The sequence below is a fragment of the Bifidobacterium erythrocebi genome (assembly GCF_012932675.1).
Classification (GTDB): Bacteria; Actinomycetota; Actinomycetes; order Actinomycetales; family Bifidobacteriaceae; genus Bifidobacterium; species Bifidobacterium erythrocebi.
In genome coordinates, this window is the sequence record NZ_JAAIIF010000006.1 from 1 (window position 1) to 115,343 (window position 115,343).

Annotated in this window: 93 protein-coding genes, 1 tRNA gene and 1 rRNA gene (1 of these 95 running past the window's edge); 67 read left to right on the forward strand and 28 right to left on the reverse strand. The window is 61.2% G+C overall.

Annotation, left to right across the window (positions count from 1 at the left end):
* Window positions 1-217: 217 nt before the first annotated feature.
* Together rrf and G1C98_RS01865 are read left to right on the forward strand one after the other, a co-directional pair.
* Window positions 218-334: ribosomal RNA gene (gene rrf, locus G1C98_RS01860) — 5S ribosomal RNA — on the forward strand.
* Window positions 335-578: 244 nt separating this feature from the next.
* Window positions 579-1,337, forward strand: coding sequence for a phosphatase PAP2 family protein (locus G1C98_RS01865; protein ID WP_169078715.1), 759 nt, complete (start codon window positions 579-581; stop codon window positions 1,335-1,337).
* Between the two features lie 93 nt (window positions 1,338-1,430).
* On the opposite strand, the gene G1C98_RS01870 is transcribed toward G1C98_RS01865, so the two are convergent.
* Window positions 1,431-2,693, reverse strand: a complete 1,263-nt coding sequence (locus tag G1C98_RS01870; RefSeq protein WP_169078717.1) for an MFS transporter — start codon at window positions 2,691-2,693, stop codon at window positions 1,431-1,433.
* Between the two features lie 129 nt (window positions 2,694-2,822).
* Window positions 2,823-4,574 carry a glycoside hydrolase family 13 protein gene (locus G1C98_RS01875; protein ID WP_169078719.1) on the reverse strand — a complete coding sequence of 584 codons (1,752 nt, stop codon included), beginning with the start codon at window positions 4,572-4,574 and terminating at the stop codon, window positions 2,823-2,825.
* Between the two features lie 353 nt (window positions 4,575-4,927).
* Here G1C98_RS01875 and G1C98_RS09470 point away from each other — a divergent pair, with 353 nt between their 5' ends.
* The 4 genes from G1C98_RS09470 to G1C98_RS01895 all read left to right on the forward strand — a co-directional run bounded on the left by G1C98_RS09470 (window position 4,928) and on the right by G1C98_RS01895 (window position 9,782).
* On the forward strand, window positions 4,928-5,968 hold the full coding sequence (locus tag G1C98_RS09470) for a LacI family DNA-binding transcriptional regulator (RefSeq protein ID WP_169078721.1): 1,041 nt from the start codon (window positions 4,928-4,930) through the stop codon (window positions 5,966-5,968).
* 149 nt (window positions 5,969-6,117) lie between these two features.
* Window positions 6,118-6,768 (forward strand): oligoribonuclease, encoded by a 651-nt coding sequence (gene orn / locus G1C98_RS01885; RefSeq protein ID WP_169078723.1) that lies wholly within the window; start codon window positions 6,118-6,120, stop codon window positions 6,766-6,768.
* Window positions 6,769-6,795: 27 nt separating this feature from the next.
* Window positions 6,796-8,208, forward strand: a complete 1,413-nt coding sequence (locus G1C98_RS01890) for a DEAD/DEAH box helicase (RefSeq protein WP_169078725.1) — start codon at window positions 6,796-6,798, stop codon at window positions 8,206-8,208.
* 143 nt (window positions 8,209-8,351) lie between these two features.
* Entirely contained in the window at window positions 8,352-9,782 is a 1,431-nt protein-coding gene (locus G1C98_RS01895) for a polysaccharide deacetylase family protein (protein ID WP_169078727.1), read from the forward strand.
* 43 nt (window positions 9,783-9,825) lie between these two features.
* Here the strand turns inward: G1C98_RS01895 and G1C98_RS01900 are convergent, their stop codons facing one another.
* The 3 genes from G1C98_RS01900 to G1C98_RS01910 all read right to left on the reverse strand — a co-directional run bounded on the left by G1C98_RS01900 (window position 9,826) and on the right by G1C98_RS01910 (window position 12,384).
* On the reverse strand, window positions 9,826-10,932 hold the full coding sequence (locus G1C98_RS01900; RefSeq protein ID WP_169078729.1) for a sensor histidine kinase: 1,107 nt from the start codon (window positions 10,930-10,932) through the stop codon (window positions 9,826-9,828).
* A complete protein-coding gene (locus G1C98_RS01905) occupies window positions 10,925-11,611 on the reverse strand; it encodes a response regulator transcription factor (RefSeq protein ID WP_169078731.1) in 687 nt (228 codons plus the stop codon). The genes G1C98_RS01900 and G1C98_RS01905 overlap by 8 nt, the downstream gene beginning before the upstream one ends.
* 386 nt (window positions 11,612-11,997) lie before the next feature.
* The gene (locus tag G1C98_RS01910; protein WP_169078733.1) at window positions 11,998-12,384 is read right to left on the reverse strand and encodes a hypothetical protein; all 387 of its coding nucleotides are present in this window, start codon (window positions 12,382-12,384) and stop codon (window positions 11,998-12,000) included.
* Between the two features lie 154 nt (window positions 12,385-12,538).
* Here G1C98_RS01910 and G1C98_RS01915 point away from each other — a divergent pair, with 154 nt between their 5' ends.
* The gene (locus G1C98_RS01915; RefSeq protein WP_169078735.1) at window positions 12,539-14,362 is read left to right on the forward strand and encodes a proline--tRNA ligase; all 1,824 of its coding nucleotides are present in this window, start codon (window positions 12,539-12,541) and stop codon (window positions 14,360-14,362) included.
* Between the two features lie 362 nt (window positions 14,363-14,724).
* The gene (locus G1C98_RS01920) at window positions 14,725-15,420 is read left to right on the forward strand and encodes a single-stranded DNA-binding protein (RefSeq protein ID WP_169078737.1); all 696 of its coding nucleotides are present in this window, start codon (window positions 14,725-14,727) and stop codon (window positions 15,418-15,420) included.
* Between the two features lie 12 nt (window positions 15,421-15,432).
* On the opposite strand, the gene G1C98_RS01925 is transcribed toward G1C98_RS01920, so the two are convergent.
* Window positions 15,433-17,523, reverse strand: a complete 2,091-nt coding sequence (locus G1C98_RS01925; RefSeq protein ID WP_205831850.1) for a M13 family metallopeptidase — start codon at window positions 17,521-17,523, stop codon at window positions 15,433-15,435.
* A 217-nt stretch (window positions 17,524-17,740) separates the two neighbouring features.
* Between G1C98_RS01925 and G1C98_RS01930 the strand changes: the two genes are divergently transcribed.
* The 3 genes from G1C98_RS01930 (at window position 17,741) to G1C98_RS01940 (ending at window position 20,597) form a co-directional block, all read left to right on the forward strand.
* On the forward strand, window positions 17,741-18,346 hold the full coding sequence (locus G1C98_RS01930; protein ID WP_169078741.1) for an HdeD family acid-resistance protein: 606 nt from the start codon (window positions 17,741-17,743) through the stop codon (window positions 18,344-18,346).
* 24 nt (window positions 18,347-18,370) lie between these two features.
* Complete coding sequence (gene map / locus G1C98_RS01935; protein WP_169078743.1) at window positions 18,371-19,147, forward strand: type I methionyl aminopeptidase; 777 nt, start codon at window positions 18,371-18,373, stop codon at window positions 19,145-19,147.
* 157 nt (window positions 19,148-19,304) lie between these two features.
* Window positions 19,305-20,597 carry a citrate synthase gene (locus tag G1C98_RS01940; RefSeq protein ID WP_169078745.1) on the forward strand — a complete coding sequence of 431 codons (1,293 nt, stop codon included), beginning with the start codon at window positions 19,305-19,307 and terminating at the stop codon, window positions 20,595-20,597.
* A gap of 148 nt (window positions 20,598-20,745) precedes the next feature.
* On the opposite strand, the gene dapD is transcribed toward G1C98_RS01940, so the two are convergent.
* Window positions 20,746-21,735 carry a 2,3,4,5-tetrahydropyridine-2,6-dicarboxylate N-succinyltransferase gene (gene dapD, locus G1C98_RS01945; RefSeq protein ID WP_169078747.1) on the reverse strand — a complete coding sequence of 330 codons (990 nt, stop codon included), beginning with the start codon at window positions 21,733-21,735 and terminating at the stop codon, window positions 20,746-20,748.
* Window positions 21,736-21,938: 203 nt separating this feature from the next.
* Entirely contained in the window at window positions 21,939-22,586 is a 648-nt protein-coding gene (locus tag G1C98_RS01950; RefSeq protein WP_169078748.1) for an alpha/beta hydrolase, read from the reverse strand.
* 302 nt (window positions 22,587-22,888) lie between these two features.
* Here G1C98_RS01950 and G1C98_RS01955 point away from each other — a divergent pair, with 302 nt between their 5' ends.
* The 27 genes from G1C98_RS01955 to G1C98_RS02085 all read left to right on the forward strand — a co-directional run bounded on the left by G1C98_RS01955 (window position 22,889) and on the right by G1C98_RS02085 (window position 53,881).
* Window positions 22,889-23,545 (forward strand): amino acid ABC transporter permease, encoded by a 657-nt coding sequence (locus G1C98_RS01955; protein ID WP_169079158.1) that lies wholly within the window; start codon window positions 22,889-22,891, stop codon window positions 23,543-23,545.
* On the forward strand, window positions 23,532-24,206 hold the full coding sequence (locus tag G1C98_RS01960) for an amino acid ABC transporter permease (RefSeq protein WP_169078750.1): 675 nt from the start codon (window positions 23,532-23,534) through the stop codon (window positions 24,204-24,206). The genes G1C98_RS01955 and G1C98_RS01960 overlap by 14 nt, the downstream gene beginning before the upstream one ends.
* Entirely contained in the window at window positions 24,199-25,032 is an 834-nt protein-coding gene (locus tag G1C98_RS01965; RefSeq protein WP_169078752.1) for an amino acid ABC transporter ATP-binding protein, read from the forward strand. Before G1C98_RS01960 ends, G1C98_RS01965 begins: the two co-directional genes overlap by 8 nt.
* A gap of 15 nt (window positions 25,033-25,047) precedes the next feature.
* A complete protein-coding gene (locus G1C98_RS01970) occupies window positions 25,048-25,947 on the forward strand; it encodes a cysteine ABC transporter substrate-binding protein (RefSeq protein ID WP_169078754.1) in 900 nt (299 codons plus the stop codon).
* A 385-nt stretch (window positions 25,948-26,332) separates the two neighbouring features.
* Complete coding sequence (locus G1C98_RS01975; protein ID WP_335341278.1) at window positions 26,333-28,039, forward strand: acetolactate synthase large subunit; 1,707 nt, start codon at window positions 26,333-26,335, stop codon at window positions 28,037-28,039.
* Between the two features lie 147 nt (window positions 28,040-28,186).
* Complete coding sequence (locus G1C98_RS01980) at window positions 28,187-29,197, forward strand: ketopantoate reductase family protein (protein ID WP_169078755.1); 1,011 nt, start codon at window positions 28,187-28,189, stop codon at window positions 29,195-29,197.
* A gap of 65 nt (window positions 29,198-29,262) precedes the next feature.
* Window positions 29,263-30,138, forward strand: a complete 876-nt coding sequence (locus G1C98_RS01985; RefSeq protein ID WP_169078756.1) for a MetQ/NlpA family ABC transporter substrate-binding protein — start codon at window positions 29,263-29,265, stop codon at window positions 30,136-30,138.
* A gap of 85 nt (window positions 30,139-30,223) precedes the next feature.
* Complete coding sequence (locus G1C98_RS01990) at window positions 30,224-31,300, forward strand: methionine ABC transporter ATP-binding protein (RefSeq protein ID WP_169078757.1); 1,077 nt, start codon at window positions 30,224-30,226, stop codon at window positions 31,298-31,300.
* Window positions 31,301-31,304: 4 nt separating this feature from the next.
* A complete protein-coding gene (locus G1C98_RS01995; protein ID WP_169078758.1) occupies window positions 31,305-31,964 on the forward strand; it encodes a methionine ABC transporter permease in 660 nt (219 codons plus the stop codon).
* 102 nt (window positions 31,965-32,066) lie between these two features.
* On the forward strand, window positions 32,067-33,242 hold the full coding sequence (locus G1C98_RS02000) for a pyridoxal phosphate-dependent aminotransferase (RefSeq protein WP_169078759.1): 1,176 nt from the start codon (window positions 32,067-32,069) through the stop codon (window positions 33,240-33,242).
* Window positions 33,243-33,876: 634 nt separating this feature from the next.
* Window positions 33,877-35,043: an iron-containing alcohol dehydrogenase gene (locus tag G1C98_RS02005; protein WP_169078760.1), complete on the forward strand. Its 1,167-nt coding sequence runs from the start codon at window positions 33,877-33,879 to the stop codon at window positions 35,041-35,043.
* A 30-nt stretch (window positions 35,044-35,073) separates the two neighbouring features.
* Window positions 35,074-36,135, forward strand: a complete 1,062-nt coding sequence (locus tag G1C98_RS02010) for a methionine ABC transporter ATP-binding protein (protein WP_169078761.1) — start codon at window positions 35,074-35,076, stop codon at window positions 36,133-36,135.
* Window positions 36,132-36,809 (forward strand): methionine ABC transporter permease, encoded by a 678-nt coding sequence (locus tag G1C98_RS02015; protein WP_169078762.1) that lies wholly within the window; start codon window positions 36,132-36,134, stop codon window positions 36,807-36,809. Before G1C98_RS02010 ends, G1C98_RS02015 begins: the two co-directional genes overlap by 4 nt.
* Before the next feature lie 62 nt (window positions 36,810-36,871).
* On the forward strand, window positions 36,872-37,738 hold the full coding sequence (locus tag G1C98_RS02020) for a MetQ/NlpA family ABC transporter substrate-binding protein (protein WP_169078763.1): 867 nt from the start codon (window positions 36,872-36,874) through the stop codon (window positions 37,736-37,738).
* A 21-nt stretch (window positions 37,739-37,759) separates the two neighbouring features.
* The gene (locus G1C98_RS02025) at window positions 37,760-38,593 is read left to right on the forward strand and encodes a DUF1684 domain-containing protein (protein WP_169078764.1); all 834 of its coding nucleotides are present in this window, start codon (window positions 37,760-37,762) and stop codon (window positions 38,591-38,593) included.
* A gap of 46 nt (window positions 38,594-38,639) precedes the next feature.
* A complete protein-coding gene (locus G1C98_RS02030) occupies window positions 38,640-39,719 on the forward strand; it encodes an iron-containing alcohol dehydrogenase family protein (protein ID WP_169078765.1) in 1,080 nt (359 codons plus the stop codon).
* Between the two features lie 234 nt (window positions 39,720-39,953).
* The gene (locus G1C98_RS02035; protein ID WP_169078766.1) at window positions 39,954-41,168 is read left to right on the forward strand and encodes a trans-sulfuration enzyme family protein; all 1,215 of its coding nucleotides are present in this window, start codon (window positions 39,954-39,956) and stop codon (window positions 41,166-41,168) included.
* Between the two features lie 63 nt (window positions 41,169-41,231).
* Window positions 41,232-42,569: an O-acetylhomoserine aminocarboxypropyltransferase/cysteine synthase family protein gene (locus G1C98_RS02040; RefSeq protein ID WP_169078767.1), complete on the forward strand. Its 1,338-nt coding sequence runs from the start codon at window positions 41,232-41,234 to the stop codon at window positions 42,567-42,569.
* A 358-nt stretch (window positions 42,570-42,927) separates the two neighbouring features.
* The gene (locus G1C98_RS02045) at window positions 42,928-43,989 is read left to right on the forward strand and encodes an ABC transporter permease (protein WP_169078768.1); all 1,062 of its coding nucleotides are present in this window, start codon (window positions 42,928-42,930) and stop codon (window positions 43,987-43,989) included.
* A 134-nt stretch (window positions 43,990-44,123) separates the two neighbouring features.
* Window positions 44,124-44,942 carry an ABC transporter permease gene (locus G1C98_RS09305; RefSeq protein ID WP_205831839.1) on the forward strand — a complete coding sequence of 273 codons (819 nt, stop codon included), beginning with the start codon at window positions 44,124-44,126 and terminating at the stop codon, window positions 44,940-44,942.
* A gap of 1 nt (window position 44,943) precedes the next feature.
* Window positions 44,944-46,590 carry a dipeptide ABC transporter ATP-binding protein gene (locus G1C98_RS02055; protein WP_169078770.1) on the forward strand — a complete coding sequence of 549 codons (1,647 nt, stop codon included), beginning with the start codon at window positions 44,944-44,946 and terminating at the stop codon, window positions 46,588-46,590.
* Between the two features lie 173 nt (window positions 46,591-46,763).
* On the forward strand, window positions 46,764-48,428 hold the full coding sequence (locus tag G1C98_RS02060) for an ABC transporter substrate-binding protein (protein ID WP_169078771.1): 1,665 nt from the start codon (window positions 46,764-46,766) through the stop codon (window positions 48,426-48,428).
* Between the two features lie 2 nt (window positions 48,429-48,430).
* Window positions 48,431-49,753: an amidohydrolase family protein gene (locus G1C98_RS02065; RefSeq protein WP_169078772.1), complete on the forward strand. Its 1,323-nt coding sequence runs from the start codon at window positions 48,431-48,433 to the stop codon at window positions 49,751-49,753.
* A 261-nt stretch (window positions 49,754-50,014) separates the two neighbouring features.
* Window positions 50,015-51,193, forward strand: coding sequence for a glutathione S-transferase family protein (locus G1C98_RS02070; RefSeq protein ID WP_205831840.1), 1,179 nt, complete (start codon window positions 50,015-50,017; stop codon window positions 51,191-51,193).
* 79 nt (window positions 51,194-51,272) lie between these two features.
* Window positions 51,273-51,791 (forward strand): GNAT family N-acetyltransferase, encoded by a 519-nt coding sequence (locus tag G1C98_RS02075; protein WP_169078773.1) that lies wholly within the window; start codon window positions 51,273-51,275, stop codon window positions 51,789-51,791.
* A gap of 127 nt (window positions 51,792-51,918) precedes the next feature.
* Entirely contained in the window at window positions 51,919-52,824 is a 906-nt protein-coding gene (locus G1C98_RS02080; protein WP_169078774.1) for a glutathione S-transferase family protein, read from the forward strand.
* A 169-nt stretch (window positions 52,825-52,993) separates the two neighbouring features.
* Window positions 52,994-53,881 carry an SPFH domain-containing protein gene (locus G1C98_RS02085; RefSeq protein ID WP_169078776.1) on the forward strand — a complete coding sequence of 296 codons (888 nt, stop codon included), beginning with the start codon at window positions 52,994-52,996 and terminating at the stop codon, window positions 53,879-53,881.
* 411 nt (window positions 53,882-54,292) lie between these two features.
* On the opposite strand, the gene G1C98_RS02090 is transcribed toward G1C98_RS02085, so the two are convergent.
* From G1C98_RS02090 to murI, 7 genes are all read right to left on the reverse strand, one after another.
* Window positions 54,293-55,324: a class C sortase gene (locus G1C98_RS02090; RefSeq protein ID WP_169078778.1), complete on the reverse strand. Its 1,032-nt coding sequence runs from the start codon at window positions 55,322-55,324 to the stop codon at window positions 54,293-54,295.
* Complete coding sequence (locus G1C98_RS02095; RefSeq protein ID WP_169078780.1) at window positions 55,302-57,089, reverse strand: isopeptide-forming domain-containing fimbrial protein; 1,788 nt, start codon at window positions 57,087-57,089, stop codon at window positions 55,302-55,304. Before G1C98_RS02095 ends, G1C98_RS02090 begins: the two co-directional genes overlap by 23 nt.
* A 111-nt stretch (window positions 57,090-57,200) precedes the next feature.
* A complete protein-coding gene (locus tag G1C98_RS02100) occupies window positions 57,201-60,296 on the reverse strand; it encodes a SpaA isopeptide-forming pilin-related protein (RefSeq protein WP_169078781.1) in 3,096 nt (1,031 codons plus the stop codon).
* 277 nt (window positions 60,297-60,573) lie between these two features.
* Window positions 60,574-61,815 carry a MalY/PatB family protein gene (locus G1C98_RS02105; RefSeq protein ID WP_205831852.1) on the reverse strand — a complete coding sequence of 414 codons (1,242 nt, stop codon included), beginning with the start codon at window positions 61,813-61,815 and terminating at the stop codon, window positions 60,574-60,576.
* A gap of 186 nt (window positions 61,816-62,001) precedes the next feature.
* Window positions 62,002-62,943, reverse strand: coding sequence for a LysR family transcriptional regulator (locus G1C98_RS02110; RefSeq protein ID WP_169078783.1), 942 nt, complete (start codon window positions 62,941-62,943; stop codon window positions 62,002-62,004).
* Window positions 62,944-63,053: 110 nt separating this feature from the next.
* Entirely contained in the window at window positions 63,054-63,902 is an 849-nt protein-coding gene (locus G1C98_RS02115; protein ID WP_169078785.1) for a patatin-like phospholipase family protein, read from the reverse strand.
* 172 nt (window positions 63,903-64,074) lie between these two features.
* Window positions 64,075-64,854 carry a glutamate racemase gene (gene murI, locus G1C98_RS02120; protein ID WP_169078787.1) on the reverse strand — a complete coding sequence of 260 codons (780 nt, stop codon included), beginning with the start codon at window positions 64,852-64,854 and terminating at the stop codon, window positions 64,075-64,077.
* Between the two features lie 135 nt (window positions 64,855-64,989).
* Here murI and dapF point away from each other — a divergent pair, with 135 nt between their 5' ends.
* Window positions 64,990-65,880: a diaminopimelate epimerase gene (gene dapF / locus G1C98_RS02125; protein WP_169078789.1), complete on the forward strand. Its 891-nt coding sequence runs from the start codon at window positions 64,990-64,992 to the stop codon at window positions 65,878-65,880.
* A 113-nt stretch (window positions 65,881-65,993) separates the two neighbouring features.
* On the opposite strand, the gene G1C98_RS02130 is transcribed toward dapF, so the two are convergent.
* The gene (locus G1C98_RS02130) at window positions 65,994-66,656 is read right to left on the reverse strand and encodes a vitamin K epoxide reductase family protein (RefSeq protein ID WP_169078790.1); all 663 of its coding nucleotides are present in this window, start codon (window positions 66,654-66,656) and stop codon (window positions 65,994-65,996) included.
* Window positions 66,657-66,760: 104 nt separating this feature from the next.
* Here G1C98_RS02130 and G1C98_RS02135 point away from each other — a divergent pair, with 104 nt between their 5' ends.
* Window positions 66,761-67,645 (forward strand): PHP domain-containing protein, encoded by an 885-nt coding sequence (locus tag G1C98_RS02135; RefSeq protein ID WP_169078792.1) that lies wholly within the window; start codon window positions 66,761-66,763, stop codon window positions 67,643-67,645.
* Window positions 67,646-67,760: 115 nt separating this feature from the next.
* Here G1C98_RS02135 and G1C98_RS02140 read toward each other — a convergent pair whose 3' ends face one another.
* Window positions 67,761-67,985 (reverse strand): DUF3107 domain-containing protein, encoded by a 225-nt coding sequence (locus G1C98_RS02140; RefSeq protein ID WP_169078794.1) that lies wholly within the window; start codon window positions 67,983-67,985, stop codon window positions 67,761-67,763.
* Between the two features lie 69 nt (window positions 67,986-68,054).
* On the reverse strand, window positions 68,055-69,515 hold the full coding sequence (locus G1C98_RS02145; protein ID WP_169079166.1) for a phosphotransferase: 1,461 nt from the start codon (window positions 69,513-69,515) through the stop codon (window positions 68,055-68,057).
* A gap of 143 nt (window positions 69,516-69,658) precedes the next feature.
* On the opposite strand from G1C98_RS02145, the gene G1C98_RS02150 reads away from it, so the two are divergent.
* Entirely contained in the window at window positions 69,659-71,167 is a 1,509-nt protein-coding gene (locus G1C98_RS02150; protein WP_240944882.1) for an ATP-dependent helicase, read from the forward strand.
* A gap of 201 nt (window positions 71,168-71,368) precedes the next feature.
* Here G1C98_RS02150 and G1C98_RS02155 read toward each other — a convergent pair whose 3' ends face one another.
* Window positions 71,369-72,955: a zinc-dependent metalloprotease gene (locus G1C98_RS02155; RefSeq protein WP_169078796.1), complete on the reverse strand. Its 1,587-nt coding sequence runs from the start codon at window positions 72,953-72,955 to the stop codon at window positions 71,369-71,371.
* A 270-nt stretch (window positions 72,956-73,225) separates the two neighbouring features.
* Between G1C98_RS02155 and G1C98_RS02160 the strand changes: the two genes are divergently transcribed.
* Together G1C98_RS02160 and G1C98_RS02165 are read left to right on the forward strand one after the other, a co-directional pair.
* Complete coding sequence (locus G1C98_RS02160) at window positions 73,226-74,077, forward strand: YlbL family protein (RefSeq protein WP_240944883.1); 852 nt, start codon at window positions 73,226-73,228, stop codon at window positions 74,075-74,077.
* 54 nt (window positions 74,078-74,131) lie between these two features.
* The gene (locus G1C98_RS02165) at window positions 74,132-74,548 is read left to right on the forward strand and encodes a DUF3052 domain-containing protein (RefSeq protein WP_169078799.1); all 417 of its coding nucleotides are present in this window, start codon (window positions 74,132-74,134) and stop codon (window positions 74,546-74,548) included.
* Between the two features lie 241 nt (window positions 74,549-74,789).
* On the opposite strand, the gene G1C98_RS02170 is transcribed toward G1C98_RS02165, so the two are convergent.
* Window positions 74,790-74,863 (reverse strand) — tRNA-Val (locus tag G1C98_RS02170).
* Between the two features lie 157 nt (window positions 74,864-75,020).
* Here G1C98_RS02170 and G1C98_RS02175 point away from each other — a divergent pair.
* The 7 genes from G1C98_RS02175 to G1C98_RS02205 all read left to right on the forward strand — a co-directional run bounded on the left by G1C98_RS02175 (window position 75,021) and on the right by G1C98_RS02205 (window position 84,387).
* Complete coding sequence (locus tag G1C98_RS02175) at window positions 75,021-76,751, forward strand: DivIVA domain-containing protein (RefSeq protein ID WP_169078801.1); 1,731 nt, start codon at window positions 75,021-75,023, stop codon at window positions 76,749-76,751.
* On the forward strand, window positions 76,751-77,935 hold the full coding sequence (gene dxr / locus G1C98_RS02180) for a 1-deoxy-D-xylulose-5-phosphate reductoisomerase (protein ID WP_169079168.1): 1,185 nt from the start codon (window positions 76,751-76,753) through the stop codon (window positions 77,933-77,935). The genes G1C98_RS02175 and dxr overlap by 1 nt, the downstream gene beginning before the upstream one ends.
* A gap of 65 nt (window positions 77,936-78,000) precedes the next feature.
* On the forward strand, window positions 78,001-79,203 hold the full coding sequence (ispG, locus tag G1C98_RS02185) for a flavodoxin-dependent (E)-4-hydroxy-3-methylbut-2-enyl-diphosphate synthase (RefSeq protein ID WP_169078803.1): 1,203 nt from the start codon (window positions 78,001-78,003) through the stop codon (window positions 79,201-79,203).
* 169 nt (window positions 79,204-79,372) lie between these two features.
* On the forward strand, window positions 79,373-81,052 hold the full coding sequence (locus G1C98_RS02190; protein WP_169079170.1) for an alpha/beta hydrolase: 1,680 nt from the start codon (window positions 79,373-79,375) through the stop codon (window positions 81,050-81,052).
* A 9-nt stretch (window positions 81,053-81,061) separates the two neighbouring features.
* Window positions 81,062-81,784 carry a DNA repair protein RecO gene (gene recO / locus G1C98_RS02195; RefSeq protein ID WP_169078805.1) on the forward strand — a complete coding sequence of 241 codons (723 nt, stop codon included), beginning with the start codon at window positions 81,062-81,064 and terminating at the stop codon, window positions 81,782-81,784.
* Between the two features lie 56 nt (window positions 81,785-81,840).
* Entirely contained in the window at window positions 81,841-82,632 is a 792-nt protein-coding gene (locus G1C98_RS02200) for an isoprenyl transferase (protein WP_169078807.1), read from the forward strand.
* A 783-nt stretch (window positions 82,633-83,415) separates the two neighbouring features.
* Entirely contained in the window at window positions 83,416-84,387 is a 972-nt protein-coding gene (locus G1C98_RS02205; protein WP_169078808.1) for a type IV toxin-antitoxin system AbiEi family antitoxin domain-containing protein, read from the forward strand.
* A gap of 103 nt (window positions 84,388-84,490) precedes the next feature.
* On the opposite strand, the gene G1C98_RS02210 is transcribed toward G1C98_RS02205, so the two are convergent.
* Both G1C98_RS02210 and G1C98_RS02215 read right to left on the reverse strand, forming a co-directional pair.
* The gene (locus tag G1C98_RS02210; protein ID WP_169078810.1) at window positions 84,491-85,978 is read right to left on the reverse strand and encodes a nucleoside hydrolase; all 1,488 of its coding nucleotides are present in this window, start codon (window positions 85,976-85,978) and stop codon (window positions 84,491-84,493) included.
* Between the two features lie 102 nt (window positions 85,979-86,080).
* Complete coding sequence (locus tag G1C98_RS02215) at window positions 86,081-87,091, reverse strand: ABC transporter substrate-binding protein (protein WP_240944892.1); 1,011 nt, start codon at window positions 87,089-87,091, stop codon at window positions 86,081-86,083.
* Between the two features lie 956 nt (window positions 87,092-88,047).
* On the opposite strand from G1C98_RS02215, the gene G1C98_RS02220 reads away from it, so the two are divergent.
* Window positions 88,048-88,800: a class I SAM-dependent methyltransferase gene (locus G1C98_RS02220; RefSeq protein ID WP_169078814.1), complete on the forward strand. Its 753-nt coding sequence runs from the start codon at window positions 88,048-88,050 to the stop codon at window positions 88,798-88,800.
* A gap of 220 nt (window positions 88,801-89,020) precedes the next feature.
* A complete protein-coding gene (gene metK, locus G1C98_RS02225) occupies window positions 89,021-90,220 on the forward strand; it encodes a methionine adenosyltransferase (protein ID WP_169078815.1) in 1,200 nt (399 codons plus the stop codon).
* A gap of 106 nt (window positions 90,221-90,326) precedes the next feature.
* Here metK and G1C98_RS02230 read toward each other — a convergent pair whose 3' ends face one another.
* The 5 genes from G1C98_RS02230 to ilvD form a co-directional block, all read right to left on the reverse strand.
* Complete coding sequence (locus tag G1C98_RS02230) at window positions 90,327-91,142, reverse strand: ABC transporter permease (RefSeq protein ID WP_169078817.1); 816 nt, start codon at window positions 91,140-91,142, stop codon at window positions 90,327-90,329.
* Window positions 91,143-91,509: 367 nt separating this feature from the next.
* Window positions 91,510-93,066, reverse strand: a complete 1,557-nt coding sequence (locus G1C98_RS02235) for a glycoside hydrolase family 32 protein (RefSeq protein ID WP_169078819.1) — start codon at window positions 93,064-93,066, stop codon at window positions 91,510-91,512.
* Between the two features lie 155 nt (window positions 93,067-93,221).
* Window positions 93,222-94,547, reverse strand: a complete 1,326-nt coding sequence (locus G1C98_RS02240) for an MFS transporter (RefSeq protein WP_169078821.1) — start codon at window positions 94,545-94,547, stop codon at window positions 93,222-93,224.
* 498 nt (window positions 94,548-95,045) lie between these two features.
* Window positions 95,046-96,092 carry a LacI family DNA-binding transcriptional regulator gene (locus tag G1C98_RS02245; protein WP_169078823.1) on the reverse strand — a complete coding sequence of 349 codons (1,047 nt, stop codon included), beginning with the start codon at window positions 96,090-96,092 and terminating at the stop codon, window positions 95,046-95,048.
* A 204-nt stretch (window positions 96,093-96,296) separates the two neighbouring features.
* Window positions 96,297-98,156 carry a dihydroxy-acid dehydratase gene (ilvD, locus tag G1C98_RS02250; RefSeq protein WP_169078824.1) on the reverse strand — a complete coding sequence of 620 codons (1,860 nt, stop codon included), beginning with the start codon at window positions 98,154-98,156 and terminating at the stop codon, window positions 96,297-96,299.
* 124 nt (window positions 98,157-98,280) lie between these two features.
* Between ilvD and G1C98_RS09435 the strand changes: the two genes are divergently transcribed.
* The 8 genes from G1C98_RS09435 to G1C98_RS02285 all read left to right on the forward strand — a co-directional run bounded on the left by G1C98_RS09435 (window position 98,281) and on the right by G1C98_RS02285 (window position 106,984).
* Window positions 98,281-98,415 (forward strand): hypothetical protein, encoded by a 135-nt coding sequence (locus G1C98_RS09435; protein WP_277347557.1) that lies wholly within the window; start codon window positions 98,281-98,283, stop codon window positions 98,413-98,415.
* A gap of 179 nt (window positions 98,416-98,594) precedes the next feature.
* On the forward strand, window positions 98,595-99,716 hold the full coding sequence (prfB, locus tag G1C98_RS02255; RefSeq protein ID WP_169078826.1) for a peptide chain release factor 2: 1,122 nt from the start codon (window positions 98,595-98,597) through the stop codon (window positions 99,714-99,716).
* A 53-nt stretch (window positions 99,717-99,769) separates the two neighbouring features.
* On the forward strand, window positions 99,770-100,918 hold the full coding sequence (gene ftsE / locus G1C98_RS02260; RefSeq protein ID WP_169078828.1) for a cell division ATP-binding protein FtsE: 1,149 nt from the start codon (window positions 99,770-99,772) through the stop codon (window positions 100,916-100,918).
* A complete protein-coding gene (ftsX, locus tag G1C98_RS02265; protein ID WP_169078830.1) occupies window positions 100,915-101,838 on the forward strand; it encodes a permease-like cell division protein FtsX in 924 nt (307 codons plus the stop codon). The genes ftsE and ftsX overlap by 4 nt, the downstream gene beginning before the upstream one ends.
* Before the next feature lie 97 nt (window positions 101,839-101,935).
* Window positions 101,936-103,354 carry a CHAP domain-containing protein gene (locus G1C98_RS02270; RefSeq protein ID WP_169079172.1) on the forward strand — a complete coding sequence of 473 codons (1,419 nt, stop codon included), beginning with the start codon at window positions 101,936-101,938 and terminating at the stop codon, window positions 103,352-103,354.
* A gap of 135 nt (window positions 103,355-103,489) precedes the next feature.
* The gene (gene smpB / locus G1C98_RS02275) at window positions 103,490-103,969 is read left to right on the forward strand and encodes an SsrA-binding protein SmpB (protein ID WP_169078832.1); all 480 of its coding nucleotides are present in this window, start codon (window positions 103,490-103,492) and stop codon (window positions 103,967-103,969) included.
* A 205-nt stretch (window positions 103,970-104,174) separates the two neighbouring features.
* Window positions 104,175-106,067 carry a glutamine--fructose-6-phosphate transaminase (isomerizing) gene (glmS, locus tag G1C98_RS02280; RefSeq protein WP_169078834.1) on the forward strand — a complete coding sequence of 631 codons (1,893 nt, stop codon included), beginning with the start codon at window positions 104,175-104,177 and terminating at the stop codon, window positions 106,065-106,067.
* Between the two features lie 149 nt (window positions 106,068-106,216).
* A complete protein-coding gene (locus tag G1C98_RS02285) occupies window positions 106,217-106,984 on the forward strand; it encodes a pseudouridine synthase (protein WP_335341279.1) in 768 nt (255 codons plus the stop codon).
* A gap of 106 nt (window positions 106,985-107,090) precedes the next feature.
* Here the strand turns inward: G1C98_RS02285 and G1C98_RS02290 are convergent, their stop codons facing one another.
* Window positions 107,091-108,518, reverse strand: coding sequence for a DUF349 domain-containing protein (locus tag G1C98_RS02290; RefSeq protein WP_169078838.1), 1,428 nt, complete (start codon window positions 108,516-108,518; stop codon window positions 107,091-107,093).
* A 96-nt stretch (window positions 108,519-108,614) separates the two neighbouring features.
* On the opposite strand from G1C98_RS02290, the gene hisS reads away from it, so the two are divergent.
* The 7 genes from hisS to G1C98_RS02325 form a co-directional block, all read left to right on the forward strand.
* The gene (gene hisS / locus G1C98_RS02295) at window positions 108,615-109,994 is read left to right on the forward strand and encodes a histidine--tRNA ligase (RefSeq protein WP_169078840.1); all 1,380 of its coding nucleotides are present in this window, start codon (window positions 108,615-108,617) and stop codon (window positions 109,992-109,994) included.
* Between the two features lie 41 nt (window positions 109,995-110,035).
* Complete coding sequence (aspS, locus tag G1C98_RS02300; RefSeq protein WP_169078842.1) at window positions 110,036-111,835, forward strand: aspartate--tRNA ligase; 1,800 nt, start codon at window positions 110,036-110,038, stop codon at window positions 111,833-111,835.
* A 161-nt stretch (window positions 111,836-111,996) separates the two neighbouring features.
* A complete protein-coding gene (locus G1C98_RS02305) occupies window positions 111,997-112,137 on the forward strand; it encodes a hypothetical protein (protein ID WP_169078843.1) in 141 nt (46 codons plus the stop codon).
* 184 nt (window positions 112,138-112,321) lie between these two features.
* Complete coding sequence (locus G1C98_RS02310; RefSeq protein ID WP_169078844.1) at window positions 112,322-113,119, forward strand: amino acid ABC transporter ATP-binding protein; 798 nt, start codon at window positions 112,322-112,324, stop codon at window positions 113,117-113,119.
* 15 nt (window positions 113,120-113,134) lie between these two features.
* Window positions 113,135-113,962 carry a glutamate ABC transporter substrate-binding protein gene (locus G1C98_RS02315; RefSeq protein ID WP_169078846.1) on the forward strand — a complete coding sequence of 276 codons (828 nt, stop codon included), beginning with the start codon at window positions 113,135-113,137 and terminating at the stop codon, window positions 113,960-113,962.
* Window positions 113,962-114,639, forward strand: a complete 678-nt coding sequence (locus G1C98_RS02320; RefSeq protein ID WP_169078848.1) for an amino acid ABC transporter permease — start codon at window positions 113,962-113,964, stop codon at window positions 114,637-114,639. Before G1C98_RS02315 ends, G1C98_RS02320 begins: the two co-directional genes overlap by 1 nt.
* A gap of 6 nt (window positions 114,640-114,645) precedes the next feature.
* Window positions 114,646-115,343, forward strand: the 5' portion of a protein-coding gene (locus tag G1C98_RS02325; RefSeq protein ID WP_169078850.1) for an amino acid ABC transporter permease. 415 nt of this gene lie beyond the right edge of the window; the window shows 698 of its 1,113 coding nt (coding positions 1-698); the start codon lies at window positions 114,646-114,648; its stop codon lies beyond the right edge, outside the window.

Below are 115,343 nucleotides of genomic sequence, written 5' to 3' on the forward strand. Positions count from 1 at the left end.
TGGAGCTGACCGGTACTAACGGGGGAAAGGCAATCATACTTTCACCATCCGCTTGGGTGGTGGCCCGTATTGCGTCCTGTTTGGTTGTTCCCTCGGCAGGGAGCGTCCGATCTGCGTCACAAGACGACATGCAATGTTTTTTCGCGTCCATTGTCCGGTTCCCGGACCGTCACGGTCCGATCCCCCCGAACCGTGTTCGGGGACGGTCGATAAGGTTTGCGGCGACCATAGCCAAGGTGAGACGCCCGGTCCCATTCCGAACCCGGAAGCTAAGGCCTTGCACGGCGATGGTACTGCACCCGAGAGGGTGTGGGAGAGTAGCGCGTCGCCGCTTCATACGTCATGGGGGGTTCCCGTCGAGCATCGGCTCCGGGAACCCCCATTCTTTTGTTTATATTCCATCGTGTTCCCCTGTCCGCGCTATCTCATCCTCTGGCTTTGTCGGTTATTTCCCGGCATAATCTGCAGAAGCGAAGGGATGACTTGATCGAATGTTTCACTGCCGTTCATGTGCTGTTTCTGTTACGGTTCGCGGTCGATAGGGTCGTGCCGCAATAACGGATGGAACAATGGGCGGAATGCGTTCAAAGACAACTTATGATGGTCGGGCACGTGCCGTCATCACACTGACGGTGTTGGTCTGTCTGCTCGTCCCCGTATTCGGTTTCCAGCTATGCAGATCGACGGTGATTCCCGCAGCGGAAACCAGGGTATTGATCAGTCTGTCGAAATGGCCTGAAGTGTTCCATGACTGCTCCGCAATGTTCGCCTTCATGTTCTCCACAGGCGGATGCGTGGCATTATTGGCCATGCTGGGCATCATCGATTTCCGATTCGTACGTTCCCTACGAACAGTATTAGGCGACATCATCGTCGCGGCATCACCGATCGTCTATGTGACCGGCATCAAATGGCTGGTGGAACGGCCCAGACCGATTACCGCAGCCCAGTCGAACCTGTTGCCGTCGGACCCGAGCTTTCCCAGCGGTCATACCGCTGGAGCGGTTATCGTGGCGACGATGATCATACTGACGGTACGCAATGCGGCGTATCGGAAGATGGGAGACGCCAGTGGCCAGTACCGGGGTGGGGGAGAGGCCTCTGCAAGGAGCACGTCCGATAACGCCGAGCAGAACATCATCGCCGATTACACCAAGCGTGCCGTGCTTGTCTGCGCGATTCTGGTCGTTGCCGTGGCCGCGTCACGTCTGCTGCTTGGCGTGCATTTCCCGACCGACGTATGCACCTCGGCCATCGTCTGCCCACTGATCTCGTACACGGTCTGGATCATACGTGAGCATCTGCGTTTGGCCAAGGAACAGCGCAATAACGCCTGACAGCTGATTCGATGCTGATTGAGAGGGGCATAGCAAGAGGGCCCGGTCGATACCAATCGATATCGACCGGGCCCTCGCTGTATATACGCCGGTTCAGCGCACGCGCTTGATGCCAAGCACGGATACGGCTGCGATGATGGTCATCACGATGGCGGTCGGGAACACGAACACGTAGGAGCCGAACACGCTGACGATGGTGGAGGTGATGGCCACGCCGATGGCCTGCCCGGCGCAGGTGGCGATGTTCATGAAGCCAAGATCCTTGCCGGCGGTCTTCTTATCAGGCAGCACGTCCACGTTCAACGCCTGATCGACGGACAGATACATGCCGTAGCCGAAGCTTGCGATGCCACCGAAGAGGAACATGCCCATCTGCGTCGGGAAGATCCACGGCATTGCCAGGCCGACCGCGAAGAACGCGCATGCCACGATGATCGGTGCCTTGCGGCGATGCAACGCATCGGCGATCGGGCCTGCAACCAGCGAGGAGATGATGGACACGATCATGGTGATGACGGAAATCACCTGGATCGAGGCTGCGGCCTGCAACTTGCTCTCGCCGATATGATCCTGCAGGATGTACAGCTGGTAGCTGAACACCATCTGATAGGCGACGATGAGGCAGGTGCGGCAGATGAACGCGCGGTAGAAGTCGGCGCAGTTCTTCAGCGGCGGGGTAAGGGATTCCGTCACGACCTTCCACAGCGGCTTGCCGGTATCCTTCGGCATGTCCTTGGAGGAGGGCTCGCGGGGTGCGATCAGTACGGACAGCACGCCCGCAGCCAACGCGCACAGGCCGGCGCACACGAATCCGAGTTCCATATGTTCGATGAGCGACGAGCCGACCAGCGTGCCGATGCCCTGGCCGATCACACCGCCGGCACCGATGGCCGCAGACACGGTGGCACGTGCGCTTTCCTCGACCTGATCGGAGATGCGTGCGTAGATCGGTGCCTGAACCATGTTCAGACCGACCAGCGCGAGCACGTAGGTGATGCCGATGAGCAGTGCGCTTTGCGGGCGGCTCAGCGCCCAGAAGCAGATGCCGTAGATGAACGCGCCGGTGAAGATCCACGGGGTGCGCTTGCCCCAACGGCTTGCGGTGCGGTCGGACAACGCGCCGATGAACAGGGCGATGAAGATGGACGCGATGGATCCGGCCGCGTTGATGGAGCCGAGCACCGCTGTGGAGTTGGCGATGCCGATGTCACGCAGGCGCTGCGGCACCAGCACGGACATGGTCATGTAGAATGCCGCGCCGGACAGCACTGCGAACGCCAGGAAACCGCCGGTGAAACGCCATTTGGCGTTGGATGAGGACGAGACCGGTACGGGAGTGGATAAGGTGTCTGACATGATGATTCACCTTCGAATACTGTCGATTGGATTGATACTGATAATGCAATGAGTGGGATGGGGTGGTTGCCGTGCGGAGGTAGGGAAGATGCACGGCAACCACGGTGGCCGGGAACGGTCGGTGTGAGGCTAGAGCTGAAGCCAGGCGGAGGTGTCCTGCGGTAGCAGGCCGTCATCGGTGAGCGGGCCTGAGGTCAGCAGGATCTTGCCTTGGGGAAGTGCTACCGGTGCGCTGCCGAAATTGGTGATCGAAGCCCAGCCGTTGGCGCGCTTGTAGGCGATGGTGCCGCCGGGGAATCCGTTTGCGCCGTCGGGCTTGGTGCCTGCTTGGTCTTCGGGCAGCCATTCGAGACTCAGATCGGTGGTCTGCAATTCGTGACGAAGCTTGAGCGCCTTGCGGTACAGGTTGAGCATGGAATCGGGGTCCGCGCTTTCCACGTCCACGGCGAAGTCCTTGTACCATTTCGGCTGCGGCAGATGCGGGTCGTGTTCCGCACCGGCCGGGGAGAATCCGAAGGACCCGCCATGGCCGAATTCGTCGTCGGGATTGTCGAGCTTCGGAGCGTCGGCGGCGACCCACGGCAGCGGCACGCGGCAGCCGTCGCGCCCCTTGGTGGAGGCCGAGCGCGAGGTGCGGAACGCCGAAGGATCCTCCAGCTTGTCCCACGGCATGTCCGCGACCTCGAACAGGCCGAGCTCTTCGCCCTGGTACACGTAGGCCGAACCGGGCAGCGCCATTTCCATAAGAATCGCAGCACGTGCGCGCTTGGTGCCGAGCGCGCGGTCCTCCGTGTAGGTGGTGCCGTCGCGCAGCACCCAATCCTTGGCAAGCTGGTGGTATTCGCCGGTCGGTACCTGCGGCAGGGCGTAGCGGGTGGCGTGACGGACCACGTCATGGTTGCTCATCACCCAGGTTGCGGTGGATCCGGAACGTTCGGCGCTTTCCAAGCCTTCCTCGATGGCGAGGTGCATGTCGTCGCGGATCCAGTCCTTCTTGGCGAATTCGAAGTTGAAGATCTGGCCGAGATCGTCGGGGGAGGCGTACAGATGCTGACGGCTCGGTCGCACCCAGGCTTCGGCCACGGCGAATGCCGGAGGATTGTACTCGTTGAACACCTTGCGCCACTCATGGTAGATGTCATGCACCTCATCGCGGTCGATCACCGGATGCGAACCGTCTTCCGGCTGATCGTTGGTGCACCACACCACGTAATTGTCGAGGTCGTCGCGGTCGAGATCCTTGGCCAGACCGTGCGCCACGTCTACGCGGAAGCCGTCCGCGCCATGGTCGAGCCAGAAGCGCAGCGTCGTGATGAAGTCGGCGCGAACCTCCGGGTTCTTCCAGTTCCAGTCCGGCTGTTCCTTGGTGAACATGTGCAGGTACCACTGGCCGTCGGGCACGCGGGTCCAGGCGGGGCCGCCGAAGTGATTCTGCCAGTTGGACGGCGGCTGGTCGCCGTTGGGGCCTTTGCCGTCGCGGAAGATGTAGCGGTCGCGCTCGGGTGAGCCGGGCTTTGCCGCGAGTGCCGCCTTGAACCATTCGTGACGGTTCGAGCTGTGGTTGGGCACGATATCCACCACGACCTTGAGACCGGCTTCGTGCGCGGTTGTGGCCAGTTCGTCGAAGTCTTCCATGGTGCCGAGCCGGGGATCCACGTTGCGATAGTCATCCACGTCGTAGCCGCCGTCTGCGAGCTGGGAGGGGTAGAAGGGGCTCAGCCAGATGGCGTCCACGCCCAGTTCCTTGAGGTAGCCGATCTTTTCGGTCACTCCGGCGATGCTGCCAAGGCCCGTGCCGCGGGAGTCCTTGAAGGAACGCGGGTAGACCTGGTAGACCACGGCCTGCTTCCACCACAGTGCGGGGTCGGTTGCTTCGGTCATGATGATCCTCCTTGATGTGCACTTGTATATGCAAACGCTTGCACAAATTTTGTGTGCATTTTCCGTCGTTCGTGTTTGGCGAATGGCTGAAAACATAAGGTTTTGAATTGTTATGCAGCAGGCTCAGCGTTCTTGATGAGCCGCTTGCTGATAACAAATAATAGCGCTTGCACAAAATTTCGCAAGAGTGCATGGGCGTGTTGCGGGGCTGGTGCCACAAGAATGCCTGAAAACTCGCGGTTTAATTGTGCAAGCGTTTTTACAGTTGATGATGTAGTATGGTGAATGCCGTAGAACGATTGATGTTCCAACGGTTGTTGTGTTGAAGGAACCCGTGGTTCAAGGGAGGAAACGTGGCTCGTACCACCATCGCGGATGTTGCCGAGGCCGCCGGAGTTTCGGTCTCCACGGTTTCCAGGGCGTTGCGCGGACTGGACCGTGTGAATCCGGAAACCCGCAAGCGCATCGAGGAGCAGGCGCAGAGGCTGCATTTCTCGTTCTCCCGAAGCGCCTCATCACTGGCATCCGGCAGAACCATGCGCGTGGCCGTACTCCTGCCCAGCGAAATGAGCAGCTGGTTCAACTCGCATGCCTTCGAAGGCGTCTACGAAGTGCTTTCCGCGCAAGGATACGACGTCATTCCGTATATCGTCTGGACTGCCGACGAGCTCGACCGGTTCTTCCAGAGTCTGCCGGGCAATCGCAACGTGGACGCCATCATCGTCTCGTCCTTCGATTTCGATGAGGCCAAGGGGCGCATACTCGGTGATCTGAGCGTTCCGGTCATCGGCATCAACACTCCGAACATGCATGGGCTCGACGCGGCGGCCTACATCGACGACGAGGCCTCAAGCGGCAGCGTCGTACGGTTCCTGCGTTCGCAGGGCCACAGAACCTTGGCATATGTAAGCCAGCCGGTGAACGCCTCGCCATTCATCTGCTCGGATTCGGTCAGGGAACGCGGATTCGTCAAGGCGGCCAAGGAATGCGGGTACGGTGACGACGACATCATGGTGATCCCGTCCCTGCATGACGCCGGAGGACGCGACGAGCGTGACGTGTATTCCGGCGTCGTCGCACAGCTGCTGAGTGCCGTCGAACGCCCGACAGGCATCTTCGTATCCTGTGATGCCGCCGCGGTGCCGCTTATCAGGGAGATGCGCCGTATGGGGTGGCGTGTGCCGGAGGAGGCCTCGGTCATCGGATTCGATGACGATACCATCGCGGGCGCGGCCGATCTGACCACGGTGCACCAGGACTCGGTGGAAACGGGGCGCGAGGCCGCACGCAAGGCGCTTGCCCTGATGGGCGGGAAGACGCTGGACGAGGCCTTCACAGTCATGCCGACATCCCTGGTGCTGCGTGGCACCACGGAGTGGGCCAAGAGGAACTGACGTTCCGCTCGGATCCGGGTGTGGTTCATCGGCTATACGCCGGACGGATGCCCGTCGAGCCAAGCCTGCAATCTCCCTACCTCGCGGTATCTTCGAATGTTCGGCTTCAAGGCTTGAATACCGAGACACAACAAGGAAACGAGGCAACGATGGTAGATGCGCATGATGGCGAAACGTACACCGCGGAAGGTTCGCGCCTGATCTGGATCGACTGCGAGATGACCGGCCTGGATATTTTCGGCGGTGACGAGCTGGTGGAGGTCTCCGTGGTGCCGACCGACTTCGACCTGAACGTGCTGGACGAAGGCGTCGACTACGTCATCAAGCCCAGCCAGAAGGCCGTCGATCACATGAACGACTTCGTGCGCAACATGCACACCCGTTCCGGGCTCATCAACGAATGGGAGAACGGCCTGTCCCTGGACGAGGCGCAGGCCAAGGTCGTCGAGTACGTCAAGCGCTTCACCCCGGACGGCGTCAAGCCGCTACTGGCCGGCAACTCCATCGGCTCCGACAAGAAGTTCCTCGACCACTACATGCCGGAACTCATGGAACACCTGCACTACCGCGTCATCGACGTGAGCACGCTCAAGGAACTCGCACGCCGCTGGTACCCGGCCGTGTACCGCAACCGCCCGCCGAAGAACGGCGGACACCGTGCGCTCGCCGACATCATCGAATCGCTGGACGAACTGCGCTACTACCGCAAGGCATTCATGGCCCCGGCACCCGGCCCCGACGAGGCCGCATCCAAGGCCATCGCCGACGACATCGTGGCCACCAGCATCCTGAACAAATAAGACCGGACCTGCGGGCCGAGGAGAGATATGCGGCAATCGGAAGCGCTGGCCATCCTGAACGCCGGGGCGAACGTGTTCCTCACGGGTGCCCCGGGCGCGGGCAAGACGTACGTGCTCAACCAATTCGTGCGCGATGCGCGGGCGGAAGGCGCGAATGTGGCCGTCACCGCATCCACGGGCATCGCCGCCACGCATATCAACGGCCAGACCATCCACTCGTGGAGCGGCATCGGCCTGGCCACCGCGCTCAGCGACAACCTGCTCAAGACGATCCGCACGCGCCGCAAGCGCAAGTTGCAGTCGGCCGACATCCTCATCATCGACGAGGTGTCGATGATGCACGCGTGGCTGTTCGACATGGTCGATCAGGTCTGCCGCAGAATCCGCCTTGATCCGCGCCCGTTCGGCGGGCTGCAGGTGGTGATTTCCGGCGATTTCTTCCAGCTGCCTCCGGTCAGCACCTCCAACCGCAACCACGATCTGATCGCCCCGTCGCCGGAATTCGTCGCGTCGCGCGAGCGGTACGCTCGGCTGGGAAAGAATCCGGAAGGATTCGTCACCGAATCATTGGTCTGGGATGAGCTGGACTGCGCCATCTGCTACCTGACCGAACAGCATCGTCAGGACGACGGTCGGCTGCTGGGCGTGCTGACCGACATCAGGCAGGGAAACGTCGATGACGACGATCGTGCGGCGCTGCTCACGCGTCTTGGCAAGGTGCCCGAACCCGGCCAGCAGGCGGTGAACCTGTTCCCCGTGAACAAGCAGGCCGATACCCTGAACGACATGCGGCTGTTCGAGATCCGCGAGGAGCCGCACGAATACCTTGCGCAATCTGCCGGGCCGGCGCATCTGGTGGAACGGCTCAAACGGAACATGCTCGCGCCGGAACGGCTGCAATTGAAGACGGGTGCGGCGGTGATGGCCGTGCGCAACGACCAGAACCACCAGTTCGTCAACGGATCGCTCGGCACGGTGCGCGCGTTCGCGCCGGAAGCGAAGGGCGGCTGGCCGATCGTGGAGTTCGAGAACGGCAATATCGTGACCATGAAGCCCGACTGCTGGGAGATGATGGACAGCGAGACCGTGCTGGCCAGCGTGAACCAGGTGCCGCTGCGCTGCGCGTGGGCGATCACGATCCACAAGTCGCAGGGCATGACGCTCGACCGCGCGGTGATGGATCTGCGACGCACCTTCGCGCCCGGCATGGGGTATGTGGCGCTTTCCCGTGTGGAATCGCTGCAGGGGCTGTACCTGGCCGGGGTGAACGAACGCATGTTCCTGGTCTCGCCGGATGCGGTGATGCTTGACGGCAGTCTTCGCGCCGCCTCGCGGGAAGCATCGGCTCGATTGGCCGATGAGGGTGCCGGCGCATTCAAACCCGCCGATACCGAAGCTGCCGGGGCAGAGGGCGACTTTGCCCAGGATGCGCTGTTCTAGGCAGTCAACGTTTGTTGTTTTCCTGTCCATTCGTTTTTTTTGGGGGGTGCACGGCGATAGGATTGTCTTAAGACTTGCCGTGAACGAAGTCTGCCGACACGGGGAAGTGGTCGGGGCTTCGATTCGATGATGAGGGGGCAGGAATGAACGACAATCACGATTCCGATTATGGTGTTCTTGACGAGTTGCACGATCTCGGCGACGGGGAGTATGACGACACCGGTGGGCAATCGGGCGGCGATGGGAGCGGCAAGGCTGCCGGCAGAAGACGGCGCGTAATCGTCGGTGCCCTTATCGCGATATTCGCGGCAGGCGTGGTATTCGCCGGATGGCACGTCATCGGTGCGGCCGTGTCGAACAATCGGCGGGCCCATGCGGCGGCGCTCGCCGACTGCCGGTCTGCGCGCACGGATTACATCAGAACCTACACCTCCTATACGCCGGCCATGAGCAAGGCGACGACTCTGCTGAAGGAGACGAAATCCGTTACGGACAGCGACACCCGCGACAGGCTGCGGCAACAGGTGAACAGCCTGCGTGGCAGCGACATCGAGGAACTCGCCGCTCGGGAATGCTCGGCTAAGCAATCGCGCAAGGAGCTTTCGGATCTTGCCGACAGCTACGGCAGGTCGAGGACGGTCATGGTGGACGGTCTGACCACGGTGCAATACGACTCGCAGACACTGCAGCAGATGGTCGACGGGATGAACGCGCAGGACATGCGCAAGCGGCTGACCAAGCTCATCTCCCGCGGCGAGCTCGCATTGGAACGGTCCAAGGGCAAGGTGGACGAGTCCAGGCGGAGCGCTCTGGAGACGGAACTCGTCTCCGCCAAACAGACCCTTGCCACGGCCGGCAGCGACGACACGACCGTTCTGAACAACGAATTCGCCCGGCTGAAGGGCATTGTCGACGGCATCATCGCGTCCATGCCGCTCGACTGCCATTTCACCCAGTGCGTGGCGCTCACCTTCGATGATGGACCGAACAAGACGAACACACCGAAGGTACTCGATGTGTTGAAAAGCGCCGGGGCGCCGGCCACGTTCTTCCTGCAGGGGCAGTTCGTGAACGGTTCCAATGTGGAACTCGTCAAGCGCATGGCCGGGGAAGGGCATGATGTCGGCTCGATCTCGTGGCGGCATACGCAGATGCATGCCATGCCAACCGAGCAGTTGAAGAAATGGTTCGCTGACACCGATACGGTGATTTCCAAGGCAAGCGGGAAGGACGTCACGCTGTTCCGCCCTCCGGATGGCGCATGGGGCGACGCATTGCGCGCACAGGCCAGGGATTCCGGGCAGGCCATGATCCTATGGGGTGTGGATTCCGGCGATTGGGACAAACTCGGTGCCGACGCCATAGCCAAACGCGTCGTAGACGGCGCGTATTCCGGCTCCATCGTCTCCCTGCATGACGGCAATGCCGCGACTGTTAAGGCGTTGCCGAAGATCATCAAGGGACTTAAGGGCAAGGGATATACCTTGGTCACGGTGAGCACGTTGCTTGCCGGCGATATTCAGCCCGGCGACGTGGTGTATGGCCTGAACGACGTGCAGCGCGACGCCGAATGAGATTATGCTGTCCCGGCCTCCATACGAGATCGTTCCGATGCGATCAGCAGCCTGAGGGGATGTGTATCTCTATACGCCAGGTCTTTCCGGATAATCCATAGCTCATGGTTCCGCCCGAAGCCTCCAACTGATGTTCGAGAAGACTGAGCCCGAACCCCGAGACCAGTTCATCGGGATTGTCGGACGAGGGGTTGGTCTCGGTGATGCGGATTCCCCGTTCGGAACCACTGATGGCGATGTCGTATTCGTCGCTTCCCTTTGCCATATGGCGTGCGATATTGGCGTAGCACTCCTTGATGCATAGCCGTGCCAGCGAGAATGCGCCTTCCGAAATGGAAAAGTCCTCCGGCTGGGTCGACAGGTGCCCTGCAAACCCCATTGCATGCACATCGTGATCCAGAGCCTTCGCATATCGTTCGATGTCTTCCATGCCGTACCGGAGTGCTCCGGCATTATCGCCTCCACCGCCGGACAGCGTATGGATGGCACTGTGCATATTGTCCAAGCCGAGCTGGGCCACGGTCTCGATATGCTTCAACGTGTCATCGTCCTTGCTGCCGGATCGCGCCATGAGAATGATCGAGGACAGCTCGCTGGTGATCGCCGAATGGAGACTTGAGGCTATCTGCAGATTATGCTCCATCTGCTTGGCCTGGACGGTACGCTCCTCGGTGGCGAGCAGCACGCCGATGCAGAACACGAAGATGTCGCCGCTGGCGGCTCCGATGAAGGAATCGATGGGATCTTGGAACAGCTTCGTCTCGACGAGCTCGGCAACGAATACCATGCACAGCACGCCGATGGAAGCCCAGCGCCGCAGATAAAAGGCGGTGTAGAAGAGGGACAGCAGCATTCCCCAGACGATGTTGGCGGCGGCATATGTGGGGGAGAGCAGCAAGGCCACATAGGTGATCAGGCATATCAGACTTGCCGGTACGGGGAAGAATACGGATACTGCCAGCAGCAGAAGGTATTCGACGGCAATCAGCAGGCCCATCGTTCCGGGGAATAGCTGGTCGAAGATGCCATACCATTCGAAGAGAGATATGCCGATGCAGACGCAGCAGATAATCGCCCGATAGCGTTTTCGGTTCAGAAAGAACGACGCGTCGGTCGGGCGTAGCACGGCACGGTGCAAACGATCAAGCATGCTTCGCCCTATGCCATTTGACGAGTGCTTCGCCCAATGTTCTGGCACCGAGCTTGGAACGTGCGTGCATGGTGTATGTTCGCACGGTCACGGGAGTGACTCCTATCTGCTTCGCCACTTCCTTGGAGCTCAGGCCTTGGGAGGCCAGATCCAAGGCCCTCATCTCATTGAAGGTGAGCGTGGACATCGGGTCTGGAGGCGTATTGCGGATGCGTTTGAACGCGGTTTCGGCCGTTTCGAAATGAACGTTCGTGGACATTACGCCACCGTCATGAACCACGGCCAGGGCTTTTGCCAGCATCGTGAAGTCGTCCTTGGAGATGATGCCTTGGGCGCCTGCCTCGGCGGCGTCCGCCGCATATATGTCCAGAGGATACGAGGTGAACGCCAGTATCTTGGGGGAGGTCCCGTTGACGCGCAGGCGTCGGCACAGCAAGGTGCCCGGCATATCCGACAGCGCCATGTCGACGAGCAGCACGTCCGGCGCGGCGTCGTCCTCAAGGCAGCGGGTCAGGGCCTCGCGCCCGGTTCCCGCGGTCCAGATGATATGCATCGCGTCCATGTTCTCGATCAGCTTGCGCAGTGCATACAGTGCAATGGCGTCGTTGTCGACTATGGCAATCGAGAAGGATTGAGCGTCCCTATCATTCCTGTCATCGTTGTCTTGTGCGACATTCATGGTGTTGCGTGTTCTCTCTCTTGACTGTTGGCGTCGTGGGGCCTTCGGCAAGCGGAAACCCCGCGGCACACATGATACGTCGGTGTACCCGTTGCGTTTGCACTCCGGGCGCACCATGTGAACATTTTGTCTTCTAGGGGAGCTTAGTGCCCGCATGGGGGCTATGCGGAAGCCATGCCGGTCATTACAACATTTGTTGTTTTTCCCCTATCACGGTATGTAACGCGGAATCATCATGGTAAGAAATATGCACGGGTGAGGCCCCTGGCCATAACAAGTGGCCATCACGTTGCAACGAGGCAACACTCGCGCAAATCCGGCATGATCATCGTTATGCCGGAGGCGTCGGTGAATGCGGCCGAACGCTGCTGGAATCCGCCGTAGCGTCATCCTGCGAGCTGCTGTGCGCGAAGCAGGTCGTCGTCCATCTCGTCGTCCTCATCCTCTTCGGGCGGATTCTCGTCCCATGCGCTGACGATCAGCATGGCCGCGCCGAGTGCGATCCACAGCGGGTTGCGTTCGGTGAATTCGAACACCGGGACCAGCTGGGAGGCGACCAGCCACATCGCGGCGGCGATCATGGCCACGGCGTTATACGGCTTGCGTACGGGGAAGGCGACCAGGGCGATGCTCATGAACGCCAGGATCAGACCGATCTGACCGTTGGTGTCGCTCAGGGCGCTGGGTGCGAACATGGCGAAAAGGCAGTAGCAGATGATGCCGAACCAGCCGAGCTTGTTCCAGATTGAAAATCGTGCGGTGATATGGCGCATACCCTTCTCTCCTTATATCTTGCAATGCAACGCTTATGATAGAAGGGATTGAAGACTTATTTATAAAGTTATAAATAAGGCGCTGGAACTGTGTTGCGCAGTACTGTGGACGCTGCCTGCGGCCGTGGGTGCGGGTCGCGCTATCTTGGAACCTATGACTTCCAATACCCTTCGTATGTCTACTATGTTTCTGCGCACCCTGCGCGAAGATCCCGCCGACGCCGACGTGGTGTCCGACAAGCTGCTGCAGCGCGCAGGCTACCTGCGCAAGGCGGCCCCCGGCATCTGGACCTGGCTGCCGCTGGGCCTGAACGTGCTGAACAAGATCGAGAACATCATCCGCGAGGAAATGGCCTCCATCCACGCCCAGGAAGTGCACTTCTCCGGCCTGCTGCCGCGCGAGCCGTACGAGGCCACCCACCGCTGGGAGGAATACGGCGACAACATCTTCCGTCTGAAGGACCGCCATGAGGCCGACTACCTGCTGGCCCCCACCCATGAGGAGATGTTCACCCTGCTGGTCAAGGACCTGTACTCCTCATACAAGGACCTGCCAGTCACCCTGTACCAGATCCAGACCAAGTACCGCGACGAGTTCCGCCCGCGTGCGGGCCTCATCCGCGGCCGTGAATTCATCATGAAGGACGCCTACTCCTTCACCCTCGACAAGGAAGGCCTCGTCAAGGCCTACATGGACGAGCGCGGCGCATACGAGCGCATCTTCAAGCGCCTCGACCTCGACTACGTGCCGGTGCACGCCATGGCAGGCCCGATGGGCGGCTTCGAATCCGAGGAGTTCCTTGCCCCGATGGAAATCGGCGAGGACACCTTCGCGCAGTCCCCGTCCGGCAAGGCATGGAACGTGGAGGCCCTGACCACTCCGGAACCGCCGGCGATCGACTATTCCAACACCCCAGCCGCCGAGAAGCGCCCGACGCCGGATGCCGAGACCATCGACAAGATGGTCGAATTCGCCAACGCCAACCACCCGCGCAGCGACGGCCGCGCATGGCAGGCCAGCGACATCCTGAAGAACGTCGTCATCGCGGTCAAGCATGCCGAGGACGAGAACCACGACGAACCGTGGCGCGAACTCGTGGTCGTGGGCGTGCCCGGCGATCGCGTGGTGGATATGAAGCGTCTTGAGGCGCAGTTCGCCCCCGCCGAGATCGAGGAAGCCACCGAAGAGGACCTGAAGAAGCACCCCGAACTGGTCAAGGGCTACATCGGCCCGATGGTACTCGGCCCGCAGGCCCGCGACGGCAAGAAGGCCGAGAACGCCAACGAGACCGGCGATGCGCTGCGCTACTTCGTGGACGCGCACATCGCGCGCGGCTCCGCATGGTTCACCGGCGCCGACGAGCATGAGGTGGACTACTACGACCTGGTGTACGGCCGCGACTTCGAGGCCGACGGCACCGTCGAGGCCGTACAGGTGCGCCACGGCGATATGAGCCCGGACGGCTCCGGCCCCCTGAGCTTCGAACGCGGCGTGGAGATCGGCCAGGTGTTCCAGCTCGGCCTGAAGTACTCCAACGCGCTCGGCCTGAAGGTGCTCGACCAGAACGGCAAGGCCGTTCCGGTGTGGATGGGCTCCTACGGCATCGGTGTCTCCCGCGTGATGGCCTGCATCGCCGAAACGCACCACGACGAGCGTGGTCTGGCATGGCCGAGCTGCATCGCCCCGGCACAGGTGCACGTGGTGGCCACCGGCAAGGACGAGAAGGCCTTCGACGGTGCCGAACAGCTGATCGCCGACCTTGAGGCCAAGGGCGTCGAGGTGATCTTCGACGATCGCAAGAAGGTCTCCCCGGGCGTGAAGTTCAAGGACGCCGAGCTGATCGGCGTGCCGCAGATCGCCGTGGTCGGCCGCGACTACGTGAACGACGGCACCATCGAGATCCGCGACCGCAACGGCGACAACAAGGTGGTCGTCCCGGCCGCCGAAGCCGTGGACACGCTGCTGGAGCGCATCTGACGGTTCGGTTTGCGCGTTTCGGCTTTTCCGGTTGCTGGTTGCTTGACTGTTTCCAGTCGTAGCGGCCGGTAGACGGAACGGTTTTCGAACATATGCGACGGTCCCCTCACAGGCATGACCTGTGAGGGGACCGTCGCATATTCGTATCCAAGGGCTGTTGCGAGGTGATCTGCGGGCGCGCGGTGGATAAGCGAGAAGTTATCCACCGGTTATCCACAACACGCCCGGGAAGGGGAGTTCCGTCCACAGGCCCTGGCTCAGATGGCTTGGCAGGCTGCTGGCACGGCATGCTTGGTGGTACCGCATTGCCTCAACGGCGCGGCGGTGCGGTCCAACACGTTGCCGATCGAAAGGATACAGTCATGGCAGGCCAACAAGGAACAGTCACGCTCACGGGCAATCTCGGTATGGATCCGGTGGGCTTCTCCCGCGACCCGAATAATCCGGCGTGCTCGTTCAACGTGGGCGTCTCGTCCGGGTATTTCGACCAGTCCTCGCAATCATGGCGATCGCGCGAAACGGTGTGGATCAAGGTCCGCGCCTACCGAGCGTTGGCGGCCAATGCGATGCGCTCGCTGCACAAGGGCGATGCCGTGGTCGTCACCGGCGCATTGCGCATGGACCGGTGGACGAAGGACGGCGTGAACCGCACCGCCATCGTGATGGATGCCAGCGCGGTCGGGCATGACCTCAATTACGGCACGTCGGCGTTCTCCCGGTCGAATCGCGGCCAAGGCGGCAACGGGGGACCGAGCGGCAACGGCGGCGACGGGCCGTATACGGACGGGTATGCCGACACCCGCGACGGTTCGAACGGCGTGGGCTCCGATCCCTTCGCGCAAGGCAATGCCGCAGTGGCGCAAAACGCCGTGCAAAACAGTCAGAATGCGCAGAATATGCAGAACGGCGGCGCACCGGCAGGCACCACGCCCAATGGCATGATGCCAGCCGGCACACCGCCGAACAACATCCCATCCCCGAACACTGGAGGACAACGATATGTGGCGCAAGGCCAGTCTGAACCTACCGTCGACCCTTCCGACGATCCGGAGTTCTAATCATGCGGAACGCTACCAGATGCGCACGCGATCTGCCGGATCAAGCCACATGGCATCACCCTCATGCACATCGAATGCCTTGGCGAACAGATCCACATTGCGCACGATGCCGTTGGTCCGGCACTCCGCGGGGGAGTGCGGATCGATCTGCAGGTACTGTTCGGCCAGCTCGTCACGGTTCTTCGTGCGCCAAATGGAGGCGTAGCTCAGGAAGAAGCGCTGCAGGCCGGTGAACCCGTCGATGACGGGAGCCGCGTCAAGAGCGTTCTCGATGCCCTGCGCGGAGGAGTCCTTCTCGCGCCCGGCGGCCTCGTCAAGAGCGAAGGCATACGCCTTCAATGCGATGTTGACGCCGCCGAGATCGCCGATGTTCTCGCCGATGGTGAGAGCGCCGTTGACATGCGGGGCCTTATCGGGCTCGTCGGCGTACTTCTCGGCGAGCTGCGTGGGAACGAACGCATCGTACTGCTTGATCAGGGCCTTCGTGCGGGCTTCGAAGTTCGCCTTGTCCTCCGGGGTCCACCAGTCGTGGAGCCTGCCGTCGCCGTCGTACTGCGCGCCCTGGTCGTCGAAGCCATGGCCGATCTCATGGCCGATCACGGCGCCGATGCCGCCGTAGTTCGCGGCGTCCTCGGCCTCCGGATTGAAGAACGGCGGTTGCAGAATGGCGGCGGGGAACACGATGACGTTCATGGACGGCTCGTAGTAGGCGTTCACCGTCTGCGGGTTCATCAGCCATTCGTCCTTGTCGACGGGTTTGCCTGCCTTGGACAGCTGATAGCCGGTCTCATAGAGGTTCGCGGCCTGCATGTTCCTGGACAGCGGGGCGTCCTCGTCAAGATGCAGGGCGGAATAGTCGCGCCAATGATTGGTGTAGCCGATCTTCGCAGTGAATTTGCCGAGCTTCTCCAAGGCCTTGGCCTTGGTGTCCTCGCCAAGCCAGTCGGAGCTGGTGATGGAAGCGCGGTAGGCGTCGATGAGGTTCGCCACCAGCTGCTCCATGCGCTTCTTGGAACTTTCCGGGAAATGCCGGCGCACGTACTCGGCGCCGACATCCTCGCCGCACACGCCGTTGACCAGGCTCACGGCGCGCTTCCAGCGCTCGCGCTGCACCTTCTGGCCGGAAAGCACCTTGCCATAGAAATCGAAGTTCGTGTTGTCGAACTTCTCGCTCAGCATGGAGGCCGAGCCGACGATCATGTGCACGCGCGCCCACAGCTTCAGATCCTCCAGGTCGCTGGCCTGCCAGAAGGAGTCAAGGCCCGTAAGGAAGCTCGGCTCATGTACGATCACACGGTTCAGTACGGTATGGAAGTCGATCGGCTGATCGGCCGAGGACTCGGAAGCGTCATAGGCCTCCTGCCAGGACTCGACCCAGGAGTCCAGATCGAAATGCGAGAGCATGGAGGACAGCTCCCCGTAACGGACGGGGTTGTAGGTCTTCACCGAATCGCGGGTGGCGACGTTATCCCAATGGTGCTTGGCGATCTTCGTCTCGACGGCGAGGAAGCGCTCGGCCAGTTCGTTGGCTGCGGTTTCGTCGTCGGCATAACCGGCGTTGGTCAGCTGGGCGGCGACCATCTCGACATAGGCGCGGCGAATCGGCTCGTAATGGTCCTCGCGGTAGTACGCCTCGTCGGGCAGATCCAACCCGTCTTGCTCGATGTGCGCGATATTGACATCCGGGTCGCCCGGGTCGCCGTAGATGGCCATGCCGAACAGGTCGGGGCCGCCGGTGGGGTTGATGAATCCCAAGGCGCGGGTGAGATCGGCCTTGCTTTCGGATTCGTCGATCATCTTCAGCGCATCGCGGATCGGCTCGATGCCGGCCTTCTCGATGGCGTCGGTGTTCAGGAAGGAACGGTACAGCGCGCGCGACAGCACGGCGGGGCAATCGTCGTCCTCCAGAATGTCCCTGATCTGGTTCTGCGCATCCTCGGCGAGCTTGTCGAAGGAACCGTAACGGGAACGGTCGTCGGGAAGACGATAGGTGTCGATCCACGGTCCGTTGACGTAACGGAACAGATCGGCGGAAGGCTTGATGACGGATGAGAACGATGCCGGATCGATGCCGGATTTCAATGCTTCACTCATGCCACCCAGCCTAGCCGGAACACCACCCGTGCATTGTTGTGCATCCTTTTGTGCTCCGGTGCGGTCGCTCCCGCAGTGCCCGCCGGCTGCCTTGCAGACTGTCTTACAAATCACCCGGTCTGTCTATACCGAAAACCGCAAAAGCCCTCTACCATAAGGAACACCTCGCAAAAGTGGCAATGAATCGGCCGCATGCCATACTCATGTGGCAGCAAAGGAGGATCCCATGACCGGCTACAATCCGATGAACACCATGCCCGACCCAGGCATGGATCCGTTCCGTCTCATCGAACAGGCCCTGCCGCAAGGCGCCAAGAACCGCATTCGCGGCATGTACGGGCTCATCGGCATCGCATCGGCGCTTCTCGGCGTGGCGTTGCTGTTCTGGCCCAATCGCACGCTGGCCGTCGCCGCCATCATCTTGGGCATCTACCTGCTGATCTCCGGCATGGTGCGCATCGTCACCGCCATCGTGGAGCTCGGGCTTCCGGGCGGCTGGCGCGTGCTGGGCGTGCTGTTCGGCACGCTGATGGTGGTCGGCGGCGTGGTGATACTGAAGAACTCCACGCTTTCCGGCGCCATGCTCACCATGCTGTTCACCATGGTGGTCGGCATCTGCTGGCTGCTCGAAGGCATCATGACGCTGTTCGAATGCTGGAATCTGCCAAGCTCGGCATGGTCGGTCATATACGCATTGCTCTCCATCGTCGCCGGTTTCGTGGCCCTGTTCGACCCGTTCAACTCGACGGTCTGGCTGCTGATCTTCGTCGGTGCGGCACTGATCGTGATCGGCATCATGGCCGTTATTCGCGCGATCCGTTTCGGAAAGTAAGCCGGGTGTCCTAGGCTAAGAACCATGATCGAAATCAAAACAGCATCCGAAATCGAGGCGATGAAGCCCGCAGGTCGTTTCGTCGCGGGCATTCTCAAGGAACTCAAGGAAACCACCAAGGTCGGCACCAACCTGCTGGAGATCGACGAGTTCGTGCACAAGAAGATCGTGGACCGCAAGGGTGCCGAATCCTGCTACGTGGACTACGCGCCGGATTTCGGCACCGGCCCGTTCGCCCACTACATCTGCACTTCCGTCAACGACGCGGTGCTGCACGGCGTGCCGTACGACTACAGCCTGAAGGACGGAGATCTGGTCAGCCTTGATCTCGCCATCAGCGTAAACGGATGGGTCGCGGACTCCGCAATCAGCTTCGTGGTCGGCAACGATCCCGATCCCGAGGATCTGCGCATCATCAAGTGCACCGAAGAGGCGCTCGCCGCCGCCATCGACGCGGCGCAGGCGGGCAACCGCTTGGGCGACGTCTGCAACGTCATCGGCGATGTGGCCCGTACCTACGGCTACCCGATCAACCTCGAATTCGGCGGTCACGGCGTGGGCCACGTCATGCACGGCGACCCGCACGTGCCCAACGACGGCAAGGCACACCACGGCTACAAGCTGCGCCCCGGTCTGGTCATCGCCATCGAACCGTGGTTCCTCAAGACCACCGACGAGATCTTCCAGGATCCGAAGGACGGCTGGACGCTGCGTTCCCAGGACGGTTCCCGCGGTGCGCACAGCGAGCACACCATCGCCATCACCGATAACGGCCCGCTGATCCTGACGAAGCGCGACTGACGCGATACGGACCCGACAATGGGGCCGGGATAAAAAGACCTCCCCTCCGCATAGAGGGGAGGTCTTTTTGCCTTTTGAGATATGCGGGGCCGCGGAAACGACGATGCCCTATAGTGTTCGATACTTTACCTTCAATGGCGTTAAGGAGCGTAACGATATGGCCACAGCCCAGCTGCGCATCGATTCGAATAGCTTCACCCTTCCACTTGTGGAGGCCACCGCCGGTGCCAACGGCATCGTTGTCTCCGACCTGAGAAACGACGGCTGGGTCACCCTCGACCCGGGTTTCCTGACCACCGCGCAATGTGAGTCGAAGATCACCTATATCGACGGCAAGAACTCCATCCTGCGCTACCGAGGCTACCCGATCGAGCAGCTGTGCGAACAGTCCGACTTCCTGGAAGTGGCATGGCTGCTGCGTCACGGCGAACTGCCCAGCAAGGAGCAGTACGACCGCTTCATCTCCGACATCAACCACCGCACGATGGTGGGGGAGGACTTCCGTACCTTTATGGGATCCTTCCCACGCACCGCGCACCCGATGAGCGTGATGGCCTCCGCCGTCAACGCGCTCGCCACCTTCTACCCGGACACCACCGACATCAACGATTCCGATCAGCTTGACGAGGCGGCGACCATCATCATGGCCAAGGCCCGTACCATCGTGAGCTACATCTTCCGCCGTCGGCGCGATGAGCCGATGCTGTATCCGGATTATTCGCGCGGTTACGTCGACGATTTCCTGCGCATGTGCTTCGCCGTGCCGTACGAGCCGTTCGAATCCGATCCGCTGTATGTGCACGCGCTCGGCCGACTGCTCATCATCCACGCCGACCACGAGCAGAACTGCTCCACCTCCGTGGTGCGCATCGCCGGTTCCGCACACGCCAACCTGTATTCTGCGGTCGCGGCAGGCATCAACGCGCTGTCCGGCCCGCTGCACGGCGGTGCGAACGAGGCCGTGCTCCGTCAGCTCAAGGCGATCCGCGATTCAGGCAAGACTGTCAAGGAATTCGTGGAGGACGCCAAAGCCAACGGCCAGCGCATCTCCGGACTCGGCCACCGCGTCTACAAGTCGTACGACCCGCGTGCGGCCATCGCCAAGAGCTATCTGGAGAAGATCATGGCCCGCGCCGATACGCTGAAGCTGCCGGCCGACGAACGTGCGCTGTTCGACGTAGCCACCGAACTGGAACAGATCGCGCTGAGCGACGACTACTTCGTCTCCCGCCATCTGTACCCGAACGTCGACTTCTACACCGGACTGATCTACCGCGCCATCGGCTTCGATCCGGCCATGTTCACCACGCTGTTCGCGCTTGGCCGCATCCCCGGCTGGATTGCGCAGTACCGTGAGATGCTCGCCGACCCGAACACCAAGATCGGTCGCCCGCGCCAGGTCTACACCGGGTATACGAAGCGCGACTATGTGCCTATGGATGAGCGCTGATGCGCTGACGGACAGGCGCTGAGGGCGGTCCATTCGGACGAAATACCAAAAATGGTGGTCTGTTCGGTCGAAATCGGGTTCGATTTCGACCGAACAGACCACCATTTGCGTTGTGTGCCAGCCATAGGGGCCGGCACACAACAGGGGGTCAGTTCTTGTGCAGCTTCTCGTTGAGCTCGATGCCGGTCTTGCGGTAGCGGGCCTCGATACGGCCGGACACGGAATTGCGGATGAACAGGATGTTGTCCTTGCCGGACAGCTCCGCGCCCTTGACGGTCTCAAGCGGCTCGCCGGCGGCGACCTTGGCCTTGTCGTAGATGGTGACCTTCGTGCCGGCCGTGACGTACAGGCCAGCCTCGACCACGCAGTTGTCACCCAGCGAGATGCCGATGCCGGCGTTCGCGCCGAGCAGGGAATGCTCGCCGATGGAGTTCTTCAGCTTGCCGCCGCCGGACAGCGTACCCATGATGGATGCGCCGCCGCCGATATCGGAGCCGTTGCCGACCACAACGCCCTGGGAGACACGACCCTCGACCATGGAGACGCCCAGGGTGCCGGCGTTGAAGTTCACGAAGCCGGCATGCATGACGGTGGTGCCCTCGGACAGGTGCGCGCCAAGACGCACGCGATCGGCGTCGCCGATACGCACGCCGGTTGGCACGACATAATCGACCATGCGCGGGAACTTGTCGATGGACAGCACGTTCACGTCGGCGCGCGGTGCCAGCGGGGCGGCCTGGGCCGCGGCGTTCATCACGTCGAGCTTGCGCAGGGCGAAATCGTCGACGGCGAACGGGCCGTAATTGGTCCACACCACGTTGTTCAGCTTGGCGAAGATGCCGTCGAGATTCAGCGTGTTCGGCTTGGCCAGACGCATGCTCAGCAGATGCAGGCGCAGATAGGCGTCCTCGGCGCTTTCGATCGGCTCGTCCAGCTTGGAGACGGTGAACACCGGCACACGGCGCACACCGCGGGCGTCGGCCTCGGTATGGGCCAGCGCACCGAAATTATGGTTGCCGCGGTCGGCTTCGGCAGGTGCCGCGCCGATCGTCAGCTCCGGGTACCAGACATCCAGGGTGTTGCCGGCGGCATCGATGCTCGCCAGGCCCCAGCCGTATGCGGTTCTTTCATCAGTCATTCGTTATGCTCCTTATCAACGCGGGCAAGCCGGAAACAGGCAGGCCCGTACGCTTACTTGGTCACTGTAGCGTGCGGCGTCAACGCGCTCGCCGTCGCTCTCGCAGAACGGTATGCAGGCCGGTCCGTAAAAGCCCTGCGAACTTGCCGCACGGTGTGCGCGGTGCACACGGTGTGTATGGTGTGCATAAGGCACGCGGGTCGCTACAACTGCGGTCGGATCAGATCGTTCGACTCAAGGAAACGCTGCACGTCACGCAACTCGTCCATATTGATCGAATGACCCATGCCGCTGTAGATATGCTCGCTGAGCGTGCCATGCTTGCGCCAGAACGAGCTCATGGCCAGCACGTCCTGCGTGGGGAAGATGGTATCCGCAGAGCCGTGGCCGTAGAACACCGGCGGCTGGGAGGGAACGAGCAGCTTGTCGCCCGGCAGCGTGCCGGGGGCGAGCCAGCCGGAGAAGCTGATGGCGGCGGCATAGCGCTTCGGATTGACGCGCAGCAGATGCGTGGCAAGCAGACCGCCCTGCGAAAAGCCCATGGTGATAAGCGGACGGGAACCATTGACATTGGCGTCGAGCCAACGGTCGATCGCCGAGGCGGCTTCATACGCCTGCTCGGTGAGCGAACGGCCCTCGGGCACGCCCTCATGCGCCCACTTCCCGAACCACGTATACCCCATACCGTAGGGAATCGGCGCACGAAGCGACACGAAATCCGCGGACGCGGCACCGCAATACTGCAGCAGATCAGGCAGATCGAGTTCGTTCGAACCCCAACCATGCAGCAGAACGAACACAGGGTCGTTGCCCGACCCGTTCAATCTGGTCAAAGCCTTGGTGATATCCATGAACCCCAGTGTATAACCGCTTTGCAGCGCCCAGACGCGACGGAACGAATGCGAACGGGCGCGAACAGCGCATAGGCAGCGCGGAAAATTCGCCACAAGCGCAGTCAGTAGCGTCCCATAAGCAATTCCGATAACATCGCCGTAACCTGCGCACCGCGTAGAAAATACAATGGTGAGGAACAATGCCTGCACAGCCATGCGATCGGCATGGCCGCCAGCAGGCCCGATAGTTTCGCAAGCTTGTCCATCAAGGCAAGGAAACACGCGGAATATCACAAGAGATGGAAGAAAGAAAGGGTGTTATGTTCGACTGGTCGTTCGTCCAGCGCTATGCGCCTTTTTTCGTAAAAGGCATGGAGATGACGCTGTTCATCTCCGTAATCGGCATCGTCCTGGCATTGGTCGTCGGCCTGATCTGCGCGGGCGTCGAACTCGCCAAAGTACCCGTCGCGCGGCAGATCGTGCGCGTGTACATCGAAATCAGCCGTAACACGCCACTGCTAGTGCAACTGTATTTCCTGTTCTTCGGATTGCCGAAGCTCGGCGTCGTCTGGTCGGCGGAAACCTGCGCGATCGTGGGACTGGGATTCCTCGGCGGATCATACATGGCCGAAGCCATGCGTGCGGGATTGCAGGCTGTGCCTGAAGTGCAACGCGAAACCGCCTACGTGCTGGGGTTCACGCCACTGCAATCCATCACACGCGTCGTTCTGCCGCAAGCCGTATCGGGTGCCATCCCCGGCATCGTGGCCAACGTGATCTTCCTGTTCAAGGAATCCTCCGTGGTCTCCGCCATCGCGCTCGCCGACGTGATGTATATGGCCAAGGATCTGATCGGCATGTACTACAACACGTATGAATCGCTGGCCATGCTCATCGTGAGCTACCTGATCGTGCTCCTGCCGATCTCGCTGATCGGCACATGGCTGGAAAGGAGGTTCGACTATGCAAGGCGCTGAGATCCTCCTTTTGCCGGGCGTGATGCCGCGTCTGCTGCAGGGCCTGTGGGTCACGGTGTGGATCGCCGCTGTCTCCGTGATCGTATCCGTTCCTGTGGGTCTGTTGGTTGGCTGGCTGATGACGTTGAAGAACCCGGTGGTGCGCGTGCTGATGCGCATCTACCTCGACTTCATCCGTATCATGCCGCAGCTTGCGTTGCTGTTCCTCGCCTATTACGGTTTCGCGCGCTGGTTCGATTGGAACCTGGACGCGACCGGGGCGTGCGTGCTGGTGTTCATCCTGTGGGGCGGCGCCGAACTGGGCGACCTGGTGCGTGGCGCGTTGCAGTCGATTCCCGAGATCCAGGCCGAATCGGCGTACGTATTGGGCCTGACCGGATGGCAGAGCTTCGTGCATGTGATCCTGCCGCAGGCGCTGCGCAGACTGCTGCCCGCTTCGGTGAATCTGGCGACGCGTATCGTGAAGACCACGTCGCTGGCGGTACTGCTCGGCGTGGTCGAGGTGATCAAGGTCGGCCAGCAGATCATCGATGCGAACCGATTCCAATACCCGGACGGAACCCTGTGGATCTACGGGGTGATCTTCTTCATGTACTTCATCGTGTGCTGGCCGCTTTCCATCGTGGCCCGTCGACTTGAGAAAAGGTGGGCAAATGACTGATATCGATGCCAACGTGAGCGCAGGCGCGGCCAAGGGCGCGGCGCTGTCCGTACGGAATCTGGTCAAGCAGTACGCCAATGCCGATCGCCGTGTACTCGACGACGTGAGCTTCGACGTGCCCAAGGGGCGCGTACTGGTGGTGGTGGGGCCGTCCGGCTCCGGCAAGTCCACGCTGCTGCGCACCATCGCCGGTCTGGAGCCCATTCAGGGCGGCCAGATCGCCTTGGAAGGCAAGGTCATCGAGACCGGCAAGCCCGGCAGTGAGAAGGATGGGCGCTCGGCACGTTCCAGCGAGCTGCGCACGCATATCGGCATGGTGTTCCAAAGCTATGATCTGTTCCCGAACAAGACCGTGCTCGGCAACATCATGATGGCCCCGCTGCTGGTGCAGAAGCGCGACAAGGCCGAGGTCGAGCGCGAGGCGCTGGAACTGCTCGGCAAGGTCGGTCTTGCCGACCGCAAGGATTCCTGGCCCCACGAACTGTCCGGCGGCCAGCGTCAGCGCATCGCCATCTGCCGTGCGCTCATCCTGCACCCCGAAGTACTGCTGTTCGACGAGATCACCGCGGCCCTCGACCCGGAAATGGTGCGCGAGGTGCTTGACGTGGTGATCGGTCTTGCCCAGGCCGGCCAGACGATGGTGATCGTCACACATGAGATGCGGTTCGCCCGCGCCATCGCCGACGAGATCATCATGCTGGAAGACGGGCATATCGTCGAACAATCCACCGATCCCGAACGGTTCTTCACCGAGCCGGAGACGGAACGTGCGCGCCAGTTCCTGCGCACCTTTGAATTTGAGCGTGCATCGCACGATCAGCAATAGAGAAGAAGGTAAACCATGAAGTTCAACATCAAGCCGCTGAAAGCCGTCATCGCCGCGTCCGCAGCACTGATTATGGGTGCTTCCCTCGCTGCGTGCGGTCCGAGCGCAGCCTCGCCGAGCGATGCCTCGTCGTCGTCCGACACCACCACGTCCTCCACCGCCAAGGCCCGTACCCTGAACGAGATCAAGAAGTCCGGCGTGCTCAAGGTGGCCGTGTTCTCCGACAAGGCCCCGTTCGGCTACATCGACAAGGACGGCAAGAATGCCGGCTACGACATCGTTTTCGCCGAGCGCCTTGCGAAGGATCTGGGCGTGAAGGTCAAGTACACCTCCGTCGACCCGGCAGCCCGCGTGGACGTGCTCACCTCCAACAAGGTGGACATCACCCTGGCCAACTTCACCGTGACCGACGAACGCAAGGAGAAGGTCGACTTCGCCAAGCCGTACATGAAGGTCTCGCTCGGCGTGGTCTCCCCGGAGAACGCCGAGATCACCGACGTGAGCCAGCTCAAGGGAAAGACCCTGATCATCGCCAAGGGCACCACCGCCGAAAGCTACTTCGAGAAGAACCAGCCCGACGTGAAGCTGCAGAAGTACGACCAGTACGCCGACGCCTACAACGCGCTGCTCGACGGCCGTGGCGACGCCTTCTCCACCGACAACACCGAGGTGCTGGCTTGGGCCAAGTCCAACAAGGGCTTCAAGGTGGGCATCACCAAGCTCGGTGACGAGGACACCATCGCACCCGCCGTGCAGAAGGGCAACAAGGAGCTGCTCAACTGGATCAACGACGAGATCGACAAGCTCGGCAAGGAGAACTTCTTCCACAAGGATTACGAGAAGACCCTTGAGCCGGTGTACGGCGACGATGTCAGCCCGGATGACATCGTGGTCGAGGGCGGCAAGGTCGACTGAATGGTCGATTGATCGTCTGATTGTCTGATTGATTGACGGCTTGCCTTGCATAACGCATACGAGCCGTGGGAACCGCGTTCCAATCGCCGAACCGAATAGCGACATATTCGGTTCGGCGGCGGGGCGCGGTTCGTCGTATATGGGCGAGGATGCCGTGCGAAGAGGCAGTGGCATCGGGCGGGGCCGCGGATTCGGACGCAGTGTTTTCGGTGCATGGGGCGGGGCTGACGAGGTTACCGGCAGGCCATCGTTTGTTTACAAAAGTGTGCGATACGTTATCGAAGGCGTTACAAATCAATCGTTAGTATGTGGGCTCGTGAATACCGAAACAGCCAACACCGCAGTAATCGAAAAGCCGGCCGAAACCACCGCCGACAAGCCCAGCATCGACAAATCCACCACTGACAATTCCACCGCGCAGCTGGCCAAGGAGCATGTGCGCAACGTCGCCGACCTGTTCGTCGAATGCCTCGTCAACGAAGGCGTGCACGTCATCTACGGCATTCCCGGCGAGGAGAACATCCCGCTCATGGAAGCGCTAGAACGCGACGGCCGCATCCGCTTCGTACTGACTCGCCACGAACAGGGCGCCGGATTCATGGCCTCCGCCCAAGGGCACCTCACCGGCAAGCCGGGCGTCTGCCTCGCCACACTCGGCCCCGGCGCGCTGAACCTCACCCTCCCCGTGGCCCAGGCCAATGCCAGCACCACGCCGATGGTGGCCATCTGTGCACAAGGCAACGTAAGCCGCCTGTACAAGGAATCGCATCAGATCGTGGATCTGGTCTCCGTGTTCCGCCCGCTCACGCAATGGACCAGCATGATCTCCACGCCGGTGGCGGTGCCGGAAATCATCCGCAAGGCCTTCTCCGTCGCACAGCGCAAACGCCCGGGCGCGACCTGCCTCATTCTGCCCGAGGACGTGGCGGAGATGCCGGTCCCGGCCGGTGCCAAGCCGCTGCCGCTGCCGGACAGCATGCACATCCGCCCCACCGACGGCACCATCGCTCGCGCGGTCGACATCATCAGCCAGGCGCAGCATCCGATCATCCTCGCAGGCAACGGCGTGGCTCGCGCACACGCCGAAAACCGGCTGCTGGCCCTCGCCGAACAGCTCAACGTGCCGGTGGCGACCACCTTCGAGGGCAAGGGCGTGATCTCGGATCACATCCCCAACGCGCTCGGCGTGGTCGGCTTCATGAAGCACGATTACGAGAACTTCGCATTCGACGAGGCGGACCTGATTATCTCCGTCGGCTTCTCGATCCAGCAGTTCGACCCGAAGAAGATCAACCCGAACGACGACAAGACGATCATCCATATCAACACGTTCGTGGAAGACACCGACGCGCACTATTCGACCGCCCTCAACATCATGGGCGACATCGACCAGACGCTGGAGGCACTGATCGACAGACTGCGCGTGAAAGGCATCCGATTCGACGAATCGCACCCGCTGATCCACGAGCTGCTCGACGGCGAATTCCGCTCGTACGCCACGGACGACTCCTTCCCGATGAAGCCGCAGCGCATCGTCTACGACACCCGAAGGGCCATGGACGACGGCGACATCACGCTGGTGGACACCGGTGCGCTGAAGATGTGGATGGCGCGCCTGTACCCCACGTACTATTCCAACACCTGCGTGATCGACAACTCCCTGTCCACCATGGCATGGACGCTGCCCGGAGCGGTGGCGGCCTCGCTGGAGAACCCCGGCCGCCCCGTGCTGGCCACGATGGGCGACGGCAGCTTCCTGATGAACGTCCAGGAGATCGAGACCGCGGTGCGCGTCGGCGCGCGCGTGGTGGCGCTCGTCTGGGTGGACAAGGCGTATGGTCTGATCAAATGGAAGATGAACATCCACAACGGTTCATACGAGGACGTGGACTTCGACAACCCCGACGTATGCGAGCTGGCGCACAGCTTCGGCGCGCGCGGCCACATCATCGAATCCGCGGACGAACTCTACCCAACGTTGTGCGAGGCCCTGCAGGCCGGCAGCGGCGTGGACATCATCGCCTGCCCGGTCGACTACAGCGAGAACATGAAGCTCATCGAGAAGCTCGGCGAGGTCGATTTCAGCAACTGATAAGGCCCTATAGGCAGTGCTTATAGGCGTTGCAGCCGTTCATAACGAGCGCGTATAGCCACGCCGGGGCACTGCCTGTGTTTCTCCGATATCTTGTGAGTATTCGCTTGAAAACAAGGGAACACAGGAGAGAGGAGATAAGGGAATATGAAGTACGCGGTGATCGGTGCAGGCGGAATGGGCATCCAGTATGGTGTGCTGCTGCAGGAGTTTGCCCACAAGGATGTCGACTTCATCGACGCTTGGAAGCCGAACGTCGAGAAGATCCGCGAACAGGGCGGTGCCTACGTCTCCCAGGACGGGCAGGATCGCCACCTGGTGCCGATCGATATCTACTATCCCGAGGAATACACCGGCAAGCCCGACGTGTGGATCGTGTTCGTCAAGCAGATGCAGCTTGACGGCATACTCAAGCGCTGTGCCCACCTGTTCAACGACAAGCAGGTTGTGTTCTCCGCTATGAACGGCTACGGCCATTTCGAAAAACTCAACGAATACTTCTCCAAGGATCGTATCTACGGCGGCACGGCCCTAATCGGCGCATTCGTGTACGGCCCGGGCGATTTCAACTTCACCGGCGGCGCGCACGCCAAGGCCATGAACCTGTGTGCCTACGCCGACGAGGTGACCGACAAGGTAAAGACCGTGGAACAGGAACTGTTCGATGACTTCACCGCAGCCACACTGAACCCCACTATCGTTGACAACTTCATCGGCATGTGTATGGCCAAGATTGTGTTCAACTCCGTGCTCAACACGTTGTGTACGATGTACCAGATTCGATTCGGCGAATTTCATGCGCATCCCGACGCACGCTGGCTCACCGAGCAGTTGGTAGACGAAGCCTACAGCGCCGTCGAGGCGGCCGGATTCAAACTGCTCGGCACCCGTGAAAGCGAAGTGGAAACCATCCTGCACACCGCCGGTGTGGCGCACCCGTTGCACTACCCGTCCATGTATCAGGATCTGACCAAGGGCAGGCCCACGGAAGTCGACTACATCAACGGCTACATCGCCAAGGTCGGACGTGAACACGGCTACGTGTGCAAGCTGCACGAATTCCTCACCCGTGAGGTCCACCTGGCGGAACGTGCGTTCGCCATTCATCATCCCGACATCGTCGCACAGGCTAAGGCCGACGCCGAAGCCAGCAAGTGAACGCATCCGCACCCACATTCGAACAATCGCAAGAACAAGAGAGACATACCAAGAAGGACACAACCATGACCACCATCCTCAAGAAGAAGACAGGCATCAAGCGCGCACTCGCCGCGGTGCTCGCCGCCGCGACGCTCATCTCCGTTGCCGCCTGCGGTTCGAGCAATAGCTCATCCACATCGAATGGATCGCTGAATGCCTCCAAGGGCAAGACCACCAAAATCACCGTCGGCGTGTGCCCCGGGCCCTACGGAGACATGATCGATAAGGTCATCGGTCCGCTGCTCAAGGATGACGGATTCGAGCTGAAGACCAAGCTGTTCAACGACTACGTTCAGCCCGACAAGGCACTCGCATCCGGTTCCATTCAGGCCAACCTGATGCAGCACATCAACTACCTGAACAAGTTCACCAAGGACAATAACCTCGATCTGACCTCGCTTGGTCAGGTGCCTACGCTGGGTCTGGGCATCTACTCCAACAAGTACAAGTCCATCAAGGACATCAAGGATGGTTCCACCGTGTCCATCGCGGCGGATGGTTCCAACCTTGCCCGTTCGCTCGGTGTGCTTGAACAGCAGGGTCTGGTGACTCTCAAGGGCGACGTGGATTCCACCAAGGCCTCTGTCAACGACATCAAGGACAATCCGAAGAACCTCAAGATCAAGACGCTTGATGCCGCGCAGCTCGCCCGCTCCGTCGACACCGTTGACGTGGCCCTTGTCCCGGGCAACTTCGCCTGGGCCGCAGGACTCAAGCCGTCCGAGGCTCTGGCCATGGAGAAGCAGGACGAAGGCGTGATCAACGTCTTCGTGGTCAATACCAAGGACGCCGACTCCGACTTCGGCAAGGCCGTCAAGAAGTTGCTCAGTAGCCAGGAGTTCAAGGACGCCATCGCCAAGAGCGAGTTCAAGGACTTCGGCAAGCCAACCACTTGGTGATCGCCGCCAACGAAAAACGAACATTGGGCCCGCATAAGCCGATCGGCTGCATGCGGGCCTTCTATTCGAACGAAACGAGGAACGAATGAGCGTCATCGAACTGAACGACGTGTCGGTCACCTTCCATGAGGCCGGGCGTACCGTCGAAGCGGTCAAGCATGTGAGCCTCAGCGTGGAGAAGGGCGAGATCTTCGGCATCGTCGGATTCTCCGGTGCCGGCAAGTCGACGCTGGTGCGCACCATCAACCTGCTGGAGCGTCCCACCGGTGGCAAGGTGCTTATCGACGGCACCGACATCACCGGAATCAAGGGTGCGGAGTTGCGTGAGCTGCGCAAGAAGATCGGCTTCATCTTCCAAGGATTCAACCTGATCACCAACGTCACCGTAGGCAAGAACATCGAGTTCGCACTTAAGGCTGGCGGATACCCGAAGGCACAATGGCAGGAGCGTATTCGTGAACTGCTTCAGCTTGTCGGTTTGGAGAACAAGATCGACAGCTATCCGTCCAGTCTGTCCGGCGGGCAGAAGCAGCGCGTCTCCATCGCACGTGCCTTGGCGAACAAGCCGGAGATCCTGCTGTGCGACGAGGCAACCAGCGCATTGGACCTCGAAACCACGGAAGGCATTCTGGCATTGCTGCAGCGCATCAACCGTGAGCTCGGCATCACCATCGTGTTCATCACGCATCAGCTGGATGTGGCCAAGCAGATCTTCGACCGCGTGGCCGTTATGGAAAACGGTGTGGTGGTGGAACAAGGCAACACCTTCGATGTGTTCAGCTCGCCGAAGCACCCGACCACCAAGGCGTTGGTGGAACGCTATCTCGGCATCCAGGTGCCACCGCAACTCGTGCCATCGCTGCCGGCAGGCACCATCGTGGAGCTGAGATACAAGGGCGATGCCGCGCTCGAACCTCTGATCAGCCGAGTGGCGCAGGATTATGGCGTGAGCATCGATGTGCTGCACGCCAACGTGGAATACTTCGGCTCGCAGGCCATCGGCATCCTCATCGTGCTGGTGGCGGGGAAGGGCGAATCCCTGAGCCAGGCGCTGGCGCAGCTGAGAACGCATGTGTTCAGCTACAGGGAACTTGATCGAAAGCAGCTGGCCGCTGCAACGGAACAGGGCGGCGCGAAGCCCGCCGAAACGCAGGAGGCATGAAGATATGGAAGAGACACTGCAGATTCTTCGGGAGAACCTTGGACAGGCATTGCTCGACACGGCGTACATGGTCGTCGTTTCGGTCGTTATCGGCGTAGTGCTCGGCACGCTGGTGGCGTTGCTGCTGTATTTGACTGAGAATCGTCTGTTCACCCCCAACCACGCGCTTAATGCGATTGTGGGGTTCATCGTCAACGCGATTCGATCGCTGCCGTTCCTGATCCTCATGGTCGTGCTTATCCCTGTGGCGCAGTTCCTGCTGGGTGATCCGTACACACCGACCGGTGGTGCGATCTCCCTGTCCATTGCTGCGGTGCCGTTCTTCGCCCGCATCGCGGAAAGCGCGTTCTCCGAGGTGGATCCCGGTCTGCTGGAGGCGGCCATTTCCACCGGTGCCACCACGCGGCAGATCATCGTCGATGCGGTATTCCCGCAGGCGCTGCCGTCATTCATCCGCGGCGTAGTGCTCACCATTATCTCGCTGATCGGCTATTCCGCCATGGTCGGCACCATCGGTGCCGGTGGTATCGGCGACATGGCCATCCAGTACGGCTATAACAGGTATGAGACCGGCGTACTGGTGGCGATTGTGATCATCCTCATTGTCATCGTGCAAATCATTCAGTGGATTGGCGATTGGGGCGCACGCAAGGTGACGCACTGACCCGTCGACGTAGTGGGCGATTGCTCATTCGAAGGCGGATGCATTGAACGTTGACGCATGTTGTTGAACGTGCGATTAGAAATCAGTAAGAAGGATTCGTTCATGACCTCATATAGCTCACCAGTTTCATTCACCACGGTCGCGCAGTCCATTCCGCCGAACGTGTTCGCGGACATGGATCGCAAGGTGGCCGTCGCGGTGGCCGGCGGTGCCGACGTGATCGACCTGGCGAAAGGCAACCCCGACGCGTTCCCGGCGGACTTCATCCGCGACGTGGCCAAGCGCGCCGTCGACGACCCCGCGAACGCACGCTACTCGCCGTTCGACGGCAAGCCGAGTTTCCTACAGGCGGCCGAGCATTGGTATCGCGATACGTACGGCGTCGACTTGGACTGGAAGACGCAGCTATTCGCAGTGGAAGGCGCGGTCGACGGGCTGGCGGCATTGTTCGCCGTGCTCGTCTCGCCGGGCGATGCCGTGGCCTATGCGGACCCGTACTATCCCTCCTACCATTGCATGACGGTGATGAGCCGGGCGGAGGAGATTCTGCTGCCGTCGCTGCCGGAACGCGGCTTCCTGCCTGACTTGGACGCGGTGCCCGTGGACACGTGGGAGCGCGTGAAGGTGCTGGTGCTCAACTATCCGAACAATCCGACGGGCGCGCAGGCACCGCGCGAGTTCCTGGAACATGCCATCGAACTTGCGCACGAACACCATTTCGCCATCGTGCAGGACTTCGCCTACGCCGGGCTTGGCGTGCATGACCAGCAGATCAGCATTCTGTCGCTTCCCGGCTCGTTCGATGTGGCCGTGGAGGTGTGCTCGCTGTCGAAGATGTACGCGATGGCCGGCTGGCGTGCCGGTTTTATCGCCGGCAACGACGACATCGTGAGCCATGTGAAGCAATACCACTACCAGATGGGCTCCATGATCACGGGCAGCGTGCAGGACGCCGGTGCCGCCGCGTTGGAATCCGACCAGAGTTGTGTGCGCGAGCTGGCTAGGCGATATGCCGTCCGCCGTGAGATCGTGGCCGGAGGACTACGTGACGCCGGATTGGATGTGTTCGATTCAGACGGTGGCATCTACGCGTGGGTGCATGCGCCGGAAGGAGCGACAGGCGAACAGTTCGCTGATCTGCTGCTGGAACAGGCGGCCGTGGCGGCTCTGCCCGGAACCTGCTTTGGCAAGGTCGGCGTGGACTACGTGCGGTTCAGTCTGCTCAAGTCCGAAGATCAGCTGCGTGAAGCCGTGCGACGTGTAGCCGCAGTGCTGTAAGGGTTTCCGCTTTTCCGAAGAATGCCGTTTCCGCAAGGGGAGTGATGTCTGCTTCCTCTTGCGGGGCGGCTTTTTTATTGCGGCTGTGCTGTTTCGATGCCAATGTGCCGTTGATTCATCGCTGATTCAGTCGACTGGAACCTCGTTGATTTCCCGCGGTTCTTATCGCCTGATAACACTCCATAAACAACCGCTATGACGATTCGTACCTTGTATAACCAACGGTGATAGGGCACTGCGCGTGGCGCTGTGCAGGATGCGGTTAAGTAGAGGATAACGATCGCGTGAAGAGCACGCGGCAGGGAATCACAACCCAAGGGGGTGTGCACCATGACCAGATTCAACGTTCTGTTCGTATTCGGACCGTCGACTTGCGGTTCGTCCATTCATGCTTTCGAATCGATGGGCATGATGCCCGGCTCCAACTGTATTTCCTCTATGTGTTGATCATCCGAGGATGGATGGTGCCGGCGCTATGCGTAATGCCATAGCCCCGGAATATCAGATTTCTATCGAATAGCACAGCAGCAGACGTATATCGCCAGACGTATATCTTGTTGGTGCCTGCGTGCAATGCTTTTCGAATTTTCTCTTCTTTTTTCTTTCTTTGTCGCATTTTTACAAGGAGCATTCGATGACTTTTACGTACTATACGCAAAGCAAACTCGTATTCGGTGTGGGAGCCGAAGCCCAACTTGAGGATCTGCTCAAGGAAAACCATGCTACGTCCGTGCTGTTGGTGTACAGCGGGGAATACGTGTTCGACCTGGGTATTCATGACGTGGTCGATCGTGCGGTGCGTAATCTTGGCGCAACGTTGATCGAAACCGGTGAGGTCGTGCCGAATCCGAGAATCGATCTTGTCCGTGCGACCATCGAACGGGCCCGTGAGGCGAAGACCGATTTCATTCTCGCTGTTGGAGGAGCAAGCTCGTTCGACACGGCGAAAGCCGTTGGCGTTGGCCTGAAATACGACGGTGACGTGTGGGATCTCTTCACCGGCGTCGCCGAGCCGACCGACAGCGTTCCTGTCGGCGTCATCTCCACGATTCCCGGCAGCGGTTCCGAGGTATCCGATTGCGCGGTGCTTCAGCAGGGGCATGACAAGCGTGCCTTGGAGAATCGGATCGTCATTCCCCGGTTCGCGATCGTTAACCCGGAATACTCGCGCACCGCTCCCTACCATTACCAGGCTGCGGCCGTCGCCGATCTGGCCGTCGGATTCCTGGAACCGTATTTCACCGCGAAGAATCATCTCGAATCGGCCGATCGACTGCTCGAAGGCGGTCTGAAGGCCGCCTTGGTGGCAGGCAGGCGATTCGTCAAGAATCCGGATGACCTGAAAAACCGGACGGAGCTGCATTGGCTGTCCGCTACCATGTTCAACCACTGTTTCCTTGCGACGGGGTCGGAAAACGATTGGACGACCCATCGACTGGAGCACGAGCTCGGTGGCGAATTCGACGTGATTCATGGCGAAGGTATCGCGGCCATTCTGCCATCGATAATCCGGTATGTGTCCCGCCGTCAGCCGCAGCGTTACGCGCAGCTTGCCGTGCGTGTGCTCGGCGCCGATCCGTACGACGACAGCGAGGAACGGCTTGCCGCATACTTCGCGGATTATCTCGAATCGTATTTCAAACTGTTCGGACTTGCCACGAGCCTGCATGAGCTGAACATTCCGGAAGCATCCATCGAGCACATCGCCGATCAAGTCACCGGCGGCGGCATCAGGACGGTCGGCAACTACTTGCCGCTCACCCGCGACGATGTCGTCGAAGTTCTGCGGCTCGCCTACTAGACCAAACGCACCTATCGGAAGTGAGGATAAATGGCTGTACGGGAAGAGCGACAAGAAGCCATCGTATCGATACGGAATCTGAAGAAAACATACCGGACCGAAGACGGGGACAAGCTGGCCCTGCATGACATCGATCTCGACATCGCCCAAGGGGACATCTACGGCATCATCGGATTGAGTGGTGCGGGCAAATCCACGCTGGTGCGATGCATCAACGGCTTGGAACGGTACGACGAGGGATCCCTGAAAGTGGACGGTCGTGACATCGCCGACCTAAGCACCAAGGAACTGCGCAAAGCGCGTCGTTCCATCGGCATGATCTTCCAATCGTTCAACCTCATGCCGTCGCGAACGGTTGCGGGGAACGCGGAATTGGCATTGCTTGATTCCGGTCTTGACCGTGAGGCTCGCGCCTCCCGCGTCAAGGAGCTGCTTGGACTCGTCGACTTGTCCGAAAAGGCGCAAAGCTATCCCAACGAGCTTTCCGGCGGGCAGAAGCAGCGTGTGGCCATTGCCCGCGCACTGGCCAACAATCCCAGCATCCTGCTCAGCGACGAAGCCACCAGTGCATTGGACCCGAACACCACGAAATCGATCCTGAAACTGCTGAAGCACCTGCACGACACCTTGGGACTGACGATCATCATCATCACGCATCAGATGTCGGTCATCAAACAGATCTGCAATCGCGTCGCGGTCATCGAACACGGCACGATCGTCGAGGAAGGAAAGGTCTTCGACATCTTCGCGAATCCGAAGGCACCGTTGACGCAGGCATTCGTGGCCACGACATCCAACCTCGGCAAGATCAACGATCTGATTGAAGACCATTCGCCGCTCGTGGATTTGAAGTCTGGGCAGGTGCTGCTTCGTATGAAATACATCTCGAAGGAAGTCTCGGAGGCGCTGGTGTCGCATATCTCGCGCTCCTTCGGGCTTGACGTGAACATCATTTTCGGCGACATCGACATCATCGACAACGCCCCCCTGGGCGGTCTCGTCGTCATCCTGGAAGGCCCGGCCGACAGGTCGCAGGCGGCTATCGAATACCTGAAGAGCCGCAATATCGGAATTGAGGTGCTTGCACAATGAATATTCTCGCTCAGTGGTTCCCCAACGTCGCCAGTCGATTCCCGGAATTCGTCGATAGCTTCGTTCAGACGCTCATCATGATCGGGGTCGCCGGGGTAATCGCGTTTGTTCTGGCAACGCTATTCGCCGTGATCCTGACATTGACCCAGCGAGGCGGATTGACCCAGCAGGCCGTTGTCTTCAATATTCTGGACAAACTGATCAATCTGTTCCGTTCGATTCCGTTCATCATTCTCGCCGCCGCCCTGGTGCCGTTCACCAGAGCGCTGGTCGGAACAGCAATCGGCACGAAAGGCGCGATCTTCCCGCTGGTCGTCGGCATCACGCCGTTCTTCACCCGCCAGATCCAGTCGGCGCTCGCCGGTGTTGATACGGGACTTATCGAGGCCGCCGAATCCATGGGCATGAGCACTTCGAAAATCGTGTACCGGGTCTATCTCAGGGAATCGATCCCCTCGATCATCCGCGTGAGCATCATCGCGATCGTCAGCCTGATTGGTCTGACTGCAATTGTGGGCATCGTGGGCGGCGGCGGATTGGGTGATTTCGCCATCCGCTACGGATATCAGCGGTACATGCTGGATGCCACCTACGCGACCATCATCGTCCTGGTCATCCTCATCGGCGTCATCGAATTCATCGGCAGGCAGCTTGTGCTGCTGACCGAGCACTGATTCGCAGCAATCCAACTCAGCAACATCCAAAACATTTAAGCAATACATAGGAGAGAAACGACATGGCAACTGCAGGCAAGGCAAAGGCAAAGAGGAATCTGATAGCGGCTCTGATAGCCGTGGTGGTCGTGATTGCCGGCGTGGGAGGATACGCGGTATATCACAATGTGACCAGCAGCAAAGGCAAGGTCGTGACAGTGGGCGTGGCAGGCAATGCCGACGACGCCATCTGGGAGGCGGTGCAGAAGCAGCTCGACGCTGAAAAGGCGGGCATCACGATCAAGACGAAGCCATTCCAGGACGGCATCTACGCCAACCAGGCACAGGCCAACGGCGAACTCGACCTGACGGCGTTCCAGCATTACGCCTTCCTCAATCAGGAAAAGAAGCAGAAGGGCTATAAGCTCACACCCATCGCCGAAACGTACATCAGCCCCCTCAACCTGTATTCGAAGAAATACAAGAGCGTGAAGGATTTCAAGCCCGGTGACAAAATCGCCATTCCGAACAATGTCACCAATACCGGCCGCGCACTGAAGGTGCTCGACTCCGCCGGACTGATCAAGCTGAAGGACAGCACGAAGGAGAACCCCACAGTCGACGACATCGCCGAAAACCCCAGCGGTGTCGACATCGAACTCAACGATGCGGCCGCGATCATCAATCTTCTTCCGGATTACGCGGGCGGCATCACCAACACGAACTTCATCATCGATGCGGGCATGAAGACCAGCGACGCCATATACCAGGCGCCGATCGATACGAAGAACAAGAGCTTCAAGCCGTACATCAACGTCATCGTGGCACGCGACGACCAAAAGGACAATCCGACATACAAGAAGATCGTCGATGCCTACCACACCAAGGCCGTCGCCGATGCCATCAACAGGAACTACAAGGGCGCCGTGGTGCCTGTCTTCAAATACTGACACCGAACAAGGAGAACGACAATGACGATTCAGACGGATCCCTATATTCAGCAATGGTACATCTGGCATGCCCAGCGTATCGAGGAACTCACCTCGCCCCACGGGTATCTCGCCCCAACCTCCATCAATTGGATCAACGATGGGCAAAGCAAGACCATTGAAGGCATCCCCGGCACGTGGGCAGCCGAAGACGATTCCCTCACGTACACTCCCGAACCCGGCTCGACGGTGATCAACGCCGAGAAGGTGATTGACCAGCCAATCCGATTCACGCCTACGGCGTTCGGTGAGGAAGCCCTCGGGTATCTCGAATACGGCGACATTCGCATCGAAGTCAACGCGCAGACCAGCCTTACCGACCAAAACCGTCACCTGTTCTGGATCAGAATCAAGGATCCGAATGCGTCGAGGCGACAGGCCTTCACCGGGATAGACCATTACCCCGTCGATCCCAAATGGCGGATCCCCGCGACGTTCCGCTGGGCCAAGGACGATGAGCTCGACATCCACGATTCGGTAGTCAAAACGGTGCTGCAATCCTATCCGGTGATCGGATTCGTGGATTTCGACTACTCGGGAACGCACTATTCCCTTGTGGTGTCGAACGTATTCGGGCATGTCACCGTGTTCTTCACCGACGAGACGACAGGCAAGGAGACCTATGGCATCGGCCGTGTGCTGCACCTCGATCCCCTGAAACTCGACACGCTTGACGCAATCGATTTCAACTACGCGTTCAACTATCCATGCGCGTTCTCCATCTACTGCACATGCCCCATTCCATCCAAGCGGAACCATCTGGCGTTCGCAGTGGAAGCAGGGGAGAAGACACCGGACGACAGTGCGCAGTACTGAGTAGCGAAGGACAAAACGGGATACCGATTGTCGGGAAGGAACTATCATGAGCTCGTTGATTCGGGAGAATGACGTACGTAGCGGCCCGGACCGCTACATCAGCGAACCAGGCATCACCGCGGACATCGGCAGATTCCTGTCCGATTACCGGCATCCCGTAATCGTGACGGGAACGCACTCTTGGCAAGCCTTCACCGGTTATGCCACGAACGTGCCGGATTACCCGGTGTTCCGGTATGACGGCAGTGCCACCAAACGGAACGCGAAGGAACTGGCTGGGGCGATATCGGAGGAACAGGCCGATGCGATTGTGGCCATTGGTGCCGGCAAATTGTCGGATACCGCGAAAAACATCGCCGAGCTGTTGAATATCGACCTGATCATGGTCCCGACGCTTGCCGCCACATGCGCCGCATACTCGCCGCTGTCCGTGAATTACGATGAGGAACACCGCTACGAGAGTGCCCTGCTGCATCATCGCAACAGCAATCTCGTTCTGGTGGATGCGGCATTGATATCGACCGGGCCACGACGCTATCTCATCGGCGGTATCGGCGATACGCTGGCAAAATGGTATGAGTCTAGGCCGGTGTTCGAACGAAGCGATGACCTGTCCACGTTCGACGAGCTGTCGTTGCGATCCGCGAGATTGATTCGCGAGATACTGCTTTCGGAAAGCGAAGATGCGCTGCGGTCCTTGGATGCAGGGAAGGTCGACACGCATCTTCGCAGGGTCGTCGATGCGATCATCGGGCTGTCCGGCACCGTAGGCGGTTTTGGAGGGACGAAGGCCCGTGCGTCGGGCGCGCATTCCGTGCACGATGCGCTCACCGTACTACCCGCAACATCCGGTGTCGTTCATGGGCTGAAAGTCGCCTACGGCATCATGGTGCAGTTGGTAGCCGAGGGGAAAACGGACGAAGCCCGTGATCTGATTCCGTTTTATGAGCGAGTGGGGCTGCCGCATTCCCTGACCTTCATCAATGTGAATCCCCAGGATACGCAAGGCATTCATGATGTCGCGAAGCATGCGGTGGGCGCAGGAGCGGCATTCGATCAGGCTGTGCCGGGAATCACCGCCGAGGATGTCGTTCGAGCCATACGCCGGGTGGAGGAGCTGCAGTAGGTATTGCCGGGGCATCTGCTGTGTGTTCGTGAGTTGTCTTGATGGTATCGATTCCTTGGTTTGCCGGCGTCTGATAACTCCCCATAAACAAGTGTTATGACGATTCGTACGTTGTATAACCAGCGTCGATAAGGCATGGCGCGTGTCATTTCGACGGGAAGGGTTAAGTGGGGAACCGTGATCGCGCGAACGTCGCGCGGCAGGAGACACTACACAACCCAAGGGGGTGCGCACATGACACGTTTCAACACTCAGCTCGTCCACGGTCTGCCGGTCAACGACAACAACACCGGGGCCGTGAACCCGCCGATCTACAACTCGTCCACCTATGCTTTCGAATCGGTCGAGGCCATGCCCCGCTGGGATTACGCGCGCAGCGGCAACCCGACCCGCGAGTTCCTGGAGAGGCAGATCGCGCAGCTCGAGCACGGCACGCGCGGCTTCGCGTTCGGCTCCGGCCTCGCGGCCATCCACGCGGTGCTGTCCATCTTCCAGCCCGGCGACCGCATCGTCGTTGGCAAGAACATCTACGGTGGCACCTACTCGCTGTTCAACGAGTTCTTCACCCGTTGGGGCGTGGCCGTCGAAGCCGTGGACACCGCCGATTACGAGGCTCTTGATGCGGCTGTTGCTGGTGGCAACGGCGAAGAGCCCGCCAAGGCCGTGTACTTCGAAGTGCTCACCAATCCGCTGCTGCAGGTCAACAACGTTTCCCGCATCTCCGAAATCGCGCACCGCCATGGCGCGCTGTCCATCGTCGACAACACCTTCGTCACCCCGTATCTGCAGCAGCCGCTCGATCTGGGTGCCGATATCGTCATCCACTCCGCCACCAAGTACCTGGCAGGCCATTCCGAAGTCAATGCTGGCTTGGTCGTCGTATCGGACGATGTGCTCGGGGAGCGCATCTACTATTCGCAGAACCGCTTGGGCGGCGTGCTCGCCCCCACCGAGTGCGACGCGGTGCGCCGCGGCATCCAGACGCTGGCGCTGCGACTCGATCGCCAGCAGGAGAACGCGCTCGCCATCGCCGAGTATCTGCAGGCCCATCCGCTCGTCAAGACGGTGAACTACCCGGGCATCAACGGCGATCGCGAGGAAATCCTGCGCGAAAACGGGCTCAAGGGATTCGGCGGCGTGCTGAGCTTCGAAGTCGTGCCCGGCGTGAACCCCGCCACGATTCTGAACAACCTGCACATCTTCCACCTGGCCGTTTCGCTTGGTGCCGTGGAAAGCCTTGCCGAGCTGCCGTGCCGTATGACGCATTTCGAACTGCCGCGCGAGGAGCGTTTGAAGGTCGGCATCACCGACGAACTCATCCGTCTGGCCGTCGGCATCGAAGACAAGCAGGATCTCATTGAGGATCTTGGGCAGGCGTTCGAACTCGCCTACACCGAATACCTCGAAGAGCATGACGATCTTCAGGAACTGGCGAAGCTTTCGGCGTGAACTACGTTTCGGCACGCGATTGAAGATTTGAATAGATAAGAACAAGGACGATTCCACACAGCCATGAGCACCACGACGCAAGATCACTGTAACAGCCAAGCACCACTACGCTTCGAAACCAAGGCCATCCACTCCGGCTATGACCGGCAGGCCAACGCGGACGCGGTAAGCGTGCCCATCTACGCTTCGGCGGCATTCGATTTGGAGAATGCGCAGCGTGGAGACGCACTCGCCGGAGGCGCAATATCCGGTTTCGAATATTCCAGGGTGGCCAATCCGACGGTCGATGCGTTGGAGAATCGTCTTGCCGCACTGGAAAACGGTGTGGGTGCCGTTGCGGTGTCATCCGGCATGGCGGCGGTGACCTATGCGCTGATGTGTGTGGCCGAAGGTGGTGGCCGTATCGTCGCCCCGGTGAATCTGTACGGTGCGTCGGTCGATGCGCTGGGTGATTTTCTTCCGCAATTCGGCATCCATGGGGATTTCGTCACGGATATCAACGATCTGGATGCCGTAGAGGCCGCAATCGGCCCGCAGACCAAGGCCATCTACACCGAAACCGTGGCCAACCCCAGCACCGCGGTCGCCGATATCGAAGGTCTGGCCGCACTGGCGCACAGGCACGATCTCCCCCTGATTGTTGACAACACCGTGCCTACGCCGTATCTGCTGCGTCCGATCGATTTCGGCGCAGACATCGTCGTGCACTCCACAACCAAGGGCATCACCGGCCATGGCAACGCCATCGGCGGCGTGGTGGTCGACGCCGGTCGTTTCGACTGGACCAACGGCAAATTCCCGCAGTTCACGCGCAACGATCTGGTCATCAGCGATCAGAAGGCGGGCAAGTGGAACAGCTTCGCCAGCCGTTTCGGCAACGAGGCTTTCATCAAGCGCGTGCGCACCAAGTATCTGCGCACGTTCGGTGCGGTGCAGAGCCCATTCAACGCCTATCTGCAGCTCATCGGACTGGAAACCCTGGCCGTGCGCGAAAAGCAGGAAGTCGCATCCGCGCTCGCCATCGCCGAACATCTGCAGACGCTCGCGCATGTGACCCGTGTGAACTACGCCTCGCTGGAAGGGCAGAGCACTCATGACTTCGCACGGAAGTACCTGCCGGAAGGCGTCGGTACGATTCTGTCGTTCACCGTGGATGGCGACAGCACCAACGTGCAGCGCATCCTCAACGGGACCAAGGTGTTCTCCTACGTGCCGAACATCGGCGATTCGCGTTCGCTGATCGTGGATCCCACGCATGTGACCCATCGTGAGGTGCCGCAGCAATATTACGACGCCGCCGGCGTAAGCGACAATCTGATCCGCCTGTCGATCGGTCTGGAAAACGTCGACGACCTGATTGCCGATCTTGATCAGGCCATTGCGGGGGCCTATATCGGTTAGGCAAGGAACCGGAACCTGCGATATTGCGGTGGGGCTTTGTGATTTTCCTGGATTGTCCAGGAGGATCATAAGGCCCCGCCGCTTTTGTGATGCGACCTATTTTTAGGGGTGTACTGCGGGGTGGCAATTGTGCTGATAGCAAGTCATAAATGACGCCGATAAGTGTTTGTGCGCTCTATAAACAGCGGCGATAGGGGGCAGCGCGTGGCGGCATCGCAAAAGGGGTTGAGTAGAGGATGTGAGCGCGGAAAGGGCGCGCTCATGAATATTCGAGAGACTACATAATCAAACACAACGTGATCATGCCGATGCCTGTCAAAGAGCAGTCATATCGGCATAAAAGATAGGGGCAGACGACATGAGTGCTTCGCAGACGGTGCCGCAAGTTCGTCCGGCGTTGTCCTCTTCCGGCGCGGGGAAATCCTCATATGAGGTGATCCGCGAGGAGAGCCGCAGCGAAAAGGCGCGTAATCTCAAAGGATTCGTGACATTCGTCATGTCTCGTCTCGTCCAGGCCGTGTTCGTGGTGTGGAGCGCCGTGACCTTGGTGTTCATCACCATTCATCTCACTCCGGGCGATATCGTTGACTCTTTGCTCACCGATTCCGAAAAGAACAATGCCGAGCTGAGGATGCGCGTCATTGCCGAATGGGGACTCGATAAGCCGGTGGTGGTGCAGTATTTCGGATATCTCGGCAAATTGCTGCATGGTGATTTCGGCACATCCTACGCGCAGAAGAAAAGCGTGAATGCGATTTTCGCTGAGCAGTTCTCCGCAACGTTGCAGCTCACCATCGTCGCTGCCATCATCGCCGTTGTCGTGGCTCTGATCGGTTCGCTGCTCATCAGCGGTAAGACCAACGCCGTTGTCCGCTCCCTGTACAAGGGCACCGAACTGACGCTGCTGTCCACTCCGCCGTTCTGGTTCGGCATTCTGCTGCTGTTCGTGTTCTCCTTCCGCTTGGGCTGGTTCCCCGTGGCCGGAGATTCGAGCTTCAAGTCATTGGTGTTGCCGGCGCTCGCCATCGGTATTCCCATGGGCGGTAACCTGTCGCAGATTCTGCGCCAGGGCATCGCGAAGAGCGAGGAACAGCCCTACACGCTGACCTCGCTGTCACGAGGCCTTTCGCCTGCGGCCATCAGGCTTCGCCATTCGCTGCGCCATGCCAGCATTCCCGCTTTGACCGTGGGCGGCATGATGGCCGGTGGACTGCTTGGCGGTGCCGTGATCACCGAACAGGTATTCGGTCGTCCTGGTCTGGGTCAGATTGCCGTGAATGCCATCAATACCAAGGATCTTCCCGTTATTCTCGCCGTGGCGTTCGTGTCGTCGCTGGTGTTTGTCATTGCCTCCACTGTGGTGGATGTGCTGTATTACCTTGTCGATCCGCGACTCAAGATCGCTCATACCGAGGAGTAGCCATGAGCCAAGTCACTATTGCAGAACCAGTTTCATACAATTCTTTGGAGAATCGACGTATCGTGCAGGATGCAGAAGCCGTAAAAGGTCATGCCGCGGTTGCCGGAGTATTTACCGGTAAGGTGCAGGCGCTTGTGGCTACGGTGAAGCGTTGGCGACCGAGCGTGGTGTTTGCGTCCGCCTATCTGGTGGTTGTTCTGCTGATGGTCGCGGTTCCACAGCTGTTCACCAAATTCGATCCCGTCGAAAACGACCTGCTGTCCGTCAACCAGGCGCCGTCCGCGGCGCATCTGGCCGGCACCGATTATCTGGGTCGTGACCTGTTCTCCCGCATTGTGTACGGTGCAAGGTATTCGGTCGGCATCGGTCTTGCCGTGACGGTCTTCGCGCTGGTGTTTGCGGTTATCCTGGGCACATTGGCTGGTGCTTCGCGTTCTTCGTTCGTGGATAATGTCGTCATGCGCGTGATCGATGTGCTGTCGTCCTTCCCCTCGATTCTGCTTGCACTGGTGATCGTGGGATTGACCGGATCGGGTATCCAGAACCTGATTCTGGCATTGGGCATTGGTAGTATCCCCGGTCTTACGCGTCTGATCCGCGCCGAAACGAAGAAGATCATCCTGTCGGATTATGTGCAGCAGAGCAAGACCTTTGGCCTGAGCCGTTTCACGATTCTGGTGCGTCATGTGCTGCCGAACTCGTTGGGCGTGATTCCCTACATGGTCACCATGAGCGTGGGTGAAGCGATCATCGGCGTCTCCGGCCTGAGCTTCCTCGGCGTCGGCCCGCAGCCGCCGACCCCTGAATGGGGTACGATCATCGCCGATTCCCGCAATTACCTGGGCGTCGCATGGTGGTCCGGCATCATTCCGGGTGTGGTGCTGGTGCTGACGGTCATTTCGTTCACCGTCATCGGCCAGGCCTGGCAGAAGTCATTCGAGGGAAGGGACTGACATGGCGCAGAACGATGTCATTGCGCAGGTGCGTGGCCTGAATGTCGATTTCGGCGAGGGGGAATCCCTTCACCATGTTGTGAAGAACGTCTCCTTCACCATTCGCCGCGGTGAGGCCGTGGGTCTTGTAGGGGAATCCGGTTCGGGCAAATCCGTTACAGTTCGTACGCTCTTGGGCCTTTATGCCGATGATGAGCATGTGCAGGCCGAGGAGTTCGACCTGTTCGGCGAATCCACACTCAGTTACAAGGACAAGGATTGGCGAAAGATCCGTGGCAGCCGTATCGGCTTTGTGCTGCAGGATGCCCTGACGTCACTTGACCCGTTGAAAACCATCGGATACCAGGTCGATGAGGCGTTGAACGCCCATGGCAAGGTGGACAAGAAGGAAAGCGCGGAAAAGGTTGTCGAGCTGCTCGATGAAGTCGGCATTCCGCAGCCACAGATTCGTCAGAATCAGTATCCGCATGAGCTTTCCGGCGGTCTTCGCCAGCGTGCGCTCATCGCAGGTGCCGTCGCCGACAATCCGTCGCTGATCATCGCCGATGAGCCGACCACTGCACTGGATGTGACAGTGCAGGCGCAGGTGCTGAATCTTCTGAAAAGCCGTAAGGAAGATGGAAACGCACTGATTCTGGTATCCCACGATCTTGCCGTGGTGGCCAGTGTCTGCGATCGTATTCTGGTGATGAAGAACGGTGAACTTGTGGAGGAAGGAAGTTCTGAGCAGATTCTGCATCATCCTCAGCAGGAATACACGAAGCTTCTGCTTGCCGCTGTCCCGTCTGCACGCTCCCGTGGGCGTAGGCTGTCCAGCATCAAGCATGAGCCGCTGCCGCAGAAGACCATTGATTACGACCAGAATCTGCTTCATGCGGAACATATCGGCAAGACGTATCACAGTCATCACGGTGGTACCGTGACCGCAGTGCAGGACGCCGGTGTGGATCTGTACCGTGGAGAGACGCTTGGCATTGTGGGGGAGTCCGGATCGGGCAAGAGCACGCTGGCCAAAATCCTCGCAGGGCTGGTTGAGCCGAATGAGGGTACGGTGACTTTGGAAGGCGAAGCATGGTCTCCGATTCCCGAACGCCAGCGTCGTTCGCGCAGGCAGAAGATTCAAGTGGTTTCGCAGGATCCGATTTCTTCGTTTGACCCGCGCTACAGCGTATCCAAGATCATCGCGGAGCCGCTGAAGGTGCAGAAGAAGTACACGAAGGACGAGATTCGTCGCAAGGTCGATGAATCCCTGGACTTGGTTCAGCTGCCAAGGGAATATGCGGATTATTCGCCGAAGCGTCTGTCTGGCGGTCAGCGTCAGCGTGTGGCCATTGCGCGAGCTCTGGCGGTGAATCCGGCCGTGCTGGTCGCCGACGAGGCCGTATCGGCGTTGGATGTGTCGATTCAGGCGCAGATTCTTGACTTGTTGGCCGATATTCAGGCCAAGACGCAGGTCGGCATCGTGTTCATCTCTCACGATTTGGGCGTTGTGCATCACATCGCCGATCAGGTCATTGTGATGAAGGACGGGCACATCGTGGAAAGCGGCGATCCAGACCAGGTGTTCAACAAGCCGTCTCATCCATATACCAAGCGCCTGATCGCGGCGCTGCCGACAATCCCAGCGGAGGAACGAATGCCGCGCTGAGCGGCGTTGACACTCATGAATGAGGGTGATGCTATATCGATGGCGTGCCCGACCGCTGAATCTTTTTATTCCTGAAGCTCGTATGACCAACCCGTATGGGCTCGCAATCATAACCATACAAATCCGATCATTTCGTTGATCATTCCGATTCGAATCCAGTAAGGAATCTAACCATGGCAAAACGTACATTCCGGACCATAGCCGTAGCTGCGGTGCTTGCAGCTGGTCTTTCGCTGTCCGCCTGCGGCGGCAGCAGCACCGCTTCGACCTCATCCTCCGCCAATTCCGGAACCCCGGTCAAGGGACAGACCATTACGTGGGGTATCGAGAAGGAGCCCGAAACTCTGAATCCTCAGACAAATGGGCAAGATTCCTCTACACCGATTCTGCGTAACCTGACCGACTCCTACCTTTACCTGGCCGACGATGGAAGCTACCAGCCGTGGCTGGCTACTGGATATAAGCAGAGCGACGATCAGAAGACGATTGACCTGACGCTGCGCCAGGATGTCACGTTCTCCGATGGCGAGAAGCTTGATGCCGACGCGGTAATCGCGAATTTCGACTATTACGCCTCCAAGAACAATTCTCACCCGGCAACCTGGCAGCAGTATCTCGGCTCTTGGAAGAAGACCGGTGACTACACGGTGGAATTCACGCTGAAGCAGGTCTACCCCGGATTCCTCGCAGCGCTTTCCGATCTCAGCACCGCGCCTATTTCTCCGAAATCTTTGAAGGATTCCAAGGAACTGGCCGCCGGCGGCAAGTCCGTTGCATTGACCGGTCCATACACCATCAAGGAATACAAGCAGGGCAGCCAATTGACGCTAGAAGCTCGCAGCGATTACAAGTGGGCTCCGCAGGCATTGAGCAAGCAGCTCAAGAGCAAGGAATCCCTGCCGTATGCGAAGGAGCTGGTGTTCCGCTTCCTGCCTGAGGCTTCCACGCGAACCGGCGCTTTGACTTCTGGACAGGTGGACATCATCAACGGCGTTCCCTCTCAGGACATCAATCAGATCAAGTCCAATGGCAAGTTCGATTATTACCAGGTACTGAACTCCGGCACCGCGTATTCCCTGTACTTCAATACAACCAAGGCACCGTTCAACGATGTGAACGTACGCAAGGCCTTCCAGCTGGGCGCCGATTATAAGGCGATTGTCAAGAGCGTCTATTACGGCACCGGAACCTATGCCGATCAGTCGTTCTCACCTGCCAGCGTGTTCTACAACAAGGCGTTCAAGGGCATTACCTTCGATAAGGACAAGGCGAACAAGCTGCTCGATGAATCTGGTTGGAAGAAGCGCGATTCCAAGGGCTATCGAGTGAACGCCAAGGGCGAGCGTCTGTCCATTTCCCTGTATTCAGATGCCCCGTATGTGCGCGATTCCCGTGACGTGTTGAATCAGGCCATCTCTTCGGAGCTTAAGAAGAACGTCGGCATCGAATTCACGTTCAAGGCACGTGATCTGGGAACTGTAACCGAGACTTGGGAGAAGAACACCAACGATGCCTTCGACAACTCCATGAGCGGTCTTGATATTTCGACTTCCGTTGATTCCGTATACCTGTGGAAGTCCGAACCGAACCGTGTGTTCCTCAAGAATGATCAGAAGGCTGTGGATCTTATCCAGCAGGGCCAGAGTGCCAAGACCAAGAAGGACCGTCAGGCCGCTTACGACAAGCTGCAGGATTATGTGATCAACGATCAGGCGTACGTGCTGCCGCTGTATATTCCGCGTGACAACTGGGCCGCTTCCAAGTCCGTCCATGGATTCGTGACCAGCAAGGTTGCAGGCCATCTCTTCAGCTCCAGCACCGTCTGGAAGGAACAGTGACAATGACCGGCGGCAGCAGCTATATCGCCGTTCCCGGCCAGGATCAGCCGCATAAACGAGTGATTTCTGCCGGAACGGTGATTACCGGACGGCCTGATGAGGTTCTCCATAACGCGGCACTTGCCATCAACGGAAAAACCATCGAATGGGTAGGCAGGCTGAGCGATCTTCCTGAACGGTATGCTTCATGGAGCCGTGAAGCGTATCCGGAATCCACGGTGCTTCCAGGACTTGTCGAGACGCATGCGCATTTTGGCGCTCGCCCGGGATCGAAGCCGAACGTCTCTGCGCCCGAACTACATGAGCAGGGCTGGAATGCGCTGCACTCGCTGTTCTGGGCACGCAGGCTGGCTTCGGTCGGCGTGACTTCGGCGCAGTCGCTGGGATCGGCGTTCTACACTGATGTCGCGCTCCGCGAAGCGATCGATCAAGGACTGGCGGAAGGTCCGCGCATCGTGGCGGCAGGCCCGATGATCACCACCACGGGCGGCCATGATTGGCGAAGCGGCAGCGAAGTGGATTCCATTGACGACATTCGCCATGCGGTGCGTGAGCATCATAAGGCCGGTGTTGATGTAATCAAAGTCGGTGCCACCGGAGGTTTCTTCACTCCAGGTACTGCTCAATGGAAAGCCCAATTCACGGTGGAGGAGCTGACTGCTCTTGTGTCGGAAGCGCATCGGCTTGGTCATCGCGTCGCGGTGCATGCGCATGGGACCCAGGGTATTCGACGTGCGGTGGAAGCTGGCGTCGATTACATCGCCCACGGCACGTTCATCAGTGATGACGGTACGACCAAGTTCGAGCCCGAACTTGCCAGGGAAATAGCAAGGAAAGGCATCTACGTGGATGTCGCCGCCCCGCCGTCGTACCCGCCTGTGCCGGGCGAAACCATTGCGCCACGTGCACGTGACCTTTACGAACAAGGCGTGAAGATCGTGACGGGGCATGACATCGGCGCGGTAATTCCGCCGGAGGCATACCTTTTCGGCTTGTATCAGCTTGAAGAGGCGGGGATTCCCCGGTCGGAGATTCTCATTGCGGCCACGTCGCGAGCGGCGGCTGCAATCGGATTGGCCGGCATTACCGGTGTGCTTGCTCCGCAGTATGAGGCCGACCTGCTGGTTGTGGATGGTAATCCGCTTGACGATTTGAAATCGTTGGAGCGCAAACGTCGCATCGTCATCCGCGGCAGGAACTTCCAGCCGGACGTTGTACCCGAATACCACGGTCGGGATGAGAAGACCGGCGATCATGATCCTACGGACAGCGTTCTGGCCCGTCGCTTCGAGCGACTGCAGCGAGCGCGCTTGCAAAACTGGTGAGTTGTTTTGGCTTCAGTGGCCCGTCCCTCGTGCTGAGGGACGGGCCACTGGTGTTTGTAGGGGCCACGTTTGCCGTGTTTGTAAGGACTGGCCATTACTTTTTTCGATAATAAGAAATCCTTATGCTCGGGGCACGCAAAACCGTATAAAGAAGCCGCTGTGTCGCAATTGATGGTGAGCATAATCATGAATTAGCCCAAGACGAGGTTGGCGTCAGCGGGAATAGGTTTTTGTATCTCAATCGCATAAGGGGTATTCATCATGACACTTGAACTTAAGGAAAATGCAGTCAGGCTTTCCGCTCCGGCATCCAATGCGTGTGGTGTTCGCGCACATCGCTGGCCCAAGGATCCGCAGGGCCGTGAGCGCCCGGTTGAAGAGACCACCGTTGAACAGACTCCTGACGGTGCGTTCCGTCGCCAGCGCAATGCGTTCACCGTCCGATTCGGCAACAAGCCCGGCCAAGCTCCCGTGGAAGCGGGCCGCTACCATATTCTTGGTGCTCTTGGATGCGGCTGGAATCGTCGTCAGCGCATCGTGATCCGACTCCTTGGACTGGAGAAGGCATTTGTTCCCGAAGTGATTTACGGCCGTGATGAAAACGGCTGGAAACTGACCAAGACCCCGGGCAGCGTTGCTGAGCTGTTTGGCTATGACCGTCTTAACGACTTCTACCGTGCCACCGACCCGAACTTCCAAGGCCGTGGTACCTCTCCGACCGTCATCGATTTGGAGACCGGCAAGGTCGTGACCAACAACTACCACATCCTGAGCAACGATCTGGAAACCGCATGGGCTCCATTCCACAAGCAGGGCGCTCCCGACCTGTATCCGCAGGAGCTGCGTCAGGAAATCGACCTGCTGAACCAGCAGCTGTTCGATGACATCAACAATGGCACCTACAAGGTGAACTTCGCCAATTCCATCGGTGCCGCCCGTGCCGCCTACACCATCTTCAAGGCGCGCCTGGCCGATTACGACTTCCGTCTCGCGTCCCGTCGCTACCTGTTCGGCCCGAACTTCACCGATAGTGACGTTCGTCTGTTCCAGACCCTGGAATCCTACGAATTCGGTTATCGTCGTGGCTTCCTGGAAAGCCTGCACGCCGATGAGGACGAAATCGTGCACGTGTGGGATTACCCGAATCTGTGGGCCTACGCACGCGATCTGTTCCAGACGCCGGGCTTCATCGATGAGCCGGAACTGTTCGATCTGGGCTACGTGCCGGACGAGAACGGCAACTATTCCCGTGACCCGTTCTCCGAGGCCGGCCCGACCCCGCAGAGCGTCAAGGATTATCGCAAGTCCGTCTACGAGAAGTGGCTGGAACCGGCTGGCCGTGAGAACCTGAGCGGTTCTCCGCTGTATTCCGGCCCCGGTGTCGGCGGCTCCTACGAGCTGTGGCAGTTCGGCGCTTACGCCAACTACTACAAGGCCTGATTGTTCTCGAAGGCGGGTGCGTTGCCACTATTGCAGTGCGACGCACCCGCCCTGTCATCGACGGAAAGGTGTTCCTGTCATGAGTTCTCTTCCCAAAGAACTGCTGCATGCGAAGCTACAGGGCGGTTTTGAACTGAGGTTGGCCGAGCCCAGCGAATATGGCACGGTGGGCAACGTTCTTGCCGAAGCGTTCACCAATGGCTGCTGGGTCACCGAGGAATACGAGCGCGGACTGCACCGCATTGCCGAGCGTGCGAAAACCTCGGATGTCTGGGTAATCGTGAATGCAGATGGGGTCATTGTGGCTGCCGTGCTGACGCCTAAGCCGGAGTTCTATCATGAGGAGAACTACACGTTCAACGTGCTTGGGGTGGGAACCGCAGGACGTGGGCACGGTTTGGGCAAGGCGCTTGTCCGGCATGCGCTCGCAGTATCTCGTGCATACGGGTACAAGACAGTGGAACTGCATTCCAGTCCGCAGATGACTCATGCGCACCAGCTGTATTATGCGTGCGGATTCCATCGTCGCCCCGATTGGGAAACCATTATCGTGGACAGAGGGCAGCGTCTGCTGAGCTTCACGAGAACCGAATATTGAAAGCAAAACCCAAGCTTTACGCGGAAGACGCATAGTCGCTTCTGACGAATAAGGGCACGGGGCGTCACATAGTCTTTTGCCGTTGTGCAGACCATACAAACTACGACCGATAGAACAGGATGAAATCATGGGTGAGCATAGGGGGGCACTGCAATTGGACGGGAGCGACAAGGCGCGCATTCTACCGAATGGTGCAGTGGATTCGTTGGGATTCTTCGTTTCTTCGACTCCTACCGTTACGGAGAAAGGCGTGTATAGTCCCGATGGGAATCTGAAACTGCAGTATTCGCCATTGGATCCGCGAGCATGGTCGTCATTGCTGGCGTACCGTATCGCACATTTCCAAGGAATCGAGCCTCACATCGATCATCTGAGCGATTCGACGTGGCATGGCGTTGCCAAGATTCTTCCCGACGTGCGGTTGTCGAATGGCGAAGACCGTCTTCTTGATGATGATTGGCATGGCTTGAGCCGGTTGATTGAGCAGTGGTCGGGATCCGATGCCGTGCTGTATCCTGATCGGCTGCGTGATCGTATCGATGCGCTGGACGATATTATCGACAGGGATCTGGTCTATGGACTGTTCTCCATTGTGTATGCCGCCGCCCAGAATGCAAGGTCTCCCCAGGAACTGAGTAAACGTGATTTTCTTCACGGTGCACAGACCCATGCCGCGTTGCGGCGTGTATTCTATGCGCGTCTGGGTTGGCTGGATGACGTGTTGTCTCGCAGTCCGTATCTGCTTGGTGATGCGCTCACTGATGCTGACCTGCATCTTTTCGGTGTGCTGCTTACCTTTGATATCGGGTATCGCTCCGCGTTCCCGGCACCGGATGCGGCCATTGTCGATTATCCGCATTTGTGGGCATTCGCCAAGCGCATATACCGGACCGAAGGACTGGTCTCCGAAGAGGAGAAGCGTGCTATCGGGCTGATTGCCAAGGCTGATGGGACATATGAGCAGCCGTGGGGTGCCCCGGCATTCACCGAAACGGTCGATTCCATTGCCGGCGCGTGGAATCAAGGTGATTGATTCCATCGTTATAGGATTGGGAACCTATCTGTTATGGGCGTTCCACTTCGCAAACCCCCGCTGCCCAGCTCCCGGGCACCCGTATCGGTTCCGATCGCTTCTCTGATACGCTAAAAGCGTGTGTCGCAATGGTTGCGGCGCACGCTTTTTGCAAAGAAAGGGAGAGGACATGGGCTTTTTGCTCACACTTCTTGTCATTGTTGTCATCATCGCCGCGCTGTTTCTGTCCACGTTGTTCATCGTGCCGCAGCAGCAGGCCTACATCATCGAACGATTCGGCAAATTCCATACCGTTCAGTTCGCAGGCATCCACATCCGCATCCCGTTCGTAGACCGCATCGCCATGAAGACGAACATGCGCGTGAACCAGCTCAACGTGCAGCTGGAGACCAAGACGCTCGACAACGTGTTCGTCACCGTCGTGGCCTCCACGCAGTTCCGCGTGGATCCGAGCAACGTGGCCACCGCCTACTATGAGCTTCGCGATCCGGCAGGCCAGCTGCGCTCCTACATGGAGGACGCGCTGCGTTCAGCCATCCCGGCTCTCACCCTGGACGACGCCTTCTCTCGCAAGGACGATGTCGCATTCGACGTGCAGAAGACCGTCGGCAATGAGATGTCGCGCTTCGGCTTCACCGTGGTCAAGACCCTGATCACCGCCATCGATCCGAGCCCGCAGGTCAAGAGTGCCATGGATTCCATCAACGCCGCGCAGCGTGAGAAGGAAGCCACCCGTCAGCGTGCCGAGGCCCAGCGCATCCAGATCGAGACGCAGGCCGCCGCCGAGGCGGAGAAGACCCGTCTGCAGGGCGAGGGCCAGGCGAACTATCGCCGCGAGATCGCCAACGGTATTGTTGACCAGATCAAGAGCCTGCAGGCCGTGGGCATGAACGTGAACGACGTGAACAACGTGGTGCTGTTCAACCAGTACCTCGACACCATGCGCAATCTCGCCTCCTCGCAGAACACGAAGACGGTTGTGCTGCCGGCCTCCACGCCGGGCGGCTTCAATGAGATGCGCGATCAGGTGATCGCGGCCATGGAAGCGGGCAAGTAAGCTGCTCGAAGCCACCATTCAGGTCTGTGTGGTTGTGGGCCTGCAATGTGGTGGCAATATGTGGGCAGGCAATAGGTGAAGGTGCGGTTCAGTTCTGCCGAATCGCACCTTTTGTATGCGCACTCGATGGTGTGCCCCGATCTGCATCTAATATGCCTTGGACCTGTGAGAAGGCGTATTCCGTAGGTGGTTTTTGCGTTCCGTAGATGGTTGGGTTGGAAACCGCCGAACGCAATGGCTGTATTCGGGCCATTCTGTGACGGCAGTACTTCGGTCAACCACCTACGGAACCGCCGAGCCACCTACGGAACCGCCGAACCACCTACGGAATCAGCGAAAACGGATGCGGCCTCTTGCTTATGATGCCTGTTCTCTTGCAATACTTCCCGCTAATCGCCAATCGGCCGGCGGTCAACGAGAAGTATTGCAAACGGCGTGACGCATGCGCTGCCATGTTCCATGGCGTGATCGTTGCAGCACATACATGGCGGGCAGGCCGGCGGCGATCATGCCGGTGCTGACTCCGGCTCCCCAGGTTTTCCAGTCGCGAACGTCTTCCGGCTTCGGTGCCGGATCCGGCATGCCGACACGGGTGCCGGATATCAGCAGTCGTTGCGTGTTGATGCCGTACGGTGTGCAGGTCATGAGCGTGAGACGGTCCTCTTTCGGTTGGATTTTCAGCAGCGAGGAATCGTCCGGTGCAATGACGCTGATACGGTCGACGCGGTACGCGAGCGTGGTGCCCATGACTTTTAGATACATGAAGTCGCCCTTCCGCATCTCATCCAGCCTGGTGAACATCGAGGATTCGACCAGTCCGCGATGCCCGGTGATCACGCTGTGACTGTTCGTGCCGCCAACCGGCAGCGACGTGCCGTACAGGTGCCCTGCACCCGCTTCGAGCGAGGCGTCCGACGTGCCGTGGTAAATCGGCAGGTCGATGCCGACCTTCGGCACTTCGACCGATCCCATCACGCCGTTGCCGGCATCCAGCAGCCTGTGATAGGTCGTGTCCCTGGCCTCTTTCGTTTGCGAGTCATTGTCTGCGCTTGTTTCGCTGTCCATCGTTGTTCCGTTCGTTCCGCCGGCACCGGCTCCATTGGCAAGCAGGAACGGGTCGATGGCCTGTCCGAGAACATGCTGCCCGGAGGTTGCGAGACGCGTGTTGTACGCCCTGGCGTCGCGTAATTGGTTATCGGCCTGCGGGTACGACCAGCTGTGGATCGTCGCGTCGGCCTGCCGGGATTGGTCCGCAAGCGTTTCGGCCGACCGCCATTGCATGACCAGCGGGTAGGCGCCGATGACCAGTCCGACGCCTACCAGCAGCACGGCCAGCATGGTAAGGAAGCCAAACGCAATGCGGAGCATGTTCCGCCTGCGTTTGGCTTCGCTTACGTCAAGAATCTCCTCGAAGGAGGGGCTATCCAAGGCGTTTGCGGGCATGACGCACCTTGATCGCGATGGCCAGCCCGGCGCCGATCACCAATACCGCAAGTACGGTGAACAGCGTGGTTCCGGCGGCACCGGTCATGGGCAGTTGGGTGATGGACGTGATGTTCTTCACCCTCACCGTGGGCGAGGCGGTCCCGTTGTCTGAAGCACTGACCAGGCCGAGAGCGCCCTGGGTGACGCTGACGGTGTACTTGCCGCTCTTCAGGTTGCCCTTGTCGTCTTTGTCCGTGGCGGTGATGGTCACGGTGAAGCTCGCCTTCATATTGGTCAAGTAGCCGGTCGGAACATCGGTTTCGTCGATCCGGTAGGTGCCCTCGCCAAGCCCGGCGAAATCGAACCTGCCTCCGTTTCCGGCGAACTTGTGCTCACTGCTGGTTGTGCTCCACAGGCCAGTGCCCTTGTCGAACCTGAGGTACGCGCCGTCCTTGCTGATGGTGAACTTCGCCCCGTCGAGCGAGGTCTCGCCGTCGGCCTTCACCTTGGTGAACCCGAAGTCGAAGGTATAGACCTTGACCTCCGGGCCGGGCACCTCATGCGTCTCGTTGCTGGCGGGATCATGCGAATAGCTCAGCGTGACCTTGTTGGGATTGCCTGAGAAACCGTTGTCGGTGTTGGCATGGACGGCGTCCTTGTTGAGCAGGGCGGTGTAGGTGATGACGATCTCATCGCCGGCCTTCGGCGACGTGGCGTTCTGGCCTGCCTCGTACACCGCTTCGGACAGGTCGAAGGTCAGCTTGGTGGCCTTCGACTCGGTATCGGCGGCGTCGTACGCGACATTGGGCTGCGTGGTGAGCTGGTACTGTCCGGCGTTTGCTTCGGTGCCGTCCGCAGCCGCGGCGAGTGCTTTGCCGCCGATGGTGACGGATTCGACCTTCGGGTCGCTCAGGCCTTTGCTCATCGTGTCGGTCATCGTGAAGAGGTACGGGTGGTCCCGGTCGTTGCTGTACCCGGTGGTCACCGGCACCGTGCTGGTGAGACGGAAGGTCACCCTGTCACCGATCTTCTCTTCGGTGCCGGTGTATTCCTTTCCGTTCTTGACGATGACCTTGTCGATCGTCGTGGACTGGTTCTTCACCACGATCTCGCCGAGTGGTGCCGCCGATTCCTTGAACGTCTTGCCCTCGGACTTGGTGGCCACCAGCATGGGGATCGAATTCGTATGCTTCTGGTCGGCCTTGTCGTCTCCGTCCCCGTAGGCGTCGGCCGCGGTCACATCAGTGATGACGTACAGGCCCGCAGCCAGGCCAGTAATCGTATAAGGCTCCGTATCCGCGGTGAATGTCGTGCCAGCAACCTTCTGAAAGTCGCTGTTGGCGGCTAGCTTGCTCAGGAAGGTGCGCAGGTTGCCACTCCAGGGTGCGGCCGTGGAGGAGCTGAACAGCTCGCTTTCCGAGGCGATGTAGCCCATGGGGTTGTCCTTGTAGTCGCCGGTGTTCCATGCGCCCGCGTCGCCGAGGGTGTCGCTCAGGGCCTGCGTGGTACCGGTCAGCACGTCTCCCGGTTCGGTGACGACGCTTAGCGAGGTCAGGTTGCCGTCCTCGTCATAGGTCTGGTGTTCGTAGCCGGCGACTTGCACGATGCGGTAGGTGTGGCCTTTGACCGCGCCGCTGGAGGCTGCGTTCAGCGTGATGGTCTCGGTGCCGGCGGGTTCGGTTCCCGTGGTGTCCGCGGCCGAGGCGGTTGCCGTGCCTGCGGCCAGGCCGGTCAGGGTCATGGCGGCCGCGATGAGGCCGGCGAACAGTGTTCTGGTGTGCATGATGGTTCCTTTCCTGGATTTGGTGGATAGGTGGGTTTGGGTTTGGTAGGTGGTTATCGCTCGTGCCGTGCCTCCGGTGATGGGCGGGCATGGAACGAGAAGTGTGTGGTGTCAGCGGGCGCGCAGGCGTCGGCCTATTGCTATGGCTGCGGCGATGATGACGGTCGCTGCCGAAAGGGCGAGGGCCGCATAGGGCAGTGACGTGCGTGCGCTGCTGCCGGTGCCGCCGGTGATGGGCAATACGCTTACGCGGATCGGCGTGTTCGTGATGTCGTTGCCGTTGACGGTGTTGCCGGCGTTGTCGCCTTGGTGCAGTTTCGGCATAGTGAAACCGTTTTCGGTGAAATTCGACTTGCCGATCTCGAAGGTGTAGAACGTCGTCTTCCCATCGGGCAGTTCGTAACCGTGCGGCGCTTTGGTTTCCGTCAGACGGTAGGTGCCCCAGTCGAGTCCCTCGACCTTGAAACCGCCGGCGGACGGGTCCCGGTCGCTCGAATCCTTGCTGCAGATGGCGTCCTTGCCGTCGACGATGCAATCGGTCACCGTAACGGGCTTGCGCTGGTTCTCGGCGATGTCATCGCCCCTCCGGTCCTTGACCCGCACGAGTTGCCATTCGGAACCGGACAATCGGCCTTCGCCGCCGGCGTCGATCTTGTGCCAGACCATGGAGCCGGTGGAACGTCGGTTCGGCAGGGCGTTGTTCTCGATTGCCGTGCCGTTGCCGCCGAGTATGGAGACGTCGGCGTGATGGGCGGCGTCGATGGTGAAGGTGTACGTCATTTCCGACTTCTCGTAGCCGTGCGGCGCCTTCGTCTCGACAAGCCGATACGTGCCGGCGGAAAGATAGTGCAGGGCGAACTTGCCGGGAACCGGATCGCTGTCGCGCAGATCGGCCTGCGAATCGTCGTCCGTCGGCGCGCATTGCGCGGCATCCACACAGTCCGTGATGTCGGCGAGCTTGGTGCCGTCGGCATCCTGCAACTGCCACGAGGAACCGTTGAGCAGTTCTGTTGCATCATCCGCATCCACCTTGCTCCAGGAGACGCTGCCATACAGGTCATTGACGATCGTATTGCCATCGATCCGCCCGGTGCCCGCTTCGCCGCCGTCGACAACGGCAAGCTCCTGGCCGCCCTGGTCGTCAACGGTCAGCCGATAGGTCTTATGGGATATGCGGTGGTTCTCCGGTGCCCGCGTCTCGACAAGCGTGTACGTGCCGGCCGTCAGATCGCGAAGCAGAAACACGCCATCGGCGGGGGAGCGGTCGAGCCCTCCGTTGTCCTCGACGATCGCGGTGGCGCTGCCATCGGCAAGCCTGCACCATGCGTTCGTGCTCGCCTGCGCATCGCCCTGTTCGTCGACGGCGCATGAGGGTATGGTTCCGGCGGGGTCGTATGGGCCGGGACCGTTGATCCGCCACGCCGAACCGGCCAGCAGAGTGCCGTCGGCATCGGCCTTCTTCCAGCCGGCCGCGCCGAGATGCACGAACCTGACGATGCCGTTGCTGCCGAACGCGCCTCCGGACAGTCTTGCCTGATTGCCGGTGAACGTCAGATCCGCCTCGGCTTTCGCCCGGTCCTTCGCGGCGGCATCGGGAATGGATTTCAGGCCGTAGCCATGCCCGGCATCGCCCGGCTTGAGGGTTTCGTTCTGATTCGATCGCGGCGCGTCGCCATCAGCGTACCGCTTGGCGCTATTGACCGAAAGGCTTCCCGCATCGTAGAGGAACCCGTTCGCGCTTGAGGAGGGCTCGCCGTCCTCATACCATGTGGTGCGCTCGCCGGTGAACAGACTGCCGGTCAGTTCGAACGACGATTGGGTCGAACCGGATTTGTTCGGGTACATGATGGAGAAATCGTCGCCTGCCGATCCATAGCGGTAGGACGTTGCGGTGTTGGTGTAGGTCTTGCCGTCCTGCTTGTCGGTGGGGAAGCGACTGGTGTTGGTGCCGTCCTCGGCCCTGTCGTACGTCTGATTCGCGATGTTGTCGAACAGCGCTATGCCGCCATGCTCGCTGGTCATGCCCTGGCCGGATGGGCACAGCCACAGGCCGCCGCCGAAATGCCCTGCCATATTGCCGAACATGGCCGCATTGTTGATGTAGCTTATGCTGTCCTCTTCCGTGTAGACGGCGCCTCCCAGACGGTTGCTCCAGTTGCCGGCGAATGTGCCGTTGCGGAAATGCCCGGTCGTGTTCCAGGTCATGAAGATCGCGCCTCCGTCCTGCATGGAACGGTTGCCGGTGAACGTGCCGCCGTTGATGGTGAGGGTGCCGTTGGCGTCGGTGCCTTTCGTGCCGTCGCCGAAGTAGATCGCCCCGCCGCCGGTGCCGTACAACGTGCTGTTGCCGTCCTTCTGCCAGTTGCCGCTGAAGGTCCCGCCGTTCACGGTCAGGCTGCGGGTGGCCCATATCGCCCCGCCTCCGGTCGGCAGTTTGCCGCTCGCCCAGTAATGCTGTGCCTGACTGATATTGCCGGTGAATTCGCCGCCGTTGATGGTCAGGGTGCCGTCGCTCCATATCGCTCCGCCGCCGTGGTAGCCGAGGTTGGATTCGTTGTTCCTGCCCGTCGTATTGCCGCTGAAGGTTCCGCCGTTCACGGTCACGGTTCCGGACGAGTGGATCGCGCCTCCTCCGGTGTTGGGGCTGCCGGCCGAGCTGGTGTTGCCGGTGAATTCGCCGCCGTTCACACTCAGCGTGCCTCCCGCTTCCACCAGGGCGATCGCGGCGTCGCCGGATGTGTTGGCGTTGTTGCTGAAGGTGCCGTTGGTGATGGTCAGCGTACCGCCTTTGGCAACGGTGGCGAAGCGTCCGTTGGCCTGATCGGAGTAGTCGAGCGTGTGCTTGTCGTTGGCGGTTCCGACCGTCAGTGTTGCTCCGTTGCCGACCTGGAACAGCGGGAAGTCGTCGGTATCGTCGTCATGGGAGACCGCCCCGCCCGCATCCTGATCGGCGATGATCGTCTTGGCACCGTTCACGGCGATGGTGCCCGTGAACGCCACAGGGCCGGTAACGCTGACCGTGCCGACTGCTGGGTCCTGCATGGCCGATCGAAGTTCGGCGTAGTTCGTGGCCGATACGGACGTTCCTTCGGCGTGCGCGTCGGAGGGGATGGCGATTGCGCCCAACACCAACGTCAGAATGGCCGCGATGGCCGGATATATTCGGCCGATGCTGCCTGCATTGCGAGATATGCGTGGTTGCGACATGATTCCACCTTCGAGAACGGTAGCGGGTGACGCTTCGATTCGTGCGCGATCGCGATGTGGTGCGCCGGATCATGGCGTCCATGTGTGGAATCATTGTATTTTCGCGGAAAATGGCGCTTCGTGCGGATGGCACCAAACCATGGTTTCGTGGCACGAAACGCAATAAGCCCCGTCGGATCATATGGTCCGGCGGGGCTTCGGCAGATTTTCTACAGTCTGAAGCGGCGTGCGCGTATCGCAGCCGATCGGTTGGTCAGCTGCTCGGCAGATCGACCGATTACAGCAGTCCGTCCTCATGCATCGCCGTGTACATCCGGTCGAAGCAGTCGCGCAGCAGCGGGTACGGCATGGCGAAGTTCATACGCACGCACCCCTGGCCGACCTTGCCGCATTCCCTGCCGTCGGTCAGCGCCACCTTCGCCCGGTCGAGGAAGTATGCGGCCGGGTCCTCGATGCCGAGCGGCTTGAAATCAAGCCAGGCGATATACGTGCCCTGCGGCCGCACATACCCGACCTCGGCGAATCGACCGTTCATCTCCTCATCGACCAGCGCGAAATTGCGCTTCACATACCGCAATGCATCCTGGAACCACGGGTCGCCCTCGTTGTAGGCGGTGGTGGTGGCGATGGCGCCGATGGTCGCGGTCTGGTGCTCGCTCCATTCGGCGCGATCCATCCACATGGCCAGATCGTCCGGATTGGTGAGCAGCACCTGCGCGCATTTCGTGCCGGGAATGTTGAAGGACTTCGAGGCGCTGGTCGCGGTCATGGACTGCATGGCCGCCTGATCGCTGATGGTGGCGAAGGGGACGTGTCTGAATCCGTCGAACACGAAGGGCGCATGGATCTCGTCGGAGAAGATGCGCGCGCCGTACTTGGCGGCCAGGTCGGAGATCCTTCGCTCCTCATCCACCGTGAGCACCTTGCCGATCGGATTGTGGGGATTGCATAGCACGAACGCCCTGCATCCGTTGCGGAACGCCTGTTCGATGGCATCGAAATCGAATGTCCACTCGTCGCCGTCTGCCAGCATGTCGACTTCGATCACGTCGATGTTGTACAGGCGCGGCACGCTCAGGAACGGCATGTAGGCCGGCGTCGGCACGATCACCTCATTGCCCGCGCCGACGATCTCACGCAGGAAGATCTCATAGGCTTCCAGCACATCGGGAACCGGTCGGATGATATCCGGGCTCACGTCCCAGCCGTAATGTTCTCTCTGCCACTTGGCGCAGGCCTCGGCCACACGGCGCTTCCATGGGTCGGGGATATAGCCGAGCTTGCAATGGTCGCAGGCGCTGTCGATGGCACGCTGGATGCAGGGTGCCAGACCGTAGTCCATTTCGGCGATGAATGCGCCGATGCAGCCGGGGTAGCGGGTCCACTTGTCACCGCCGATGGCGGCCAGGTCGGCGGCGGAAGTGCGGTCGATGGCCTCCGCATCGAAACCGGACGCGCTCGCCGGCTCGTGCGGTGTGGCTGGTGCGGTCTGGGTAATGGTGGCCGATTCGGTCGGCATGGTGCTGCAAGTGTTCATACCACCAGCATGCGCGATCGGTGCTGGGGAGACGAGGGTGTTCCTCCGCCGATTTATTGGGTTGCTATGAACTTTGCTTATATCACAGGGTGTTTTGGTGTGAAAAAAAGCGGAATGATATATGCAAATCGGTGATCGTGAAGGTCGATCTATGGTGTGCCGTCACATTCAGTGGGCCGGCATGGGACTCGGTTCCAGATACTGCTTGGATGCCTTGCCGATTTCCTGCCGCACGCGTGCGATGGCGGGGCGTTCGTCACCCTGCCGCGCGACGAAGCAGACCTGCCGGAACGCATTGGTGTCCCTGATGGGGCAGGCCACGAGGTCGTCCCTCAGATTCGCCATGGTCGCCAGCCTGGAGACGATGGACACGCCCATGCCCACTTCGACCAGATTCTGCGTGGCCCAGTAATCGTCGGTCGAATGCGTGATGTTCGGGGAGAACCCGGCCGCCTTGGCCAGCGAGACCAGATTCGCCTGGCAGGTCTCGCATCCGGCGATCCATGATTCGTCGCATGCCTCGCGCAGGCTCACCGGCTCATGCGTACGTTCGTACGTCCTGGCGATGGCACTGGAAGCACCGACCAGCAACATCAGCGGATCGATGCCGAAACATTCCGCGTCCAGATCCGCATCGTCCACGGCGGGTAGCGAATTGTAGCGGAACGTGATCGCGCAATCCGCCAACCCCTGGTGCAGGGCGTCTATGGCCTCGGGAGGCTCCATCTGCATCAGGCTGACGCGGATATCCGTCGACTTGCTGATATGCACCAGCACGCGCGCCACGAACGACGAGCACACCGACGGGGGAGCGACGAGCCGAATATGCGTGGAACCGTTGCGCCGGTACTCCTCAAGATCCCTGCCGGCCTGGGCGAGACGATTCTCGATGAGCTGCCCGTGGTGGGCCAGGATCCTGCCCGCCGGCGTGAGCTCCACGCCATGCGAGGTGCGCCGCACCAAGGCGGTGCCAAGTTCGTTCTCGCATTTTCTGATCTGCTGGCTGATGGCGGGCTGCGACCAGCCCATCTCGCGTGCGGCGGCGGAGAACGAGCCGAGTCGTTCGATGGTCCACAGCGTCACCAGGGTCTGTGGGTTCAGTCGATCCATCGCATCGCCTTTCATGCTGTCGGCTGCCGGCCATTGCCTTGATCCGGCCGTTGTTGTTGGCTGTCGCCGTTGCCCGTCGTATCAACCGGTTTCGTCCGTTCGAAGACGAATCAGCTGTTCAGGAACTCCGGAATCGCCTCGGCCGCCGCGTAGCCCGCGCGGTACATACGCTCCAGCCCCTCATAGGATTTGCTCAGCGTATTGAGGCCGTACAGGCTTTCCGGCGCGAGGATCAGCACGCGCCCGTCCTTTTCGTACTCCTTGGCCAGCGCCACCTCGTCGTTGTACGTCTGGTAGCGGTTCAGCAGACGTTCGGCAGCAGCCGGATGGGTGCGCTTGAGAATGGCGGCCGGGCCGATGTCCTTCTTCTGCTCGCGCAGCACATCCTTCAGACGCGTCAGAATCACCACCACACGGTCGTAGCCGTCATCCAGCGCCTTCTGCACCGGAACCGGATCGGCGATGCCGCCGTCGTAATACGGCACACCGTCGATCACGTACGGTTCGCATGCCACCGGCACGGCGGAGGATGCCTTCATGATGTCGAAATTGTCGTAGCTCACATCCGACTTGTCGAAATACTTGGTCGAGCCGTCCTCGGCATTGCAGGCGATCACGGTGAAGCCGGTCGGGCTCGCTTCGAACGCCTCATAGTCGACGGGGTATTCGCCGTCGTGGTTGCTCAGCGTGCTGTACACGTAGTCGAGGTTGGCGTAGTTGTGGTTCTTGATATAGCTGTCGAGGCTCGCGTATTCCTTGCGGAACGCATACTCGGTGTAGAACTTGTGGGTGCGCCCGTGCTGGCCGGAGATATAGGAGACCATGTTCGCGCTGCCGGCTGAGACGCCGTAGCAGTGGTCCACCACAATGTCGTCCTCCAGCATGCGGTCCATCACGCCCGCGCCGAAAATCGCGCGGAATCCGCCGCCAACATCGATCATCGCGGTCTTGTGTGCCATAGATCTCCCTTCCTGTTCATGGCGTATGTCGTAGCTGCCTTGAAGCTTATGCCGCTTTGGTGGACATTTTCGTGTGTGGCGTAAGCCTTGGATGGCATTGCGCGGCTGCATCTCCGATTACGTGCCTGATTGCGGGGTTGGTCATTGGCCCTTTCGCAGGGATGATTGCGGTTCAGTCGCGGTGCAGCAGGTACTCGGCCAGTTCGCTCGTGCGCGGCGACGTATCCGAATTGGCGAGCGTCACACCGCCCTGCGCGCCTTCCGGCGCAAGCTTGCCCAGGGATTCCAGCACCACGTGCAGGTGACGCACGGTGCCCTCGTTGCCGTCGATGATCGCGGCGCTATCGGGCAGCAGCTCGCGGAAGTAATCGCGGTAGAACACGAAATGCGTGCAGCCGAGCACCACGGAGTCGATGGTCGGCAGGTCGTATTTGCCGAAGTATTCGTGCAATGTGTTCATTACGATGTCGTGGTCGTCGAGCTGGCCGTGTTCGACGATTTCCACCAGTCCCGGGCAAGGTTCGGGGAAGATCGTGTGATCGGCCTTGAACCGGTCCATAAGCATGGCGAATTTGCGTTCGCGCAGGGTGAGCGGGGTGGCGGCGACGATGACGCGCTGGCGGTGCCCATGCCCACGGTCGCAGGCGACCTTAAGCGCCGGTTCCATACCGATGATCGGAATGTCGTACGTGTCGCGCAGCGCATTGGCGGCGGCCGAGGTGGCGGTATTGCAGGCGATGACGACGGCCTTCACGCCCTGTTTCACGAATTGTTCCACAATGCCGAAACTCAGTTCGCGCACCTGCTCGGGGGTTTTGGTGCCGTACGGCGCATGCGCGGAATCCCCGAAATACAGTACCCGCTCGTCGGGCATGTCCCGCGCGATCTGGCGGACCACCGAGATGCCGCCGAGACCGGAATCGAATACGCCGATTGGTGCCGTTGAGCTCATATGCGATCCTTCCGTTCGTCAGACTGCTTCTAGCCTACTCGCCGCGGTGTGCGGGTTTCGCGCCATCGGCCGCGCGTATCGGCATCATGCCGTCTGGTCGTGATGTTGAGCATGGCGGCGGGTAGGGTGGGGCGCATGAGTATTCCGCAGCAAGTGACCAAAACGCATGCCACCGGCAACGATTTCGTCGTATACGCCGACCCCGAAGGCACGTTCGAACCGACCGCCGACGAGGTGCGCTTCCTCGACGACCGCCACTTCGGCATCGGCGGCGACGGCGTGATTCGTCTCGCCCATCCCGAAGACGTGTCCGATCTGACACCCGAACAGGTGGGCGAATGCCGTGCCGCCGGCGCCGAATGGTTCATGGACTACCGCAATGCCGACGGCTCCCTGGCGCAGATGTGCGGCAACGGCACCCGCGCGATTACGCTGTTCGCCTATGACCGCGGCTATGCGAAGGGCGATGCGTTCCGCTTGGGCACCCGTGCCGGCGTGAAGATCCTCACCTCGCTCGGCGATGTCGAGGGGCTTGGCTGCAACGTGTTCCGCGTGCAGATGGGGGCGTGGAAGCGCGGGGAACCGGACGCCTTCGAAGTGACGATTCCCGGCACCGAGGGGTCCGCGCGCGGCACCTACGTGGATATGGGCAATCCGCATGTCGTGGCGGTGCTTGAGGACGGCAAGGCCACGCTGCCAGCCGTGGAGCATCTTGATCTGGTGACCAAGCCGGTGGTCGCGCCCGTGCTGGAATCCGATCAGAACGTGGAGTTCGTGCGCGTCGACCGCAAGGACGCCGACGCGAACGAAGGCTGGGCGACGATGCGCGTGAACGAGCGCGGCTGCGGCGAGACGCTGTCGTGCGGCACAGGCCTGTGCGCCACGGCCGTCACGCTGCGCGCCAAAACCGGCATCGACCATTGGACGATCACCGTGCGCGGCGGCACGCTGCGCATCGAGGTGAGCGATACGGACGTGCAGCTCATCGGTTCCGCCACGCTCGTGGGCGATATCACGCTGCTGTAGTCGGTCTGTTGCGCCCGGTTGGCCCGGCCAGTCGGCTGACGGCCGAGACCGGAAACGAATGAGCCGCACGCCGGTTCGCCCGGTGTGCGGCCCATTCGTTTCCGAACAGCAGGTCAGCGGAATATCATCGGCCCGTCCTTGACCATAATGATCGCGATCAACGCCAGAATCCACACCACATCGACCATCAGGTCGTAATTGAGGCGGTAGTAGGTGTCAAGGCCACGTGCCTTGCCGTCCTTACGCAGGGGAAGCTCCTGAACCACCACCGTCGCATGCGACAACGCCATGAACTGGATGGTCGTGGAGAACATCAGCGCCATGCACCACGGGCACAACGCCTGGATCACGAACAGCGACTGCGAGGTCAGCCAGTAGGAATACGCCAGCGCCGCCAGACCGCCCAGCCACGTGCAGGTGGCGAACCAGCGCGGCACTCTGACACGCGCCAGACCGATCACGGCAATGGTCACGAACACCGATTCGGCGGCGATGCCGAAGAAGGCATTCGGGTAGCTCAGCCCGCCGAACTTCACGATTTCCGCCTGCCAGGACTGGGCGACGGAGGAACAGGACAACACCGCGTTCACGTCGCAGCCCAGCTGCTGGCCGGGGTTACGAGCCAATTTGAGCGTATCCGCGCTCAGAATGAACGACACGGCCAACGCCACGGCGGAGGCCACCAGCATCACCAGGTACACCCACGTGGCGCTATGCCGCCAGCCCTTCGGCCGTAATTCCAAATCCTGTTCCGAATCCAATGTCTCGCCGCCCATGATCATCCTTCCTCGTTGAACCACTATGAATCGCTGCGAACCGCTATCGTTGTGCGGTTCCCTCATCCTGCGGCACGAGCTTAACAGTGGGTTACGATAGTGGCATGACGCACTATGAGATTCCCGGTGAACCGCCCGAAGAAGGGTGGGACATCCACTGCCACACCGTGTTCTCGGACGGCACGCGCACGCCGGGCGGCATGGTCGATCAGGCATTGCGGTGCGGTTTGAACGGCGTCGCGATCACCGACCACGATACGAATGCCGGCTGGCATGACGCCGTTGCGGCGGCCTCACAGTCGGGCATGCCGTTGCTGCGCGGCACGGAAATCACCGCCGCATACGGTTCGATCAGCGTACACATGCTCGGACTGCTGTACGATCCGGCGAACGAACGGATCGCCGGCATGTTCTCGACCACAAGACGCAAGCGACTGCTTCGCACGCAGCACATGGTCGAACGCATGGCGAAGGACTTCCCGATCACCTGGGAGAAGGTCGAGCAGCAGGTCAAGGAAGGAAGCCGCACCACGGTGGGCAGACCTCATATCGCCGATGCGCTGGTTGCCGCAGGCGTGTACAGGAACCGCAGCGAAGCGTTCGCCGGCGCGGTGAGCGCGCAATCGAAGTACTACATTCCCACGCCGTCGCCCACGGCTCTGGAAGTGGTGGAAACAGTCAAACAGGCCGGCGGGGTGGTCATCGTCGCACACCCCGGCGACAGACGCCGCAACAGCACGCTGCTCTCCGACGAGCAGATCGGGGCGCTCGCGGACGCCGGATTGGACGGTCTTGAAGTCTGGCATCGCGGCAATCTTCCCGACCAGCGTCGTCGGCTGCTGGAACTTGCGCATAGGTACGGGCTGCTGGTGACCGGAGGTTCCGACTGGCATGGCGACGGCAAGCCGAACGCGTTGGGGGAGAACCTGACCGATGAGGCCACCATCCGCCTGATCGCGGAACGCGGGGTGCTTCCGCCGATCGCCTGACATGCGGCAGCTATGCGAAACGGGGCGTCTCCACTACAAGGAGACACCCCGTTTCGCGTAAGTGTGTCATCGTCACGCTATGGTCACAACGATGCCTGCGCGGCGACCGGAACCGTCAGAGCGCACCGAAACCGACGGCATGCTTGGTTTCGGAACCGACGATCGCATAGCCAAGCGCGCCGGCCGGCACGACGATGGTGCGGCCCTTGTCGTCCTTCAGCGTGATCGGCTTGTTCTCGGTCACCGCGGCGTTGATGACCGCGTTGACGGCGTCCGCGGAATCCTCGGTGCTGAAGGTGACGGCGCGTGCCACGTTCTGAATGCCCAGTTCGATATCCATTGAGTGCTCCTTGGTTGGTTCGTGTATGGCTAATATTCTGCTCGCATGTGGCGAAAACCACAGTGGCGATTACGCTTGCGGCGTGATGTTCCGTTCGTTCGTCACGTCGGAGGCGTCCAGTCCGGTCTGCGCGTCGTGTAGGGCGCGTTCCTCGCGCTCCAGCAGGGGAATCACCTCGGTCGCCGGGGCGTTGAGATTCGGCACGGAGAACCGTTGCGGCTGCTCCCTGCTCGGCATGCCGCCGTTGCCGCGGTCGGTCACGATGCGATGCTGGTTCGTGTCGTCGTCCGCCAGAGCCTCGTTCGGGGAGACGTGGGTGTCGCCAGTCGCATCCGCCATCCGGTCAAGCGCGATGGTGGCGGAGGAGATGGGCGGGATGTCCGGCATCGGCGCGGAGGCGAAATGCCCGCTCGCGGTGCTGTCGGACAGCGTGCCCGCGTTGGCGGCGGCGATGTCCGCGGAACCGGTGTTGTCCGGATCGGCGGTGTCGTCGGATGCGAACCCGCTGCCGGATCGCATGCCCTGCTCATCGCCCTGCAGCAGCGTGCCGACCGTGATCGTGGAGGGATGCTTGCCTGCGGAAGGCTTCACGGTATTGGCGGGCGTCTGGGCGCTGCGTACGCTCACGCCGAGCTGGTGCGCGAGGCGGTCCACCTGCGCCTTGAACTGGATGATCTTGTCGTTATCGGCGTTGTTCAGCGCACGGATGAAATCGCCCACCTGCTCCATCTGCACCCACAGGTTGGCGCGCAGCATGATCAGATCGTCGAGACGGTTGCCCATCATGCGCCCGTATGCGGTGAGGACCGCGTTGCGACGCTCCTCGTCAAGCTTCGAGAAGATCCAGGCCAGGTCGCGTGCCGGATCGTTGACCTGCATGTTCTGCCAGTTGTTCACCGCGGTGATGGTCGATCCGCTGAATCGGACGTCCTCGTTCTCGAATCCGCCGTGCACCATGCACGTCGTGAACGACCACAGGCCTTCGGTCTCCATGATGCGCGCCCAGCTGGTGGTGATCTCGCTCGGCACATGGCCGGCATTGCGCAGACGCCTGATCCATGCGGTGAGCTGCGCCCTGATTTGGCCGGTGGCGAACGCCGGGTAGCCGGCCTCCTGCATGAAGTCGGTGCGCAGACGGTGGATCGCGCCGATGGCGGTGCCCATGGCGGAGCATTGCGTCGAGGAAAGCACATCAAGCGGGATTTCGGCACCGTCCTGATGCATCATCACCATCACCGCGGTGTCACCGGTCGGGCCCTGGGAGTCGGTGCCGGGAACGAAGGTGAGCACACGGCCCAGCGAGAAGCCGAGACCGCCGGATTCCCTTACCGCGCCGAGCGCACGGGCGGCCTTCACGCGCGAAGCCAGCAGCTTTCGTCCTTGATCGCTGTTGGTGGCGTACACGTCGTATACGGTGCCCGACGCGTCGCGTACCTGCGCCTGGTCGATGCCATGCGCACGCGTGGTGCCGGAGAACACGCCGGCCACGACGATGGATGGCATGGCGGCCGAGGTCAGTGCCGCCATCATGAGTTCGTTTCGTTCAGTCACGCTTCCACACTAATACATATGCGGCCCAGAGCGGTCAGACACGGCCGATGTCGGGCGTCACGGCGCTGATTTCGGCATATGGCGTTCGCGTATGGGGCAGGGCGCTTGCCACAATGGGGTGCATGGACGAGCTGCTTGAAGGTTTGGATGATGCGCAGCTGGCTGCGGCGACGGCGCTGGACGGCCCCGTGCGCATCATCGCCGGTGCCGGCGCGGGCAAGACCCGCACGGTGACCCGGCGTATCGCCCATGCATGCGTGAGCGGCGAGTGGGACGCGTCCCGTGTGCTTGCGGTGACGTTCTCGGTCAAGGCGGCCGCCGAAATGCGGCTGCGCCTCGAATCCCTAGGCGTGGGCGATCAGGTGACGGTGGCGACCTTCCACTCCGCGGCCCTGCGCCAGCTTCGCCGCGTATGGCCTGAAGTGTGCGAGGCGCCGTTCCCCAGACTAGTGGAGGACGCGCGCGACATCACCATGCGCGCCATGCGCAGGGTCGGGCTCGCCGACAGGTTGGACGATCTGACGGTCCAGGCGGTGCGCGACGAGATCAACTGGGCGAAAATCTCGCTGGTGGCGCCGAGCGAGGTGGAGCGCGTGGCCGCCGCCGTCGAACGCTGCGCGCCGGCCGGCATCGACGCCTCGCGTTTCGCGGACATCTACGACGCCTACGAGCTGGAAAAGACAGCCCGCGGCGAAATGGACTTCGACGACATCCTGCTCATGATGTGCCATGTGCTTGAGGAATTCGACGACCAGGCCTCGGCCATCCGCCGGTCCATCGGTTGGCTCACCGTGGACGAATACCAGGACGTCTCGCCGCTGCAGCACCGTCTGATGCGGCTGTGGCTGGGCGATAACCGCAATGTGTGCGTGGTGGGGGACCCCGCACAGACCATCTATTCGTTCGCCGGTGCCTCCAGCTACGATCTGCTGGCGTTCGCCGACGAGTTCAGGCCCCTGTCCGCCGACATTCGGCTGGACACGGATTACCGTTCCACGCCGCAGGTGGTGAACTACGCCAACCGTGTGCTGGCTGCCTCGCCCATACGACAGGATTATCTGCGCTTGCATTCCGCACGCGAGGCCGGCAGCAGGGTGTCGCGCAAGGTGTACGAGACGGACATGCTGGAGGCGCAGGGCGTCGCCTCGCGCATCGCGAAACTGGTGGCGAACGGCGCGAATCCCTCGGATTGCGCGATTCTTACGCGAATCAACGCGCAGCAGGCCGTGTGCTGCAGCGCATTGCGCGCCGAACGGCTGGGATACCGCGTCCGGCGCGATTCCGGCTGGACATCCTCGTCGCCGGTGGCCGATCTTGAAGCCGCGGGCCAGATCGCCTTGGCCGAGACGATGCGCGAACAGGACGATGCCGCGGTGCGAAAACTCGGTCGCGTCACCGTATCCACCATTCACGCCGCGAAAGGCCTTGAATTCAAGCACGTATTCGTGATCGGCTGTTCGGAGGGGCTGCTGCCATACGGGTCCGCACGGCAAGGCGAGGAGCTGGAGGAGGAACGGCGTCTGATGTATGTGGCCATCACCCGAGCCGAGGACACGCTGCATATGTCGTATGCCCGTTCCAAGGACGGCATGGGTCCCCAGCAGCGCATGCTGAGCCGTTTTCTCAGCTAGATTGGGCGGGACTGCTCGTCGTTCCGGGCTTAGCCAGCCAGACCGTCATGCTGTTGCGGAGGTCTTGCGCCGGGACTGGCGGGCGCATGATACGCGAAAGCCGGTTCGTATGCTCTGCGCGAACCGGCTTTTCAACCTATATTCAGCCTATATGTGGTCGTCGGATACGGTCGGTCATGACTTCGCCGTATCGCGACGGAATCAGTCGCCTTCCTCGCCAAGCAACTTGGAGAGTTCCGCATCCCAGTCATTGCCGCTCGTCGGGCCGTCGGCGGGTGCCTGCGAAGCGGCGTTGCCGGCCTCGCCGCCATCCAGGGACGGCAGCAGATCGGGGTGCGACCACTTGGCGTCGCGTGCCTCGGCGCTATCCGCGGCGGTGATCATGGACCACAGGTCCGCGGCCTCGCGCATGCGCTTGGGGCGCAGCTCCAAGCCGAGCAGGCTTTCGAACGTACGCTCGGCAGGGCCGCCCGTGGCGCGCTCGCGGCGGGCCATCTCGCTGAGCTGCTCGATATGCGGAAGATGCGCCATGCCGGCCCTCCAGACCACGCAATCCACCCAGCCCTCGACCAAGGCCAACAGCGACTCGATCGAAGCCATGGCCTGACGCTGCTCGGGGGTGTCGGGAATGCCCACCTTGGTCAGGTTCACCGCATTGGAGATGGAATCCGGGTCGAGGCTTTCGGCGTCACGCAGCTGTTCCTCCATCGCATCTAGATCGATGGAGATGCCGTTGGCGTATTTGCTGATCAGCGCCTCGAAACGCGGCATCAGCCACGGGACCGCCGAGAACAGACGTGCATGCGCGGCCTCACGCAGGGCGAGGAACGTCATCACCTCATCCTGCGGGATCGGATCGGGCTGGACGATCTGATTGAACAGTTCCTCGGTCTGCGCATCCATCGTGCCGGGCTGCCCCTCATCGGCCGTGCCGGCAGCGACCTTGTCCGCTTCGCTGCTCGTCGGATTCTTCGCGGCCTCCTCCTGGGAAATGTCCTCGAAGGAATCCTCCACATTGCTGTTCAACGACTTGGCGTATTCCTCGACGTTCTGTGCGACCAACGCCCCGGCCGGATTGGACAGCAGCGCGATGCCCTGATCGAAACCGCCGTGCACCTCGCGGCTGAGCACGCCCGCGGCATGGCCCAGCTGCATGGCGAAGGACGTGTTGCCCAGCAGCTTGATGAGCTGCGCCGGGTCCTTCATGCCGTCCGGGATCGGAATCGGCACCGGTCCGGCGAACATGCCCGCGATCTCGCCATTGAACGAGTCTCCAAGCCGTTCGGAAATCACCGAAGCCAACGCATCGCCCATCGAGGCGGCGATCGGCGCGGCGAACTTCGCCCAGGCGTCCAACGTGCCCTCGACCCATCCGGCGCGGGTCAGCGCCTGCGGCTCACCGCTCGGAGGCGCGAATTCACAGGCACTGTCCAGCCACAGATTCGCCTCGCTCATGGCTTTGCGCACCGCCGCGCCCTCCTCGGCGCTGACGGTGGTATGCGATCCGTCGGCATTCGCATGCTGCAAGGCCAGCGACTTCGCCAGCTTGATGTTGATGGGGCCGTCCTGCACCGTCTGCTGCATTTCACTGACGGTATTGAGCCCACCGGCGGTGAACGCGTTCATCAGCTGCTGTACCTCGGCCGGATTGGGAAGCGTGCCCGGATCCTGGCTGAGCAGCTGTTCGCGGATGGAGTCGGGCAGCTGGGAGATCTGCTGCCAGGCGGCCTCACCCTGCTCCTTGCCGAAGCAGGTGATGAGCCAATCGTGAAATGCGTTTTCGTCCATAATGGGTGTCCTTAGATCCCTTGCGGCTGTATGGGCCGGTGCACATGCCGGTATACGTGTCTTTTGGTATTCATACTAAGGTGTGCCGTCCACTTCGGTCATGCGTGCCGTTTGCTGACAGCATAGGATTCACACGATCCTCATGCGGTCGCGCGCCCGGCGTGCGGCCGTGGCGCATGCGATGCGTGACGGGACGGTTCGTGAATCCGCGTGCGGCGCTGCGTGTGGTCGCGGCACCGGCGTTCAGCTCGCCTGTGTAGTATGCACGGTATGTCGCATACCTCCTTACCCTCACGCATCGTATGGTATTTCCGCGCGCGCTCGCCGCGCTATCTGGCGGGTCTGATCGCCGTGGCGCTGTGCCTTGTGGTGCTGTGCCTGCCCAGCGCCTACTCGGTGGAGATGCCCGGCCCCACGCAGAACGTGCTAGGCTCCAGCAGCGGCAAGCAGGTCATCGCCGTGTCGAACGCACGTGTGTACCACGGCAAGGGCAAACTGCTGCTGACCACGGTGAACGCGAGTGGCCTGCCTGGCTATCCGGTGACCAATGCGGAGGTGCTGTGGGCGCTGTTCGACCCCCATGCCATCGTGATGCCGCGTGAGGTCGTGGTGCCCACCGGGCAGACGGCCGAGGAATACGAGAGCGAGAGCGCCAAGGAGATGAAGGACTCCCAGAGCGCCGCGGTCAAGGCTGCGAAGAACATGCTCAGGAAGCGTGGCGTCGATGTTTCCGGCGTGAAGGTGCGCATGCACGTGGACGATATCGGCGGGCCGTCCGCCGGCATGATGTATACGCTCGGCCTGATCGACAAGCTCACCCCCCAGGACGAGACCGGCGGCAAGACCATCGCCGGCACCGGCACCATCGATGCCAAGGGCAAGGTCGGCGAGATCGGCGGCATCAGGCTGAAGATGATCGGCGCCAAGCGTGACGGGGCCACATGGTTCCTTGCCCCGAAGGGCAATTGTGACGAGGTGGTCGGCCATGTTCCCGCAGGCATGCGCGATGTCGCCGTATCCACCATCGACGAGGCCTATGATGCGGTGGTGGCCATCGGCAAGGGGAAGGGCGCGTCGTTGCCGCATTGCACGGCGGCTCGCAGCGTGAAGGGAACGGAATGAAAAAACGTGAGCAATTAACACGCATTTCGTCACATGTTGCTATTGTTAGGGCTTGTGAATCAAACGGCATCACAGAACGCTGAAGAGTTTGGATTTGAACGCGGCGACATCGTGCAGGAATGGCTGTGGGATGACGACGTGGATGATTCCATCCGAGAGAAGATTGAAGAACTGACGGGCGAGGAGCTTGTCGACGAGGATTACGATTCCGCCGTGGACGGCGTGATCCTGTGGTGGCGAGACGGCGATGACGAGGATGCGCTTTCGGACACTATCGTCGATGCCTACGCCGTGCTTGGCGATGACGGCCCGTTGTGGGTGCTGACCCCGAAGCCGGGGCGTCCGGGAGCTCCGAGCTCCAGCACCGTGCAGTCCGCAGCCAAGACAGCCGGCATGAACGCCGCGACTCCGCTCACGGTGAGCGGCGATTGGAACGGCATCCGCCTGCGTGCCTTCGGCAAGGGCAGGTGAGATTGCGGGTATAGGTTCCGCATGATGAAACGTTGAGGGGCGATCTTCGGATCGCTCCTTTTTCTTATGTCCTTCGCATGTCTTTTGCGGCTTGTGCGGTTCATTCGGACGTTTCGGCTCATTCGGTGGTCGGTTCGGTCGAAATCGGCGCCGATTTCGACCGAACCGACCACCATTTCCAGTTCCAACGAAAAACGGTGCGCCCGTCGGATTAAAAACCGATGAGCACACCGCAACATCGTGGGCGATGAGGGACTCGAACCCCCGACATCCACCGTGTAAAGGTGGCGCTCTAACCAACTGAGCTAATCGCCCGCTCTCCAATACCATAGCGTAACCCCTGACGAACGCGTGGCGAACGAAGCGAACAGGTGGAATATGCGGCGAGTTGGGCGTTCGCCATGGGGCAGCGTCTCAGCGCCCACGTAAACTGGAGCGGAGTATGTTTGTTCCTCTAGGAGGTCGGTAGACTATGGCTCAGCAGTCTGAAGCTTCAATCCCCAGGGTCGGGAAGCGCAAGTGGGGGTACGATCCCGATCAGGTGGATGAGTTTCTGGAGCACGCGCATGCGCTGTATGACGGCGATGGCGTGCAGCTGACGCAGCGCGACATCCAAAACGCTTCCTTCGATCTGACACGAGGCGGCTACGTCATCGCGCAGGTCGATGCCACGCTGGCGCGCCTGGAGCGTGCTGTGGTCGACAAGCAGACCGCCCGTGAGATCTCCCAGCATGGCCGCGTCACCTGGAAGGCGCAGACCGAGGACCTGTACCATGAGGTGGCCCGCCATGTCGGCCGTGCGACGGGGGAGCGGTTCAGCTCGGGCAAGCCGCATGTGCCGTCCTACGATCGCAAGCAGGTCGATAAGCTTGCCGACAGGATCGTGGACAAGTGCGCGGCGGAGCTTGGCATCGACGGCATCTCCAAAGAGGATGTCAAGGGCTTCGACAAGATCACCGCGGAGGCCGTGGCCAATTCCGTATTCACCCAGCGCAAGGGAAAGAAGGGATACGACGAGCGTCAGGTCGATTACTTCCTGAATTCATGCGTACAACTGCTGAGCCGCATCGAATCGTATGGTCGTATCTCCGATCGCATCGCCCCGAATGCCGGGGAAAGCTCGGAAGTGCCGGCTGTCGCCGCGGTCGCCCCGGCCGTTTCGGCGGTGACGAGCGATGAGAGCGCCCCGCTGATCTCCGAGGACGCGCAGTTCCAGTCCGCGGTCAGCGAATCGTTGGCCGCCTCCGAGCCGGAGCCTGTGCAGGCTCCGGACAAGTTCACCGCGGTCAGTCAGGCGGAGCAGAGCCTCTTCGCCCAGCCCGAACAGCCCGGTTCCGAAGGCGCTGCACAGTCCGCGCAGCCGGCCTCATATGCACCGAGCCTCTTCCCGCAGGGCTCCACGGCGAACGAAGCGAGCAACGAGACGATTCCGCCGTCCTTCGCGCCGCCCACCGTCACCGCCGAACCGCAGACCCCGTCCGTCGAGTCTCAGCAGCATGAGGCCGCGCCGCAGGCCCCGGCCGTCACACCGCTGTTCGCTGCCGTGCCTTCCGTCGAGACGCCTGCCGAACCGGTCGCACATACGCAGCCCGCTTCGGAACAGACGTCGCCGTTCGCGCCCGCAGCCGCGGCGCAGCCGGCTGAAGCGAAGGAAAAGCCGTCGATCTTCGCTCAGTCGGCGTTCTCCCAGCCGCTCTCCACTCCGGAGACCGCCGCCACGGCGTCCTTCGCTGCGCCGTCGTACTCCGCACCGTCCGTCTCCTCGGCCGCCGATTCCAGATTCGCGCCTCCCCAGCAGGCACCCCAGTCGGCTCCCATCACGCCGGCGGCTTCGAGCGCCCCGGTTTCCTCCTTCACGCAGCGCGCATCCGAATCCAACGCCTCCCTGGCATCCCTGGCCCATATGGCCGAGGTCTCCCAGGAGATGCCCAAGGTCGAAGAGAAGAGCTTCGTGCCCAAGGTCCCCAGCCTCGACGCGCCCAGCCCGTTCGCCTCCACGGCGTTCCCGAGCTTCGCTCCCGCAGCAGAAACCAATGCGCCGCACAGCGTTCCGCAGAACGGCGGCAACGGCGATGAGCACGAAGAAAACAACGGAAACAATGGTGACAGCGACAGCAGCGTGAAGTTCGACTTCACCTTCCCGGGCGCCGACATTCCGGATCTGTCGTTCCCCACTTTTGACAACGAAAAGAAAGAGCAGTGATTCACAGCAATACCGTGGTCGTTCTTGGATCGACCGGTTCCATCGGTACCCAAGGACTTGACGTTATCTCCAGACACCCGGAACGGTTCACCGTAAGCGGTTTGGCCGCGGGCGGAGCCCATATCGACCTGCTTGCCCGGCAGGCGGCGCAGTTCCATGTTCCGATGGTGGCGGTGTTCGACAAGCAGGCGGCCAAGCCGTTGCGCGAGGCGCTTGACCAGGCGGGAGCCGCCTCTACGCAGGTTCAGGCCGGTCCCGATGCCGTGATCGCACTGGCAGGCTCCGGAGCCGACGTGGTATTGAACGGCATCACCGGCTCGATCGGTCTGGAACCGTCCATCGCGGCATTGCAGGCAGGATCCCAGCTGGCGCTTGCCAATAAGGAATCCGTGGTGGCCGGCGGTCATCTGCTGTTCAGCTCGCAGATCCGCGACAAGCAGATCAACCCCGTCGATTCCGAGCATTCCGCCATCTGGCAGTCGTTGCGATCCGGCACCCACGCCGAGGTCGCCAAGCTCATCGTCACCGCATCCGGCGGCCCGTTCCGCGGCTGGAAGCGCGAGCAGATGACCGGCATCACCCCCGAGCAGGCGCTGAACCACCCGACCTGGCATATGGGGCCGGTCGTCACCATCAACTCGTCCACGCTGATGAACAAGGGACTGGAAGTGATCGAGGCGAGCCGCCTGTTCGATATTCCGCCCGAACGCATCGAAGTGACCGTGCACCCGCAGTCCATCGTGCACTCCATGGTGGAGTTCGTCGACGGTGCCACCATCAGCCAGGCGTCCCCGCCCGACATGCGTCTTCCCATCGCGCTCGGCCTGTCCGCCCCGGATCGTCTCGGCGATGTCGCTGCGGCATGCGACTGGACCAAGGCGGCGCAATGGACGTTCGAACCGTTGGATGACGAGGCGTTCCCCGCGGTCTCCCTCGCCCGGCATTGCCTTGCGGCCTCCGAAAAGCATACGGCCGTGCTCAATGCGGCGAACGAGCAGGCGGTGCATGCCTTCCTCGATCATCGCCTGCCGTACCTGGGCATCGTGGACACGGTCAAGGCCGTGCTCGACGCGATGGATGGCGAGCTGCGTGGCGCGCCTCTGTTCAAGGACGTGGAGGAAATGGGTCAAGTCGAGCAGGAAGCTCGCCGTCGCGCCGACGATTTGATAAACCGTCAACAGTGACCCGTGCGGACCGTGCTCCGTACGGCTGTTCGTCATCATCCAAGAATTGCGAGTAGAAGAGACCTATGGCACAAATCGACAAGCCGTTCCGCCCAACCGGTGACCCTGTTGCCCTGACCAGCGAAAGCCCGTTGCACCCGCGTCGCAAGTCCCGCCGCATCATGGTGGGCCCTGTGCCGGTCGGCGGCGGTGCCCCGATCTCCGTGCAGTCCATGACCAATACCGTCACCGCGGACGTGCCCGCGACGCTGCGCCAGATCGCCGAGCTTGCGGCGGCCGGCTGCGATATCGTCCGAGTCGCGGTGCCCAGCCAGGATGATGCCGACGCGTTGCCGCAGATCTGCGCGAAATCGCCTATTCCGGTGATCGCGGACATCCATTTCCAAAGCAAGTACGTGTTTCAGGCGATCGACGCCGGTTGCGCGGCGGTGCGCGTGAACCCGGGCAATATCCGCAAATTCGATGAGGTCGGCCCCTCCATCTGCAAGGCCGCGACCGACGCCGGCATCTCGCTGCGTATCGGCGTGAACGCCGGTTCGCTCGACAAGGAACTGTACGCCAAGTACGGCGGCCCGACCCCGGAGGCACTGGTCGCATCCGCGTTGAAGGAAGCGCACATGTTCGAGGACGTGGGCTTCCATGACTTCAAGATCTCGGTCAAGCACCACGACGTGATCACCATGGTCGAGACCTACCGCCTGCTCGCCTCCAAGGGCGATTGGCCGCTGCATCTCGGCGTGACCGAGGCCGGCCCGGCATGGCAGGGTACCATCAAATCCTGCCTGGCGTTCGGTGCGCTGCTCGCCGAAGGCATTGGCGATACGATCCGCGTCTCCCTGTCCGCACCTCCTGTCGAAGAGGTGAAGGTTGGCTGCAAGCTGTTGGAATACATGGGATTGCGGCCGCGCAAGTTCGATATCATTTCCTGCCCGAGCTGCGGGCGTGCGCAGGTGGACGTGATCCAGCTCGCCTCCGCGGTGACCGAAGGACTGAAGGACGTTACGGCACCGATTCGCGTGGCCGTGATGGGATGCATCGTGAACGGCCCCGGCGAGGCGCGCGAAGCCGACCTTGGCGTGGCCTCCGGCAACGGCAAGGGGCAGATCTTCATCAAGGGCAAGGTGATTCAGACCGTGCCCGAGGACCAGATCGTCGAGACGCTGCTGACCAAGGCCCAGGAGATCGCGGCGCAGATGGAAGCGGACGGTCAGGTGCCTGCCGGTTCCACCGGTCCGGTCGTGGTGCCCATTCAGAATCCGGGGCACTGAGTCGTTCCGGCGTCAAAACGCTTTCGGGAGCCGCTCCGACCCGGCCAGCAGGTTGAAGGGGCTCCCTACAATAAGACCCGTGTTGAATAACAGGCAAGCATCGGATACGAGCCCCCAACCCTGGACGATTTGGCATCGGCTTGCCGTCGGTCTGCCGATCTTCATCGTGATGATCGGGCTGCTGATCGGCATCTCCAACCTCACCACCGTGCCGTGGAACAACAATCCGACCGGTCAGATCATCGCCACCCTCACCAACAACACCGCAGTCACCTTCGCCTCCGCGGATGGCGGCGACGCCGACCTGGACAAGCCGGGCGACTACAAGGTGCGTGAGCGTGCGCTCGATATCACGGTGGATCGCACAGGCAAACAGGTCGGCAAGGCGCATGCGACGGCGGTCGACGAGCAATCCGACGATACCTGGCATGTAAGCGGCAAGGGCGAGAACTGCACGCAGTCCGTCACCGTGCTGGTCCGGGAGCCGGTCGGCGCACATGGGGCAAGACCCGGCGTGGTGTTCATGCACGGCGCGGGATTCGGCACGGCATACAACTCGTTCGGCGATGTCGCGGAAACGCTCGCCTCGGCCGGTTTCGTCACCGCCGTGATCGACAAGCCCGTATGGGACACCACCGACGTGAACCGCGACTACCCGGCTTCGGCCCGCGTATACGACGATGTGATCAACCTGCTGCGCGGATTCGACACGGTCGATGACACCAAAGTCGGCATCTACGCCACGTCCGAATCCACCTGGATCTCGCAATACCTGCTGAAAGACGACCCCAACGTGGCGTTCCAGGTGCTGCTCAGCCCCATGGTGTTCAGCCCGCGCGAATCGCTCGGGTTCTTCGTATCGCAGGATTTCGCGCTCGCCGGCGCGAACGAGGGCTATCAGTCGATCGTGCGACGCGTCTTCAGCGCCGACACCGCGATGTTCGGACTGGATAATTTCGATCTTGATCTTCCCGAATCGAACGCCTATTCGATTCCCACGCTTGTGGCCTACGGGTCGAAGGACGTGATGACCGCGCAGGTCGAAGGCGTCAAACGCATATTCGCCAAGGCCCATGAGGCAGGCAATTGGGACGTGACCGTGCGCAGCTACCCGGTGGCCAACCACGTGCTCAGGCTCGGCGACGAGGCACAGACCGGAACGCTGCTCGCCGACGAATACGTCACCGACATGACCGCGTGGGCGGAAGGCACCGTAAGCGGGCTTCGCCAGACCAGCGAGCGCGTGGCCGGTAGCTCCATCTTCCAATCCATCGCCGTGCCGCAGGAATTGCAGCCGAGACGCGCCGGCACCGTGTATGGCATCGTGCTGCATGTCAGCATGCTGCTTCTGCTCATTGCCACCGGCGTCATGTGGCTGGTCGCGTTGGTGCGGTGGATTCGCGGGCGCATGAAGGGCGAGCGGCATCCGTTGGGATTCGCGCACGGCCTTGACAACGTGCTCGTGGTATTGACCCTGACCACGGTGGCGACGCTGCTGCTGTTCGTGGCCGGATTGTTCCAGGTGATCATGGCCGTGGTGCACCTGGCCTGGGGCGCCGCATCGGCCGACGAGCCGGGCATGATCTGGTGGAGCTGGCCGGTGATCAAAATCGTGTGCGCGTTCGTGGTGCTGGCATGGTCCCGCGTGTTCGTGCGTCTGATCGAGGCCGCTTCGCGCCAGGGCATACTGCGTTGGCCGTTGCGGGGCGAGCCCATCCGCAGAATGGTGCGGGGCGAGGAACCGGTGATCGCCACGACACGGTTCGCGCGCGTGCTGTTCTGGCTTACCGCCGCGACCATGATGTATATCCTGTTCTTCTTCGCCTTCTGGGGCCTGTTCGTGTACTGAGGTCGGATCATGGCTTTGTATCATGACGAGGGCGTGGTGCTGCGTACCGCCAAACTCGGCGAGGCGGACCGCATCATCACCCTGCTCACCCGCGACCACGGCAAGGTCCGTGCCGTCGCCAAGGGCGTGCGGCGGGCGAAATCACGGTTCGGCGGGCGTCTTGAACCGTTCATGCGTGTGGACGTGCTTATCGCCGAGGGACGTACGTTGGACACGATCTCGCAGGCCGAATCCATCTCCGCCTATGCCGGACCGATCTGCGCCGACTATGATTCCTACACCGCCGCCAGCGTCATCGCCGAGACCGCGGACAAGCTCGTGTCGACCGAAAACGAGCGCATCACCGCCCAATACCGTCTGCTTGCCGGCGCGTTGAACGCATTGGCGAAGCATGCGCATGCGCCCGGACTTATCTCGGCATCATATGTGATGCGCGCGCTGTCGCTTGCCGGCTGGACGCCGCGGCTCGCCTCATGCATGGTGTGCGACAGCCGTGAAGTCACGCATTTTTCCGTGGCGGACGGCGGTGCGCTGTGCGCCACGCATCATACGCCGCATGCGCAGCCGATCCCGTTGCCGGTACGGGCCGAGCTGGAGGCGTTGCTGGATGGCGATTGGCGTGAGTTGGAGGGGGTGCGCGAGCCCATGCCGCAGACGCGGGCGATTATCGAGGAATGGGCCGAATACTATCTCGAACGCCCGCTGAGGTCCCTGCGCGTCATGGGCGCGTGAGATGCCGCGGCGTTCCGGGCCCGGCTCGTTCCGTTGGACTTGCTACATTGGGGATTATGGCTTTTGAAAACGTCGATTACACTTCGCTGAGCGTTCCTGCAGCGCCTTTTTCCGATCCCTCGCGTATTCCGGATTTTCCCAAGAACAAGGTTCCGCGCCATGTGGGCGTGATCATGGACGGCAATGGCCGTTGGGCCCAGCAGCGTGGACTGATCCGTACCGACGGGCATCAGGCCGCCGAACCGGTGGTGTTCGACACCATCGCGGGCGCCATCGAGGCAGGTGTGCGTTATCTGTCGCTGTACACGTTCTCCACCGAGAACTGGAAGCGCAGCCCGCAGGAAGTGCGGTTCCTGATGGGGTTCTCGCGTGACATCATCCATCGCCGCGTCGATCAGATGAACGAGTGGGGCGTGCGTGTGCGCTGGTCGGGTCGTCGCCCGAAGCTGTGGAAGTCCGTGATCGACGAGCTGGAAGTGGCTCAGGAGAAGACGAAGAAGAACAAGACCATCGATGTGGTGTTCTGCCTGAACTACGGCGGTCGCGCCGAGATTGCGGACGCGTGCGCGGCCATTGCGCGCGAGGTTCGCGATGGCAAGATCTCCGGTGATCGCGTGACGGAGAAGATGATCGCCGAGCACCTGTACAACCCGGATATTCCCGACTGCGATCTGGTGATCCGTACTTCCGGCGAGCAGCGCACCTCGAACTTCCTGCCATGGGAGGCCGCCTACGCGGAGCTTGATTTCGTGCCGGAGCTGTTCCCGGATTGCGGCCGCGAGGTGCTGTGGCGTTCCATCGACCATTACATCCACCGTGATCGCCGTTTCGGTGGCGTGAAGAAGTAGACGGTTTCGGGTGGTTCCGGGCTGCTCGGGTTTCATATCCGAGTAGCCGTGGACGCCGCAATGTACTCCGCAATCGGCAGTCCATTCGGTCGTTTTGCTGCAGTTGGCAGTCCATTCGGTCGTTTTCAAACCCGATTTCGACCGAATCGACCGACTTCCCGTATTCCGCCATTCCGCTAAGCCGGTTGCCGCAGGATGTGTGTTCCCTCAGCCTTCCCGTTTGCGCTGTCCATTCGGTCGTTTCTGAGCCTAAAAACGACCGAATCGACCACCATTTCTTTCTACCCGCCTGCCAAGCCATGTCTTATTCTGCAGGGTTCCTGCTCTTGCCTCTCACCCGGCATTTTCTGCAATTGGCGTCCTGCTCGGCAGTTTCGCTACAATTGGTGGTCCTCTCGGTCGTTTTCCAGCTTAAAAACGACCGAATTGACTGCCATTTTCTGTGTTGGGGAGGAGTCGGGCATTATTCTTCGTTCTTGACTTCGGATTGGCTGTGGCTTTCCTTATCCACCGTTTTCTTATCTCTCTTTATGGGAGAAATCGGTCCAATTATCGGACTATGGCATATGGCACAGGATTTTTACAACTTTCCTGCTGTGTAGTCCATTCGGTTGTTACGCCGCAATTGGCAGTCGATTCAGTCGTTTCTGGGCTTGAAAACGACCGAATCGACTGTCATCTGCCGGATTCCGTCCGAACCGACCGCCATCCGCATTTCGTAACAGCTGTTTATCCACAGTGCTGGTGTTGCCCCGATGCCGCAAAGTCATTTAGACTGCGCAAATGGGTGAAAAGGAAAAACATTGTTCGTTAATCCTCCTGATTGCGAAGGCGCAGCAGGAGCGATGCTGCATACGTCCGTTCTGGGATACGGATGTCAAGGCCATAGGGCGTCGTGTGAAACGGGGGAGCATGGTGCGGGTGCACCGTGGACTGTATGCGGCGAAGGAGTATTGGGAACGTTTGGATCCCCATGAGCAGTTGCGGCACATCATCCGTTCATTGGGACAATGGCATGAGAAATGGGTGTTCTGCGGTGCAAGTGCCGCTGTCATGCACGGTTTGGAATGTTCGTACCGGCAGCTGCGTCCGATCCATGTTGCTGTGGATAGGCATCGTCGCGCGAAGAACCGTGCGAACATGCGCTACCACGTGCTGCAGGATCCCGATGCCGTGGTTCTGGGCGATACGAACGTCACCTCGATTCCGCGCACGCTGGTCGACTGCGCCGCGATGATGCCGCAGCGTTATGCGATGGCGCCGATCGATTCCGCGTTGCGGCAGGAGAAAATCACCAGGGAACAGCTGCTGGCATATGTGGATGCGCTGCCGATGCTGCGCGACAGGGAACGCATTCGTGCGGTGCTTGCCAAGGGCGATGGTGGAAGCGAGAACGGTGGGGAATCGGAGTGCCGGATTGTACTGGACGAATTGGGGTTTCCGGTGGATCGAATTCAGGCTGAGTTTCCATGCCTGAGCCATCCCGGTCGCGTGCATAGGGTGGATTTTCTGTGGGAGCGTGATGACGGCACATTGATCGCCGGCGAGCTTGACGGGATGCAGAAGTATGTGGATCCATCGATGACATCGGGGCGTACGATTCGTCAGGTCATCGATGATGAGCGTGATCGTCAGCAGTGTTTGGGCAGACGCGGCGTGGATATGGTGCGCATGTATTACGCGGACTTGGATGATAGGCAGGCGTTGACTCGGCGGTTGGAACGCGCTCGTGTGCCAAGGCGGCGGGCATGGTAGCTGCAGGTTCCATGTGGCCGCAATTGGCAGTCGGTTCGGTCGTTTTCGGGCTCGAAAACGACCGAACCGACCACATAGATGGGGCTAGGCCGCGCTAGGCATGTCAGTGTCGAGCGCCGGCGATACGGTCCGTGAATTCGTTGATAAAACGTGCGGCATCGACATGCAGTGCGACGTGGACACGAGGCGCATGCGGATCGACCAGCCCTTCCGGATCCCCGATGGTGCGACCGCGTGTTCCGTGGAAATCGCCGGTCTGCGTTTCGACCTTCATCGGCAGGTCAAGACAGGAGACCAGCGTCGGATCCACGGCAACGGCTGCGGTCAGCGGGTCGTGCAACGGCATGCCCGCAGAGAAGAGCCGCGCGTCGGCCTTGAGATTGGCGGCGATGGAGAAGTCGGCGATATCGGCAAGGAATCGCAATGCCTGTGGGCTGAACGGGTGATGCAAAGCCGCTGGTGACGGTGCTGGTGTCGGTTCGGATGCCACGGAAACCGTGGAAACTGCAGAGGGAGCGGAAGGCGCATCTGACGATGAATCGGCCAAGACCGATGCCGGGCCTATCTCGCCTCGTTCCAACATGTCGGCAATCTCCCTCCAGCGCCGCGTAGCCGAGCGCCCGAGCAGGCATTGATGCGTCACGTCCAAGCCGACCATGGTGATGTCCGCGCCGGAGTGGAATACACGGTCCGCCGCTTCCGGGTCCTGGATGATATTCGTTTCGGCGGTCAGGTCCCAGCAGTTGCCCTCCTGGGTGAGTGTGCCGCCCATCATCACCAGCCTGAGTTTGCCTGCGATGTCCGGCGCGACATGTAACGCCGTGTCGATGTCGGTCAGCGGTCCGGTCGCCACTACCGTGACGTCGGTGCCGTATTCGCGGACGGTGTCGATGATGAACCGTACGCCTTCGGACACGTCGGTGGAGCCGCCGGCGGACGCGTCGGCAGAACCGTCGTTCGCAGGTCCGCACGCCGCATCGTCGCATGTGACGAACGAAAGCGCGAGCGCGCCACCTGCGGGGTTCGCATGCGGATCATGCGATGCGTACCCACCGACGGAAATCAGGCTGCTGATGGTCGGCCCGTCGGCCTTCGTCGAATCCGAACAATCATCTGGCGTATCGGCGGGTGGCCGAACAGGCAGATAAGCAGGTACGGACACCAGCGAATCCTGAACGTCCGAGCCGTCCGAATCAACGTTCCCGTCCGAACCGGCCGAATAATCAACGTTCCCGTCCGAACCGGCCGAATAATCAACGTTCCCGTCCAGTTCATCCATTCGTGCCGCGCGTCCCGGTCCGAATCCGCCCAACCCATCCGTGCCATGGAATTGCGCGCAGCCGGCGTCGGGGATGAACGCAGCCGCCCAGGAAGGATGCGTGGCCCCGCGCATCACCGGCACATCGCTGCGCCCCAGGAGTCCAAGCACATGACGGGTGTTGCGCACGGCGGTGTCGGCGGCTACGTTGCCATATGTGCCGATCACGCCAAGCAGTTCGACATGGCTGTGGCTGAATGTGGCGAGGTAGGCAAGGGCGAGGGCGTCGTCGATTCCGGTGTCCACGTCAAGGATGAGTTTGCGGGTGTTCATGGCACTTCCTTTCCGAATCGGATTGACGAAAGCGTTGGAAGACGGGCCGGGCGCGGTGTATCGCACACGTTGCGGTACGCCCGGCCGGCTCGTCCGGAAGGCCTATTTGAGGAATTCGTCGGTGGCGAGATCCCTGGCCTTCGGCGCGTTATGCACCACTGTACCGTGCGAATCTGTGTATGCGTCCTCCTTGGCAAGGAAGTCGAAGTACTCCTGCGCGCCCTTCACGTCGTTCGTGCCGAACGTGAACGAACCATCCTTGATTTTGGCGGGATCACCCCAATAGTTGCCGTCCACGATCGTCTTCATGCTGCGCTTGACGAACGCCGGCTTCAGATTCGCGTCGGGAGCCTCCTTGACGAGGATCGAGGCGGCGTCGTTCGGGTGCGAGTACGCGTATTCGTAACCCTTTTTGGCGGCCTGCACGAATTTCCGTACAAGAGTCGGATTGGTGGAGATGGTCTTGTCGTTGGTGATGATGCCGATGGTGTCCGCATTGCCGGGCACGCCGTAGTCGGGCTCAGTGAAGCAGTTGAGTTTCGGGCCGTACATGCTGGCCTGCACGCCTTCCCACGTGGCGTAGAAGCCGCCGAAATCGGCTTTGCCGCTGGAAAGTGTCTGGAACGTGGACGTGCCGACGGTCACCTTGTCGAACTCGCCTTTGCCGCCGTCGGTCTGGATCATGCGACGGACCACGGCGTCGGACTCGCTGGAGCCGAACGTGGCGAACGTCTTGCCGTCCAGATCCTTCGGTCGCGTGATCGAGGTGTTGGACGCCAGCGCGCACCAGATGGCGCTCGGCTTCTGCTGCACCTGCATCACCTGCTTGATCTTCGCGCCCTTGACGGCATAGACGCCCACGTTCGTCAGATTCGACAGCGCGAAATCGGCCTGCCCGTTGTTCACCGCCTGTTCGGCTCCGGCCTGTGCCACGGCCACGATGTCGACGTCGAGCCCTGCCTGCTTGAAATAGCCTTTGTTCTTCGCCACATACACGCCGATATGGTTGGTGTCGGGCGCCCAGGAAAGCATGAAGGTGACTTTGGTGGTGCCGTCGGTGCCGGTGGCATTGGTGGTGTTTGCCTGACCGCATGCGGCGACGGTCGCGGTCATGGCGATGGCGGAAAGCAGCGCGAGCAGCCTGCGGACTGCGCCGTGCGTGCGTTGTGGGCTGATGCTGTGGCGAATGTGATGAATGCGGCGAATGAACATACTGATGATTCCCCTGAATCCTGCTAAGCGATCGTTCTCTAGGGATGCGCTGCGAACGGGAATCGGGCAGAAAACGATACGACAGGGCCCAGCCCCGTTCGTCCAATGCCCCCGGCGAGCCGGTTTGCCACACACTGGCTGAACAGCGCCACCCATTATACGGTCCGGTGTGACGTGGGGGAGAGGAGACGCTGGCAGTCCTTCCGTCCGTTGTGCCGCAAATGGTGGTCGGTTCGGTCGTTTTCGTACTCGGAAACGACCGAACTGACCGCCAAGTGGCAAATTCGGGTGGTGGGGCGAAATAGTTTATATTTATCTAGCAATTTCTGTTATAAATAAATGCAAATAAACATCGTATAAAAAGAAATTATATCCGCGTGGTTGCGTCGCAATTCGATGTCCGTTATGGTTGGTCGTGGGGCTAGAGCAGTTGGATGCCTGGTTCACCATCAACATCAAGGAAAGGAGTCCGAACAATGTCACGTATGACGATGATTTCCAATGAAGGAAACAAGTGGATGTGTTGTATGAAGGATTCCATGATGATGTCCATGATGTCCATGATGTCCATGGAATGTATGGCTCGCTGAGTTTGGAATAAACTCGGGAAAAGAGCCTGAAATCAAGCCTTGTGGCTTGGTGATTATTGGTCTTATTTTACTGTGCGCAGCACTGGGTGCCGTGTCGCTATGAGGCGTTCCGCGACTGTATTGCCTGCCGTCTTGTCCGTATTCCACTACGGTGCTGCGCATTGCTTTCGCTATAGAAATACGAAATTTTTTATTAGCGTTAATTGTATACAATTATGTTTTTTAAGAGGGAAAAAGCATACTTATTTTCGTTGCAAAGGATAATCTATGACTACTGATGGCGCGAATGACGGATTCGAATACCACCGTTTCGAACGTCACTATACGGAACGACCGAATATCACCGAATCCCGCCTACGTCTGTTATGGTCCGCGCTGACCACCAAGGTTCCGGGGCGCACGCTTTCGATCGGTGCGGGAACCGGCGATGTGGAGGAGAGCCTACGCGAACGGTACGGTTTCACCGTCGACGAGATCGTGGAGCCTTCGGACGCGCTGTTCCCGGCGATACAGAGCAAGGGGTTCCACGCGTGGCATGGCATTGCGGAGGAATACCCGTATGAGAAGGAATCCTTCGACACCATCTACTACAACGGGTCCAGCCATGGATTCATCGACGATGAGAACTTGGAGGAGACTTTCCGAAAGAACTTCGACGCGCTTCGCCCCGGCGGGCGTCTGATTCTCTCCGACGTTCCCAAGGAAAGCACGCTTGGCATTCTGCTGTTCACGGTGTATGAGCACCCCGACCTCGACCGCAGCCCGTATGCCGACCTGCTTTCCGGCACGGCGTTCTTCGACATCGCACAGGGCAAGGAGCCGACGTATAAGCCGAACTGGCATGTGACGACGTTCTACATCGAACTGCTTGAACGCATCGGTTTCGTCGATCTGCAGTTCAGGCAGACGGTACTGGCGAATTCCACGTTCCAGAACGATGCCGTCGAGGACCCGGTTGCCGGCTATACGCAAGGCAATTACGTGGCCATCATCGCCACGAAACCGGCTGCCGCGCACTGACGGGCCGGACGTTCGAGAACATCCGAACAAATCCCAACAGCGACTCGGCCATATGTGACCGAGCCCCAGGCCGGCGTATGCGCACAGGCACTCGCCGCCGCCGATCATTGCAAAACCGTACAACTAATATTCGCCCGCGACCGGTCATGACCATGGAGGCCGCCCGGGCGCCGATCATACGGGCCGTGCGATAGGGCATGGCCCATGAAAGGACAACAACATGTCTCGTTATCTCATTTCCGAATCCGTCACCGAAGGCCACCCCGACAAGGTCGCGGACAAGATCTCGGACGCCATTCTCGACGCCTACCTGGCCAAGGATCCGGATTCCCGCGTCGCCGTGGAAACCGTGGTGAAGGAGGGGCTGATCTCGCTGCAGGGCGAGATCTCGGCGCCGTTCACGCTGAACCATGCGCAGATCGCACGGCAAGCGGCCGCGGAAATCGGCTACACGGATGCCGACAGCGGCCTCGATCCGCAGGGCGCCGGCATCATCAACAACATCTGGCCGCGTGATTTCTCGTCCGATCTGGGCGATTACGGTCAGGAGGATTCGCAGACCGAGGAGGAGAAGGAGCGCATCTACGATACGTTCGTCGGCGATCAGGGGCTCGTCGTCGGCTATGCGACCGATGAGACGCCACAGTACCTGCCGCTGCCTTATGCGGCGGCCACCGCGCTGGCGCAACGACTGGCGCAGGTGCGCAAGGACGGCACTATCCCGCAGCTCAGGCCGGACGGCAAAACGGAAGTGGTCGTCGAATACAACGAGGATCTGAGCCGCGCCCTGCGGTTCGCCGCGGTGCTTATCTCCACGCAGCACAGTCCGGAGATTTCGGTGGAGGATGTGCGCAGCCAAGTGCGCGAGCAGGTGCTCGAACCAGTGCTGGATACATTCGGGCTTGATTATTCCGAGGCGCGAATCGTCATCAACCGTACTCCGTTCATTCAGGGCGGGCCGCATTCCGATGCCGGCTTGACGGGGCGCAAGGTCATCGTCGACACCTACGGTGGCATCGCCGCGCACGGCGGTGGCGCGTTCTCCGGCAAGGATCCGCACAAGGCCGATCGTTCCGAAGCATACGCGGCGCGATGGGCCGCGAAGAACATCGTGGCCGCCGGTCTCGCCCATCGTGCGCAGGTGACGCTCGGTTTCATCCTTGGTCAGGGTGCGCCGGTCTCCATCGACGTGGAGACGTATGGCACGGAAACCGTTCCACGCGAGATCATCCAAAAGGCGGTGGAGCAGGTGTTCGACTTCCGGTTGCTGTCGATCATCGACCAACTTGACCTGGAACGCCCGATCTACTACAAGACCGCGGCCTACGGGCATTTCGGTCATGACGATCCGGACTACACGTGGGAGAGGCTTGACAAGGTCGAGGCGCTGAAGGATGCGGTGCAGAAAGTTCGCCTGTAACCGGTTGTCTCATTCACTGTGCCGCACTTGGTGGTTCATTCGGTCGTTTTCGGGCTCGAAAACGACCGAACCGACCACCATCTGGCTTTCAGGAGCGGGCAGACGCTCACTGCCCCGCGTCCGGGTCCATGTCCTCGCCGACGGGACCGAGCAGTATGCGCTCGCTCAGGTTCACCAGGCACATGAGCACGCAGGTGATGACGATGATGACCAGCGTGGCGGAGAAGATGAGCGGCGTGCGGAACGAGTTGTAGGCGGCCTGCAGCCAGATGCCGAGGCCCTTGCGCGCGCCCAGATATTCCGCGGTGGCGGCGGTGGCGAAGATGTACGCGGCGGACACGCGGATGCCGCCGTAGATTTGCCGTGCGGCCACGCGCAGCTTCACATGCCACAGCGTCCACGTGCGGGTCGCCCCGCAGGTCAATGCCACGTCCGAATAGAACTGCGGCACCGCTTCCAGTCCGCGGATCGTCTGCACGGCGATGGGGAACAGGCCGAACACGGCCACGATTACGATCTTGCCGGATACTTCGAAGCCGAACCAGATCAGGAACAGCGGCGCGATGGAAATCAACGGCATGGTCTGCGCGGCGGACAGCAGGGGGAACAGGGCCGCGTTCGCGATGCGCGAGCAGTACAGCAGAATGCCGATCAGGATGCCGCAGGCAACGGCGAGCAGGAATCCGACCGTGCCTTCGAACAGGGTGGTCTGCGTGGCGGGCCACAGCGTGGGCCAGGTCTCGACGGTCGCCTGTGCGATCTCGCTCGGCGAGGCGATCATGGTGGGCGGCACGTGGGCGAGACGCACCCACGCTTCCCAAGCCACAAGCAGCAGCGCCACTGTCACGATCGTGGGGATGCGGCGTTGCAGAGTATGTTTCGCAGTAGTAAGAAGTCCGTGCCGAACGCGCCCAAGAGCCATCGTTCACCTTGCTTTCCGCGCCAAAGTGGGCGCCCACGCGGCCGGCGGCGGAAGATCAGTAAGGTGAGGAGCCTGCCCGAACGCCGGCCAGAAATGTCTGTTACCGGCAGACCAGTATAGGGCGGATGCGGGGACACGGGTGGGAAGAGACGGAGGAACGGGCGAAAGGACAAGAGAAAGAGCAAGCGAAAAGCGGAAGCGTTTTGGGTATGAAAGAAGGGCAGCAGCACTCGCCGCGAATGCGGCGGGAAGGGGAAGGGGGATGTGCTGCTGCCCTGGAATTGAGGGGGCGGAATGACGTTTCCCGGTTGAATCGCGGGGATGCGCTTCCGCCCGTGCGGAGTGGTGTGGAGTGGCGTGAACCGGATTACTCCAGGCCGATGGACTTCAGGTGGTGGACCTTGAGGGATTCGACCTTCAGGGTGCCGGATTCGGATTCGAGCTTGATGGCGCGCGGACCTTCGGAGGCGTAGCTGTAGGAGCTCATCGCCTGACGGCCGTCGTTCACGTACACCTCGACGCAGCCGCGGTCCACGTACACGCGCAGCGAAAGCTTGCCGGAAGCCAGCTCCTCGGGGGAGAGCGGCGCGGCGCGGTAGCCGCGATCGCCCTGGGCGTTGGCCTGGCGGTCGATGACCACGCGGCCGATCTGGTCGTCGTACGCCACGTAGGTGTAGGCGCCGTCCTCGGTGGCGTGCACCTTCAGGCCGGCGCGTTCGGCGGTGGAGGAGGCCAGGTCGATGGTCATCTCGATCTCCACGGCTTCGGCGTCGTCGAGGATGACGGATTCCTCATTGACGTCCAGGTTGATCTCGCCCAGGTCGATGGTGTCCTCGCGCAGACCCTCCATCTCGGCCACCGGCGCGGTGTGCAGGTCGCCGTCCGCACCCAGCGTGATCTCGCGCGGCAGGGTCATGTTGCCGCACCAGCCGTCGTTCTCCATGCAGATCGGGGCGACGAACGGGCTCATCCAGCCGTAGACGATTTGGCGCTTGCCGTCGTTGAAGGACTGCGGGGCGTAGTAGTTGTGGCCGCAATCCCACAGGCGGAACTCGGTTTCCGGCACGAACGCCTCGCCGGGGACCCAGGTGCCGATCATGTAACCGGCGTTGTTGACGTTGCGGTTCATGAAGCCGCTGGCCTTGGCGCCCATGGCGGAGAAGCCGATGACCCACTTCTCGTTGCCCTGCGCGTCGCGGATCGGGAAGAAGTCGGGGCATTCGAGCATGAACACGTTCGGGTCCGGGTGCTCGAACAGCACGCGCTCGTAGGTCCAGCGGACCATGTCGTCGGAGGAGAACAGCCACATCTGGCCGCGCTTTTCGGCGGAGGAGACGCCGAAGGTCATGTACCACTTGTCGCCGGTCTTCCAGACCTTCGGATCGCGGTAGTGGTGGTCCACCTTGTCGGTCGGGCAGTCGATGATCATGCCGCGCTTGGTGGCGCTGGTCAGCTCGTCGTTGTCGGGCTCGGCGAGCATCTGCACCTGCCAGTCGCCGCCGGTGTTGTCATGGCCGTTGGCCCAGCGGTGGCCGGTGTAGTAGAACTTGAGCTTGCCGTCGTCGCCGATCACCGCGGAACCGGAGAACACGCCGTCCTTTTCCTGTTCCAGGGAGGGGGCGAACATGATCGGTTCGCGCTTCCAGTTCACCATGTCGGTGGAGGAGACGTGGCCCCAGTGCATCGGGCCCCACTGGGTGCCGTAGGGGTGCAGCTGGTAGAACACATGCCAGCGGCCCTTGTAGTAGCACAGGCCGTTCGGGTCGTTGATCCAGCCGCCGTTGGAGGCGATGTGGAACTTCGGGTACCAGCGGTTGTTGCGCTTGGCGGCGAACTCGGCCACGGAGGCCTCGGCCTTGGCGAGTTCCTTGTCGTGGTCCCTGATGGGGGTGAGCACCGGTTCGTTCGGAGTGAAGTCAGTCATCGTTGATCGTCTTTCTGTGTGTCGCCATCCGATGAGACGTGAGGCGTGTGTGGGAATGGGGAAGGAGTGGTGTGAATGGAAGAGAAAAGCGGTATCCGGCGGGAAGGAGGACAAGCCGGATACCGCTTGGAGTGGTGAGAATGAACGGTTGTCGATCAGGCTTCGGTCTTGGCCTCTTCCATGGCCTTGAGCTGCTTGTCGGTGTAGAACGGGTCGCCGCCGACTTCCTGGTCGTCCTTCTTGATCACGAAGATGCCGTAGATCAGGGCCGCCAGCACGATGCCCGAGATGGTGAAGAAGGTCGGGCGGTCACCGAGGTGATCGTGCAGGGAGCCCAGCGGGGTGGAGAAGATCACCTGGCCGACCTGGGACGCGATCTGGAAACCGACCATGTAGAGGGTGGCGGACAGCTTCGTGTCGAAGTGCAGGGTGAAGTAGCGGAACGCCGGCAGGCAGAACAGTGGGACCTCGATGGAGTGGAACAGCTTGACGATGGAGACGGAGACCGGGTCGTGGAACACGCCGCACAGGCCGATGCGCAGGAACATGACGGTTGCGCCGAGCAGCAGGGAGTTGCGCACGCCGATCTTCTTCATGATGATCGGGACGACGCCCATCATGGCGGATTCGAGGAACACCTGGAAGGAGTTCAGGGTGCCGTAGGTGGCGTTGCCGATCTCGGTGGTCGGGAACAGGGAAGCGTAGTAGTTCGGGAACATCTGCTGGTCGAACACGGTGTAGAAGGTGTTGGTCAGCAGCATGAAGACGATGAGCACCCACAGGGTCGGCATCTTGAGGACGGAGACCATTTCCTTGAAGGACGGGTTGGTCGGAGCCGCGTTCGGATCGGCTTCCTTCTTGAGCTCTTCCTTCTGCTCGGCCGGAACCCAGAAGGCGTAGACGCACAGCATGCCGAGGCCGCAGATGGAGCCGACCCAGAAGTTCAGCAGCGGGTTGATGTTGAACAGGAAGCCTGCGCACAGGGCCACGATGGCGTAGCCGAAGGAGCCCCAGGCACGGGACTGGCCGTATTCGAAGCCGAACTTACGGGAGTAGCGTTCGGTGACGGCCTCGAACAGGGAGCAGCCGGCCATGAAGCCTGCGGACAGCACGATGGAGCCGATGAGCACGCCGATGAAGCGGGTGGTGCCGCCGGCCTGCAGCATCGGGGCGTACACGAACTGCACGAACGGGCCGACGCAGGCCGCCACGGCGGAGATGAAGATGACGAGCTTACGCTTGATGCCCAGCTGGTCCTGGATGGTGCCGTAGACGAACATGATGACCAGGGTGGCCAGCGAGTTGATGGAGTAGATCTGGCCCTGCTGGGCGGAGGTCATACCCAGGCCGTGGGTCGGGTCGGTGAGCCACCTGGAGAAGAAGGACCACCAGATGCCCCACGAGCAGAAGAACATGAAGATGCCGAAAGAGCTCTGCAGATAGGAAGGGTTCTTCCACGCAGACTTATGTGCACTTGCCATTGTATTTCCCTTTTTCTTAAGCACCCGCTGCTGCGCGAGCACGTTTGATGTTGTGCGCTCCGGTGGTGGCTGCAATGCCGTTACCGAAACAGCATGGTTATATGATACATCGTCAAACGATTTACGTCAAACGATTTACGTTTTGAGTTCGAAATGAAAATATTTGCAACTTTGTCTAAACGACGATTTCTGGTGCAAAATCGCAGAAACTATGAAGGGTCTACCGGGGAGTCTCGGCGAGTCGCATGAAAGGTGATGACATCGGTTGCAAAATGGTGCAGGGCCGTAAATTAAGCAATACGAACCCTTTTGCCGAAATTGCTATAGACGGAAGGGGAGATGCCTTTCGTGCGTCTGACGCTATTGCACACGTTTGCAATACATTAGGGCGTTGAATCTGGGTGAACCTCACACGTGCGATGTGCGGTTTTGCCGCTGACGGTATCCACCTGCGGCATGGAACCGCCAGCAACGCATCGCGTACGGCCAACGGGTCCGCTACCGCCTCGCCACCGATCCCTTCTCCAGCAGCGTGCAGTGGATCTTCGCAGGAATCGGCGCATCGATGGGCGGCATGGGGGCGGTGGTCTTCGGCCACACGAAGTCGTCCAGCGGGCGATCCTCGATGATCGACACCAGCTTGGCCGCCGCCCAGAATCCCATTTCGAAATGCGGCAGCTCCACGGTGGTCAGCTGCGGGTACAGCGTCTCCGCGAACACACGGTGGTTGTCCACGCCCACCACTGAGATGTCCTTGCCGATGGTCAGTCCGCGCCGCGCCGCGCACTCGTAGACATACCAGGCACGGGCATCGTTGAAGCAGAAGAAGCCATCAGGCTGTTCGCGATCGAACATGTCGGAGACGGCCTGCAGCGCGGATTTCGGCTCCAGCACGTTCACCACCAGATTCTCGTCATAGCGTTTGCCGGCCTCTTCCATGGCGGCGCGGTAACCAGCCAGTCTGCCGTCCTGCGCGATCATCGGCCTGCTGCAGCCGATGTATGCGATGCGTCGGCACCCGGCCTGGACCAGATGCGTGGTGGCGTCGTACGCGATGGAGAACTCGTCCGGCTCCACGCTGGGAATCGCGCCGTTGCGGTCGGTCGCGTCGGTGAGCACCACGGGGTAGTCGCGCAGCTTCTCCGGAACATCGGTGACGCGGTTCGACATCTCCGCGTACAGGAAACCGTCCGCGCCGTAGCGTTTCAGCGCCTCGATCTCGTCGTCCTCCTTCATGCCGCCGTCCGTGCTGACGGTGATGAGCATGTAGCCGAGCTGGCTTGCCGCGCTTTGCGCGCCGAGGATCATGCCGCCTGCATACGGGGTGGTGGCCACCTCGTCGCTGATGAAGCCGAGAATGCGGGTGCTGTTGGTGCGTAGGGAACGAGCCATCGGATTGACCTTGTAACCGAGTCTACGTGCCGTCTCCCTTACGCGGGAGGCGACCTCCGCCTTGACCCTTCCCTCGTCGTGGTGGTTCATCACCAGCGACACCGTGGAGACAGATACCCCCGTCTGCTGCGCAATCTCTTTCATCGTCGTCATACCCCACACGATACACCCCGGTGCAAGTGCTGGCATGGTGGTGCCCGACTGTCGGCGGGGAAGAGGGAATTACAAAGAAAAGGAGACAAGAGAAGTGCCGGAAAACCACGGATGGGGCACAGCCATTCGGCTGCGCCCCATCCGGGAGTGCCGCGTGATGCGGGCGGCGGCACAACGCCCATAATCAAATCGACTGATCGACTATCAGGCGAGACCGGAGAGCTTGTCGATCAGCTCCGGGTCGCGGGTGGCGCCCTTATCGGCGGAACGCGCAAAGGCGGCGTAGGCCTTCAGCGCCTGGGACACCTTGCGGTCGCGGTGAGCCACGTAGCCGTCGCCGGCCTCGAGCTCGGCGCGGCGCTGAGCCAGCTCCTCGTCGGAAAGCTCGACGTTCACGGTACGGTTCGGAATGTCGATGTTGATGATGTCGCCGTTCTTGATGAGCGCGATCGGGCCCTTGTTCGCGGCCTCGGGCGCGATGTGGCCGATGGCCAGACCGGAGGAACCGCCGGAGTAACGGCCGTCGGTGAGCATGGCCACCTGCTTGCCGATGCCCTTGCCCTTGACGAAGGAGGTCGGGTACAGCATCTCCTGCATGCCCGGGCCGCCCTTCGGGCCCTCGTAGCGGATCACGAGCGCCATGCCGGGCTTCAACGTGTCGTTGAGGATGACCTCGATGGCCTGTTCCTGGGATTCGACGACCAGTGCCGGGCCGCGGAACGTCCAGATCTCCTTCGGCACGCCGGCGGTCTTCACCACGCAGCCGTCAGGCGCAAGGTTGCCGCGCAGCACGGCCAGACCGCCTTCGGTGACTGCCGGATGGTCGATGTCGTGGATGGCGCCGTTCACACGGTCGCGGTCGAGCGAATCGAACAGGGTGGTGTGCGTCCACGGTTCGGGGGAGACGATGTGGCCCGGTGCCGCCAGGTACATCTGCTTGGCCTGCTCGGTGCAGGTGTCGCGCATGATGTCCCAATCGTTGAGCTTGTCTTCCAGGGACTTGTAGTCGATGGAGTGCACGTCGCGGTGCAGCTTGCCCGCACGGTCGAGCTCGCCGAGGATGCCGGTGATGCCGCCTGCGCGGTGCACGTCGGAGATCTCCCATTCGCCGGACGGCGAGGCCTTGCAGATGCACGGCACGGTGTGGGAGATGCGCTCGATGTCGTCCAGCGTGAAGTCCACGTCGGCGGACTGCGCCATGGCGAGGATGTGCAGCACGGTGTTGGTGGAGCCACCCATGGCCACATCCATGGTCATGGCGTTCTCGAAGGCTTCCTTGGTGGCGATGGAGCGCGGCAGCACGGAGTCGTCGTCATCGTCGTAGTACTGCTTGGCGATCTTGACGACCTGCTCGGCGGCGCGCTTGAACAGATCCTTGCGGTAGGAGTGGGAGGCCAGGATGGTGCCGTTGCCCGGCAGTGCCAGGCCGATGGCCTCGGTCAGGCAGTTCATCGAGTTGGCGGTGAACATGCCGGCGCAGGAACCGCAGGTCGGGCAGACGGTCTTCTCATAGGCGAGCAGATCCTGCTCGTCCAGGTTGTCGTCGGCGGAGGCATACATCACGTCGATCAGATCGGTGTTCTTCTTCACGGTGCCGTCGGGCAGCACGGTGGTGCCGGCTTCCATCGGGCCGCCGGAGACGAACACGGTCGGGATGTTGAGACGCAGCGCGGCCATAAGCATGCCCGGCACGACCTTGTCGCAGTTCGGGATGCAGATCAGGGCATCGGCGCAGTGCGCGTTCACCTGGTACTCCACGGTGTCGGCGATGATGTCGCGGCTCGGCAGCGAGTACAGCATGCCGGTATGGCCCATGGCGATGCCGTCGTCCACGGCCATCGTGTTGAACTCGCGGGGGATGCCGCCAGCTTCCTTGATGGCTTCGGAGATAAGGCGTCCGACCTTGTTCAGGTGAACATGGCCCGGCAGGAACTCATCGAAGGAGTTGGCGATGGCGATGATCGGCTTGCCGAAATCCTTGCCATCCACGCCGGCGGCGCGGTAGAGGGCGCGAGCGCCCGCGAATACACGTCCATTCATTAGTTTTGCAGATCGCATTTCCATGCCTCTCATTCTTGCGTTGCAACGGGACACACGTTCCCCGGGGAATCACATTATGGAACCGTCGTTATGGAACCATCGGCGTAATCGTGTGCAAAATCCGCGCTGTTGCGTACACTTCTGCCCTATGAGTAACGATCAGCGGAATGAGCGCGAGATGCGCGAGCACCGCCGTCGCGTGGTGACGCGGACGGTGTGCATCGTCATCGCCGCGGCCATGCTGATCTCTGTGGTGGTTCCCGCCATCTACGCGGGTCTTTGACGCCCTTCGCATATTCCTGCGGGGGCGTTTTCCTGCGTCGAGCGGCTGGTTCGCGGCCGTAAGGGAAAGGGAAGACAACGGCGTGCCCGCAAAGAGTATGTGTAAAACCCGTGGGTCGGGCTGAAAACCCAAGTATGTTCACAGACAATTTCTACAGAACGAACGTAAGGTGAATCATAATGGCAGAATTTGATTTCTCCGAGGCGATTTCGGAGGCTCGTGCGAAGTACGACTCCATCGCCCAGGCTTTGGATATGGACCGCATGAAGGAGCAGATCGCCGAGCTGGAGCAGCAGGCGGCCGAGCCGGGCCTGTGGGACGATCCCGAGAACGCGCAGAAGGTGACCAGCCGCCTGTCCGCGGCGCAGGCGCAGCTCAAGCGCCTCAATTCCGCATCCCAGCGCATCGACGATGTGGAGACCCTGGTCGAGCTCGGCCAGGAGGAGGACGACGCCGACACCCTCGCCGAGGCGCAGGACGAGGTGAAGAAGATCCAGAGCGACCTGGACGATATGGAGATCCAGACGCTGCTGGACGGCGAGTACGACGAGCGTTCGGCGGTCGTCACGATCCGTTCCGGCGCCGGCGGCGTGGATGCCGCCGATTTCGCCCAGATGCTGCTGCGCATGTACCTGAGGTACTGCGAGCGCAATGGTTTCAAGGCCAAGGTGATGGACACCTCGTACGCCGAGGAGGCCGGCATCAAGTCGGCCACGTTCCAGGTGGACGCGCCGTACGCGTATGGCCGTCTGTCCGTCGAGGGCGGCACGCATCGTCTGGTGCGTATCTCCCCGTTCGACAACCAGGGCCGCCGCCAGACGAGCTTCGCCGCGGTCGAGGTCGTGCCGCTGGTCGAGGCGACCGATCACATCGACATCCCGGATTCGGATATCCGCGTGGATACGTACTGCTCCTCCGGCCCCGGCGGCCAGGGCGTGAACACGACTTACTCGGCCGTGCGCATCACCCACCTTCCCACCGGCCTGGTCGTGACCATGCAGGACGAGCGCTCGCAGATCCAGAACCGTGCCGCCGCCATGGCCGTGCTGCAGTCCCGACTGCTGGTGCTGCGCCACGAGGAGGAGGCCAAGAAGAAGAAGGAGCTGGCAGGCGACATCAAGGCCAGCTGGGGCGATCAGATGCGTTCGTACGTGCTGCACCCCTATCAGATGGTCAAGGATCTGCGCACCGGCTATGAGACCTCGCAGACCCAGGCCGTGTTCGACGGCGATCTGGACGGCTTCATCCAGGCCGGCATCCGCTGGCGCCATGAGCAGCGTCGCGCCAAGGCCGCGGAGTAACACTTCCCGCTCCCGCATGATCGTGCGGCGGGGACGGAAACGGAAGGAATGACATGGCACTGATTTCGTTGAATCATGTGAGCAAGATCTACCCCAAGGGGACCAGACCCGCGCTCAACGATGTCAATCTCGACATCGAGCGCGGCGATTTCGTGTTCCTGGTGGGCGCTTCGGGCTCCGGCAAGACCACCTTGCTGAGTCTGCTGCTGCGTGAGGAGGAGGCCACGGAGGGCGAGATCCGAGTCGCCGGCAACGATCTGCGGCGCATCACCAATCGGCAGGTGCCGCAGTACCGTCGTTCCATCGGTTTCGTGTTCCAGGACTACAAGCTGCTGAACAACAAGACCGTGTGGCAGAACGTCGCGTTCGCCCTGGAGGTCATCGGCATGCGCCGTTCGGCGATCAAGTCGATGGTGCCGAAGGTGCTGGAGACCGTGGGGCTCACCGGCAAGGAGAAAAGCTATCCGCATGAGCTGTCCGGCGGCGAGCAGCAGCGTGTGGCCATCGCCCGCGCCTATGTGAACCACCCGCAGATCCTGCTTGCCGACGAGCCTACGGGCAACCTCGACCCGACCACTTCGCTGGGCATCATGGAGGTGCTGGATGCCATCAACCGCACCGGCACCACCGTGGTCATGGCCACGCATAACGAGGAGATCGTCAATTCGATGCGCAAGCGTGTGGTCGAGCTGCACAGCGGCAGCATCGTGCGTGACGAGGAGCATGGTTCCTATGATTCCGCGGTGTTCTTCCCCGATTCCGAAGTGACGAGCAAATCCCATCAGGCGCTGCGTTCGAGCGGTGGCGTCGATATGGTGGGCGGCGAGCCGCACACCGCCGTGGATGCGATGCATGCCGCGGCCATCGCGGCGCATGTCATGGACGGGGGAGAGGGCATCGCCCGCCTGGCCCAGTCCGTGCATTCCGGTCGTACCGGTCGCTATGGCGAGGCGTTCGCCTCCCCCGAGGACACCATGACCTGGGGCAGGGGCCTGCCGTTGGACGAGATGGCGAAGGATGAGCGGAACGGCGGTCAGGGCGATTCCCAGGGTGCCGCGCCCGCGCAGGGCGACGAGGCGTTCATGCCGCCGGCACCGCCGGTTCCGCCGTCCGCGCCCGCCGCGCCGACACCGCCTGCCCCGCCGCAACCGCCGGCAGCGGACCATGGCATTCGAACCGATGATCAGGAGGGTACCCGATGAGAATGCGATTCATCCTTTCGGAAACGTGGACGAGTCTGAAGCGCAACGTGCCGATGATCATCTCGGTCATGCTCGTCACGTTCATCTCCTTCGTGTTCATCGGCGCCTCCGCGCTGTTGCAGGTCCAGGTCAACAAGGCCAAGGGCGACTGGTATTCCAAGGTCGAGGTCGTGGTCTACCTGTGCCCGGACGGCACCAGCCAGGCCGCCACCTGCGCCGCGGGCAAGGCACCTACCCAGCAGGAGATCGTGGAACTCGAGGACTTCATCCACCAGGAGCTGCGCGACAACGTCTCCAAGATCACCTATGTGAGCCGTGAGGACTTCTACAAGAACACCTTCCTGAAGAAATACCCGGACGGCAAATACCAAGGGCGCACCCTGACCGCCGCCGACATGCAGGACTCCCTCCAGCTCAAATTGAAAGATCCGACCAAATACAAGATGGTCTCCGAGGTATTGTCCGGCAAGAGCGGCGTGGAAAGCGTGGTCGACCAGAAACAGATCTTCGACCCGGTGTTCGCCGTGCTCAACCGCGCCACGGTGGTCACGGTGACGCTCGCCGCCGTCATGGTGGTCGTGGCGATCCTGCTGACCGGAACCACGATCCGCATGTCCGCCGCGTCACGCAAGAACGAGACGGAGATCATGCGACTGGTCGGCGCCTCGAACTGGACGATCCAGCTGCCGTTCATCCTGGAAGGGCTCTTCGCCTCCCTGGTGGGTTCGCTGCTGGCATGCGGCACACTGGCCGCGATCGTGCAGGTGTTCATCACCGATGGCGTCGCGCAGTCGGTGAGCTGGATCCCGTTCGTCACGCAGGCGACGGTGTGGCTCGTCTCGCCGGCGCTGATCGCGGGGGCGCTGCTGCTGTCCGTCATCGCGTCCGTCGTCTCCCTGCACCGCTACCTCAAGGCCTGATTGACGGTTCAGGAACTGCCGCTACAATGTGCCGAAGGAAGTAGGAGGTCCCACAGTAGTGAACAAGCGAACAAAGTCCGCGAAAGCCGTCATCGGCATGGCCATCTCATGCGCGACGGTCATGGCCGCGGGATTGGCGGTCACCACCACGAACGTGCCGACCGCGCGAGCGGCATCCTATGCGGAGTTGCAGCAGAAGAAAGCCAATCATGAGAACCTCAAGGCGCAGCTCGCCGGAGTGAACTCCGACCTGGCCAGCACCATCGAGGAACTGAACGATCTGGCCAACAACCAGATTCCGGCCGCCCAGCAGGCCGCCCAGGAGGCGTTGCAGGCGTCGTACCAGGCGCAGAGCCTGGCCGATGCGACGAACCAGCGTCTTGAGGCTGCCAAGCAGGACAAGGCCACGCTTGAGCAGAAGATCAAGGAGACCGGCATCGAATACGACGATGCCAAGGATTCCGTCGCCGAGATCGCACGCAACAGCTTCCACGGCTCCGACGCGTCCAAGATGATGGACGTGGTCACCGACGCCAAGACCACCGACGAATTCGTGGCGCAGATGCAGTCCGACGCCGCGGCCGCGCGTTCCGCGTCCAATACGGCGGACGCGGCCGCCACCACGCTCAACACGTCGATGAACCGCCAGCAGCGTCTCGACGCCATCGAACAGCAGATCACCAAGCTCAAGGAACAGGCCGACGCCCAGGCCGCGGCCGCCCAGAAGGCCTCGCAGGACGCCGCCGACAAGCAGAGCAACCTCGAGGCGCTGCAGGTCAAGGACAGCTCGGTACGCGAACAGCTCGAATCCAAGAAGAGCAGCCTGACCTCGCAAAGCGCCAAGGAGGCGGCTGAAATCGTCTCCCTGCAGGCGGAACTCGCCGCCATGGCGGCCAAGGCCGCGGCCGAGGAAGCCGCGCGCCGGGCCAGCGCCAGCAGTTACACGCCGTCGAGCGTCGGCCAGCAGACCGGCAGCTCATCCGGCTCGTCGAACTCCGGTTCCAGCGCCAGCGCCGGTTCCTCCAATACCGCATCCGGCGGCAACACCAGCAGCGGCAATTCCGGCGGCGGCTCCGCCAGCGGCATGAACTACGCCGTGCCCGGCAGCTGCCCCGAAGGATCGAGCTACTGCTACGGGCACAACACCGGCAATACGGTGGGCGGTTCCGCCTACCCGGCACGCCAGTGCACCCTGTGGGCGTATCTGCGCCGCTCCCAGCTGAGCCTGCCCGTGGGTTCCTATATGGGCAACGGCGCACAGTGGGCGGCCACCGCGCGAGGACTCGGCTATTACGTCAACAACACCCCGCACGTCGGGGCGGCGATGGTGTTCTCCCAGGGCCAGAGCGTCGGCGGCCATTGGACCGCCGACTGGCAGTACGGCCATGTGGCGGTCGTGGAACGCGTGAACTCCGACGGTTCCGTGCTGATCTCCGAAGGCGGTACCGGATTCTCGACCTTCCCCGCATGGGAGACCATCTCGAACGCCGGCAACTACCAGTACGTGCACTACTGATCGGCACATACCGATCGGCACCGCCGGATAGACCGGCCGCCGGCCGGCAAGCACCCGTGACGCCGCCTGATGCGATTCAGGCGGCGTTGCTGTTATTGTGGAAAGTTGCGAAAACTCTCAGGAAAGGAGGAGACCATGGCCAAGGAACAAGGCACGAAGCTGATCGCGCAGAACAAGAAGGCGCGTCATGATTACGCCATCGAAGACAAGTACGAGGCCGGTCTGGTCCTGACGGGCACCGAGGTCAAATCCCTGCGCGAAGGGCGCGCATCCCTCGCCGAGGCATTCGTCTCCATCGACAGGCGCGGCGAGATGTGGTTGGAGAACGCGAACATCCCCGAATACCTCAACGGTACGTGGAACAACCATGCGCCCAAGCGCAAGCGCAAGCTGCTGCTGCACGAACGCGAGATCATCAAGCTGTCGAGGCAGAGCGAGGCCAAGGGGTACACGATCATCCCGCTCAGCCTGTACTTCAAGGACGGCCGTGTGAAGGCGGAGATCGCGCTGGCGCGAGGCAAGCGCGAATTCGACAAGCGCCAGGCGTTGCGTGAGGAACAGGACAAGCGCGAGGCATTGCGCGCCATGCGCTACGCCAACAAGCGCGTGCGCTGAGCGGAATTATGTAGACATGCGGTAAATGCATGGCGATGCGGCGGCGGCCCGCAACAAGTCTCTGACACACTTGTTGTGGAATCGCCGCGTTGCGTGCGGCCGCGGCTCGAAGCGGCGCCTGTGGCGACACGGCGGCATTCGTGCCATGAAAGCGATATCCGCGCTCCGTCCATCACGGTGCGCGGCGGATTAGGGCTGGTGAAATATGTGTGGAATCGTCGGATACGCAGGACGGATCGAAACCGCGTGCGGCAAGCCGCTGGAGGTCTGCCTCCAAGGCCTGCAACGACTTGAATACCGTGGCTACGATTCGGCGGGCGTGGCATTGAGCGCACCGGGCATGGACCATGTCGAGGTGCGCAAGAAGGCCGGCCGCCTTTCCAATCTGGTGGAAGACATCGAGCACAACCCGATGCCGATGGCCACGGTGGGCATCGGCCACACCCGTTGGGCCACCAACGGCGTGCCGAACGACATCAACGCGCATCCGCACACCTCCCGTGACGGCAAGGTCGCCATCATCCACAACGGCATCATCGAGAACGCCTCCCAGCTGCGTCTCGACCTGCAGACCGAAGGCTATCGTTTCGCCTCCGACACGGACACCGAGGTCGCGGCCAAGCTGCTGGGCAAGATCACCGACAAGATCATCGAGGAGGAAGGCAAGCCGGACCTGTTCAAGGCCATCCGGCGTCTCGCCCGTATGCTTGAGGGCGCGTTCACCATCCTCGCCACCGACTGCCGCCAGCCGGACATCGTGGTCGGCGCACGCCATGATTCCCCGCTGGTCGTGGGCCTGGGCGAAGGCGAGAACTTCCTCGGCTCCGATGTGGCCGCGTTCGTTGCCTACACGAAGCGTGCCATGGAGGTCGATCAGGACCAGGCCGTGTGCGTGAGCGCCGACAAGGTGATCGTCTCCGACTTCATGGGCAACATCGTGTCCGATCCGAAGGTCTACACCGTGGACTGGGATGCCTCCGCCGCCGAGAAGGGCGGCTGGGATTCCTTCATGGACAAGGAGATCCATGAGGATCCCGCAGCGGTGCAGCGCACCCTGCTCGGTCGTCTCGACAAGAACGGCGCGCTCAACCTCGACGAGGTGCGCATCGACGAGCACGACTTCAAGGCCATCGACAAGATCATCGTCATCGCCTGCGGCACCGCCGCCTACGCCGGCATGGTCGCCAAATACGCCATCGAACATTGGGTGCGCATCCCCGTCGAGGTCGAGCTCGCCCACGAATTCCGTTACCGTGACCCGATTCTCACCCCGCGCACGCTGGTCGTCGCCATCTCGCAGTCCGGCGAGACCATGGACACGCTGATGGCGCTGCGCCACGCCCGCGAACAGGGCTCCAAGGTGCTGGCCATCTGCAATACGCAGGGCGCCACCATTCCGCGCGAATCCGACGCCGTGCTGTACACGCACGCGGGCCCGGAGGTCGCGGTCGCCTCGACCAAGGCGTTCGTGGCGCAGATCACCGCCGCCTACGTGCTCGGCCTGTACCTTGCGCAGGTGAAGGGCGCGATGTACCGCGACGAGATCCAGCAGACGCTCGACTCGCTCAAGGACATGCCGCGCAAGATCCAGTGGGTCCTCGACACGCAGACCGACACCATCCAGGCGGCCGCCAAGCAGATGGTCGATGCCAAGTCGTTCCTGTTCCTCGGCCGCCACGTCGGCTATCCGGTCGCCATGGAAGGCGCGTTGAAGCTCAAGGAGATCGCCTACACCTTCACCGAGGGCTTCGCCGCCGGCGAGCTCAAGCACGGACCGATCGCGCTGGTCGACGAAGGCGAGCCGGTCGTGTTCATCGTGCCGCCGGCGCGCGGCCGCAACGTACTGCATGCCAAGGTGATCTCCGGCATCGAAGAGGTCAAGGCGCGCGGCGCGTACATCATCGCCGTGGCCGAGGAGAACGACGCCGACGTGGAGCGCTATGCCGACGTGGTGTTCTGGCGCCCGGCATGCCCCACGCTGATGAGCCCGCTGGTGGACGTGGTGCCGCTGCAGCTGTTCGCCATGGACATGGCCAAGCTGAAGAAGTACGACGTGGACAAGCCCCGTAACCTCGCCAAGTCCGTTACCGTCGAATAGTCGTAGCGCATGTCGCTGCTTGGCATGGCCGGCATACGCCGTTACGTTGCGCATGGATCTGCACAAAGCCGAATGCGCGGCGTTTCGGCGTATGCCGGCCTTCGTGCAGTCGGGAGAGTTTTGTGAAACAGGAGCGTAGGCACCGGTATGTGACCGAGGAACCGCATATTCCGTTCGACTGTACGGTGCTGTATGAGGACGAGCGGATCATTGTGGTGGATAAGCCGCATTTTCTGGCCACCACGCCTCGTGGTATGTGGTATCGGGAGACGGCGCTGATTCGGCTGCGGCAGACTTATGGCGAACCGGACATCATACCCGCGCACCGGCTGGATCGCCTGACCGCGGGCATTGTGGTGTTCGTGCGTGACCGTGCCAGCCGGGGTGCCTACCAGCTGCTGTTCCAGAACCATCTGGCGGTGAAGACCTACGAATGTCTGGCGCCGCTCAGACCGATCGGCAGGCCGTGCTTCGGCACCATACGCAAGTTGGAACCGCCCAGGCCGTTTCCGTTGGAACGGCGGTCGCGCATCGTCAAACAGCGGGGGATACTGCAAGCCTATGAGGAGCCCGGCACGCCGAATGCCGAAACGCTGATCGAACGTGTGGGACTGGGGCATATGGATCGTACGGGACATCCGCTTTCTGGAATGGACGGCCGCCATATGGTGGCGCGATATGTGCTGCATCCGCGAACCGGCAAGACGCACCAGTTGAGAGTGCACATGAATTCGCTGGGACTGCCCATCATGGGGGACGACTTCTATCCGCGCATCATCGAACATGCCTACGATGATTTTTCCAATCCGCTGGAACTGGTGGCCCGCGAACTCGAATTCGACGATCCGCTGACCGGCGAACACCGCCGCTTCACCTCGCGCATCCCCTTGAATGAGGGGTTGGGGGAGTGGCGCTGACTGCAAACGACTCACATGGACATACATACGCCGGAGGGCGGCACCCATACGGATGCCGCCCTCCGGCGTATCGCTATGATTCAGGCTGGTGAAAGCCGAAGCCGAATCACTTCACCGCGTTCAGCCACTGCTCCTTGGTGGCCTTCTCGGCTTCGAGCTTGGCCTTCTTGGCTGGATCGGTTTCGGCTGCGATCTTGGCGTCGAGTTCGGCGAGCTGGGCGTTGAGCTGCTCCTCGAAGCTGGACTTGCGGGCGTCGGCCTCGGGGTCGGACTGCTTCCAAGCAGCCTCCTCGACGGACTTGATCTGCTTGTCCACCTCGTCCAGACGGCCTTCGATGCGGCGCATGTCCTCGCGCGGCACATAGCCGATCTGATCCCACTCGTCCTGAATCGCGGCCAGAGCCTGACGAGCCTGCTTGGCGGCCTTCTCGTCGGCCACCGGTACCAGCGCCTCGGCCTTCTTCAGCAACTCCTCCTTCTTGGCGAGATTCTCCTTCTCATCGGCGGAGATCTGCTCACGATCGGCCTGACGGGCATTGAAGAAGGTATCGGCGGCCTCGCGGAAACGAGCCCACAGGGCATCGTCCTCATTGCGGCCTGCACGACCGGCCTTCTTCCAACGGTCCATCAGCTCGTTGAACTGGCGGGAGGTTTCGCCCCAGGCGGTGGAGTTCTTGATCTCATTAGCCTCGGCGATGATCGCCTCCTTGGCGGCCTTGGCCTGGTTGCGCTCGTTGTCGCGAGCCTGCGCCCACTTGCGGCGGGACTGGTTGAAGGTGGTGCGGGCGGCGGAGAAACGCTTCCACAGCTCGTCGGCGTCCTTCTTGTCGATGCGCACGTTGTTGCGCTGGTGTGCCTGCCATTCGTCGAACAGGGCACGGAACTTGTCGGCGGTGGAACGCCAGTTGGTGTTGTCGCCAAGACCGGCGGCCAGGGCCTCGGCCTTCTCCACGATGGCGGTGCGTCCGGCCACGGCGGCGGCCACGGCGGCCTTGCGGGCTTCGGCCAGCTCGGTCTTCTTGGCTTCGGCCTTGACCTTCAGGTCTTCGTACTGGGCCTTCAGTGCGGCCAGATCGCCCACCACGGCGGGGGAGTTGGTCTCCTCGGCGAGCATCTTCATGGTCTCGTCGATCTCGCGGGACTTGATGTTCGAGCTCTTCAGGCGTGCCGCCAGAGCGTCGAGCTTGGCCTTGAGATCCAGGAAGCGACGGGCATACAGCGCCAGCGCCTCCTCCTTGGACACGTCGGGGAACTGGCCGACCTCACGCTCGCCTTCGCCTTCCTTGACGAACACGGTGCCGTTCTCGTCGACGCGGCCGAATGCCTCGGCTTCCTTGACCTGGGCTTCGGTGTAGGTGGCGGCGGCCGGTGCTGCGACGCGGCGGGCTGCCGGCGCGGCCTTCTTGGCGAATGCGGCGGGGGAGGGAGCGTGGGGCTTCGGAGCGGCGGGCTTCGGTGCCTTGGTCGCTTCGTGCGTTTCCTGTGCGGTGGTCTCGGTGGTGGTTTCGTTCTTGGTGACGTTGTCGTCGGCCATGGCCAGCTCCTTACAGCTTGGAAGTGTGTGCATCGCGCTTCACATCCTGACAGAACAGGAATGTTTGACGCAACCTTCACCTATTATATTGATTCCGTGGCTAAAGGCGCATCAATATCAGGATTTCCAGAGTGGCTCCCCTCTGAACGTGTTGTGGAGCAGCGTGTCATCGACACGCTCCGTGAAGTATTCGAGCTCAATGGCTTCCTCGGCATCGAGACAAGAGCCGTGGAAACTGGGGCTTCGCTGCTGAAGAAGGGCGAGACCAGCAAAGAGATCTATCTGCTGAGTCGTCTGCAGGATGTCGGCAACGAATCCGACACTCCGATTGAGGAGCGACTCGGCCTGCACTTCGATCTGACCGTGCCGCTGAGCCGGTACGTGGTCGAGCATTCGGGCGATCTCGCATTCCCGTTCAAGCGTTGGCAGATCCAGAAGGTGTGGCGTGGCGAGCGCCCGCAGGAGGGCCGTTTCCGCGAGTTCGTCCAGGCCGACATCGATGTGATCGGCAACGGCGATCTGCCGGACCACTACGAGGTGGAACTGCCGCTGGTCATGGTCTCCGCGTTGGAACGCCTGCGCGAGTTCGGCCTGCCCAAGGCGACCGTGCATGCGAACAACCGCAAGCTTTCCGAAGGCTTCTACCGTGGCCTGGGCCTTGACGACATCGAGGGCGTGCTGCGTGAGATCGACAAGCTCGACAAGATCGGTGCCGACGAGGTGGCCAAGCTGCTCGTCGAGACCTGCGGCGCGAGCGAGAGCCAGGCGCAGGCCTGCCTCGAACTGGCCGAGCTGACCGCCGCCGACGGCACCGAGCTGGCCGAGAAGTTCGACGCCCTTGCCGCCAAGCACGGCATCTCCACCGATTCCGAGGCATACACGCTGGCCCGCGAGGGTCTGGACACGCTGGCCATGATCGTCGATCAGGCCGCTGCTATCCGCCCGGGCTCCGTCATCGCGGATCTTAAGATCGCCCGCGGCTTGGACTACTACACCGGTTCCGTGTACGAGACCTTCCTCGACGGCGCCGCATCCCTCGGCTCCATCTGCTCCGGCGGACGTTACGACAATCTCGCCTCCCAGGGCAACCGCAAGTACCCGGGCGTGGGTCTGTCCATCGGCCTGAGCCGACTGGTCAGCTACATGCTGCATACGGCCGGCGCTCACGCCAACCGCGTGTCCCCGGCGAGCGTGCTCGTTGCAGTGTGGAACGAAAGCGAGCGTGCCGAGTCCAACGCCATCGCCAACGCGCTGCGCGCCCGTGGCATCGCCGCCGATGTGGCACCTACCGCCGCCAAGCTGGGCAAGCAGATCAAGTACGCCGACAAGCTCGGCATTCCGTACGTGTGGTTCCCCGGCCAGGAGGGTGCCGGCGACGAGGTGAAGAACATCGTTTCCGGCGAACAGAAGCCGGCTGACCGCACGTCGTGGGAGCCCGATACTGTTAATGCCCGGCAAACCGTTGTTATTGATTGATGAATCGATGAATCATCGATGAAATTGGGAGTATGCAAAGCATGAGCCAGACGGCATATAGAACACATCATGCCACTGAAGTCACCGAGGCTCTCGTCGGCCAGAAGGTCACCCTGTCCGGTTGGGTCGACCGTCGCCGCGACCATGGTGGAGTCGCCTTTATCGATCTGCGCGATTCCTCCGGCCTGGTGCAGGTCGTCATCTACGACGAGGAGCAGGCGCGTCCGCTGCGCTCCGAGTTCGTGATCCAGGTCACCGGCGAGGTGCGCCTGCGTCCGGAAGGCAACGAGAACGAGCATCTTGCCACCGGCAAGATCGAGGTCGTGGCCGAGGACATCACGGTGCTCGCCAAGTCCGACGCCCTGCCGTTCCAGGTGTCCACCGCGCTGGAGAACGAGTCCGAGAACAAGCTGCCGGGCGAGGAAGTGCGTCTGAAGTACCGTTACCTCGACCTGCGCCGCCCGGGCATGCAGCGCAACCTGAAGCTGCGCTCCGACATGGCCAAGGCCGCCCGTCACGCACTTGAGGATCTGGACTTCACCGAGGTCGAGACCCCGACGTTCATCAAGTCCACTCCGGAAGGCGCACGCGACTTCGTGGTGCCGGCCCGTCTGGTGCCGGGCTCCTGGTACGCGCTGCCGCAGTCCCCGCAGCTGCTCAAGCAGCTGCTCATGGTATCCGGTGTCGAGCGCTACTACCAATTCGCCCGCTGCTACCGTGACGAGGACTTCCGTGCGGATCGCCAGCCCGAATTCACCCAGCTGGATATGGAAATGGCCTACGTGGATCAGGAAGACGTGATGGCCATGGCCGAAAAGGTCATCGCCGCCATCTGGAAGGCCGCCGGCTATGAGGTCCAGCTGCCGTTGCCGCGCATCACCTGGCAGGAAGCCATGGATAAGTACGGCTCCGACAAGCCCGACCTGCGTTTCGGCAACCCGATCATCGAGCTGACCGACTACTTCAAGAACACCCCGTTCCGTGTGTTCCAGGCCCCGTATGTGGGTGCCGTGCTCTTCAAGGGCGGTGCCTCCACGCCTCGCCGTCAGTTCGACGCCTGGCAGGAATGGGCCAAGCAGCGTGGCGCCAAGGGCCTCGCCTATGTGCAGTTCACCGCCGACGGCGAGCTCAAGGGCCCCGTGGCCAAGAACCTGTCCGACGAGGAGCGCGCCGGCCTGAAGGAAGCCGTTGGCGCTGAGGACGGCGACGCCGTGTTCTTCGCCGCAGGTGCCCGCGAGTCCTCCCAGCTGCTGCTGGGTGCCGCCCGTGTGGAGCTCGCCTCCCGCGCCGGCCTGCTCGACCCGAAGAAGTTCGCCTTCACCTGGGTCGTGGACTTCCCGCTGTTCAAGCCGACCGACGATCCGGACGACGACGATGTGGCTGTCGGCCACTCCAAGTGGACCTCCATGCACCACCCGTTCACCATGCCGTCCAAGGATTGGATCGACAAGTTCGATAAGGATCCGGAACACGCCATGTCCGACTCCTACGACATCGTCTGCAACGGCGAGGAGATGGGCGGCGGCTCCGTGCGTATCCACCGCGACGACATCCAGGACCGCGTGCTCAACGTGCTCGGCATCAGCAAGGAAGAGGCCGAAGACAAGTTCGGCTTCCTGCTGGAGGCCTTCAAGTACGGTGCACCGCCTCACGCGGGCATCGCACTGGGCTGGGATCGTACCGTGTCCATCCTTGCCGGCGCCCCGTCCATCCGCGACGTCATCGCCTTCCCGAAGGCCGGCGGCGGACGTGACCCGCTGACCGGCGCCCCGGCTCCGATCTCCGACGAGCAGCGCGCCGAGACCGGCGTCGACTACGACCCGGATGAGGATGAGGACTGATCTCTCCCTATAAACGGATATAACAGACAAGCGCCAGGCCGTGCATTCGTGCGGTCTGGCGCTTGCCGTTTCGCCTCTGATATCGACATTTCCGCAGAAGTTCACCTGCCGTTCTCACAGCCGTATGCGATGCGACACTCCGTGTGGCTAGCGTCGGAGCCATGAACGGTTATCTGTGGACGCATATGCATGATTGGTTTGTCCGGAACGTTCCGGAACAGGTATTCTTCACGGCCGTGGGCGCGGCCGTGGCGGTCTCGATTGTCGTCATCGCGGCGCTGCGCATGACGATGCTGGACTGATTCCGCCGAACCGTCCGATCCGTCAATTTGTCAGGACGGGTACGTTCCCGTGTACTCCCGCACATTGTCCCTGCACTCCGCGCCAAGGGCGTAGCACGCACCATAAACGGCATGTTTCCACCGAATTCCGGCGTTGATGAGACGAAAACCGGATAGAAACATACTTCGTTTATACTGTGCATCTATGTCAGATATGAATGAACGCAATATCTCGCGCCCGCTGGTGCCGGGCACCGAAGAGAGCGGCCAGCCGCTCGTGGAACTCACCCACGTGGAGAAGCATTTCGGCGATCTCCACGTTCTCAAAGACATCAATCTCACCGTCGGCAAAGGCGAGGTGCTGGTCATCGTAGGACCGTCCGGATCAGGCAAGTCCACCATGTGCCGCACCATCAACCGACTGGAAACCATCGACTCCGGCGTCATTCGCATCGATGGCCAGCCCCTTCCCGAGGAAGGCAAGGAGCTCGCCAACCTGCGAGCCGAAGTGGGCATGGTGTTCCAGTCCTTCAACCTGTTCGCCAACAAGACCATTCTCGACAACGTCACCCTCGCCCCCATCAAGGTCCGTCATATGGACAAGAAGGCGGCGGAGGACATGGCCATGGATCTGCTCGATCGCGTAGGCGTCGCCAGCCAGGCCTCCAAGATGCCGTCCCAGCTTTCCGGCGGCCAGCAGCAGCGCGTGGCCATCGCCCGCGCCCTGGCCATGAAGCCCAAGGTCATGCTGTTCGACGAGCCGACCTCCGCGCTTGATCCGGAAATGGTCAACGAGGTGCTCGACGTCATGGTCCAGCTGGCGCGCGAGGGCATGACCATGCTGTGCGTCACCCATGAGATGGGCTTCGCGCGCAAGGTGGCCGACAAGGTCGTGTTCATGGCCGACGGCCAGATTCTGGAACAGGCCTCGCCCGAGGAGTTCTTCGAGCATCCGCAGACGGATCGTGCCAAGGACTTCCTCTCGAAGATCCTGACCCACTGAGGAAGAGGGCAGAGTATGAAGAAGACATGGTTCAAACGCGCGTTGGCGGCGCTGTGCGCGCTGACCTGCGTGGTTTCGCTTGCGGGCTGCGGTGCCGACGAGGGGAGCGACAAGATTCGCATCGGCATCAAATTCGACCAGCCCGGATTGGGATTCAAGAAGTCCGGCACCTACGTCGGGTTCGATGTGGACGTGGCCAAGTACATCGCCAAGAAGCTCGGCTACACCGAGGACGAGATCGTGTGGAAGGAGGCACCGTCCAAGCAGCGTGAGGCCATGCTGCAGAACGGCGACGTCGACTTCATCATCGCGACCTATTCCATCACCGATGAGCGCAAGAAGGTCGTGGATTTCGCCGGACCGTATTTTGTGGCCGGCCAGGACCTTCTGGTGCGTAAGGGCGAATCCTCCGTCAAGGGACCGGAGGATCTGAACGGCAAGCGTCTGTGCTCCGTGACCGGCTCCACCTCTGCCGTCACCGTCAAGGAGAAGTTCGCCAACGAGGTGCAGCTTATGGAGCAGCCCGGGTACGCCGAATGCGCGACCGCACTGTTCTCCGGCATCGTGGACGCGGTGACCACCGACGACATCATCCTCGCGGGTCTTGCCTCCGCATCCCGCGGCCGCCTGCAGGTGGTGGGCAAGCCGTTCACCCAGGAATACTACGGCGTGGGCATCAAGAAGGGGCGCGACGATCTGAAGAAGAAGATCAACGCGGCCATCGTCTCCATGGAAAAGGACGGCTCCTGGAAGCGTGCCCTTGAAGACAACACCAAGGGCACCAACTACAAGCCGAATCCGAAGTACAATCCGCCGGTGCCGAACGGAAAGGGGAACAAGTGATGCAGGACCTTACACTGCTGTTCACCGAATACAACGTGCCGGGCGCCTTCCTGGTGAACATCGAGCTGACCCTGTGGTCCGCGCTGTTCTCCATGATCCTCGGCGTCATCCTCGTCATGATGCGCATCTCGCCGGTCGCTTCGCTGCGTACCGTGGCGGGTGCGTACGTCGAACTGTTCAAGAACCTGCCGCTGACCATCATCATGGTGTTCATGGTGCTCGGCGCCTACGCGCAGCTCAAGCTCACCTTCTCCGACACGTTCACCACCAACTTCTTCTGGCTGGCGGTCACCGGCCTGAGCCTGTACACCGCCGCCTTCGTATGCGAGTCGCTGCGATCCGGCATCAACACCGTGCCGATCGGCCAGGCCGAAGCCGCGCGAGCGCTTGGCCTGAGCTTCACGCAGTCCGCATTCCAGATCATCCTGCCTCAGACGTTCCGAGGCTCCGTCGCACCGCTGGGCAACACCTTCATCGCATTGCTGAAGAACTCCACCGTCGCGGCCGCGGCGTCCGTGGCGACCGAGACGTCGAGCATGATGAGCGAGATGATCGAATACCATGCCGACCTGATTGTGCTGATCTTCCTGATCTTCGCATTCGGCTATGTGATCCTGATCATTCCGATCGGTCTGCTGACGACCTATCTGTCCAACAAGCTCGCGGTGAGGAGGTGACGCGCGATGGCAGCAAACAACAATGAAAGCGCGGTGCTGTTCGATCAGCCCGGTCCCAAGGGACGCAAGATGATCAGCATCGCCAACTGGATCGCCGGAATCATCTTCGCCATCGTCGTGGTGCTGATTCTGATGCGTCTGCATAATCCGCCGGACGGCGAGAACCAGCTGAGCTGGGAACTGTGGAAGCCGGCGCTCGACGCCGAAGCCTGGACCGATTTCTACCTGCCGGGACTCTGGGCCACCATTCGCGCCTCGGCGCTGGCGGTGGTCGGTGCCGTGGCGTTCGGCCTGCTGTTCGGCATCGGACGACTGATGCCGAATCCGCTGATCCGCGTCGTCTCCGGCGCGATCGTCGAATTCGCGCGTGCGGTTCCGGTGCTGCTGCTCATGATCTTCTTCTGGCGTTGGTTCGCCTCAGTGGGCGTGCCCAGCCCCGCCTACTGGTCCGTGGTGCTCGCCCTGGTGATCTACAACGGTTCGGTGGTCGCGGAACTGGTACGTTCCGGTGTCGGCAATCTGCCGGATGGACAGCGCGAGGCGTCGCTCGCCCTGGGCCTGACCGAAACGCAGTCCCTGATGCAGATCGAGGTCCCGCAGGCCATCGTCGCCATGCTGCCCGCCGCGGTCACCCAGCTGGTCGTGGTGCTTAAGGATACCGCCCTCGGCTCCATCATCATGTACACCGATCTGCTGCAGCAGTC

Bases quoted from the DNA above. Each gene is read 5' to 3' on its own strand.
- G1C98_RS01865 (WP_169078715.1), top strand. From the start codon at position 579: ATGCGTTCAAAGACAACTTATGATGGTCGGGCACGTGCCGTCATCACA.
- G1C98_RS01870 (WP_169078717.1), bottom strand. From the start codon at position 2,693: ATGTCAGACACCTTATCCACTCCCGTACCGGTCTCGTCCTCATCCAAC.
- G1C98_RS01875 (WP_169078719.1), bottom strand. From the start codon at position 4,574: ATGACCGAAGCAACCGACCCCGCACTGTGGTGGAAGCAGGCCGTGGTC.
- orn (WP_169078723.1), top strand. From the start codon at position 6,118: ATGGTAGATGCGCATGATGGCGAAACGTACACCGCGGAAGGTTCGCGC.
- G1C98_RS01890 (WP_169078725.1), top strand. From the start codon at position 6,796: ATGCGGCAATCGGAAGCGCTGGCCATCCTGAACGCCGGGGCGAACGTG.
- G1C98_RS01895 (WP_169078727.1), top strand. From the start codon at position 8,352: ATGAACGACAATCACGATTCCGATTATGGTGTTCTTGACGAGTTGCAC.
- G1C98_RS01900 (WP_169078729.1), bottom strand. From the start codon at position 10,932: ATGCTTGATCGTTTGCACCGTGCCGTGCTACGCCCGACCGACGCGTCG.
- G1C98_RS01905 (WP_169078731.1), bottom strand. From the start codon at position 11,611: ATGAATGTCGCACAAGACAACGATGACAGGAATGATAGGGACGCTCAA.
- G1C98_RS01910 (WP_169078733.1), bottom strand. From the start codon at position 12,384: ATGCGCCATATCACCGCACGATTTTCAATCTGGAACAAGCTCGGCTGG.
- G1C98_RS01915 (WP_169078735.1), top strand. From the start codon at position 12,539: ATGACTTCCAATACCCTTCGTATGTCTACTATGTTTCTGCGCACCCTG.
- G1C98_RS01920 (WP_169078737.1), top strand. From the start codon at position 14,725: ATGGCAGGCCAACAAGGAACAGTCACGCTCACGGGCAATCTCGGTATG.
- G1C98_RS01930 (WP_169078741.1), top strand. From the start codon at position 17,741: ATGACCGGCTACAATCCGATGAACACCATGCCCGACCCAGGCATGGAT.
- map (WP_169078743.1), top strand. From the start codon at position 18,371: ATGATCGAAATCAAAACAGCATCCGAAATCGAGGCGATGAAGCCCGCA.
- G1C98_RS01940 (WP_169078745.1), top strand. From the start codon at position 19,305: ATGGCCACAGCCCAGCTGCGCATCGATTCGAATAGCTTCACCCTTCCA.
- dapD (WP_169078747.1), bottom strand. From the start codon at position 21,735: ATGACTGATGAAAGAACCGCATACGGCTGGGGCCTGGCGAGCATCGAT.
- G1C98_RS01950 (WP_169078748.1), bottom strand. From the start codon at position 22,586: ATGGATATCACCAAGGCTTTGACCAGATTGAACGGGTCGGGCAACGAC.
- G1C98_RS01955 (WP_169079158.1), top strand. From the start codon at position 22,889: ATGTTCGACTGGTCGTTCGTCCAGCGCTATGCGCCTTTTTTCGTAAAA.
- G1C98_RS01960 (WP_169078750.1), top strand. From the start codon at position 23,532: ATGCAAGGCGCTGAGATCCTCCTTTTGCCGGGCGTGATGCCGCGTCTG.
- G1C98_RS01965 (WP_169078752.1), top strand. From the start codon at position 24,199: ATGACTGATATCGATGCCAACGTGAGCGCAGGCGCGGCCAAGGGCGCG.
- G1C98_RS01970 (WP_169078754.1), top strand. From the start codon at position 25,048: ATGAAGTTCAACATCAAGCCGCTGAAAGCCGTCATCGCCGCGTCCGCA.
- G1C98_RS01980 (WP_169078755.1), top strand. From the start codon at position 28,187: ATGAAGTACGCGGTGATCGGTGCAGGCGGAATGGGCATCCAGTATGGT.
- G1C98_RS01985 (WP_169078756.1), top strand. From the start codon at position 29,263: ATGACCACCATCCTCAAGAAGAAGACAGGCATCAAGCGCGCACTCGCC.
- G1C98_RS01990 (WP_169078757.1), top strand. From the start codon at position 30,224: ATGAGCGTCATCGAACTGAACGACGTGTCGGTCACCTTCCATGAGGCC.
- G1C98_RS01995 (WP_169078758.1), top strand. From the start codon at position 31,305: ATGGAAGAGACACTGCAGATTCTTCGGGAGAACCTTGGACAGGCATTG.
- G1C98_RS02000 (WP_169078759.1), top strand. From the start codon at position 32,067: ATGACCTCATATAGCTCACCAGTTTCATTCACCACGGTCGCGCAGTCC.
- G1C98_RS02005 (WP_169078760.1), top strand. From the start codon at position 33,877: ATGACTTTTACGTACTATACGCAAAGCAAACTCGTATTCGGTGTGGGA.
- G1C98_RS02010 (WP_169078761.1), top strand. From the start codon at position 35,074: ATGGCTGTACGGGAAGAGCGACAAGAAGCCATCGTATCGATACGGAAT.
- G1C98_RS02015 (WP_169078762.1), top strand. From the start codon at position 36,132: ATGAATATTCTCGCTCAGTGGTTCCCCAACGTCGCCAGTCGATTCCCG.
- G1C98_RS02020 (WP_169078763.1), top strand. From the start codon at position 36,872: ATGGCAACTGCAGGCAAGGCAAAGGCAAAGAGGAATCTGATAGCGGCT.
- G1C98_RS02025 (WP_169078764.1), top strand. From the start codon at position 37,760: ATGACGATTCAGACGGATCCCTATATTCAGCAATGGTACATCTGGCAT.
- G1C98_RS02030 (WP_169078765.1), top strand. From the start codon at position 38,640: ATGAGCTCGTTGATTCGGGAGAATGACGTACGTAGCGGCCCGGACCGC.
- G1C98_RS02035 (WP_169078766.1), top strand. From the start codon at position 39,954: ATGACACGTTTCAACACTCAGCTCGTCCACGGTCTGCCGGTCAACGAC.
- G1C98_RS02040 (WP_169078767.1), top strand. From the start codon at position 41,232: ATGAGCACCACGACGCAAGATCACTGTAACAGCCAAGCACCACTACGC.
- G1C98_RS02045 (WP_169078768.1), top strand. From the start codon at position 42,928: ATGAGTGCTTCGCAGACGGTGCCGCAAGTTCGTCCGGCGTTGTCCTCT.
- G1C98_RS02055 (WP_169078770.1), top strand. From the start codon at position 44,944: ATGGCGCAGAACGATGTCATTGCGCAGGTGCGTGGCCTGAATGTCGAT.
- G1C98_RS02060 (WP_169078771.1), top strand. From the start codon at position 46,764: ATGGCAAAACGTACATTCCGGACCATAGCCGTAGCTGCGGTGCTTGCA.
- G1C98_RS02065 (WP_169078772.1), top strand. From the start codon at position 48,431: ATGACCGGCGGCAGCAGCTATATCGCCGTTCCCGGCCAGGATCAGCCG.
- G1C98_RS02070 (WP_205831840.1), top strand. From the start codon at position 50,015: ATGACACTTGAACTTAAGGAAAATGCAGTCAGGCTTTCCGCTCCGGCA.
- G1C98_RS02075 (WP_169078773.1), top strand. From the start codon at position 51,273: ATGAGTTCTCTTCCCAAAGAACTGCTGCATGCGAAGCTACAGGGCGGT.
- G1C98_RS02080 (WP_169078774.1), top strand. From the start codon at position 51,919: ATGGGTGAGCATAGGGGGGCACTGCAATTGGACGGGAGCGACAAGGCG.
- G1C98_RS02085 (WP_169078776.1), top strand. From the start codon at position 52,994: ATGGGCTTTTTGCTCACACTTCTTGTCATTGTTGTCATCATCGCCGCG.
- G1C98_RS02090 (WP_169078778.1), bottom strand. From the start codon at position 55,324: ATGCCCGCAAACGCCTTGGATAGCCCCTCCTTCGAGGAGATTCTTGAC.
- G1C98_RS02095 (WP_169078780.1), bottom strand. From the start codon at position 57,089: ATGCACACCAGAACACTGTTCGCCGGCCTCATCGCGGCCGCCATGACC.
- G1C98_RS02100 (WP_169078781.1), bottom strand. From the start codon at position 60,296: ATGTCGCAACCACGCATATCTCGCAATGCAGGCAGCATCGGCCGAATA.
- G1C98_RS02105 (WP_205831852.1), bottom strand. From the start codon at position 61,815: ATGCCGACCGAATCGGCCACCATTACCCAGACCGCACCAGCCACACCG.
- G1C98_RS02110 (WP_169078783.1), bottom strand. From the start codon at position 62,943: ATGGATCGACTGAACCCACAGACCCTGGTGACGCTGTGGACCATCGAA.
- G1C98_RS02115 (WP_169078785.1), bottom strand. From the start codon at position 63,902: ATGGCACACAAGACCGCGATGATCGATGTTGGCGGCGGATTCCGCGCG.
- murI (WP_169078787.1), bottom strand. From the start codon at position 64,854: ATGAGCTCAACGGCACCAATCGGCGTATTCGATTCCGGTCTCGGCGGC.
- dapF (WP_169078789.1), top strand. From the start codon at position 64,990: ATGAGTATTCCGCAGCAAGTGACCAAAACGCATGCCACCGGCAACGAT.
- G1C98_RS02130 (WP_169078790.1), bottom strand. From the start codon at position 66,656: ATGGGCGGCGAGACATTGGATTCGGAACAGGATTTGGAATTACGGCCG.
- G1C98_RS02135 (WP_169078792.1), top strand. From the start codon at position 66,761: ATGACGCACTATGAGATTCCCGGTGAACCGCCCGAAGAAGGGTGGGAC.
- G1C98_RS02140 (WP_169078794.1), bottom strand. From the start codon at position 67,985: ATGGATATCGAACTGGGCATTCAGAACGTGGCACGCGCCGTCACCTTC.
- G1C98_RS02145 (WP_169079166.1), bottom strand. From the start codon at position 69,515: ATGATGGCGGCACTGACCTCGGCCGCCATGCCATCCATCGTCGTGGCC.
- G1C98_RS02150 (WP_240944882.1), top strand. From the start codon at position 69,659: ATGGACGAGCTGCTTGAAGGTTTGGATGATGCGCAGCTGGCTGCGGCG.
- G1C98_RS02155 (WP_169078796.1), bottom strand. From the start codon at position 72,955: ATGGACGAAAACGCATTTCACGATTGGCTCATCACCTGCTTCGGCAAG.
- G1C98_RS02160 (WP_240944883.1), top strand. From the start codon at position 73,226: ATGTCGCATACCTCCTTACCCTCACGCATCGTATGGTATTTCCGCGCG.
- G1C98_RS02175 (WP_169078801.1), top strand. From the start codon at position 75,021: ATGGCTCAGCAGTCTGAAGCTTCAATCCCCAGGGTCGGGAAGCGCAAG.
- ispG (WP_169078803.1), top strand. From the start codon at position 78,001: ATGGCACAAATCGACAAGCCGTTCCGCCCAACCGGTGACCCTGTTGCC.
- G1C98_RS02190 (WP_169079170.1), top strand. From the start codon at position 79,373: ATGATCGGGCTGCTGATCGGCATCTCCAACCTCACCACCGTGCCGTGG.
- recO (WP_169078805.1), top strand. From the start codon at position 81,062: ATGGCTTTGTATCATGACGAGGGCGTGGTGCTGCGTACCGCCAAACTC.
- G1C98_RS02200 (WP_169078807.1), top strand. From the start codon at position 81,841: ATGGCTTTTGAAAACGTCGATTACACTTCGCTGAGCGTTCCTGCAGCG.
- G1C98_RS02205 (WP_169078808.1), top strand. From the start codon at position 83,416: ATGGGTGAAAAGGAAAAACATTGTTCGTTAATCCTCCTGATTGCGAAG.
- G1C98_RS02210 (WP_169078810.1), bottom strand. From the start codon at position 85,978: ATGAACACCCGCAAACTCATCCTTGACGTGGACACCGGAATCGACGAC.
- G1C98_RS02215 (WP_240944892.1), bottom strand. From the start codon at position 87,091: ATGACCGCGACCGTCGCCGCATGCGGTCAGGCAAACACCACCAATGCC.
- G1C98_RS02220 (WP_169078814.1), top strand. From the start codon at position 88,048: ATGACTACTGATGGCGCGAATGACGGATTCGAATACCACCGTTTCGAA.
- metK (WP_169078815.1), top strand. From the start codon at position 89,021: ATGTCTCGTTATCTCATTTCCGAATCCGTCACCGAAGGCCACCCCGAC.
- G1C98_RS02230 (WP_169078817.1), bottom strand. From the start codon at position 91,142: ATGGCTCTTGGGCGCGTTCGGCACGGACTTCTTACTACTGCGAAACAT.
- G1C98_RS02235 (WP_169078819.1), bottom strand. From the start codon at position 93,066: ATGACTGACTTCACTCCGAACGAACCGGTGCTCACCCCCATCAGGGAC.
- G1C98_RS02240 (WP_169078821.1), bottom strand. From the start codon at position 94,547: ATGGCAAGTGCACATAAGTCTGCGTGGAAGAACCCTTCCTATCTGCAG.
- G1C98_RS02245 (WP_169078823.1), bottom strand. From the start codon at position 96,092: ATGACGACGATGAAAGAGATTGCGCAGCAGACGGGGGTATCTGTCTCC.
- ilvD (WP_169078824.1), bottom strand. From the start codon at position 98,156: ATGGAAATGCGATCTGCAAAACTAATGAATGGACGTGTATTCGCGGGC.
- G1C98_RS09435 (WP_277347557.1), top strand. From the start codon at position 98,281: ATGAGTAACGATCAGCGGAATGAGCGCGAGATGCGCGAGCACCGCCGT.
- prfB (WP_169078826.1), top strand. From the start codon at position 98,595: ATGGCAGAATTTGATTTCTCCGAGGCGATTTCGGAGGCTCGTGCGAAG.
- ftsE (WP_169078828.1), top strand. From the start codon at position 99,770: ATGGCACTGATTTCGTTGAATCATGTGAGCAAGATCTACCCCAAGGGG.
- ftsX (WP_169078830.1), top strand. From the start codon at position 100,915: ATGAGAATGCGATTCATCCTTTCGGAAACGTGGACGAGTCTGAAGCGC.
- G1C98_RS02270 (WP_169079172.1), top strand. From the start codon at position 101,936: ATGGCCATCTCATGCGCGACGGTCATGGCCGCGGGATTGGCGGTCACC.
- smpB (WP_169078832.1), top strand. From the start codon at position 103,490: ATGGCCAAGGAACAAGGCACGAAGCTGATCGCGCAGAACAAGAAGGCG.
- glmS (WP_169078834.1), top strand. From the start codon at position 104,175: ATGTGTGGAATCGTCGGATACGCAGGACGGATCGAAACCGCGTGCGGC.
- G1C98_RS02290 (WP_169078838.1), bottom strand. From the start codon at position 108,518: ATGGCCGACGACAACGTCACCAAGAACGAAACCACCACCGAGACCACC.
- aspS (WP_169078842.1), top strand. From the start codon at position 110,036: ATGAGCCAGACGGCATATAGAACACATCATGCCACTGAAGTCACCGAG.
- G1C98_RS02305 (WP_169078843.1), top strand. From the start codon at position 111,997: ATGAACGGTTATCTGTGGACGCATATGCATGATTGGTTTGTCCGGAAC.
- G1C98_RS02310 (WP_169078844.1), top strand. From the start codon at position 112,322: ATGTCAGATATGAATGAACGCAATATCTCGCGCCCGCTGGTGCCGGGC.
- G1C98_RS02315 (WP_169078846.1), top strand. From the start codon at position 113,135: ATGAAGAAGACATGGTTCAAACGCGCGTTGGCGGCGCTGTGCGCGCTG.
- G1C98_RS02320 (WP_169078848.1), top strand. From the start codon at position 113,962: ATGCAGGACCTTACACTGCTGTTCACCGAATACAACGTGCCGGGCGCC.